The organism is Falsibacillus albus (assembly GCF_003668575.1).
In the GTDB taxonomy this organism is placed as follows: Bacteria; Bacillota; Bacilli; order Bacillales; family DSM-25281; genus Falsibacillus; species Falsibacillus albus.
This window is the reverse complement of record NZ_RCVZ01000007.1, coordinates 1-115,343: the sequence shown is the minus strand read 5'-3', so window position 1 is coordinate 115,343 and position 115,343 is coordinate 1. Positions and strand designations below refer to the sequence as shown.

Here is a 115,343-nt window from a genome sequence, read left to right as displayed (position 1 = left end):
TTTGAACAAGCATTCTGTCCTCGGTTTGTCGCTTGACTCTGCAATCTTTTGAACAAGCGGCACAATTTCACTTCGCAGCTGGGCAAAAACTTCATCAAGGATCTCGACTGTTACGCCTGGTTCATATATATCGAGCAGTGTATTGTATTTATTCTCCTTGTAGCCCCAATAGCCAATTAATTTCTTATTGAATTGTACGATCTTTTCCAAATATGGACGGAACAGTTCGAAATTTGATTCAGTTTTAGCCTGTTCCCATACACTTTCCGCCTTCGAGCATAGCACGATGTATTCCTTATATTCGTCTGAAGGAATTTTCTTATTTCGGTCATAATTCTCTTTGCACTCGTTCAATGTTTTTTGTGTCACTTCATTTAAAGCTTCCTTTTTGCCGGAGAGCTTTGCTATGTATGCCGCCATTTCTTCCGAAACAGACATATTGAACGCATCAGATGATAACATCCCGATTACTTCGGAACGCTGCTCGATTCCATTCTTGGGTGCGCCTGTTCGCATGTCCCAATACATTAAGCCAATCGCTTCATTATATGCAGACATTTTTTTCACATATTCCAAAAAATCTTTTTCTAAATCTGTCATGACTGCGGTCATTCATAGTCCCCCTTTTTATGATTTCTCCCATCCATTTTATCATATTTTTCAGAAAAGAAAGAAAAAGTTCCCAAAAAATAACGTTGGGTGTAAATAATCGCTCTTTTCGTAAAGTTTGCTGCTATTCATTAAAGGTTGGCTGCAGGATGCCCGCTTTCCGAGTGGCCTTACACGAAGTGAGGTGTTCGATGTTGGCACACAACGTGCAGAACTTAATTGAACATCCGCCCTATATCGCCTCGCTCCGCTGCGGGGTCTCACCTGACCCGCTAATCCCTCCGGAGTCTCGCACCTTCCGCTCCAATCAACTTCATATGATGAGTTATTTGAAAGAAAAATTGTTAAAACAACAATCTATTAGAAAACAGCAAAAAAATAAACATCACCTACGCTGCGCAAAGGTGATGTTCAATATGCAAAATTTAATTGATGGCTGCCGTATTGTGTAATGCCACTGGCAATAGTTTTTTCAAATGCCCGCCATATTTCTCCATTTCATTTTCATCCATGTAGACTGAAACAGTCCCAGCGTCTTCGGAGGTCCTAATCAGCCTTCCGAAGCCCTGTCTGAACCTTAACATCATATAAGGAAGGTCCACTTCCTTAAATGGGTCTTCAACGTGATTTCTTTTTGCCTCGAAAACTGGATCATTCGGTGGAAATGGCAGGGAAAAAATGATTACATTTGAAAGCGACTGGCCAGGTATGTCGAGCCCTTCCCATAAATGGTAGGAGCATAATACACTGCTTACATTCGTTTGAAACTCATATACTAATGTACTGATTTCTTGATCTCCTTCAAATAAAATCGCAAAAGGAAGTTCTTGATCATATTTTGCACAATAATTTTTAAAAGCTTTCAGATCACTTTCACTATTAAATAACACCAATGTTTGTCCATTGGATTTCATCAATGAATCAAGCGCCTCTTTACATTTCGACTCGATATTCATGGTCAATTTGAAATTGGCTTCCATCGCTTCATCATAATCAAATGGGGATTCTACGGAAAGTGATCCATAGGAATCAATGCCCAAAGAACTGCTGATATAAGTAAAATCCTGATCATTAGATAGTGTCGCAGATGAAAATACGAATGGAATGTTCTGTGAAAAAACTTCTTCCCTTAAAATATCTTCTACAAGCCTAGGCATGATTACCAGTGTACTTTCGCTGCGAGACTCTTCAAACCATGTTATCCCTTTATCATCCGTTGTAAAAAGCTTTAGAGAATAAGATATTTGTTCCAAATATTCTTCGACCACTTTCAGATCATACTCGTTGATGATATACATCTCTGAGTCAAGCACAAGCTCTTCCAACAGTTTTTCAATCATTCCTTGAAGACGTTCCGCTGATCGGATGATTTCTTCTGTCTTTGAAATGCGGTGCCGGTCTGAACCATCAGTGTATACCACACCGCTTTTTAACATGTCGAACCATTCATCATTCAAAGAGAGGACATCCTCAATCACATACAATGTTTTTTCTCTTACATCATTAGACAGGAGTTTCGTAAGCAGATCATTTAAGGTTTGCCATGTAATACGATATGTCAATGCCTTTTGGCTTGCAAATTCGAGTAAATGTCCTTCATCGAAAATGACCGAGCTTGCTTCAGGAAGCAATGGGAGCTGCCCTTCACGCTTTCTTGAATCCTTCGTCCAAACGTGCTCCATATAAAAATCATGTGAGCAAATAAGTAAATCTGCTGATTTCCGATAGTGCTCCCGATGCAAAGTTTGCCCGCATCGATGCCTTAGTTCACATGAGAGGCAATCCTGAAGTGGGTCCCAGCCGATTTGCTTCCACTCTTCATCGCTTAACGTCGAATATTCTTTGCGATCTCCGTATACATCGAATTTCTTCATCGAGCCGGGGGAATGTACAAAGTTGGGAAGGCTCTCAAAGACATCATCGAAGCTTTCATTATCCGAAGTTTCCATTACATGATTCAATTTTTGCAGGCACAAGTATTGATCACGTGATTTGGCAAGGCGGACATCAACCTTCAAATCAAGGGCTTTTTCCAGCTTTTTGATATCACCATCTTCCTTGACGAGCTGTTCAATAAGGGTTTCATCTGCACAAGCGATGATCGCAGGTTTGCCGGTATATCTGGCGTAGCATAATGCATAAAGCAGATAGACAAAAGTTTTACCTGTGCCGACTCCCGCCTCGGCAAAAATTACTTGTTTTTCTTTATATGCCTTCAATAATTGAAAGGCCATATAAATTTGTTCGTCACGAATTTCATATCCTTTTTCTGGTAAAATATCATAAAAAACATCTCCGATCCAATCATTGAGCAATTCATAGAAGGAGTCTGTCTTTGAAATTGCAAATGGTAGAGGATGATTCATAATGTACCTCCATTCTGTTTTAAAAAGCAATAAATTCTACTTTATCTCACTTTGCTTAATATGTATAGACTACTTTTTTTCTTTATTTTTTGTTATAATGTCAAAGAGAAACGCATGTGCAGAGCACATGCGTTCTTTTAATATCGACGTTCTTTTTTTAGAGTATAGCTGTAAGCATTCATCAAATTAGTCTGTGCCTCAGCCAATAAATCGATATCTCCATCAGATTCCGCCCGCAAAATGACATTGGCCTGCTCCAGAGCTTTCGTTATAAGCGCAAGTTCATGCAAAGAAGAGTGAACCATATTATCACTCCTTGACATAGTAATATATGGTTTATTCTACGCCAATTTTCAAGAAAATATTCTCCTAAAGGAATAACAAGGTTGATTTCCGCGGAAGGATGCTCGCTTTCCGCGTGGCCTCACCAAGCCCGATGACCCTCCGGAGTCTTGCACCTTCCGCTCCTTAACACCCGGGAGTGAAAAATTAAGGGAAACGTTCAAAACAACTGCATATGAGAAATAAGCCATTAATTTGTGATGCGCGTCATATTTTTCTCCTCTTCTTAATCGGGTTTAACAGATTAAAAATGATGAAAGATTGTATCAGGCGGGGTAAGGCTTTTAATTAATTCTATTTCCTCTTCCAAGACATTAGGTACAAAAAATTCTGATCCCCAATGTCCTGAATGAATCACTGAATCTTCATCTTGATTTACATTTATTGTGAACCACTTTATCTTTTCATTTTTATCCGTGTAATTATTCAACAAGTAATCTGTAAGTCCCCTTGTTTTATTTCCCGTAAATATAGTTAAGTTGTCCTGTATTACAACTTGAAGGACCCCGTTGTGAAGAGCTGTCAATTCTTTAATAGTCTCCACTTCATCATTCCAGCAATGAATCTCTATTTTGTTTGCCTTTGCTAAAAAATATTCTAACAGGGGAACCCAGTATTTATATCCATCAGAATCTTTATAGGTCGGGATATTAAACGCAATGTTTTTCTCCAAGTCCATCCCCTCTGAGTTCCTTTCTTGAATATTTAATAAAAATTGTATTCTGTAACGCTCGGATAATCAACTAAAATTTCCTAAAAACCAAACTCTAACATACAAGGGTTCGGAGAAAACCATACTCTCTCCTTGGGAATCGATTCTGTATTATTAGGGGTTCCTGTATAATAAACCTTATATGGAAACTTTAAACAAAGAAGACCAAACCTCTCCCTGTTTGATGAGAAAGTAATTTGGTCTTTAAATTCATGCTTATATAATTAGCTATTACAAATGAAAAATCAGGATTTCCTCTGAGGACGCTTGCCCCAATATTGATAGTAGTCGGTTTTGATGAAGCCATTGAATAGTTTTCTTTTCTTTGTTGCCTGTTTCCCGTAGCAGGCTTCGAAATTCTCATTCGATGTCAGCATATAGACAGACCATGTATCTAAATCTTGAAAAGCTTGTCCCATCAGACGATACATGTTTTCTACTTCCTGTTTCTCCCCCAAACGTTCTCCATAAGGAGGATTTCCCACGATGACACCATTCTCTTTTTCGGTCGTAAAATCACGTACTTGCATCTGCTTGAATTGAATGATTTCTCCCAGTCCTGCTTCAAAGGCATTCTCCTTGGAAATGGCTACCATCCGATGATCGATGTCACAACCCGTAATATCCAATTCACGATCGTACTGTGCGACATCTTCTATTTCATTTCTTGCCTCATCCCACACTTTACCCGGAATCCATGACCATGTTTCAGAAAGAAAGTCCCTGTTGAATCCAGGAGCTATGTTCTGACCGATCAAAGCTGCTTCGATTGGGATCGTACCCGATCCGCAGAATGGATCGACAAACGGACGGTCCGGTGTCCAATTTGTCAATTGTACCAGTGCTGCCGCAAGCGTTTCTTTGATTGGGGCCTCACCTTGATCTGTACGATAGCCGCGTCTATGGAGGCCGGCACCGCTCGTGTCGATCGTGATGGTGGCAACATCCTTATGCAAGGCGACTTCTATTTTGAATAGAGAACCATTCTCTTCCAGCCAGGAACTAATGCGGTAGTGCTTTTTCAAGCGTTCGACGATTGCTTTCTTTACAATCGCCTGACAGTCAGAGACACTGAAAAGCTTTGATTTCACAGATTTCCCTTGAACAGGGAATTCTGCATCTACCGGTAAAAATTTTTCCCATTCAAGCGCTTTTGTTTTTTCGAAAAGCTCATCGAACGTAAACGCTTTGAACTCCCCGACTTTTATTTTCACACGATCAGCCGTGCGCAGCCAAAGGTTGGCACGGGCAATTGCTGTTTCGTCCCCTTCGAAAATCACTTTCCCATTTTCGACTTCACATTCGTATCCTAATTCTCTAACCTCTCTCGCGACCAAGGATTCCAGACCCATTGCCGCAGTGGCTATCAACGTATATTGTGCCATGCTTTCACCCTTACGAATAATATTTATTATGTATTTTGATTTTATATAGTAATAATAATAAAAGCTCTCCTTGGAAACAAGGAGAGCTTTTGATTTCAAGTTTCCCATTACTAACGTCCTGTAAGCCATGTTCTGTTCCTTCGTACTGCAAGCGATCGAAATCTCGTACTCCGGTGGTAATCATCTATCTACAGAGAACTTCTCTGTCCTTCTCTTCGTTGAATTCCTCCAAGAAGGTGCCCCTACCATAATTTGGGTTTCTCACTCGTGGGGTTTACCTCGTTCCACTCTTATGATTTCTCATAAGACTTCGTCACTGTGGCACTTTCAAAGTATTCACGCCATATCCGAAAGGACTTAGGCGTTTTCCCTGCCGTCAACCCAGTCTATACCAGGCTGCCCTAGCTTATGAATTTGCTAGGCACGAACACTACAGGCATCTCAGCACTGTGCGAGCATGGACTTTCCTCTACAACTTAAGTTGCAGCGATTACCTGAACGTCAATAACGTCTCATACAATTTATGATTATATGGGAAAAATCCTAATTAATCAACTAAAAAAATAAGGAAATTCTGCCATCAATCATAAAGTTTGCTGCCGAACACATGCTTTTCAAGGTTGGACAACCTCTTCAATATATCAAAGTTTGTCGTGCCGGCTGGCTGTTGAGCAGGCTGTCTGCGGGAAGAATCGTCGACTTGTTTTTTCAGGCGCATATTTTCCTGCTGCAGCTCTTCAATGGCTTGATGAAATGTTTCATAATCCTTTATGATTAAATCCAAAAATTTGTCTACATCCTCAGGCTTATATCCACGCATTGCCTGCTTGAATTCTTTTTCCAAAATATCTTTTGCAGTTAATTTAATTTTATCAGATAACATGCAAGACACCACCCTATCATTTACCCATTATCGTTAATTTTTTCAAAAATAGCTTGATTTGTCAATTTTATCTTCCTAATTTTAATTCACAATTCTTGCTGCCATTGCTCTTCTTCTATTATGGTTTGCAATTCGTAAAAATCAATGGTTCGAATTGGAAATTCATTGTTTTTTTGATACAGCTTTGCGGATTCAAGGATATATTTCGGCGAACCTTCTTGTTCTGAATCATATAAAATCAGTAATTCATCGCTTTTATGTAAAAAAATTCGATCTTTATTCCTGAACTGTTGTGGATTCTGATAGGGCTGCTTGGAAATCGAGTCATAGAAATCAGCTTGAGAAATTACAAATTCATAATATTCCTTGTTTTGTTCGTTCCATTTTGATTCCTGATCCAAAAAGGGTGTTAAAACAGCCAATTTTAGCTGGGGGAATTCTTCTTGCAGCTCATAAACCACTTCCGCTGACCAAAGTTCTACCCCTAGTTGTCCTGATATAAGCACCCATTCCAGACCTTCATCCTCTTTCTGAAGAAGGGCTTTCTTCAATGCTTTTTTGATAATGCGTACAGAAGGATCATCGTTTTTGAATATGCCCATCTCAAATGGCTTATACCCTGTAACCATCAAAACCTTGACCATTTGAATATCTCCTTTTCATTACTATCCCCAAAATTCATTATATACAAACTATATCAAATGGTTAAGTGACATGATAGGAACTTTTCCATACTCGACAATTTCAATTCTGTGCGGCCATTTGGACAAGAAAAAACAAGGGCGTCATCGCTGCCCTTGTTATATGTGATTAGCGTCCGTAAGGTCCCATCTGTCCCATTGGTCCCATTGGTCCCATTTGAGGTCCCATCGGCCCCATTGGCTGTCCGCCGCCCATTTGAGGTCCCATAGGCCCCGTTGGAGCAGCTCCCGGACCACAGTTGAATTGTTGGTTGGAAACATCGCTGACTGCTGATTGTGTTTGCGGGAAGTAATGTTTATGCTGAAACATCGTATGATTTACTGTAGTAGTGTGAGTAGGATGAATATGAGGTACTTCTACAGTGGAATAGGTATGATTTACACAGCATTTAGTTGGATGAACAATCGCAGGAAGAACATGTGGTGGTCTGCAATACATGGTCATATCTCCTTCCTTTTTTTATTTCTTACACTAACAAAGTATGAAAGGAAAAGAGAACATGTACTAATGAAAATACCTATTTTTTATAAAAGTGTATAAAAACTATCCCTCATGTTGGTCAGGACAACAGCCATGATGCAAATGACAACAAAAAAAAGAAAAAATAAAGCTCGGTACATTTCATTCAATCCAATCGTAATAATATTCAATACATTTCAATATTTTACAACTTTCGACATATCTTCACAACATTTTTTGATGTTAATAAAACATTTTAATTATTAAATTTTAATAACAAAAAAGGGATTCACTCCCAAATTTTATATTTTTGTACCTTTTTGAAGCTTTTTTTTGATTCTTTTAAGCCTTTTATCCAATTCCAACAACTTCTTTTCGCTTCTTTGTGCTTCCTTCATTTCAAGCTCCAATGCTTGATTGGTATATTCGAATGCCTTCACAAAATCTTTGAATTGATGCTCATAAATCTTAGCAAGTTCAATTAAGGCCATTTGGACTTCCACAAGGGAACCTTTTATCACGACTTCTCCCCAAAGTTTACCAGCCTCATTGAATCTCTTCATTTTTTTGTAATGGAATGCCAGCTTGAACTTTGCTTCGACCGCTTCCGGTTCCTCACTTTCGTAGGAAACCTTTTCTAATAATTTTATTGCCGTTTCACCGTCGCCTAAATAGTCAAACCATTTGCCCACCAATAGACGCTCTTGATCCGATTGGTCTGAATCCACCCCAATGATCTGACAGGTTAAATGAATATAGAGCGAAATCAGTGATAAAATATCCAATTCATTGTGCTCCAGCACTTTAATGATGCCCTCGGGATTTTTCCTGTCCACAAAATCGAAATAAATCATCGGTGCCAAATAGCCGGGAACATCGTCTTTCCGATGAAAGTCCAGGATATCCGCTTCTACATTGATAAGCTTCACACGATCGAGCTTGTGCTTCCACATCCGCCGTGCGCCATGAAAAAGATCGAAGTGCCCAAAAGCCGGAAGGTTCGGAACATGATCTCGAATCAATGTATGACGTGTTTTCACTTGTGGCCAATCGAATGCTTTCCCGTTATACGTAACCAATGTCGTATAATCTACATTCTCCAAGAAGCTTTGATAGAAGGGGATTTCATTTCCTGGTTCCGGAAGGATGTGCTGCTTGAGGATAACTTCATCCTCTTTGACTTGAGCATATCCCAGCAGGAAAATTGTGTTACCTGCTCCCCCGCCGAGTCCGGTTGTTTCCGTATCAAAAAAGAACAGATCTGATGAATCCATTCCCTTTGAAGAAAGTGGATGATCGATCTCACTATTGTTCCACATCTGAACGGAAGTATGGAGGTCTCCCAGTTCGTATTTACCATGAAGGTGATTCAGTGGAAATTTGACTTCACGTATTAGACAAAATTCTCCATCAAAATAATACGGAGTTACACCCATTTTTTTCCATTCATCTAAATAAGGGATGTCCATAGGTTCCTCAAATTCCGGAGCCCTATGGACAATTTCCTGTACTCGGTCCTTTTCCTCTCGAACAATATGATTTTTCATCCTGTTCAGTTTATTTTTCAATGACATTCAAGACACTCCAGTCTCATTTTGCCTTGCCATCCATCGCATCCATCAATCGCAGTGTATCTTTCTTGGTGGATAAAGTTTCCGTCCCTATACAGGAAGGACAGCCTGTCTGACATCGGCAGCCTTCAATCAAGTTTCTGGCTTCCCGAATGATATTTTTCATATCTTCAAAGACTTTTTTGCTCAGGCCGATCCCACCTGGATAATGATCATAGATGAAAATGGTTGGCCGTTCATTATGGGCTGCTTTTACCTGTGGTATGACATGAAAGTCCTGGGGATCGCACATGACAAATAATGGGACGATTGATTTCAGGGCATGCGCTGCACCGATTAAACCTTGTTCGACTTCCTTTATGGAGAGTCCCACATCATCCTCCTTTAATGAAATCCAGGCAGAACTCGTATGAAGCTCTTCCTCAGGTAGATGAATGGGTCCTGATCCGATGTTTTCATGCGTATCAAATTTGATTTTCTTGAAGATCGTCGCCATTGCACGGACGGAAACATCCCCAAACCCCCTTGAGACCTGCGAACCTTCCCTAGAAAGATCCTCTTCAAGAACTGTAAGCTGAACGGCAAGATTGGCATCGGTGAAGTAATCGACGTCCACTTCCCGAACATATGCTTTTTTTTCTTCCCAATCCAATTCCTCCACTTGATATTGCAATCCTTGATGAAGATAGATCGCTTCATCATGAAGAAGGGTCATTGCACTGAACCGGTCCATCTCCCCAATGACTTTTGCTTGTGCGGGCACAGAAGTATCAATGATGATGACATTTTCCTGGGAAGCGGACCGAAGGCTGATATTGTGGGCAGGGAACGCATCATTCATCCAATAGTATCGATTCCCATTATGATGTAGGATTCTTTCGTCGACCAAGAATTCAAGAACATCCTCAATCTCTGTCTCGCCAAAATGGTCGCCTTGTTTAAAGGGCAATTCATACGCGGCACACTTAATATGGTCAATCAAAATGATTAAATTATCTGGATCGATTCTAGCCACTTCTGGTGATTGTGCAAAAAAATATTCGGGATGCTCAATGATATATTGATCCAATGGGCTTGAACTTGCGACCATGATGACCAATGATTCACCATGTCTCCTTCCAGCTCGTCCTGCCTGCTGCCATGCACTGGCAATGGTGCCGGGATAGCCGGTCATGATACAGACTTGGAGCTGCCCGATATCTACTCCAAGTTCCAATGCATTCGTACTGACAACACCATATATATCACCGGATCTCAATCCTTTTTCGATTTCCCTTCGCTGAGTAGGCAAGTAACCCCCCCGGTATCCCCGGATGGATTTTGGGCCAAGCTCACCAAGCACCAATTCTTTAAGGTAGGTAAGGATGATTTCCACCCTTACCCTGCTCCGGGCGAAAACAATTGTTTGTATTTTGTTTTTCAGCAGCTGTCCGGCCAAGTCACGCACTTCAAGTGTTGCGCTCCTACGAATGTTCAACGGCTTGTTGACGACGGGAGGATTATAAAACACAAAGTGTTTTCTTCCACTAGGGGCCCCATTATCATCTACAAGAGCCATCTCCTCCCCTGTCAACTGCTCTGCCAATTCTTTTGGATTGGCAATGGTTGCCGATGTACAAATGAACTGAGGGTCGCTCCCATAGTATTGGCAGATCCTTTTTAACCTCCTGATGACATTTGCGACATGACTTCCAAAGACTCCCCTATATATATGAAGTTCATCAATGACAATATATTTTAAGTTCTCGAACAAAGAAACCCATTTAGTATGATGCGGCAGGATAGCCGAATGGAGCATGTCAGGGTTTGTTATGACGATGTGGCCTGCTTTTCGCACTTTTTGCCGGATATTCGCTGGAGTATCGCCATCATATGTATAGCTGTTTATGTTCATATCTGATTCTTGGATTAACTCATTCAGCTCACTTTTTTGATCTTGTGCCAATGCTTTAGTGGGAAAGATATAGAGTGCCCGCGATTGTGGCGACTGAAGCACCTTTTGTAAAACCGGCAAATTATAGCAAAGTGTTTTCCCAGATGCCGTCGGGGTGATGGCGACAAAGCTTTTCCCATTTCCCGCCAGTTCATATGCGGTATGCTGATGGGTATAAAGCCGCTCAATCCCCCTTTTCTGTAAAGCAGATGCAAGCTCGGAATGGACACCTTTTGGAATGCTCTTTGTGATTGCTTCTTTTTCTTCAAGCGTTTGCCAATGGATGATCCGTTCTTTCAGCTCTGGATCTGATTGAAGCAAATCAATGACATCTTTTAGGTTTTGTTTACGAAACATTTCTTTCACCTCATACTCTCATTTTAGCGAATATCTGTTCGTTAATAAAGAAAAAAAACTCCTTGTCTGACAGGAGTCTTTTTCCAATATCTACATAAACCTAAACAGGCATCTAATTAGATTGCACATTGGAAATGAAATCATTTATGATCTCCGCCAGTTCATTTGGCTGCTCCATCATTCCCATATGCCCTGAATGATTCAACATTTTTTTTGAAATATGCGGTGCCTCTACATTAAAAGCCTTTTCTTCAGGGATGATCCTGTCTTCTTTTCCCGCTACAAGCAGTATGGGCATCTCTGCATTTTTCATGACATCCGTCCGGTCTGGACGATTCTTCATGGATTTCAAACATTGCTTTGCTGCAGCAGGGTTGGTCCCATAGCCAATTTGCAAGGCTTCCTCGATCAGCTCTTTATCAGAATCGGGGGCAAATAGCTTTGGGATCAATTCATCAACAAAATAATGCATCCCTTTTTCTTGTATGGAATCAATCCCTTTCAATCTATTTTCCTTTGCTTGAAAATCATCAGGCATTGAGGTCGAATGAATGAGACCGAATCCCTTTAACCTCTGCTTCATCTTATCGGCGAATGCCAGAGTGATGTAGCCTCCGAGAGAGTGTCCAAACAGAAAAAACTGGTCCAATTGTTTTTGGTCGCAAAAATACTCTATATCCTGGGCCAAATCTTCCACTGAGAATGCATCTTCCGTTACTGAAGAACCTCCGTGGCCCCTAATGTCAATGGCGATGACGCGATGATTGCTTAGCCGAGGAATGATCTTGCTCCAATAGTCGGAGGATCCACAAAATCCATGGATCAACAAAATCGTCTCCCCATTCATTTTGTTGTCTAGATAAGCCAATTCGTTTTTGCCTACAAGCTGCCTTTCCATCGTAACACCTCTTTTTTTTACAGATATTACTTACAATCCCCCAATTTGTTATAAGTAAAACAATAAATAGGCACTCTGCCCAGATGCCAGCATATACTGAAGTGAACATTGGAAAAGAGAGGGGAAGTTTGATGTCTGAACCTAAGAAACCATCCTCAAAAAGACCGGCACGCGACCAATTTGGGGATCTTGTGAATTCCATGAATGATTTTTTTCGTGAAAAACCGGTTAAGGGTATTTTGGAAAGCATTGATGAATTTTTTTCAGCTCCGTTCCCATCCAATCAACATAGCTTTTCAGCTGAGCTTCATGAAACTGAAAATGAAATCACCATTACCTCGAAGCTTCCAGGAATAAAAAAGGAACAAATCTTCATTGATATTTTTCCACATTATGTAACAATTTCTGTCCAAAACAACGAATTAATTACGCAAGAGGATCAAAATCATGATGCAATCTTCCGTAAACAAACTTTCCAGAGAAACACAAGAACCATTCAACTCCCGTCAATCGTCAATGATAAAAAGGCGAAGGCCTCTTATCAAGACGGGTTATTGGTCATTCAGATACCGAAAGAAAAAGGAAAGAGACTTCAGATTGAATCATAAAAAAGGGAGGATGACCTAATTGGCATCCTCCCTTTTTCATCCTATATTTTAAAGAATCCCCCTATCCCTTTCACCATCGATCCCACTTGATTGACTGCATTCATCATTTGTCCAGCCGTATTCATCATTTTATTAAAGTCTAATGATCCGTCTTGTCCTTTAAATGAGTTCATTAGTGAACTCACTCCCGAACCTTGAGGCTTCTGCATAAAGCTGGCTTTAGGATATGGATTGGCATAACCTTGCTGCTGAGCGGCCCCTTGGTTGGCTTCTTCCGCTGGCTGAAGTGGATTTTGGAATATCTGAGAAGGAATTTGCTGTTGATTTCCATAAAACTGGCCCGGATGTTGACCTGGATAATGGTTTAGCTGAAAATTTGGATTATTACTCGGATTTCCATTTTGGATATAACCCGGATTATTCATAGGTGGGAACTGTCCGTATGGGTAAGGCATTCCATATGGAGGCTGTGGATTATAGGGAACCACCCCTCCCGGATGCTGCTGCATATATGAAAATCTCCCCGCACTATCCTGCCATCCTGCAGCTTGAGGATCAAGAAAATACAGCTGTGTCTTGTGTCTTGTTCTCACAATTTTACCTCCCATTCAACCTTAATCATGATATTAGTCTATGAATGATTGTAATTTTTGGTGAAATGTCCTATTTTATAGAATTTTTGTCGAAATGAGCTCACTATTTGTCGGAAGTTAAATAATTCTTACAATAAAGAAAAAACCGTTTTCATGATAGGATGAAGGAAAGAACAAATGGGAGGAATCTGGAAATGAATGTGCAACAACTTAAAGAATTGTTCAAGCAAAAGAGATCATTTGACACTGAGGATGTAAATGAACTTTTAGACTTTGCAAAATATGCCTACATTCACAATGAACTCTCTGGAAAACAATACCGCCGGGTAGTCGGCGAGCTGGAATCCGAAGGGGCATCTCTGCCTCCTGAAGGCATCATAAGATAAATTAGAATTTATAAAGGTGCCGCAAAAGTATTGCTCTTGCGGCACCTTCTTTATTAAAGGCACTTTTCTCATGCTTTGTTGCTTAATATGATTGTTTAAACAAAGTTTCAACTTCAAAATTGTGTATATAGGGAGAAAAGAGCTGGAAAACTTTAATTCAACAAATAAAATAACGATTTTAACAAGAGTCTTTACGAATAGCTCTTTTCGTAAAGTTTGTTGCTATTCATTAAAGGTTGTGTAAGGTTGATTTCCGCTGCGGGGTCTCGCCTGTCTAACTCCAGGGCTTAGGGGCTCGAGGTCATAAGCCTATTCTGTCAAAAAGGCAAATAACGCATTTGTGTCAGAATCGCCTTATGCTTGTCGCCCCTGGGCAAAGCCCTGCAGCTTTTCCAACTGGCCCGCTGATCCCTCCGGAGTCTCGCACCTGCCGCTCCAATCAATAACATATGATAAGTTATTTTGAAGAAAAGCTGTTAAAAACAACAATCTTTGAGAAAAGAGCCTTACGAATACAGCATTACTGAACGGAATTATACACTTGTTTCAATACATATTCGATAGATTGAACATGACTCTTGAACCTTTTCAGGCTTGTTTCTGGGAAGAAGGCCTGGATGGATACCATTTGTATATTCTCATTCGTATTTTTAATCTGAATAGGATGCAAATTTTTTTGTTTTTGATTCGACAGCCATTTCAATGCCTCTGATTCCCACTCATCCCCTTTGGACTTTACGAGATCAGCAAAAGGCTTCACTTCGGTATAAAAATCACCTTTTTGATTTGTTTCTCGTGCATGCTTATAGATATTATGGGCTTCCTGATTCAATTGGATCAGCTCATTTGTCAATTTCTGCAGATTATCTTCCAACATTACAACCCCTCTAAATAAAAAAAGCAGCTTTTGATGGCTACTTTAATGGAATTTCATCTATTATATTTTATAGCAGCCAGCTAATTGAATTCAAGCTTTAATGGTCCCTCGGGCATTTTAGTGACAAGAGGCTTCCCAAAGCTGTACTCGGTCACCTTCTCCAAACGGTATTCTTGTGCATCGATTTTGTCATTCATGATTTGTCTTTCATTATTGACATCGGCTTCGACCTTAATTTGAATTTGCCTTTCCAACTCTTCCAATTGCTGTTCGATAGCTTTCAGTTTTTCCAAGACGACCTCATTGGCAACCATTTGCATTACCTCCTGTACTTTATTTCTCTAAGTAATTCTTCAATATTTTACATCTCCCTGCCCCACTGACAAAACTAGAAGCAATTCGCCAAAGAAAGTGGATTTCAAACAAGTTTTTATGCTGCTTTCGACAAGAGCATTCACATTTATTTGGAATGGTCTAATCATGATTGCGAACACTACCACCAAGGAGGTGTTTGAACATGGAGAAAAAAGGGAAAAAACAAACGAAGCACAACGAAAAGCGTGAGAATGCACAACCGGGCTGCGGCAATCCGAAGTTGAATGGACCAAACCGTCCTTCCACCTGATCATTCTTGAATTAATGAATCTTGGAAAGGTTGATTTCCGCTGAAGGATGCTCACTTTCCATGAGTGGGCAAAGCCTAAGGGAAAGACTGGAGGTATGTGATATCCATTGATAATAATGGTGATTTACATGTCAGTCTTTCCCATTATTTCGTTCAGCAAAGACTTCACTTTCAAAAGTCTGTCCTGTTTCAGTCTCTTCCCGTCAAACCACTCAGTAAGCATGATGCTTTCCTGAAAATCCACATCTGCAAACCACCTGCTGTGAATCTTCCCCAAGGCGGACCAATCCTGTTGTTCGGTAATATGGTGTTCCACAATCGGATAGGCAGCCCTTAACAGCGTCATCTCTCTTTCATGCCTAAAGGGGTTTAGTTTTTTATAATCATATCGTGATCCGGTGTGTGTCACATTTTTGGCGAATGTTAAAAAATAGGGGTATAAATCGGGGTGAAAGAGGATCTTTTGGAGCCTTTTTCCCAAGTCTATTCTCGCATTTAAGTCCGTAAACTTCGATACACTTGCCCCGAACAAGTTCCCCTGCAGTGTCGGAAAGATGACACAGCTAAAATGAAAAAAATCCTGAAGATGAAATAGAATAGTTTTAAATACCCTTTTCTTATAAAGAGGATGCATTATAATAGGCTCTTGGATAAGATTTTGCTCATTTATGATGAGTGAAATGGTCAAGCGGCTATGATCATTTTCTGCCCAAAATCTCTGCCATTCTCCATGCATGAACTCTGATACACAAAATCCTTTCAATAAATGAAACAAGGGCCTCTTTAAAATCGTCGAATAATGATAGAGAAGCAATTGAGGGAATGCATCATGAAAGATGAGCCAATTTGCTCGTTCATATGTAAGAAAAAGTCTTTCTCTAGTTCTTGGATCGACACTCGCTTGAAACAGCGGATGTACGAGGTCGCACATATTCCAGCCGGCATTCCGGGAAACCATCGATGCCAAAAATGCCCAACGTATTTCCGTATGTTTCATATAAAATCTTTGATAGGCATCTGTTCTGGAAATATTGTCTTTGTTAGATGTGAACGTAATTTGACGAATCAAGTCAATCAGCTCAGAATCGGATATATTTGTAGAGATTTTCGGAAAAAGACGATGAAAATAAAAGATTTTCTTCATAAATCGAGCTTCCTTTCCATTTCTATCAATATCTTGGGAGGATATGAAGATTTTTATTCACCCATCCCCGTTTTGTTTCTGGTATGATGGGTAATAGTTTGAGAGGTGTGTGTTCATGGACTTTCATTACCCAAATGGGAAAAAATTTGTTCCCAACAACCCAAGCGCAGCAAAGGCGAGAACAAATAGAACATCGACTTACAGCAATAGGGGCATGACGCTTGAAGAAGATCTAAATGAGACAAATGAATATTATCTTGCAAATAAGATTGCACTTATCCATAAAAAACCGACGCCAGTACAGATCGTGAAAGTTGACTACCCCAGAAGAAGTGCGGCGGTCATAAAGGAAGCATACTTCAAGCAGGCATCAACGACAGACTATAATGGTGTTTTCAAAGGGCGGTACATTGATTTTGAAGCAAAGGAAACGCAGAACCAGACTTCCTTCCCATTGAAAAACTTCCATGAGCATCAAATCAAGCATATGGAGCAGACACTATTACAACATGGCATTGCATTTGTCATCTTAAGATTTTCCAAAACGGAGGAAGTATTTCTACTGGAAGGAGAACATCTCATCCATTTTTGGGAAAGAATGATCAATGGTGGTAGAAAATCCATTTCAAAAATGGAGATTCAAGAAAATGGCCACCCCATACCACTTGGATTGCATCCACGCATTGATTACATTAAAGTTATAGAAAAGCTTTATTCATTATGATTTTCTAAGGGTATTCCCTTATAGATAGAAAGTGAGGAATGCTGAATATGGCAGGAAAAACGCAATCAAGAGAAGATCGCCGTAAACAACAGCAATCTGCAAAACGAAAAGGTAAGAAAAAGAAAAGTCTTTTTAAAAAGGTATTTTTAACAATATTTATTTTAGGAATTCTAGGGTTGGCTGCAGGAGCAGGTACATTTGCCTACTACGCAAGCACAGCTCCTCCCCTGAATGAGAAGCGTTTGAAAGACCCTGTAGCCTCAGAAATCTATGGCATGGATGGCAAGCTTGCAACCACCGTAGGTTCGGTCAACAGGGACTATGTGAATTTCAACGACATCCCGAAAGAGGTCGTCGATGCGGTACTGGCTACAGAAGATAATCGATTCTATCAACATCATGGGATTGACCCAATCCGTCTTGCAGGGGCAGTCCTAGCCAACTTCACCCATGGATTCGGCTCCCAGGGGGGAAGTACCATCACACAGCAAGTCATCAAAAACTATTATCTTTCCGACAACAAAACCTTGAAACGGAAAGCACAGGAAGCTTGGCTTGCCATAAAGCTGGAACAGAAATATACAAAAGATGAAATTTTTGAAATGTATGTCAACAAGGTTTACTACAGTGACGGAGTCCATGGAATCGAGACCGCATCGAAGCATTACTATGGAAAAGACCTCAAGAAATTGTCACTGCCGCAAATCGCTTTGCTTGCAGGCTTGCCGCAAAGCCCGAACAACTATAATCCATTCGAACATCCTGAAGCTGCAAAGAAACGCAGAGATGTAGTGTTGTCACTAATGTATCAACATCATAAAATTTCAAAGGATCAAATGGAAAAAGCGAAGCAAGTTCCGATCAAATCCATGCTTAAAAAGCAGGATGAACAGGATAAAATCGAGCAAAAATACGATTCTTACGTGGATCAAGTCATCAAGGAAGTTCAGAAGATGGGCGATTACAATCCTTACTCTGACGGCTTGAAGATCTATACAACATTGGATACAGATGCACAGCAGTACGTCGAAAAGCTGATGAACGGAAATGGGGAAATACAATATCCTGATGACAAGTTCCAAGCGGGGATCACCCTTCTGGATACGAAATCAGGCGCCATCAGGGCAATCGGCGGCGGCAGAAATCAGAAAGTGAAACGCGGATTGAATCGTGCTACTGAAATAAAAAGACAACCTGGTTCTACATTCAAGCCCATCATGGACTATGGTCCAGCAATCGAAAATTTAAAATGGTCTACGTATCATCAGCTGGATGATAAGCCATATAAATATTCAAATGGGACAGAAATTCATGATTGGGATGGTAAGTATTTAGGACAGATGTCTATGCGTAAAGCACTCTACATGTCAAGGAACATCCCAGCCCTACAGACAATGCAAGCTGTGGGAATTGATAAATCTAAAGCTTTCTCTGAGAAATTAGGATTCCATTTTGATTCAATCAATGAATCGGATGCCATAGGAGGAGGTAATGGCGTTTCCCCTGAACAAATGGCTGGGGCCTATGCCGCTTTCGGTAATAATGGAATTTATAACAAACCGCATACTGTCTTGAAAATTGTCCTTCCTGATGGAACGGTCATCAAGAATAAACAAGAACCGAAAGTAGCTATGAAAGATTATACGGCATATATGGTAACGGACATGCTGAAGGACGTATTGACTGCACCTCATGGTACAGGTCATGACGCTAATGTATCAGGTTTACCTTTAGCCGGGAAAACAGGTACCACAAACTATGGCTCTGGTAATTATGCTAATAGTGATGTACCAGATTCTTGGTTTACGGGGTATACGACAAACTATACGGCTTCCGTGTGGACTGGATATGATAACAGATCTACCCCAATAAAGCGCGCAAATCAACATATTTCGCAAATTTTATTCAGCAAATTGATGGCTCATGTATCCGAAGGCAAGGATACACCTGATTTCAAAAAGCCTGATTCCGTCGTCAGAACTGCCGTTGAGGAAGGCACCATGAAAAAACCAAGCAAATATACACCTGAAGACAAAATCGTCCATGAACTATTTGTTAGGGGACATGAACCATCCGAAACATCAACGGCTTTTGATAAACCTGATTCCCCTTCAGGATTGAAAGGCAAGTACAATCCTGATACGAACCAAATTGAATTATCTTGGGATTATGGCGATGAGAAAGATGTTCAATTCGAAATCACAGGTTCAATGGCAGGCGGCGCAACGCAGCCGATAACAACGACAAAAGATCATTCGATCAAAATAGACAATCCTCAGCCTGGAGGAGTGTATACATTCAACGTTACTGCTGTGACCAATAGTCAAAAAAGCGACCCAGCATCTGTAACCGTCGATGTCATGGGCGATCAAAATGGCAACGGTAATGGTAATGATCAGGGCAATGGTAACGGTAACGGTAATGGTAACGGTAATGGTAACGGTAATGGTAACGGCACTGGTTCTGGCGATGGCTCCGGTACTGGCTCTGGTTCTGGCGATGGCTCCGGTACCGGCTCTGGTTCTGGCGATGGCTCCGGTTCTGGCTCTGGTACCGGCTCTGGTTCTGGCTCTGGCACCGGTTCTGGCTCTGGTACCGGCTCTGGCACCGGCTCTGGCACCGGCTCTGGCTCTGGTACCGGCTCTGGCACCGGCTCTGGCACCGGCTCTGGCTCTGGTACCGGCTCTGGCTCTGGTACCGGCTCTGGCTCTGGTACCGGCTCTGGCTCTGGTACCGGCTCTGGCTCTGGCTCTGGTTCTGGCACTGGCACTGGCTCTGGTTCTGGCTCTGGCTCTGGTACTGGCTCTGGTACTGGCTCTGGTGGTTCGACACCGTAATGAAAATAATTACATTAAAACCCGCTTGGACAAATTCCAAGCGGGTTTTTTAGCAGCCATCTTTCGAGGTGCTTTGGTTTGAATTTTTCATTGCCGAGTATTTGGCAAACAACTTTGATTGTTCTTTTATTAATTCAGAAACTTGTTTATATGAATGATAAAGAAAAGGATTCGATTCTATGAATTGGAGCCGCTCCAATGTATTGACTGGTATGACCCTCAAGTTGGATAATTCTTGTTGCCAATTGCTTAATTGGACCGGTCGATTGTTTGTCCAATACAATATTTTTAAAAAAAAGGAAATGGACAGCTTCATGGGATCGACTATTTCTTTACTTCTTTCGGAAAAGAGACGATATAATATTGCATCCAGCCGTTTCCACTCGTCCATTAAAAGCGGCATGTTCAATTGAATTTCCATCCAAGGTTGATCTGCTGCTGCATTTCGATAATAATTCGCATCATCAGGAAAATATCGATCGATCGCAGACTGGAAAAGAGGATGAATTAATTCTGCAGGAACATTCATAGGCTCTTCTTTTTCATCCTCTTTTGTCCTTCCCTGCAAAGCGGAAGCAGAGGGCAAACAGGACATTGAGGATTTTGTGCTTTGCAATGATACCTGCCAAAGAAAATCAATCTGTGATGTGTGGCAGACCACTCTTCTTCCGGAATCTTTCTCATCAATGTTTTTTCCACTTCCAAAACACTGTCCTTCCAGCGGCAGATCCCCAATCTTTTGCTCACTCGCTCAACATGGGTATCAACAGCGATAGCAGGGATTCCATATGCTACTGACATGACCACATTCGCCGTCTTCCTGCCAACTCCCGGGAGTTTGACGAGTTCTTCCCGTTCCTTTGGCACTTGTCCGCCATACTCATCAAGCAGCATCTTGCATAATTTCTGGATATTTTTTGCTTTGTTCCGATAAAGGCCAATTGAACGGATATCATTTTGAAGCTCTTCAAGTTCCACATTCAAATAGTCTTCGGGCCGTTTGTATTTTTGAAACAGCTTCAACGTCACTTTATTTACCAGTACGTCCGTGCATTGTGCGGACAGCGCAACTGCAATCACCAATTCAAAAGGATTTTCATGAACGAGCTCACAGTGGGCGTCCGGATACATTTTTTCAATTTCACTTAAACAATATTGAATTTGTTGTTTATTTAACATTCCTTAACCACCTGTACACAAAATTAAATAGGTGCCTATTGTTCCAGCCAATTGTAGAACGGCACCGTGTTGGACTTTTGATATTCACTATTTGCCTTTTTTGGCTGGCGGAATTTTTCTCCGTGGCGCCTTGCCTGTTCAATCGTTTGAACGCCATTCTTTTTCCATTCGAATAAGATGCGATCAATGTACCTGAAGTTTAGCTTCCCAGAAATTACTGATTCCCTAAGAGCTGCCTTGATAATGACGGAATCGTGGTGGTCCTGGTCCATCCACATTGCAAGTGTCTCACATTCCAATGGGGATAGCGGCCGTCCAAATTCTTTTTCAAAAACTGTATACAGTTCTGACTCATCATGTAGATCCTTCTGCATGCGATCATTCTTCAAATCATTCGCAATCATATCTGCAAGCTTAAGCCACAATGGCTTCAAGGAATATTTCTCATAGCGTATGCTGTCTTCCGTATAGCCTTCCTCAATACAAAGAATATTTTGCTGGACCATCCTTCTTAAAATGGAAGAGCATTCCCCTCCTGATATATTCATGTCTCCCGAAAGCTCTTCAGGGGTTGGGAATTCATTGCCTCTTTGTATAAATGAATAAACGTGAAGTAAAAGGACCAAGTCCGTTTCATTCAGACCTAATTTCGTATAATTTTTTAATAAGATTTGGGGAATTTGCAGCGTCCCTTCGTCCATCCAAGCTAAAAAAATCTCTTTATCCATCTTGTAACACCTCACCCAATAGTATATCACGGAGAAGGAAAAAAAGGGATGGTAATATCCTTCCCTGGTTCCCTTTGCCCCTTTTAATATTGCTTAAGTTAAAAAAGGGAAAGTCCATTTTAGAACGCAAGTGTCCTTTCCTTTATCTGAACGATGATCATCTGTTCATGTTAGCAGCCATTGAAGGTGCTCCACAAAAACGTCTTTGTTCAGGCGGGAATTAATGCTGATAGTTGTGATGAGCCAATCGAAACGGGCGCTCATCCGGTTCTTTTGCTACCGTTTGTCCGCGGCTCCTCTGGAAACGGGAGCTGTTCCAGCTCTATCGCTACCGTTTGGCCTCCGCTCCCCTGAAAACGGGCGCTTATCCGATTCTTTCGCTACCATTTGCTCGCGGCTCCCCTGGAAACGGGCGCTTATCCGATCCTTTCGCTACCATTTGCCTAAATCCTCCATCACTACGGGAGCCATTCCGAGCCTCTCTGCCACCCATATTAATACAGTCTTCAGATTCTGGTTAAGCAGGATAGGATATAGCCCATGGCGAAACAAAGCGCCTCACCAGGGAATCTTCAGCGAAAAACAACCTCCAACTTGATCACAATCCCAAATAAAAAGAGCCCACAGCCGAAACTGTGGAGCTCTCTGTATATGATCTTATCTTATGGATACAAACGGTTCAACAGTCTTGGGAATGGGATCGTTTCACGTACGTGCTCTACTCCTGAGATCCATGCTACTGTCCTCTCAAGTCCCAGTCCGAATCCGGAATGCGGAACAGATCCGTATTGTCTAAGTTCCAGATACCATTTATATGCATCAGAGCCCAAATCGTGCTCTTCAAGCCTTTGCTTCAGCAATTCATGATCATGGATCCTCTCGGAACCGCCGATGATTTCCCCGTATCCTTCCGGCGCGATCAAATCTGCACAAAGGACCACATCATCGCGGTCTTCTGCAGGCTGCATATAGAAAGGCTTCAAAGAAGTCGGATAGTGAGTGATGAACACTGGTTTTTCATAACTTTCTGCAATGGCAGTTTCGTGTGGTGCACCGAAATCATCACCCCACTGAATATCATCAAATCCTTTTTCCTGAAGGAATTTCACAGCATCATCATAGCTGATTCTCGGGAAAGGTGCTTGAATTTTCTCGAGTTTGGTTGTATCGCGCCCCAAACGCTCTAATTCAAGCTTACAATTTTTCAATACAGATTGAACAATATAGGATACATATTGTTCCTGCACCTGGAGATTATCCTCGAATTGATAGAACGCCATTTCTGGTTCTATCATCCAGAATTCAATTAAATGGCGGCGGGTTTTGGATTTTTCCGCACGGAACGTAGGTCCGAAGGAGAATACTTTCCCTAACGCCATTGCTGCAGCTTCCATGTAGAGCTGACCGCTTTGAGAAAGATAGGCATCTTCTTCAAAATACTTTGTTGCAAAAAGTTCTGTCGTGCCTTCAGGTGCACTTCCGGTCAAAATTGGCGGATCAACTTTTACGAAACCATTCTCATTGAAAAATTCGTATGTCGCACGGATAATTTCGTTCCTGATTTTCATGACGGCATGCTGTCGTCTCGATCTTAACCATAGATGACGATGATCCATCAAGAATTCAGTGCCGTGTTCTTTAGGAGTAATCGGGAAATCGACAGATTCACTGATAACCTCAATATCTTTAATCAATAACTCATACCCGAACGGAGATCTGGAATCTTCTTGAACGATTCCAGTGATATACATGGAAGTTTCCTGTGTGATTGATTTTGCTTTTTGGAAAACCTCTTCTTCCACTTCTGCTTTTACGACTACACCTTGGATGAATCCGGAACCATCACGCAACTGCATGAATGCAATTTTCCCACTGGATCTCTTATTGGCAAGCCAAGCACCGATAACAACCTCTTGGCCTACATGTTTACTTACTTCACCAATCATTGTTTTCACTTTTTTATTCCCTCCAAAAACATTAAACGTCCTCTTTTATGTATCGTGTTTTATTATACATACCTTGCTGTTGACAAGCAATATTTGAAATTTGAAGGTTCGGCAAACCGCTGCCGAACCTTCGAAGAATCAATTAGTAACCAATTTTGATTGTACAAACTCATCAATGCGATTAACTGCGCTTTCCAATAAATCCAAAGATGTCGCATAAGATAAGCGGATATTATCAGGTGATCCGAAACCGGAGCCAGGGATCACAGCGACATTGGCTTCTTCCAGAAGAGCTTTGGCGAATTCATCCACATCAGAGAAGCCTGTCTTCATTGCGGCTTCCTTGACATTAGGGAACAAATAGAATGCACCTTGAGGCTTAAGGCAATTGAACCCAGGAATTTTCACCAATTGATCATAAATGATATTCAATCTTTCTTCAAATGCCGTCCTCATCTCTTCAACTGGATCCTGGGTCCCTTTATATGCAGCAATGGCTCCATACTGGGACACAGTCGTCGGATTGGAGGTGGAGTGGCTTGCAAGGTCTGTCATCGCTTTGATCACCGTTTGGCTTCCTGCGGCATATCCGATTCTCCAACCTGTCATCGAATGTGATTTTGAAACCCCGTTGATCACGATCGTCTGCTCTTTAATTTGTGGTGAAAGTTCAGCAATCGAGGTATGTTTGTGTTGACCATAAATAAGCTTCTCATATATCTCATCCGAAACAATCAGTATATTGTTTTCCAAGCAGACATTTGCGATTTCTTCAAGTTCTTGCTTTGAATAGAGCATGCCGGTAGGGTTGCTCGGCGAATTGATGATGACCGCTTTCGTTTTGGTTGTAACCGCACCACGAAGCTGTTCGGCTGTTATTTTATATTCATTCACTTCTTTTCCTTCGAGATAAATCGGTTCACCGCCTGCCAACTTCACCTGTTCAGGGTAGCTGACCCAGTAAGGGATAGGGATGATGACTTCATCTCCTTCATCCAGCAGAACTTGGAAAAGGGTGTACAGTGCATGCTTGGCACCCGTTGTCACAATGATTTCATTTCTCTTGTATTCCAGCCCTTGATCAGTCTTGAACTTATCGATGATTGCATCTTTTAATGCCGGAAGTCCCCCGGATGGCGTATATTTCGTGTGTCCTTGTTTCATGGCTTCAATTGCAGCTTCAATGATATGCTGCGGGGTGTTGAAGTCTGGTTCACCTGCTCCGAGACCTATAACGTCGATTCCAGCAGCCTTCATTTCTTTTGCTTTTGCGGTGATAGCCAGTGTTGAGGAAGGAGTTAATGCTTTTACTCTTTCTGCTAATCGGATATCCATCGTCATTCCTCCTTATATGTTTTCGACAGTTTTCCACCAATCTCCAGATTTAAATAATAGGTAATAATAATTAAGGTCGCCTTCATTATCTAAATAGGAAATTTCCCATATTGGACCGACTTTTTCAAGTCCGAGCCGGATCCCCAATATTTTTTTTGGATGTTTTTCTTGTGTTAGTTTATTGAGGGCATCTTCTTTTGAGATTCCTTTTGCCCATTTAATTTCTGTCAGGCCGCTTTTTTTGTTTTCAGGGATGAATGCCACCTTTTTTTCCCCGTTTTTTGTCTCCCCTACAACTGTGTAGATGGATTTGGAGCCATGATATAAGTAAAAATCCTTTACTTTCACAATATCAGTGGAATGCTTCACTTCTTGAACTGCCTCATCGCGTGCAGCTCTCAAAGGAGAATGTCCTTTAATAAATATATTAATCGTTATGGCTAATACAATAATTGTCAATCCTATAAAAAACAATATCCATTTTTTCAAAGTTCATCACTCTTATGTACGATATATTGTAAAGATGGCTGTATTTTGATCTTGGGAATCCAAAGCCAATCCAAACATTAGATCTTTTTCTTTTAAAGTCCGATTCAATGCGTCCACCACTTTATATAAATCAGGATTGTTTTGGATCCTGACCGTAGACAATACTTCAATTTTACTTTCCAAAGCAAATCCACCTCCATAAACAAATATTGTTACTAATAGTTGCCCGTCATGAGGCAACAATAACAGTAATGAAACCATCCACTTAAACATTATAACAGCATTTAAATGAATCCGATTATAATATTGGTGTTGTTTCAAAAAAATTTTCTAATCCACACATCGCTTGGCTGCTGAACAGCAGCTTTTTTTGATCAAGCTGGATGTAATCGTAAACTTTATACTTTTATTAACTCTCTTTTCGATGCTATTCATTAAAGGTTGTGTAAGGTTGATTCCGCTGCAGGATGCTTGCTTTACGAGGGGGCTCAGATGAAGTGAGGTCATTCGATGTTGACACACGACGTGCCGAACTTTATCGAACATCCGCCTTACCTCTCCTCGCTTCGCTGCGGGGTCTCACCCGGCCCGCTGTTCCCTCCGGAGCCTCCAGCCCGGTTCACTCAAACGTGATGACCTCATAAGTGGAATGCCCGAATTTTATCGTAATCAAACCATGCTGATCGGTTGAATATGTATCGATCCATGTTTCATAAAGCATCTCCATGATATCGGGATTCGGCATTAGTTTCTGCTTCTTAAAAATGATCGAGGTTTGAGGATCAATATGGGTAAGCAGGTCTTCAGTGATGGCTTTTTTTTGAGCGTAATTTGCAATCTTAACAATATTGATCTGATCCAAGGGCTGCTTCAATAAAGCTGATTGGCTCTCCTTGCTTGTAGAGCTCATCCATAAAAAATGGTACTTTGAATCATCAATGGAAAAATCAGCCCCTTCATTCAAGCTGTCTCCCACATAATGAACATGTACGTTTACTGATGGATAGATTGAAAAAGTATCATTATTTTTCCATGTGTTTATATCCATGGATGGAGAGCGTGCAAGAAGGTTGGAATAGTCTTTCTCTAAAACCATCGCATCTTTTAATTGAAAATTTTTCACCAAATGATCCAAAAGTGATAAATTAATCGTTCCCTCGTTCGTTAGCCACAATGAATCCAATGTTGTAATTTCGAATTTCTTTAAATAAGCAACGATTTCGTCCTTATCACTGCTGCCACCCAAGTTGATCAAAATGCCGTGATGATCGGCTAAATGGACAATTGCTGCCTCTCCATCAGAAAGCGGTAAAAAAGAAATGGCAAATTCGTCCTTCTGCAGGTTCAGGTCAATGGTTGAGCCATGTGCCTCCACTGGCCCGGCGAAAATGAGCAAAACAACTGCGAATAACACTTTCATGACAATTCCTCCAAATCATACTACGTTTAGAATGTGTCATTCGCAAAAAAATATGTTTACAACCAATCCTCAATCAACGTGACGATTTCATTAATATCGCCTTGGACCGTAGGAATCGGTGGAATAGAGGAAGTAAAGGCACGGCCATATGAAGTGGTCATGATCCTTCTATCAAATACGATAACTATTCCTCTGTCCGTGCTGCGGCGAATCAACCTCCCAAATCCTTGTTTAAAACGCAATACCGCCTCTGGCAAGGAATATTCGGAAAATGAATTATTCCCAGCCTTCTCCACTTGTCGGCATTTCGCTTTCGTAACCGGTTCATTTGGCGGTGCAAAGGGCAGACGGACGATTATCAGACATGATAAATCCTCTCCTGGAATATCCACACCCTCCCAGAAACTATTCGTGCCAAATAAAATCGCCTTATCGAAGCGCTGGAAGTTCTTCGTCAACCTGGTCCTGCTCCCGCCGGATATCCCTTGTGCCATTAATACATAATCGTCAAGAGTCCCACTATCTTTAATTAAATTATACGTTCGCTTCAACATATCGAAGGACGTAAACAAAATGAGCATCCTTCCTTTCGTTGCCTCCGCCAAAGCGATGATATGATTCGAAATGGCATCGATATACTGTGCCGATTGGACTTTTCTGATTTCAGGGATATCATTTGGGATAATTAGTTTGGCCATTTTTTGATACTCAAATGGAGAAGGGAGCTGCAGTTTCAATATTTCTCTTCCGGATAGTCCGACTTCTTGTAAAAAATAATCAAATGACGATTTTACGGTCAATGTGGCTGAGGTCATGACCACGCTTTTTTTCACAGAAAACAAAAAGTCCCGTAATTGTTTATCGAGTGAAACCGGCTGCCCAATAATGCTCAGACTATTGGGGATCCCATTTAAATCCGCTTCCACCCAGATAACATTTCTTTCATCAGGGCGTAGGATCAAATCCGATATAGTCCTCTCCATTTCTTCCCATTGGATCAATAATCCATGAAGCTCCTCTAAAAGAGCTTTATCCGCCGCACTTAAAGCCCTCTCTGCTTTTTTTACAGTCTCCAGTCCTGTTTCAACCTTTTGCCGAATGTCTTTTAAGCCGGATTTAACTCTTTCTGCACAAATATAAAATGATTTATAATCGCGCCCATCCTTGCCGATTTCATTCAAAAGATACTGGATCTTTTGAAATTGAGGCTGATGTTTCTTTTCGAATTGCCTGCTTATATGAGCTAAGATGCCGAATAAATCATCAAAATCCTGATCGAGATCCTGGAGCGACCGATCCATTTCAAAGGGGTGAAAACTAATTGTAATCCCATGCTCCTCAATCAAGGAATATAGCCTGTGGGCAAGCTGTCTTTTTTCATTGGTACCGAGCTGACCCAATAAAAACTTACTTGAAATGATATCCAGTGAAGCGCCGGCATGAGCCCTTGCAGCCTTTTCAATATGATGTGCTTCATCCAATACAAGCGTTTCATATGGCGGTAAGATGGACGTCTCATTCAGCAGGTCATTCATAAGCATCGCATGATTCGTGATGATAATATTTGCATTTTCAGCATTTTTCCTTGCTTTTAAATAGAAGTCCTTCGATACCCACGGATCTTTTTCTTTAGATAAATACCACCCATCATGTTTGATTCTGCTGCAATAGAGCCTTCCTCCACTGGACAAATTCAATTCACCAAGATCCCCTGTCATCGTAGAGGTCAGCCATACTAGAATCTGCATCTTGGTCAAAACTGAATCGTACTGAGCATCTTCTTCCTTTAAGGTTTGTTCGAATTTCAGTAAATGAAGATAATGGCTCCTGCCCTTCAACAGTGCAGTCTTGAACGAAAATGGCAGCATTTTCTGCAAAGCGGATATTTCCCTCGAAAGAAGCTGTTCCTGTAATTGATTGGTATATGTACTAATGATGACAGGTGCATTTTTTTCGACAGAATAATATATGCTCGGAATCAAATAGCCAAGTGACTTTCCGATGCCGGTCCCTGCTTCGATGACTGCATGCCCGGGTTTCCTGAAGGCCTTCATGACCATGTCCATCATTTGAAGCTGACCTTCCCTCGCCTCGAATCCATCTACCCCAAAGGATAATAATTGATTTTTTTCATCGTTGGATTCTGGAAAGCTTGGCGGCTTAAGCTCCACATGCTGAATTTCCTGATTTTTGGCCAAGACAATCCCCCTGTATACCTCCAAATGATCAGGGAGGTTCTCAATATGGGATAGCTTTATGTTATGTAAAGCCTGAAGTACCAAATGGACATCACTTTTCAAATGGAAGGAAAGGGTTAAGAGATTTTCAATCGTTACCATCGGCAGCACTTCTATTTTTTCCATGAATTCCAATAGCAATAGCGCAGTGGCATAAGCATCGCTATCTGCCTGATGCGGCCTTTCATGATTAAGTGAAAACCCACTTGACAGCTCAGTCAACTTATAACTGTCAGCAGTCGGAAGTAATATTTTAGCCATTTCAACTGTATCCACCGAAGGACCATTAAAACAAGGATAACCAGCCTCTTCTAATTCAGCCTGAAGAAAATTCAAGTCAAAATTCACATTATGTGCAGTGAATATCGAGCCATCCAAAATTCGGATAATGTCTGGCGCAATTTCATCAAAAGTGGGAGCATCCTTAACCATTTCATCGTCGATTCCCGTCAATTCAGTAATAAACGCAGGAATCATTTGTTCTGGGTTGACAAATGAGGTAAACTGCTCCTTGATTTTTCTATTCTCAACGACGACTGCAGAGATCTGGATGATGCGATCGCCTTTTTTGGGTGCATTACCTGTTGTTTCCAAATCAACAACAACATATTTTTGGGTCATACTTTTCACACCTTTAATTTCTCTCTAACTTCAATCTGACGGTAACAAGTTTATCATAAAATGAATTATACCAGCCACTGGCATGAAATAAAAACGAGGCTCTCCCTAAAATGGACAGCCTCATCGAATATTGTATATTCGTGTGGTTAAAATATTTCTAGTTTAGAGCTGGCTATAGCTTAAACCAGCACGGTAGCTTCTGGTTCGTGTGATATCATTTGGATGATTTCATTTTTTTCATTCATCACCGCAACCTTTGGCTTGTGTGACTTTATTTCATCCTTGTCTACGAGTGCATAGGAAATGATGATCACCGTATCCCCTACCTGTACCAGACGGGCTGCTGCCCCATTCAGACAAATGACGCCGCTGCCTCTTTCACCTGCAATGATATAGGTCTCAAACCTTGCACCGTTATTATTATTAACAATCTGCACCTTTTCATTTGCTGTCATGTCGACTGCATCCAGGATGTCTTCATCGATCGTGATGCTGCCTACGTAATTTAAATTTGCCTCCGTGACAGTGGCACGGTGGATCTTGCCGTTCATCATTGTTCTAAGCATGTGCTGTCCCCTTCCCTGACTCCTGTTGAAAATATAACGTTATCAATTAATCTGGCATTGGAATATTGCAGTGCTGCTGCGATAATGATTTTTTCAGATGATTGATCAGGGGCCTTCAGGAATGGATACTCATAAATTTCCACGTAATCCACAGTCCCTGACGTCCTCTCTCTCAGTCTCTCTGAAATCATCCTTTCCACATCTTCAGCTCCGATTCCGCTAAGGAACATATCCTTGCCATACTTAAGAGCAGCATAGATCTCCGGCGCTTCTCTTCTTTCTTCGCTTGTAAGCTTTACATTCCGTGAGCTTTTCGCCAATCCGTCCTCTTCCCTAACCGTTTCTACAGGGCTCAGTTGGATGGGGAAGTTAAAATCCTTTATTAGTCCATCCACGACAGCAACTTGCTGGGCGTCTTTTAGTCCGAAGTAGGCTCTATCTGGTTCGGCCAAATGAAATAATTTCGTCAATACTGCTGCGACTCCGTCAAAATGGCCTTCTCGCTTCCGCCCGCATAGTACATTCACACGCTCTGAGACTGTGAACTGTATGGAGGGAGTCCGGGGATACATCTCTTCCGGCTGCGGAGCAAAAATCAAGTCCACTCCTGCTTCCTCTGCCAATTCTTTATCCCTTCCAAAATCTCGCGGGTACGTTGAATAGTCTTCATTCGGTCCGAATTGAAGCGGGTTCACAAAAATGCTCATTATGACAATATCATTTTCATTTTTAGCAGCTTCCACTAAAGATAGATGCCCTTCATGCAAATATCCCATTGTCGGGACAAAACCTATCGATAAATTTGCCTGCTTGATTGATTTAATTTGATTTTTAAATTCTTGGATGTTTTCGTAAACCTGCATTTCACTTTCCTCCATACAACCCTGATAATTCTTCCGCTTTCATGATGAAAGAATGACGCTCCTCAGGAAACTCCAATTCTTTTACTTCTCGTACATATTGTTTAAGGCCTTCCCTGACGGCGTGATTGACATCCGTATATTGCTTCACGAATTTCGGTACTCTTTCTACTCCGTAAGTGACAACATCATGATAGACCAAAACCTGCCCGTCTGTCCCGGCACCTGCACCAATCCCGATGACAGGAATGGCGAGGGCATTCGTGATTTTTTCGGCAATCTGCTTCGGAACACACTCCAGTACCAGAGCGAAAGCTCCTGCACTTTCACACTTTACCGCTTCCTCCAATAATTGATTGGCAGCTTCCGCAGTTTTCCCTTGGACTTTGTAGCCCCCAAGCACACCAACCGATTGGGGGGTCAATCCCAAATGAGACATGACAGGGATGCCTGCAGATGTCAAGGAAGCGATCATCTCAACAACATGACCTCCGCCTTCCACTTTTACCGCATGTGCCCCTCCTTGCTGAATGACTGCAGCAGCTGATCTCAAGGTTTCTTCGCGATTTAAATGATAAGTCATGAACGGCAAGTCTGTAACGATGAAAGTATCTTTCGCTCCCCTTTTCACGGCTTTCGTATGGTGAATCATATCTTCAATCGTAACCGGTATGGTTGAGTCGTAGCCCAACACCACCATTCCAAGTGAATCACCTACTAACAAAATATCTGATCCTGATTCTTCCGCCAATTTAGCAGAAGGATAGTCATAAGCTGTAAGCATTGCAATCTTCTCGCCTGTTTTTTTCATTTTCACAAAATCCGTCGTCTGTTTCATTCCAGTTCCTCCTTTAATTAGAGGAGACGAAAACAAAATGATTGACGTACAAGCATGAAAAAAGGGCCCTTCAAATAGGCAGAAGGACCCGTATCATTCATCATCTGTTTCGACCCTCTGTCCCCGTCATATAGATCAAGGCAGAAAACGTATTCAATTTAATCGGTAAAACTTGCAGGTGCAGGTCATAATATGATACTGCCCAATTTATATTATACCAGAGGAGATTTTTATTGACTATCCTTAATTATTGTCAGGAAATTCTATGTCCGCAGAATAGACTTCATGGATTTTGTCATTCTCATCCTGAATCCTGAGTACGCCTTCATCCGTGATTCCCAAAGCTTTTCCCTCGATTGAACCTGTGATTGTTCTTGCAATAATGTTCTTGCCAATGCTTACAGCATAACCTTCCCAAAGCCACTTGATAGGCGAAAAACCTTTTTCTAAATAGATCTGATAGTAATTTTCAAGCTTTTCCAAGATTTTTTGTATAAGCCTGGCCCTGGATACACTTTGTCCCTTTTCAATGGCAATGGAAGTCGCAATTTTCTTCAGCTCTTCTGGGAAATCACTTTCCTCGGCATTAACGTTCATACCGATCCCGATTATGATGGAATTGATTTTATCTGACTCCGCTTGCAGCTCGGTCAATATCCCTGTTACTTTTCTTCCTTTGATAAGGATATCGTTCGGCCATTTTATTTCCGGATTCAATCCGCATACTTCTTCGATGGCCTGTACAACGGCCACCGCTGCAATCAGCGTAAATTGAGGTGCTTGTTGAGGGGGCAGTTTCGGCCTTAATACAATGCTCATCCAAATTCCAGTAAACTTTGGGGAGTGCCATGGTCTAGTCAATCTGCCCCTGCCGCTCGTCTGCTCCTCTGCGATGACGATCGTCCCTTCCGGACAGCCGTCATATGCAAGGTGATGGGCCTTTTTTTGAGTCGAGTCTATTGATTCCTGATAATAAATCGTATGGCCAAGGAACTTTGTGTTCAATCCATACCGTATTTCATTGTCCGTGACTTTATCCGGAGTTTTGATAATGCGATAGCCCCGTTTCCGCACGGCTTCAAGCTCGAAGCCTTCTTTTCTGAGCTCCTCAATATGCTTCCATACTGCTGTACGGGTACACCCTAAAATATCTGCCAAGGATTGCCCCGAGACAAATTCTCCTTTTGATTTTGAAAATGCTTCCAACATTTTTTTCCTTATCGGTGATTGCATGAGTATAGCCACCTCCTTATGGAATCCTTATCATTCACAATCTTTTCTTCTACCACTGCCCTTTCAACTCTTTCAAGCTTTTCCTTAATCCACGGTCCACCAGGCTTGTCCTCCCAATTCATGAAGTCGTCCCCTGTCACAGCGAGATCTTTCACACTTTGGATGGGAAGGCTGTTGAATGATGCTGATATTTGAGCTTCATACTGGTCCAATGCCAGACCGAGAATTATCCTAGCAACGGCTTCCACATCAGAGGCCATGGATTCCCCCGCATTATATACTTGAAATGGAGTCCAATCCTTCTTCAATCTGCATTCAAGAAACGGGAGCGCTTTTATTACATATTTTATTTTCTTATTTGGCTGCTTCCATTCTTGCATAAAGGCTCTTTTGTCACCTTCTACAAAGTGCAAGAGTAGGATCCACATCTGTCTTGCATTTAAAGGCGACAAGTCATAGACAAGCATGCTTTCGATAATATGTTTCCTGTTCTTTAACCCGGGCAAGTACTCATTAATTGTAGATTTTATGAGTAGGGAGAGAGAATCCTCTTTTCTTTGCCCGTTAAACAACTTTTCTATTTCAGATGAAATGCGTTCGATGGAGATATAACTCAAAAGTGGAGCGTGCTGTTTAAGCGCCGATTGGGTTTCCTCGGCCAGCACAAAGCCTAATTGGCTCACAAATCTAACCGCCCTGATCATCCTGAGAGCATCCTCCTGGAATCGTTCATGAGGACTGCCGACAGTTTTTATCACCCGCTGCTGCAAATCATGTTTACCATTGAAAGGGTCGATGATGCTGCCGGATATATCCATGGCCATGGCATTCATCGTAAAATCCCTGCGCTTCAAGTCTTCCAGCAGCGATCTAACAAACGTAACCTTTTCAGGCCGGCGATAGCCCTCGTATTCCGATTCTGTCCGAAAGGTGGTGATTTCATATGATATTCCCTTTTCGATGACCAGTACGGTCCCATGTTCTATGCCAACATCAACAGTATTGGGAAAAATCGACTTGATTTCATGAGGGAATGCCGAGGTAGCAATATCAATATCGTGTATTGGGCGTCTTAAAAGATAATCCCGAACGCTCCCGCCGACAATATAGGCTTCATATCCCGCTGCTTCTATTTTTTGTATGATAGGAACGACTTCTTTGAAAGGATTCATGTTCTAGTTGCACCTTTTTCCAGATTCAAGACTTCATAATAAATATTTTCATACTGTTGTACAATTTTATCGGAGCGAAAATCGTTCTCTACGCTTTTAATCGATGAAAGGCTGAATTTTTGATGAAGCTCCTTGTCAGCAAGCAATGAAATCGCTGCTCTTGAAATATTTTCAATATCCCCTACTTCACAGATGAACCCGTTCTCATTATTTGAAATCACTTCAGGTATACCTCCAATATTGGTCCCTACACAAGGTACACCACACGCCATCGCCTCCAATGCCACAAGCCCAAAGCTCTCTTTCTGTGACAAAAGCAGTTTGATGTCGCTGATGGAATAAAGTTCATCCAAATTATCCTGTTTGCCCAGAAACAACACTTTCTCTTCAAGTCCCAATTCCTTTACCAAGCTGCAGATAACGGTCATTTCGGGACCATCTCCGACAAGCAGGAGCTTGGAAGGCAGCGCACTTGCAATTTTTGCAAATACCTTCACTACATCCTGGACTCTTTTCACAGCCCTGAAATTCGACACATGGATGACCACCTTCTCGTCATCATCAATGCCGTATTCTGCCTTTAAATGTCCAGAATCCTTTCGATTGTATACACGTTCATCGATAAAGTTATATACGGTCTGAATATTTTTGTCCGCGCCAATCAAATCATTTGTCTGCTTGACTAAAGCATTTGAGACTGCAGTGACAGCATCCGATTTTTCGATGCCAAAACGGATGGCTTCCGTCAAGGAAGGATCATAGCCCAATACAGTGATATCCGTCCCATGAAGCGTGGTGACAATCTTTAATTCGGTGCCCGCCATTTGCTTTGCCAAAATCGCACAAACAGCATGAGGGATGGCATAATGGACATGGAGAATATCTAAATTTTCCCTTTTCGCCACCTCGGCCATTTTATTAGCCAAAGCTATATCATATGGAGGATACTGAAAGACCGAATATTGATTAACCTCAACTTGATGATAGTAAATATTATGATACATTTTATTAAGCCTGAAGGGCATGCTGGAGGTGATGAAATGTATTTCATGCCCCTTTTCTGCCAGCAGCTTCCCTAATTCTGTCGCTACAACTCCAGATCCCCCCACAGTAGGGTAGCAGGTAATTCCAATTTTCAATTTCATAATTTTTCTCCTAATAAATCGTGTTTAATCAACAGAGGTTTCTTAGACATGAACCCTTCTGCGTATTTAACGCCAACTTCTTTCCCGAATAACTTCTCCCGTGCTTCTACGCTTTCTATGTACCCTTCCGTCAATGGGGTCGCAACACTTCCCGGGGCAAGGTTGAATTGGCTGTTATATGCTTTTAATGATTCAATTTTGGCATCCATCTCGTTCGTCACATCGACCACGAAATCCGGCTGGTGAAATCCGTTAATCAAATAATAATATAATCCTTCCGTTTTATGGGCTTCAGTATGTTTTGTCGTTTGAAACCTACGGATCCCTGCAGAAAATGCCGCTTCCTCCACAAGTCTTGAACAGTGCCCATGGTCTGGGTGACGATCGACAGCGTATGGTGCAAACATTACTCGAGGGCGATACTTCCTGATAACATCAGCAATCCGTCTAATATTCTCCTCTGTTATAAATAATCCTCTATCTGGAAGCTTTACGTTCAGCCTCTCGCTAACACCTAAAATATCTGAAGCTGCTTTCGCCTCCATCCTCCGTGTTTGGACAGTGCCATTTGAAGATAGCTCTGCTTCTGTCAAGTCACATATGACAACTTTCTTTCCATTTTTGGTAAACTTTGAAATGGTTCCGGCCATGCCAATTTCAACATCATCTGCATGCGCTCCAAAAGCCAAAATATCAATAAGTTGATCGGTCATGATGGATGATCACTCCTCTTCTTTCTTTACAATCTTCCTCCAGTCCATGTCCCCGTTCATCAATCCACGTACGAGCACCTCAGCTGACCCCATATTGGTTGCCAATGGGACACTATACACATCACAAAGGCGGATCAATGCTGAGACATCCGGCTCATGAGGCTGGGCTGTTAATGGATCTCTGAAGAAAATGACGAGATCCATTTCATTGTTCGCGATCATCGCACCGATTTGCTGGTCACCGCCGAGCGGCCCGGATTGAAACCTGGTGATCGGGAGGCCTGTTTCATTCTGAATCCTCAAGCCTGTTGTACCTGTGGCAAATAATTGATGAAGCTTGAAAATATGCTGATAAGCGGTAACAAACCTTGCCATATCATCTTTTTTCTTATCATGGGCAATAATTGCAATTTTCATAAGAACCTCCCCTTCTACTCCAAAATGTTTTCAAGTCCGTACACAAGGGTATCGAGCTTAATGACAGTTTCTACACAGACCTTTACGCCCGACATAAACGATTGGCGATTATATGAGTCATGGCGGATCGTCAGTGTCTGCCCATCAGCTCCGAATAACACTTGTTGATGCGCAACCAATCCAGGAAGGCGAATACTGTGAATATGCATGCCATCCATTTCTGCCCCCCTTGCACCTTCGATCGTTTCTTTTTCTTTCGGATGACCTTGTTTTTTCGGTTCCCTTGATTTTGAAATCATTTCTGCTGTCTTTACAGCTGTTCCGGATGGTGCATCTAATTTTTGATCATGATGCATCTCCAAAATCTCTACATCTTGGAAATACTTTGCTGCCATTTGTGAAAATTTCATCATTAAAACGGCGCCGATGGCAAAATTCGGTGCAATGATACATCCTATGCCCTTTTCCTCAGCCAATTCCTTCAATTCATTTAATTGTTCCTTAGAGAATCCAGTCGTTCCAACCACCGGCCTTACACCGAATTCGAGTGCAGTCTTTGTATGGAAGTATCCCACATCAGGTGTCGTAAGATCGACCAGCACATCTGCTTGGGTTGTTCGGAAACATTCTTCAATATCTGTGAAAATAGGCACGTCAATGCCTTGAAAACCTTTGATTTCAGATAAACTTAGCCCCTCATGTTTCCGGTCCAATACCCCGGCAAGCTCAAAATGGTCTTCATTATGTACCAAGTGAACCGCTTCTGCCCCCATTCTTCCTCGCGGTCCTGCAACAATCACTTTTACTATGTCCATTGTCATTCTCCTCCCTTTTCCTCAACCCTTGTCCAGCGATTACGGTCCCTTGTATTGAATTTATGTAAAACCAGGTCATGTGCCTGCTCCAAGTCGATGTTCAAAGAGTTGGCAAAGCAGATTAAAACAAATAATAAGTCACCAAGCTCCTCTTCAACCGTGTTCTCTTTTTCAGATTTCTTCTTGGGCTTCTCACCATAAAAATGGTTGACTTCTCTAGAAAGCTCCCCCAACTCTTCGGTCATCCTGGCCAGCATGGCTAATGGACTGAAATAACCTTCTTTGAATTGGCTTATGTATTCATCCACTTCTATTTGCATCTGTTCGATCGTTTTGCTTTTATTTTCACTATACACTGGGAAAACTCCTCTCACTCATCTTCTTTCATGTTAGCTAAATCCATTTTTATTTACAAATAATTAATACTAAAGATTGTATTTAAACCAGCTTATTGCTTGTTCAAGTACTCTCTTATATAATAGAGAGCGCTGTGTGGCATATTAACACTAATGGGAGGGATGACCATGATATTTGGCCTCAGGTTAAAAAATATCGCATTCATATTACTAGGCTCTGCAATATTCGCCTTTGGACTAGTTCATTTTAACATGCAGAACAATCTTGCTGAAGGTGGTTTCACTGGAATAACGCTATTACTGTACTTCTTATTTAAAATCGATCCATCCATCTCCAATTTGGTCCTCAATATTCCCCTATTTCTGATCGGCTGGAAGCTGCTCGGGAGGAATGCTTTTTTATATACGATGATCGGGACGGTAGGCGTTTCAATTTTCTTATGGATTTTCCAAAGACACCAAATTCAGATACCCCTTAATGGGGATTTATTCTTGGCCGCCCTTTTTGCGGGTGTCTCCATCGGGGTCGGACTTGGAATCATTTTCAGATATGGCGGGACTACAGGTGGAGTAGACATCATAGCCAGGCTGGTACATAAATATAATGGCTGGAGCATGGGGAAGACGATGTTCATGTTTGATGCCATCGTCATTACTTTATCCCTTATCACTTATTTACATCTTCGCCAGGGTATGTATACGCTTGTAGCAGTCTTCGTAGGGGCCAGGGTGGTAGACTTCCTACAAGAAGGTTCTTATTCCGCTAGGGGAGCGATGATCATATCCGAAAAACACCAAGAAATAGCTAAAAAAATCATGAAGGAAATGGACCGCGGTGTTACAGTTCTGCGAGGGCACGGCTCATTCACGAAAGAAGAGCGAGAAGTTTTATATTGTGTAGTCGGTAAAAATGAAATTGTCCGATTAAAGAACATCATTGCCTTTATCGACCCACATGCATTCGTCTCTGTCACATTTGTTCATGACGTGCTAGGAGAAGGCTTTACATTGGATGAAAACAAAAATCCATTGGAAATTTAGAGCCGATCGGCACAGATTCCTCAAATTTTTTCCCGGACATTAAAACGGCGCAGCCACAATTGTGGCGCGCCGTTTGTGTTTCCTTTATATCGCGGTGCTTCAGTCCACGGAAAATTTAATCTCCAATTTTCCCTTCTCTTCGCTTCTGTTCCAGCCGGTTCCGCTTTTCTTTGTCCAGCTCCACCGGCTAGAGGCTGGTAGACTTCCCTCATTGTGTCTACGATAAGTCATCATCGAATCGCTAACGCTCTTCGTGATTCCTTTATCTCACACAATTCAGTCCAGTCTATACGCCTCTGTTCCAGCCGGTTCCGCTTTTCTTTGTCCAGCTCCACCGGCTAGAGGCTGGTAGACTTCCCTCATTGTGTCTACGATAAGTCATCATCGAATCGCTAACGCTCTTCGTGATTCCTTTATCTCACACAATTCAGTCCAGTCTATACGCCTCTGTTCCAGCCGGTTCCGCTTTTCTTTTAATCATTCCGCTGCATGCCGGTGAAGATGAGGATGAGTCTCAATAGTTCGATGACGGCGACTGCAGCCGCTGCTACATAAGTCAAGGCTGCGGCGTTCAGCACCTTTTTCGCTTCGCGTTCCTCATCATTCCTTATTATGCCGAGGGCGACTACTTGGTCCATCGCCCTTGATGATGCATTGAATTCCACCGGAAGCGTCACAAGCTGGAAAATGACCGTCAAGGACATTAAAATGATGCCCAGGAGAAACATTCCGGAAATTTGCGTAAAAAACCCGATCATGATGGCGATCCAAGCAAAATTGGATCCGATGTTGGCAGCAGGGACAATCGCATGCCGAAATCTTAAAAATGCATAGTTTTGGCCATCCTGGATGGCATGCCCTACTTCATGGGCGGCGACTGCCGTCCCGGCTATAGAGTGTCCGTGATAGTTATGTGAAGATAAGTTTACTGTTTTCGACTTTGGATTGTAATGGTCGCTCAAGACGCCTCTTGTTTCGACTACATCTACATGGTGGAGGCCATTGTCATCCAATATCCTCCTAGCGACCTGTGCACCGGTCAACCCTGTTGCTGATGCGACCTTTGAATACTTTGTGTACGTATTTTTGACCTTCATTTGTGCCCATAAAGGAATCATGGCGATCAGAATGAAATATAACAAAAATCCTGCCATAATCTTCCCTCCATTCTACGCTGTGATTACGACTATTTTAATTAGTTTGGGCAAGAAGGTCAATCGTTACGCTCTTTTTTTTGCTTTTCCATTCTTTGTCCTTTATATTTACGCCAGCCAACATAGGATAAGGTAAAAATAATGATTCCGCCTGTAGAAAATATTACCCACCAGATTGATGGATCAGCTTCATCCTGGTTCATTTGATCAAACAATTGCTGCAGATCATTATGAATGAGATTGAGTTCATTTATTTGATCTGTATTGTCGCTAACATTTCTGTATTGATCCAAGTAGGTGATCTTTGCATCAAGCTTCTGCAGCCTTTCAGGTGAGATATCCACCTTAAGGCTAGGTTCGATAATGGAATATTGAGATAAGAAGGAATTCAGTTTATAGTGGTAAGACTCTTGATCACCTGCTTCGGCTGCTTGTTGGACTTGATTGAATGCAGTCATGATCGAGCGCTCCATTTCTGTCCAAAGAGGTTGATACTTGGAATGAAGGGCATCCATTACCAGCCTGAAAGTCATTACATCATTTATTCTCTCTGAATCTGGCATACTGAGGTTTGTCACGGCTTCCAATGCTTTATTATGAGATACTGTCAGCACCCGCAAATCATCCATTGAGAGCATCTTATCCTGAAAGGATACTTTGGTGAATTGATCCGAGAAATACTCGAGCATTTGCTTGGCATCCTCATATTTCCCCGACTTAGTGAGCTGGAGTGCCTGATCGGCAATTTTATCTAGACTTGACAATGTGGCTGCTTCTTTTGCATTACAAGTGGATGTGAATAATGAAATGATTATGGCGAAGATGATCATATATTTTGCTTTCATAAACTTGTCCCCCCTCAAACTACTAATAATATGTATGAGAGGGGGGACAAGAGTAGACCATATGTTATGAATTATTTTGCGGGGAAAGAGCGTATATCCGCTTGGATTTGATTCCCCAAAAATATGCAATGGCAAGCGATGCGATGCTTAGCCAAAATGTAAAATATCCTATTTCTTTCACATACATGTAGAGTGCACCGTATTTAGGATATTGCATGAAGACATAGTCGATTACATCATTGTGCAAAGTCCATATGCCCGCAATGACGAGATGGCGAATTTTAAATCGATAAAACGGGGCGTATAACAGCCCTTGGATGGCCATGGCCGAATGGGATGCCATCAGCATGTATCCAGTCCAAGGCAGGTCCCCTGTTGCAGCTAATGTCCAAATATTCATGACCACTGCCCAAACACCATATTTGAATAGGGTCACGATAGCCAAGGCTTCCATCAATGAAAAATTGCGGTTGAACAAAAAAGCAATCAAAACAAATACAAAAAATAAAGTCGCTGTTGGGCTGTCAGGGACAAAAATCAAGAATATGTCAGGGGTCACTTTCAGTTGCCCCTCATACCAAATATATCCATAAATGGTGCCGAAAAGGTTGACAATGAATAATATCCATAAAAATCGTTTATCCGCTAATATTAAATAAATCCAATTCATTTCCACACCCCTAGATATTTCAAAATGTCGTCAAAGACAAAAAGCTGGCAAATTGCCAGCTTTAAACTCTCATTTATTTACTTTTCAAGTTTGCAATGAATTCGCTAAGTTTTTTCAGCTCTTCATCCGTTCCCTTGAATTGGCCAGGAGGCATTCCTGGAGGCTTACCATTCTTTGCGATCTTTGCAATTTCTTCAGGCTTTAAACCGGTGTCGACCAAGCTCGGTCCAACGGCTCCCTGAAGGTTTTCCCCATGGCAGTTGATGCAGCCATTTTGTTTGAATAGCTTATACCCATCTGAATTTTTATCCACATCGACTTCAGCTACAATCTTCCCTTGCTCTTCAGCCTTTTTCCAGTCATGGTGGGCTACCGCCTGCCAAGTCAGGAATACTGTAGCAGCAAGAGCTAAAAGCATGAATCCAGTCGCAAGCGGACGTTGTGTAGGACGGCGCTTTGTGCTGCGATCCAAAAATGGAGCAAGCATTAATCCGCCAAAGGCAAGTCCTGGAATGATAAAAGCACCAATCACATTATATGGACCTGATGCGTAAGAATATTTAAGCAATTGATATAAGAATAAGAAATACCAGTCAGGCAGTGGAATATAACCTGTATCTGTTGGATCGGCAATACGCTCAAGAGGTGATGGATGAGCGACAGTCAAACATAAATATCCGATCAAAAACACGGCACCTACCAGCCATTCCTTTAAAAGGAAGTTTGGCCAAAAGGCTTCCGTTTTCCCTGGGTATTCCGAATAGTCCTTCGGAATATTCGGTTTGCGCACTGCAGGGACACGCGAGTCACCTACAAACTTCATCCCTTTACCACGATGCATAATGTCCCCTCCTTCGAAAATAGTTAATTTCAAGTTTGACCGAAGCGTATATTCGGCTTACAATGGGCCGGAAATACCTTGCTTTCGGATCATCAGGAAGTGGGCACCCATCAAACCAAGAAGTGCTGCAGGCAAAAAGAACACGTGTATAGCAAAGAAACGTGTCAATGTCTGAGCTCCGACAATCTCTGAGTGTCCAGCAAGAAGTATCTTGACTGCTTTTCCGATTAAAGGAGTTGACTCCGCGATCTGCAGTCCGACTTTAGTCGCAAATAGCGCTTTCATATCCCACGGCAATAAATAGCCTGTAAAACCTAGGCCAAGCATGACGAAGAAAATCAAAACTCCCACGATCCAGTTCAATTCACGAGGTTTTTTGTATGCTCCTTGGAAAAATACGCGTAACGTATGTAGAAAGATCATAACAATTACCAGACTGGCACCCCAATGGTGCATACCACGAACAATTTGACCAAAGGCAACTTCATTTTGCAGATAATATACGGATTCCCAAGCGTTTTTAATATCCGGAACATAATACATGGTCAAGAACATTCCAGATAAGATCTGAATTACTGTGATGAAGAATGTCAATCCGCCAAAGCAATAAACGAACGCAGAAAAATGGTGCGCCGGGTTTACATGTTCTGGCACTTCATGGTCAGCAATGTCTCGCCATAAAGGCGTAATGTCCAAACGCTCGTCAACCCAATCATAAATTTTGTTCAGCACGGATTACGCCTCCTTTACTTAACGATATTGTTTGGCTTCGGTTTTCCAAAGTATAAGAAGCCATCTTTTACTTTGGTTGGATACACATCCAATGGTGCAGTAGGCGGTGTTCCCGGAATGTTTTTCCCATTCTTTTCATAGCGTCCACCATGGCATGGGCATGCAAATTGATTTGGATAATCCGGATTCCCCTTCCAACTGACCGTACAGCCTAAATGTTTACAAATCGGCGAAAGCGCTACCACTTTGCCTTCTTTGTCTTTGTAAACCCAAGCCATTTGAGTAACATCTGATTCATACCATGCATCCTTTTGTTTAAACTTGAAGTCTACACGCTTAGGTTCGTTCGTCAAATCCGATACCTTTTGTTTACTCGCATGGTATTCTCCTCCTGCTTCCGCTTCCAAAACAGGATCGATTGCAAAGCGAACCATCGGCATAAGCATTCCCGCAGCCATGAAACCGCCTACACCAGTAAGCGTGTAGTTAAGGAATTGACGTCTTGAAACACGATGCTTGCTCATCCTTTTCCCCCCTCTATCGTAAGGTAAGTCCATCGGACATATACTTCGCACAAATATAAAACTAGGACATAATTATGATATATCAATCTTCAAGGAAGGTCAATATACTAGTGTTTAGATAATGGCAATACTGTGACGATTTTCCGAATGAAAAAGTTATTTCCATTTTTGTACGATAATTTTTAATAGCTGATTTACTTGATCTTCCATGATGGAATGCTTATATGGCTCGTCCATATGCTCCAATGGTATTGAAGGGAGCCATATCACTGAACCGTCGAACTCGTCTTGATGACCGTTCCATAGACCATCGGATGTTAAATAGAAAACGTATGAAAATCCATTCTCCAGCAATTTTTTTTCAAGTGCCGATAAATTGACTTTTGTAATTTCGAAACCGACATCCTGCAAATATGAGAAAGCCGGCAGAAAAAGCATTCTGCCTTTGAATTGTCGCTCCAAATGAAGGGCAAGCAATTCGATGAACTCACCTTGATTGGCTGTGTGTTTCATTTCTTCTTCAAATGCGATTGGCAATAAAGGAACCACCACCGTATCCACATATTTTTTCTCTTTCAAGTAAATATCAATATCCTTTGCATTCCATTTCATGAAAAACACTCCTATTAATAATCTCTACAAGATAGAATACCATAATACATAAAAAGAACAATTAAATTGAAACTTTTAAAAAAGGCGCAGCCCCATTCCTGGAAAGAATGGGGCTGCGCCCTTTTAAGTATCTCTTAGCTCATAAGGCTCTTTAATTGATTGGTCAGTTTTTCAAAAGCCTTTTGGTCATGTTTATCCAATGCTTCATCGATTTTTTTCAATAGTTTCTCTTTATGGAAGCTTTGAAGGCTTTCTTTTAGAAACTCTTCAGCAATCTGCTTATCTTTATCACTGATGCGGACAGGGTTTGGAAGGAAGGGGTTTTCTTCCAATACAGCGACATATTGATGAGATGACTTTGCAGATCTGAAATTCAACTGGATGAAAATTTCTTCATCCCTGTTAAGCCTTATGTCATGAAACGACTTTTCCGCGTCAGTTGTCATGATGTTTTCTTTATAAAAACGAAATGGCACCTCTTCGACACAATGAGTGGACATGATCAATCCCCTAGGACAATATTGGGCATCTTGTACAAAATGGACCTTTTCCATCAGCTGATCGTGGCTCATCAAATAGTTTAAAATCCAAACACATTCTCTTCTTTTTAATTGATAATGATTTAAAAACCAACGAATAAAGTCTTTTTTCTCGTTGACAGATACAGGGGTTGCCATTTTATTCCCTCCTCTGCAAACTAACTAGGGATATTGGGTAGAAAACTCATTCCTCTAGCCGTTCTAATAATAAGATGTATTCTTCATTAGCCGGATCTTGCTGCATCAATTCTTTGAAGATAAAAATCGCTTCATCTCTGAGACCTTCCTCAATGAGGAAATAGCCAAACTCTTCAAGGAAATCGCTGTTCGTTTTAAAGTCATTATATGCAAGCCTATAGTAGTTTAATGCATCGGAATATTGTTCCAGATGAGCGTGTGCGGAGGCTGCATCCCAGTTAAATTGAGGGTCTGTTTCACCATCCTTGTCCATCATATCAATAATTTCAAGGACATCCTCGAACCTTTCCTGCTTCAATAATAATTTATTCAGGACAAGTGCAGCCTCAATGTAATCAGGGTCTAGCGCCAAGGATTGCCGAAGGTGATTTTCAGCCATCTTTTCATCATTGAGTTTTAATGCGATCTTGCCGCCAAATAAATACAATTCCTTATTATATTCATCGAGCCTGATCCCTTCCTGGACAGCCGCTAATGCTTCATCCAGCTGTTCCTCCTGCTCATAGCACCTGGCCAAGAATAAATACAATGAGTGGTACTCAGGATCCGTTTCTTTCAGCTCTGTAAACTTTTCGATTGCTTTCTTGTAAAATCCTGCTTGATATGCTGTAAAAGCGAAACCGAATAATGTATTCGGCTCGACTTGTTCCTCCATTGCTTTTTCATAATGGGTCAATGCGTCTTCAAACGCACCTCCTGCACTCAGGACTTCTGCCAACCGCTGGTGAATATTCACGCCTGCGATAACTTCTTCATTGGCGGCAATCAACTTTTCATAATAGCCGGCAGCATCAGAAAACTTGCCTTGCTCACTATATAATTCGCCGAGTGCGAACTGGATGATGACCTCCTCAGGCAAGAGGGCCTTGGCATTCCGAAGCTTTTGTTCACTGACTTCGTACAGCCCTTGCATCTGATACAGGTCGGCGGATAATAGGAGTGCCCTCGGGTAGGAGGGATCTGTGGCTGGGAGTCGATCCAACATGGCTAAAGCTTCTTCCTCCCGATCCATCTCGACTAAGCACTCAGCAATGAGAACGATAAGTTCACCCTCATCAGGGAACCTTTCAGCTAGATGCTCAAATATCCCTTTGGCTTCTTCAACAAAACCGAGCTGGTAAAGCTCTTCCCCCAAATAGAATTTCTCTTCATCTGTCCCTTCTTCCAAAGTCATTGCAAGCAGCTTTTTTGCTTCAGGCAAATTGCCTTTCTCAAGTTCCTGCAGCATTTCCTGTGCCAGTAGCATATTAAAAATCCTTTCTAATACTCCAAATTAAGTTGTATAGATATAAATATTATTGCGTTTGGGGTTGATTCCCGCGGAAGAATGCTCGCTTTCCGCTCCAATCAACACCCTATGATGATTTTTTTCATAAAGCCTATTAAAAACAACAATCTTTGAGAATACAGTCTTTTTTATTACTTAAAAACAAAAATATTTTAGAAGAACTGCCTCACTTTTGAAATAAGCGTTTTCAATTCAAACGGTCCTCAATTCACTTTTGATATTTGGCTATATAAAATAACCTGGCTTTGCGATGAATATTTCCCTTCCCATTCCTGAACAGAATATAGGCTGATCATTCACATATATTACTTCCCCATTATAGACTGTTACATAAGGTTTAAGAATATCATAAGAAATATGTTCCGGTCTATCAAATGATGTGATTTTTGGGAATAGGTTATAACTTACTTCTCCCCCTATGTTCAAAATTCCTCTTTTCGGATAGATACCAAATTTTTTCAAATTTTTCAATTGAACAGGGACTTTTTCTTTAATTTCTTCCGAAATATGCGTTATTTTCTCTTTTTCCATCGAATTTTGCCACAGTTTAAGAAGTTTTTTGCTTTTTTTAGGATCTTCGCTTGGACTAATTTTAGGCACTAAGACAGGGTTGTATGGAAACATGGCCGCCTTTATCCAGCCCCATGGCTTTTCCAATATGACCTCCTCTGTGTCCAACTCGACAAAAATGATAGGCAGCTTAAATCGTTCACATTGACGGATGACCTCAGGAGTTAGATTCCTTAAATTAATGGAAAGTCCAATAACATAATCAATCGGACTGCTCAAAAGGGAGGTTCTTTTTTTCTTAAGACTGGACGGAATATCTTCCTTATATTGGATGGAACAAGATGTAATGATGGTTGTACACCCGTTTGAGATGAAATGCTCACAGAAGTAGGATTTAAATGAAAGGAAATCGCTTCCGAATCCCTCAGAGTGATCAACCATGATATACGTGGGAGTTAGTGCGAAGTCATCCGCATTCATCCTCATGCAATGATATCGTTTGAAACTATCATTTATTGCTGAGATTCGGCGGTCCTTGACATAGATGGATTTTATTTTTATTTTATCACCATCGTATATATTTGCTTTATCAATAATATATGCCATGTTCTACACCTGCTTTCTCTTCTTAAGACAAGCTATGAAAGCAGGCAGAAAAACATGACATACATATTTAGGCTATAAATAAAACAGCCTGGCATACCGTACCGGCACGTTTAATTCGATAATTGTTCCAAGTGGTTGAAGAAATTTGGGTAAGACACATTAATCGCTTCTTTTCTTAAAATTTCGACATCCCCCTCAGATATGACTGAAGCAACCGCCAGCATCATTCCGATGCGATGGTCCCCATGACTGTCGACGGTTCCACCGGATAGCTTTGAATTCCCTTCAATGATCATGCCATCTTCAGTCGCGGTAATATTCGCCCCGAGCTTTTGGAGCTCATGGACAACGGTATCGATCCGATTCGTTTCCTTGACCTTCAATTCTTCTGCATTCCTTATCACTGTCCGACCGGATGCTTGGGTGGCCAACAATGCAATGATGGGAATTTCGTCTATTAATTTAGGGATAAGCTCCCCTCCGATTTCAATTCCTTGAAGTGTAGACGTTTCAACAATGATCGTGCCAGTAGGTTCAGCCTCACCTGTTTCATCTTTTTGAACGGTGATCGAAGCGCCCATTTTTTCAAACACCTCGATAATCCCGCTTCTTGTAGGGTTAAGGCCGACATTCGGCATTTCTACCCGGCTGTTTTTCGCAATCGCTGCCGCTACCATGAAGAAGGCTGCTGATGAAATATCACCAGGAACTTTAATTTCGCAGCCTGAAAGGGATTGTCCCCCCTTCACAATAATCTCATCTCCGACCTTTTCAATGGATCCCCCGAATTGCCTGATCATTCTCTCGGTGTGGTCACGCGTTATTTGGGGTTCTTTGACGATGGAAGTACCTTTAGCCTGTATCGCTGCCAGAAGGATTGCAGATTTAACTTGGGCACTGGCAACGGGCAAAGTATATTGGATTCCATTTAGATTTGTTCCTCTGATTGCTAATGGGGTGTATTGGCCGTTTTCCCGGCCATCGATTTGCGCTCCCATTGATTTTAATGGGATTGCTACCCTGCTCATCGGCCTCTTGGCAATGGAATCATCCCCGATCAATACAGAATGGATCGGCAGGCCTGCAAGTATTCCCATAATTAGGCGTGTTGTCGTGCCGGAGTTCCCGACGTTTAATATCTCTGCAGGTTCTTTTAATCCTTCAAACCCTTTTCCATCTATATTGATTTCAGCATCTGATACTTCGATATCGACTCCCAATTTTCGAAAGCATTCAACCGTACTTAGACAATCTTCTCCAAATAAAAAGTTCTTGATTTTCGTCTTCCCATTTGAGATCGCACCAAACATGACTGCACGATGGGAGATTGATTTATCTCCCGGTATTTGGATTTGTCCATTTAGGGACTTTTCGCTCGTTGTTTCTATTGCCATGTATTATTCACCTCTAATCAAGGAATGAACAGATCGTAGTCAGTATGGGATTGAAGACATGTTTGTGCCCTCTCCCTATCTTCCTCTGTTTGAAAACTTATCACTAAAACACCATATATATCTTCTCTTGTTTCCAGTATGCGGATATTGGTAATGCTGATTCTATCTTCAGCCAAGTATCCGGTGACCTCAGAAATCACACCTGGATAATCGGGCACATCAACATACAAGTCATGAAATGCCGGTATTGCACCTCTTGTCCTGACGGGAAGTTCATCCCGGAACTGTTTGGCAGATTGAAAAAATTCAAAGACTTCTTCTTCATTTTGTTTTCTTAACAAGTCAATGAGATGTTCCATCTCCAATTTCCAGCCTTCCAATAGATCAATCAGATTCCGATCATTATGTAATGTGATATCCCTCCACATTTCAGGGCTGGAAGAAGCAATCCTTGTAATGTCCCGGAATCCTCCTGCCGCCAGTCTTGAAAGCAATGGCAATTCACCTTGGAATTTCTCTGCCTCCCTGACCAATGAAGAGGCAATCAAATGGGGAAAGTGGCTGATGATCCCCGTCATTTTATCGTGCTCTGATGGAGTCGTTTCAACGAATTGAGCTTTTGTACCAATCAGCCAATCCTTCAATATTTCTGCTTTTTCTTTATTTCCACCGGGCGTCAATAAATAGAACGCATTTTCAAACAGAATATCCTTTGCGGCTGCAACACCGCTTTTATGGGAACCTGCCATCGGATGCCCGCCTACGAATGAGTTGATATTTAACTGCTCCGCCAAGATCATGATTTTTTCTTTCGTACTTCCGGTATCCGTAATAATGACATTTTCCTTCAGGGGAAGCCCGGTTAAGAGCCGCAATAATTTCTCTGTTTGTTGAACAGGCGTGGATAGGATAATTAAATCTGCATCAGAAGCCGATTCCGTCAGGTCATTTGCACTTTCATCTATTATCCCGAGGACTTTTGCCAATTGGATATGTTCAGGATTCGTATCAATCCCAACAATTTTCGCTTCTGGATGTGCCTTTTTTAAACAAATGCCCAGGGAGCCCCCGATCAAGCCCAGTCCGACAATGATGACATTACCTCTCAATTACTCCCCAACCTTTCATAGAAATGAATGAGCGTTTAAGCATTCCATAATTTTTTCATTGATTCAATCACACCATTATTTTGCTCTGCCGATCCTACCGTGACCCTCACACATGTCGGGTAACCAAGTGCTTGGCCTGAGCGGACGATATAGCCTTCTGAAAGAAGGAATTGAAATACCTCATCTCCGTCCCGGTTAAAATCGATTAAGATAAAATTCCCTTGGGATGGAAAATAAGTAAGATTGTGCTCCCTGCAGAATTGATAAAATTGCTCCAAGCCTTTTCTGTTTTCCTCTTTACATGCGTGGACAAAGTCTTGATCTTGAATGGCCGCTGCTGCTGCAGCCTGACCCAAAACGTTCGTATTAAACGGTTCCCTTACCGGTTCCAGCGTTTGAACTAAATTTTCCTGTCCAAAACCATATCCAACCCTGAAGCTTGCAAGGCCATATATTTTAGAGAATGTCCGAAGCACCAGTAAATTTTCATGTTTTTTCACCAGTTCAAGTGAATCATAATAATCATCTGCCACGACATACTCATAGTATGCTTCATCCAGTACAACCAAAATATCATCCGGCACTTTGTTCAAAAAACCTACTAATCCTTGTTCATTGATATACTTCCCAGATGGATTATTCGGGCTGCATAACCAAACCACCGCAGTTGCTTCATCAATTTGAGCGAGCATAGAAGATAAATCGTGCGCTCCGTCAACAAGCGGCACTTCCCTGATTTCTGCCCCTTCTATGATTGCATTATGGCGATATTGCGGAAAAGAAGGCGCGGGCATAATAGTATTTACGCCAGGCTTCAACAACGCCCTTGATATGATTTGGATAATCTCATCGGAACCATTCCCGAATATTAATTGACGTTCCGACACATTTAAAAACTCTGCTGTTGCTTCCCTTAATTTAGCGGCATAGCCATCAGGATAGAGCGACCTTAAAGGCTGATATGACTGCAGCATTTGATTAACAACCGGTGAACAGCCAAAAGGATTCTCATTGGAAGCAAGCTTCGTGATTTTCTCTAAATTGAACATCTTCTTCACTTCATCAATGGATTTCCCTGGCTGGTATGCTTTTAAATTTAATATCTGTTCTTTCCATTTCATATTATCCATCCCCACCATTTTCTTAATTTTTCTCTTTAAGTAAATCTGGGCGTAATGACATTGCTTTCCTTAAGTATACATGTTGTACTTCTTTTTGGCTGACATTTGTGTTTACGTGCATCATAATTCGAATGCACCTTTCCAGTCCACCCGCTACTTCCAGTTCTTGAACGCACATTACAGGGACATATTTCCACTCTTCTGAATCCCTTGCGGCTTTTGCAGGAAATGCGGTCGTTAAATCACGTGTCGCAGAAATAAAGATAGAGGCTACCTGATCTGCTTCCAATTTATTTGCTGAAATCATATGCTGAATCAATTCCTTGGCAGCTAGTAAAATCTCTTGTTCACTATCCTTCTCCACGGTAGTCGCTCCCCGGATCCCTCTTAACAAAGCAACCTCTCCTTTCTGTTATTGGACTTTTATCTAAAGCATTGCTGATGCTATGATGACATTTGTTGATTAATTGGAAAGAGAAAAAAGTTCATGATAAACCTTTTGCAAATACGTTTTATCCAACTTCACCAATTCAGGTTCACCGATTTCCTTCAATAAAACGAAGACAGGATTATTTTGTACAGCTTTCTTATCACGAACCATCCATTGCCATAACTGCTCAAATGAAACTTGGGTTGGTTCAATTTGATATCCCAGCACCCGTATCCAAGAGATGAAATCCACCAATGAAAATGGAATATCATATGTTTCTATGCTTATTTTTAATGCAAAAACCATCCCTATCATCACTGCTTCCCCATGAGTGATGGTTCCATATCCAGCTTCCGCTTCAATCGCGTGGCCCAATGTATGGCCGAAATTCAAAAACGCTCGGACACCGGCCTCTTTCTCATCTTTTTCAACTATGTCTGCTTTTACTTGAATTCCTTTTTTCAAGATATAAATAAGCACGTCTTGATTTCTTATTAGATCATTGATTTCAGTTATATTCTCTTTTAGATATTCATAAAAAGAAATATCCGATATAAGTGCATGTTTGATTGCTTCCGCAAACCCAGACCGCAGTTCCTTGGCAGGCAGCGTCTGAAGGAATTGGATATCGTATAATACAAATTCCGGCTGATGAAAGGCACCGACCATATTCTTCCCGAGCGGATGATTGATTGCGACCTTGCCGCCGACAGCACTATCATGTGCCAGGATCGTGGTTGGCACTTGAACAAATCTGATCCCCCTCATGAAAGAGGCCGCTACAAAACCTGCCAGATCGCCAACTGCACCACCGCCAAAAGCGATAATCACAGATTTTCGGTCAAGTCCTTCTTGGATTGCAAAAGACAGACAATCTTCATAAACCTTAAAAGTCTTACAGCTCTCACCTGCCGGTACAATGTGCACAGCTGCTTGACCATTTTCCTTCAAGTAAGATTGCAGGACTTCCAGGTGAAGGCTGGCTACCGTTTCATCGGTAATGATCAATAGTTTCGAATAAGCCCCGACATTGTCTTTCAACAATTCACTGATTGATTGAATACTATCTTCACCGATAAAAACTGGGTACTTCTTTGATTCTGTCAATATTTGCAGCTTTTCCATCCTAGTACTCCTCAGTGTATTGGCGATGCTCATCAATGGTTTTGACCAATGCATCAAATCGATCACTGTTGAATTGTTCGATAATTGCTGCTGCCAATTCCCATGCTACAACCGCTTCAGCAACTACTGCAGCAGCAGGTACTGCACAGCTGTCAGACCTTTCGATACTTGCAGAGAAAGGCTCTTTCGTTTCAATATCCACACTTTGAAGTGGTTTATACAGTGTAGGAATCGGCTTCATGACACCCTTTACGACGATTGGCATGCCGGTGGACATTCCGCCTTCAAAACCACCAAGGCGATTCGTTTTGCGATAATAGCCATCCTTTTCATTCCATGCAATCTCATCATGTACTTCGCTACCTGGCTTATGGGCCATTTCAAACCCAAGACCGAACTCGACTCCTTTAAAAGCATTGATGCTCATGACCGCCCTGGCAACCTTCGCATCCAGCTTTCGATCATAATGAACATAGCTTCCGACCCCAGCTGGCATACCTTCTACGATTACCTCAACGATGCCTCCGATTGAATCGCCATTTTTTTTCGCAGTATCAATCGCCTCCATCATTTTTTGTGCTGCACCGTCATCCAAGCATCTAACCGGGGATTCCTCAGTTCTCTCTTGAAGTTCCTGAATGGAGGTATAAGAACAATCCTCTGCTTTAACACCGCCAATTTCCCTAACATGTGAAGCAACCTCGATCCCCAACAGCTTCAAGAGCTTCTTCGCTACAGCACCAGCCGCCACCCTTACGGTCGTTTCTCGTGCAGAAGAACGTTCGAGCACATTCCTTAAATCGCGATGTCCATATTTCATGCCGCCTACCAGATCAGCATGACCAGGACGAGGCCGCTGTATTTTCCGCTTTACTTCTTCTGCTTCATCGTCACTCAATGGCTCGATGCCCATGATCTTCGTCCAATGTGTCCAATCTTTATTTTCAACCGTCAATGCAAGAGGTGAACCAAGCGTATGGCCATGCCTTACCCCTCCGACGATATTCGCACGATCCTTCTCAATTTGCATTCTTCTGCCTCTGCCATATCCTTTTTGCCTTCTTGCCAATTCTTGGTTGATATCTTCGGCTAGCAGCGGCATCCCTGCCGGCATCCCTTCAATAATTGTTGTCAATTGTGGTCCATGTGACTCACCTGCTGTTATATATCTCAAAACTCTTTCCCCCTTCAACTCGCTAAAGGATTATATTTTTCCACTATAACATAACTTTATTGTTTCTACATAGTATAGATTTAAAAAAATTTTTTCAAATAAAGGCTATTATCCAAAAGAAGTCCCCTGCAATCCCCGGAACAGACGCTTGTCCATTTTACATACGGGTATCGGGGGACTTTCATCATACTACAATGTTTTTTACTATCTTCCTTGAAATCAACAATTTGCTGCCATCCAAAACGAAGGTGGCTCACTGCCATCGATATCATTCATGGCAGCCGCTTATAAAAAAAGGTATCCTCAGTTTCGAAGTTGAATACAGCCGGATTAAAAATCTGCTCTGTACTGCCAACAAATAATGCTCCTCCGGATTTCAAGGATGCGCTGAATTTTTGGTAGATAGAATTTTTGGCTTCTTCAGTAAAATAAATCAAGACGTTACGGCAAACGATGATGTCAACATTTTGCTCGTATGGATCTGCTAGCAAATTATGTTTTTTAAAATTCACCGTTTTTTTTATTTCATCAGATACCCTAAACATATGCCCATCTTTCGTAAAATACTTTGCTTTCATCTCATTGGGCACTTCATTGAGGGACCTTTCGATATATAGCCCCGCCTTTGCTCTGTTAAGCGCATTTTCATCAATATCAGTTGCAATGATTTTAATTTTGGAGAGAGGCATGAATTTTGAAAGGATCATGGCAATTGTATAGGGCTCTTCCCCCGTCGAACATGCTGCACTCCAGATTTTCAGAGAGCTTTTTTCAGAAAGGAGCCGTGGCAATATTTTCGTTTCAAGAACATGCCACCTTGCTGCATTTCGATAAAATTCAGAAACGTTGATGGTCATTCGATCGAGGAACTCATGAAACAAATCAGCATTCGACTGCATTTCTTGATAAAAATGCTTGAATGACTCAAATCCTTTTTTCTCATATAAAGAAGTGAGTCTCCTCTTCATCTGACCTTCCTTATATAAGGCTAAATCGATTCCCGTTCTGCGTTTGATATTTTGTACAAAGTCTAGGTAATCCTCAGGCATTCCTTTTCCCCCAACGATATGTAATATGTATATTATTCTAATTATACCTAATTCAGGATTGATTGTGGGGGCAATTTTTTTAAAACAATTATAGTTGATCTGATTAAGGACGGATTCAAAAAATGGTCAAAAAACGCTATCTTTGTAAAGTTTGTTGCTATTCATCAAAGGTGGTGTAAGGTTGATTTCCGTTGCAGGATGCTCGCTTTCCGAGGGGCATCACACGAAGTCAGGTCGTTCGATGCTGGCACACGGCGTGCCGAACTTAATCTAACATCCGCCCTATATCACCTCGCTTCGCTGCGGGGTCTCACCGCGCCAGCTGTTCCCTCGGGGGTCTCGCACCTTCCGCTCATATGATGAGTTATTTTAAAGAAAAAACTGTTAAAAACAACAACCTTTGAGAAAAGACCAAAAAAAGAGAGGCCGACTCCAAAAGATCGGTCATTAACCATCTTTTAAATCAGCCTCTTTGATTATTAGTAAATCCACTCGTTGATCAATTTTTTGTATTCTACAAGTTCTTCATTCTTGAAGAAAAGTCCGATTTCTCTTTCGGCGCTTTCAGGAGAATCAGAACCGTGAATAATATTCTTACCTACTGTTAAAGCGAAGTCACCGCGGATTGTTCCAGGTGCAGCGTCTTTAGGATTTGTTGAACCCATCATTTGACGTGCAGTTGCAATTACATTTTCACCTTGCCATACCATTGCAAATACAGGGCCAGATGTAATAAAATCAACCAACTCCCCAAAGAATGGACGCTCTTTGTGTTCGCCATAATGCTGTTCAGCCAATTCCTTGGAAATGCTCATTAATTTTGCTCCTGCTAAATGAAACCCTTTTTTCTCGAAACGAGCGACGATATCACCGATCAGTGCTCGTTGAACGCCATCAGGCTTGACCATCAAAAATGTTTTTTCCATTTTCATTCCACTCCTAGTATGTATATGTGCTGGCTGTTTGGACAACCCACGAAAATCTTAACATTGATTGATGGTTTTGGCAACGTTTCCATTTTAAATTTTCTAATATTTCCGCTTGCCTATGTAGTTTGCAATATCCCTGAATGTTTTTTTTGTGCGTCCGTTCGGTAATCCTTCCAGAATGTGAAGTGCTTTGTCCAAATAGCGCTGACTTAGTGCGTGAGATTTCTCGATGGCATCCGTAGATTTAATAAATTCAATGATATGCAGCATCTCTTCTTTGGATGTCTCCTCATTGACCAGAGTGATACGGGTTCTCGCCTCTTCATTCTTCATGGCATATAATACAGGCAAAGTGACATTCCCTTGCAATAAATCACTGCCAGCAGGCTTTCCTAACTCTTTCTCCGTGGAAGTGAAATCCAGAATATCATCTGTTATTTGAAAGGACATTCCGACATAATATCCAAAAAGGAACAACTTTTTGTGGATCTGTTCATCAACACCGGAAGCAATCGCACCAAGCTGACAGCTTACTGCTATCAACAATGCGGTTTTCCGCTTGATTCTCCGGAGGTAATCTCTTAAATTTTGATCATATCTGTATTTGTCTTTGATTTGCTCAATTTCCCCAATGCAAACCTCAACAATTGTATTTGCCAGGATCTTGTGGGCTTCGACATGTTCAATCTTCGTCATATATTCCAATGATTTGGCGAATATATAATCACCCGTATACATGGCAATCCGATTATCCCATTTTGCTTTTATGGTAGGCTTTCCCCTTCTGAGTTCGGCATCGTCAATGACATCATCATGAACAAGGGAAGCCATATGGATCAACTCCAATGCGACAGCGACATTCTTGGTGATATGGATGTCGTATTCACCGAACTTCGCTGCAAGCAAAACAAAAACAGGGCGAATACGTTTTCCGCCCGCTTGAAGTAAATGCAGCGAAGCCTCACTCAACAGCGGGGAATGGGATTCGATGGCTGCTTCCAATTCTTTTTCGATTAAATCTATATCCGCTTTCAAAAACGAATACATCATGTTAAGTTTCATACCATTTCCACCTAGCTTATGAATTCGTGTCTTTTTGCCCCATATGCATAGCAGCTACGCCGCCGCTATATGGTTTGAAACGTACCTGTTTGAATCCCGCGTCCTCAAACATATCCGCTAATTCTTGCATGCCAGGAAAATCCCTTGCCGATTCCTGAAGCCAGGAATATTCGTTGTAGCTTTTGGCAAACAGCTTGCCAAAAACCGGCATGATATAACGAAAATACAAATAATATAATTGCTTGTAGCCAAACATGGTCGGCTGCGAGGTTTCCAGACAAACAGCAATACCGCCCGGCTTTAATACTCTGTTCATTTCCTTCAGCACCGTCAGGTAATCAGGGACGTTTCTCAACCCAAACCCGATGGTGACGTAGTCAAATGTATTGTCTTCAAACGGCAGTTCCATTGCATTGCCATGAACAAGTTCTATCTGCGGATAATCTTTCACTTTTTCCTTGCCGATTTTGAGCATATTTTCACTGAAATCCAGCCCGACCACTTTTCCGCTCTTACCGGCCTTATCAGCCAAAGCGATCGTCCAGTCGGCAGTTCCACAACAAACATCCAATGCACTGGCCCCTTGATTCACACCCATTTGCCTCATTGTATCTTTTCGCCATCGTTTATGCTGTTGAAAACTGATGACGGAATTCATTTTATCGTAATTATCGTAAATTTTTTCAAAAACATGGTGAACACGTTGCTCTTTGGATTGCATTGCTTAACCTTCCTCTGCAAATAAATTAGTGATCGCTGGCCGTCTTTTCGTTATTTGCTGTATTCGTTCAATGATATATTCATTTGGTGCGGGAATCGAAAGAAGCATTTGTTCAAGAATATCTTTCGTATGGTCGATATACTTTTCGCATATTCTCAAAAGCAGCCTCTGTTGTTCATCCGACAACCCATGCTTCATATCAAGCTTCGGAAAAGAAAACTTCTTTAATCCATCAAACAATATGGACGTACCCCATTTAAGAAAATGCTCCCTCTCTGCAAGCAGACGCTTTAAGAATAAGAATTGTTCACCAATTTTAAGTATGAGATTCTCTCTTTCGCTAAAGTATTCACAGAACTTTTCTAAAATAGCAGTTTCCACTTTTTTCAGACTGTTCATGAATGCTTCAATGGAGTGGCATTCTTTATCGTAGATTGCAATTTTATGTTCATTTACGAGTTTAATCCCTTGTGCCAATGTACGGACAAGAGTCACATTTTCTCCATCCGCCAAAAGCTTATAATATAGCCCGCTGAAATAATCTCCAGCAAGCACAGTCAGCTGCCGTTTCTTGAAGTGGGATTCCTTTTGGTTATTTATTCTTTCATGGGTATCCAGGGCTATTTGTATCAGCATCGCCGTAGTAACATATTTTTCTATTTCTGAAGCTTTTAATTCTAGATGCTGGATGCTCGAAAGAAAAAACAAAATACGGTCTTCATCAATCACAGGATTTTCAATGAATTGCTGAAGATATGTATGTGATAACCTATTTTGCAGATTTTCTTTCAAAATCGCTACTTGCTGCATGCTCTGTTGCAAATTCATAACCCTTTTTCCCCATTTCTGTACAGAAAAATATCCATTCATATGTATAAGCCATTGCTAATTATATCATAAATTCGATAAGGCTAGCGAATGGCATGAGAGAAATGCACATTCGCCATGGTGTATCAATCATTTATGCTCACTTTCGATTTCACCCATGCTCGTCATGATTTTCGCTTTCCCTCTTATTTTAATGGCGGAGGTGTGTTCTGTAAACTGAGCAATCATCACTTCCCCTTTATCGAGCTTTTCGGAGTGATGAAATCTTGTGTCTGTGCCCCTTGTCAATCCGATGACATTGACCCCGTCGTCCATTGCTTTTATGACGACATAATCGCTTTGATTGGATGTCGCTTTCAATTTACTCACCTCTATAAAAGAATAATAGCTGACTCTTGAACAACGGACTCTTTCTTCATCCTACAACATGCTGTTGAAAATAGGATCGCGGCCAGTCACTAGGAGTCAGCTTCCGTTACATTCAATTTTATTGCTTGATCAGCGAAAGGACTTCAGACCTTGCCTGTCGATCTTCAGCAAATGACCCTCGTACGGCTGTCGTAATGGTCTTTGAACCAGGTTTCTTGACGCCCCTCATGGTCATGCACATATGTTCTGCCTCGACAACCACCATGGCACCATGCGGCTCAAGCTTTTCCATAATCGCCTCGACTACAGTTGCTGTAATCCTTTCTTGAAGCTGTGGCCGTTTTGCCACTGCTTCCACTGCCCGTGCCAGCTTACTCAGCCCGGTAACCTTTCCGTTCTTCGGTATATATGCTACATGGGCTTTCCCATAAAACGGGACTAAATGATGCTCACACATGGAATAGAATGGAATGTCCTTGACTAAAACCAGTTCTTCATGATCTTCCCCAAAAATGGTATCAAAATATTCCTTCGGATCTTGGTTTAATCCGCTGAATACCTCTTCATACATTTTAGCCACTCTTTTAGGGGTATCTTCCAACCCTTCTCTTTGTGGATCCTCGCCAATAGCATCTAATATTAAACGCACAGCCTCTTCGATCTGCGCACGATTGACCTCTGCCATAACCTTTCCTCCTAAAGAATTCTGCTAATTCAATATGATAATAACATTGTTTATCTTAGCACAACCCATTATTCACGGCAAAGTCGAGTGTTCTGAAAAAAAGAATAAATTCTCCATACCTGGACATCATAACAAATGACTTTATGAAAAAGAGGGCCGCCTTTGCAGGCAGCCCTCTTTTCTACGCTTAAGAAATATGTAATTACTTAACAGCTTCTTTAAGCGCTTTACCTGGTTTGAATGCAGGTACTTTGCTTGCTGCGATTTCGATTTCTTCACCAGTTTGCGGGTTGCGTCCTTTACGTGCAGCGCGTTCGCGAACTTCGAAGTTACCGAATCCGATCAGTTGTACTTTATCACCTTTTGCTAAAGCATCTTGAATAGATTCGAAAACAGCATCAACTGCTTTAGTAGCATCTTTTTTAGATAATTCAGTTGCTTCTGCAACAGCATTGATCAATTCTGTCTTATTCATGCCTTTCACCTCCTCCCAAATGGTCTTTCATCAATTGTGTTTCCTTATTAATTACATTTGTAAACATTTTTGACGGATTCTATACATAAAAATGTTTAAAAACCGCATGAATCGTGGATGTATAAGGCATCAACAACAATTCTGTTAAAAGATTATCATAATAAATTTGGCTTAGCAAGAATAATTCCACAATTAATGGGAATCTTTTCTTATTTGAAACATAAATGTAATAAGTCAACCGAAAAAATGGATAAAAAATGACCGCGGCGACTGAAAAACCGCCTAAAGGATAGCTTTGAAAAATCGGCCGGTTGATTTCCACTCCAGGTTGCTTCGCTTTCCGCAGGGCTGCGGCGAGCCTCCTCGCGCTAAAGCGCCTGCAGGGACACACATGTCACGCTTATCCCGCAGGACATTGAATTCACTTCCCTGAAATAACACCGCACAAAAAAATACGCATGTGTTTTCGAGGAGTCTAGCACCTCCTGTTCCAATCAACCAACTAGGGCTTCAAACCTAACTTTTAAAATTATAAAACGTCCAAATCCACTAACTTTTCAAGGGATTTGGACGTTCTTTTTTATAATAGAGATATTCTATTCGAGATGTCTTGTTCCAATGATGCCCATACAACAATCGATCAAGTTAAGTCCTAATATATTGGTCTCTATGACCTTATCGTGCCAAAGGATAATTTATTACGCAAGGTGAATGATCTTGTCGAATTTACCTTTGTTATCGACAAGCTCAAGGATAAGTATTGTCTTGATAATGGCCGGAACGCAATTGACCCCATTCGCATGTTCAAATACTTAAAGAGACGTTCGCAGATGACCTGGAACAGCTCGTAAAACAACCTGAACAAAACCATGTGTAAAAAGTAGTTCGGGTCCCGCCCTCGGAGTAAATCATCCTTGCTACTTAGAGTAATAAAAAAAGACTGTATCAAGCCCGCTTCTACGAGATTGATACAGTCTTAGACCAAACGCCTTTTGGACGTTTGGTCTGTTTATTTTTACAATATGATAGCAATCAAACCACCTGAGCCTTCGTTGATGATTCGCTCCAGTGTCTCTTTTAGTTTGTAGCGCGCATTTTCAGGCATAAGTGACAGCTTAGCCTGAATCCCTTCCCTTACAAGAGAACTGAGGCTGCGCCCGAAAATATCCGAATTCCAAATGGAAAGTGGGTCATCTTCAAAATCCTGCATTAAGTAGCGAACAAGTTCCTCGCTTTGTTTTTCCGTCCCAATGATTGGGGCGAACTCTGATTCCACATCGACCTTAATCATATGAATCGAAGGAGCTACAGCCTTCAAGCGTACGCCAAATCTATGGCCTTGCCGAATGATTTCCGGTTCATCCAGGCTCATATCCGCCAAGGATGGTGCTGCAATGCCATATCCTGTTTGTTTCACCATTTTCAATGCATCAGACACCTGGTCATATTCTGCTTTTGCATGAGCGAAATCCTGCATCAGTTCCAATAAATGGTCTTTCCCCCGAATTTCAACTCCGACAATTTCCTTCAGCACTTCGTCATACAGCTCGTCAGGAGCATATAGGTCGATCTCTGCAACACCCTGGCCCATATCAATCCCTGCAAGCCCTGCTCTCTCAATGAACTCGAAATCACTGAAATATTGAACAACACGATCCACATCACGCAACCGCTTAATATCCTTGACTGTTTCCTTTACCGCTTCTTGGTAATTCTCCCTTAACCAATGATTTTCACGCAGCACCATAACCCAACTTGGCAGATTTACGTTTACTTCAAGAACCGGGAATTCAAAGAGTGCTTCACGTAGGACATTTATGACATCCCCCTCTCTCATGCTTTCGACCGACATGGCCACGACTGGGATATCATATTTTTCAGACAGTTTCACGCGCAAGGAATCTGTTTCGGGATGGTGCGGCCTCGCACTGTTGATGACCATGATAAAAGGTTTCCCAACCTCTTTTAGTTCTTCGATCACTCGTTCTTCCGCTTCCACATAATCATAGCGGGGAATTTCGCCGATTGTTCCATCTGTCGTAATGACTACACCAATCGTTGAATGTTCTTGAATCACTTTCCTTGTACCAATTTCAGCTGCCTCATGAAATGGAATCGGCTCTTCGTACCAAGGAGTGTGAATCATTCTCGGACCGTTTTCATCCTCATATCCTTTTGCACCAGGTACCGTATATCCCACACAATCCACCAGCCGGATATTCACTTCAAGCCCTTCATCGACATGAACTGATATGGCTTGATTTGGAACGAACTTTGGTTCTGTCGTCATGATGGTTTTGCCTGCCGCACTTTGTGGCAGCTCATCTTGAGCACGGGCACGCTCCCCTTCATTGGAGATGTTGGGCAAAACGACCAATTCCATGAATTTTTTGATGAATGTCGACTTTCCTGTTCTTACTGCACCTACTACACCTAAATAAATATCACCGCCTGTTCGTTCGGCAATATCTTTAAAAATATCTACCTTTTCCAAGAGATTCCCTCCCATTCAATGAGTTCCGGGATATTTCATCCGTAAAATATTTTTAGACAGTATATGTTTATGATGTTGTCCTATTGTGATATGACAAAAATAATAAATTTTTCCCCCTTATTCTATTAAAAATCAAAAAAGAAACCCTTCTCCAACAATATATTTTGCTGGAGAAGGGTTATGCCTATTTTGTCATAAAGATAGGTTCATTTTTTTCGTCTACCGTATAGGGCAATGAGTACGCCGGAACAAAGTCCGAGTTTTTCGTCAAAATGGACCTGATATCATCGCCGGATTTAAAGGAAAGATTCTTTTCTTTTTTCAGTGCGTCAAAAAGGTCGCTGCGATAATCGACAAATATGTCTCCGCTTCCATTTATGACAAATGGCAGATTATTTTGTGTGTACGGTGAAGTGACAAACTGTTCTTCTTTATAGCCGATTTGTTTGTAGTCAAGGGAATACACATTATTGGCAACCTCAGCTTTGAAGGGAGGATAATCCAAAGCATGGATTCTGATATTCAATTCCCTGATCTTATCTGCAATTCTTAAATCAAAGATTTTCACGGTCGGATCTTTTTCTACATTTATCAATACATATTGAAATATCCCGCCGCTTTCAAAGGAATTCCCAGGTGGTTCCGCCATATATGTTGGTGTTATACGATGGAAATCAATCGGATATTTTTGATAAATGGGGGTTGATGCGTCCCTGGTTTTAATTGGCAATATCCCTCCATTTGCTTCTCTGAATTGATTGACTGCTGTTTGGACAGATTGGATCTGTTCTTTATAAGGAACTTGATTTTTTGACAGATTTTCATCAGGATACATGCAGCCGCTCAATGTTAAAACCAGTGCAAATAGAAGGGAAAGTTTCAACCATGATTTCAACGCTAGCCTCACCCTTTCTTATGCTAAATTTATTCTTCGGACTGTCAGCCATTGGGATTTGAAAAAACAACATAGACCATGAATAGTCCGCCTACAATTAAACATATGTATGCAATGAATGCAGTAAGAAATTTCAACATCCTATTCTTGAATTTATATCTGCTGAAGTATATCGATAAGATCGATAGAGCCATCAGCCCCATCGCGGCGAATGATATCCACATCTTTAACATTCCTTCAGACATACGCACCCCTCCTTTTTCCGAAGCTATTATATCATACGGGGCCAAGCTAGAATATGACATTTCTAAAAACAACTTGAAACCATTCTATTTTTTGCAAATCCTGCACAACTTTGAATTGCATGACGTCCAAATCCCGGTTCACAGGCAGCGACTGTTACAAATAGAACAAAAAATGGGGCATGCTATTTTGCATGCCCCATCCTATTTGACAATTACCCATTCCCTGTTAGGAAGCAAATATTCTTCAAATACATCATATGCGAGTTTTTGAACTTCGCATCATCGAATGCCTATTCTTCGAATATACGTTCATCCAAAATATTTACCAAATCATCCATTTCATTTGTTTTTCCCCGTGCCATGAGTTGGTCAACTGCATCCTTTGGATTTTCTCCGTTGACGAGCACGTGGTATAAAGCCTCTGTGATGGGCATATTCACTTCAAATTTTTTGGCAAGCTGATATGCTGCCTTTGTCGTCCTAACGCCCTCTACAACCATTCCCATGCTTGAAAGGACATCATCCAACTTATATCCCTTGCCAAGCATGTTGCCTGCTCTCCAGTTTCGGGAGTGCACACTTGTACAAGTAACGATCAAATCCCCGATTCCGGTGAGTCCTGAGAATGTCAATGGATTGGCTCCCATCTTCGTTCCCAGTCTGGCAATCTCGGCAAGCCCTCTAGTGATCAGCGCAGCCTTGGCATTATCTCCATAACCCAAACCATCTGTAATTCCTGCTGCCAAGGCGATAATGTTCTTCAAGGCCCCGCCTATTTCCACTCCAATAATATCTGGATTGGTATATACCCGGAAATGATGATTCATGAAAAGATCTTGAATCTCTATGGCTGCGTCCATATTTTCAGAAGAAACGGTGACCGTGGTCGGGTGCCGCAAACTGACTTCTTCGGCATGGCTTGGCCCTGATAAGACGACAACGTCCTTTAGAAGGCTTTTAGGCATCTCATCTAAGATCATCTCTGAAATGCGGAGATGGGTGTCTGGTTCAATCCCTTTACTTACATGAACAATCGTGACCTCATCTGCAATTATGGCCTGTACCTTTTTCAACACTTCCCTGATAGCTTTAGTCGGCACAGCCAAAATGATGGTCGAAACATTTTCCATTGCTGCAATTAAATCAGAATACCCGACGATCCCCTTAGGGAGAGCAATATCAGGAAGATACTTTTGATTAATTCCCGTCTCGTTTATTTCTTTGATATGATTGGGATTATGCCCCCATAAACGAACTTCATGCCCATTGTCCGCCAAAACCATAGCCAATGCGGTCCCCCAGCTTCCAGCTCCTAATACCGCAATTTTTTTTGACTGCTTCATCCTTTTTCACCTGCTTCAAATATTATTTCCGATGTCTTGAAATAATACGAATCGGAGTTCCTTCAAAACCAAACGCTTCACGAATACGATTTTCTAAAAATCTTTCATAAGAGAAATGCATAAGTTCTGGTTCGTTGACGAAAATGACAAAAGTAGGCGGCTTCACGGCAACTTGAGTTGCATAAAACACCTTCAAACGTTTCCCTTTATCGGTTGGAGTCGGGTTCATTGCAATGGCATCCATAATGACTTCATTTAAGATACTTGATTGGACCCTTAATGAATGATTTTCACTTGCCATGTCGATGACAGGCATCAAGGTATGCAGACGCTTTTTCGTCTTGGCCGAAACAAATACAATCGGGGCATAACTCAAAAATTGGAAATGCTCGCGAATATTTTGTTCGAATAACTTCATGGTCTTCTCATCTTTCTCAACTGCGTCCCACTTGTTGACGACGATAACGACCGCCCGCCCCGCTTCATGGGCATATCCGGCAATACGTTTGTCCTGCTCCCTTATCCCTTCTTCGCCATTCAAGACCACAAGGACGACATCAGAGCGCTCTATGGCTCTTAATGCCCTTAGTACACTGTATTTCTCAGTACTTTCATAAACTTTACCTTTTTTCCTCATACCAGCAGTATCGATAATGACATATTCCTGTCCTTCGAAGGAATATGCGGAATCGACCGCATCCCTTGTGGTCCCCTCTATATCGCTGACAATTACACGGTCCTCACCTAGAAGCGCATTAAACAATGATGATTTCCCGACGTTTGGACGTCCAATCAAGCTGAACTTAATGACGTCTTCGCTATATTCATCTTCTTGTTGAGCAGGGAAAGCCCTTACCACTTCATCCAACAAGTCCCCAAGTCCTAATCCGTGGGAACCTGATATCGGATGGGGGTCCCCAAATCCCAAGGAATAAAAATCATATATTTGGTCCCGCATCTCAGGATTGTCAACTTTATTGACTGCTAAAACAACGGGTTTTTTTGATCTATAAAGAATTTTCGCTACCTCTTCATCTGCTGCTGTTGCTCCTTCACGGCCATTCACCAAGAAAATGATGACGTCAGCCTCATCAATGGCGATTTCTGCCTGTTGGCGGATTTGTTCAATAAATGGAGCATCCCCGATTTCAATCCCGCCTGTATCAATAATATTAAATTCATGAGTAAGCCATTCTGCATTACTATAGATGCGGTCCCTGGTAACTCCGGGAATATCCTCGACTATGGAGATGCGTTCTCCAACAATCCGATTAAAAATCGTCGACTTCCCTACATTTGGACGTCCTACAATTGCAACAACTGGTTTTGTCATGATCTTCACCCTTTCTGAATACGACATGTTTCATTAAAATTTTGTTGTATTTATCCTTCAAATGTGAATTTCGATAAATAAAACCCTTCTACTTAATTCAGAAGGGTCTAACCTTTATATACTATCAATAAAATGTAGGATAGGCAATAATCTCTACTGTCTTTTATTATACTATAATTTTCATATTTGTTTTTGTTTCTTTCCAAACTGCTGTTTCGACTCTAAATAATATGCCGCTGCAGCAAATCCTTTAACCATAAGGATGACCAAGCTTGAAAGCGCCAAGGTGTCAAGCGTATCAGGTGCACCGATCACGGTTGGAATCCCCAGTCTCTCCAACCCTACAGAATAGATGATATCCCCTTGAGTGACTGAAATGATTAAACAGACCATCATTTTTTTCAGATCCTTAAATCCGAGCAAATGAATGATTATCACCAAAAAAATTATTGTCATATATTTCTTCTCAACTATCAACCACACAGGATCATAAAGTGCCATGAATAAAAAACCTGAATAGCCAAAAGAAACGGTAATATATCGAATCAAAAGATGTATTTTTTCCAAAAAAGAATATTTTGAGATCTGAATAATACAAATAATGGCCAAGATAATTGCAGGAACTTGTATCTGATAATCCTTGAATTCCACTACATAAGGAAAAGTAATCAACAGGAGAAGCGAAATGAACGAAAGAAAAAAACGCTCCCGTTTATTTCTCTCCATAAAAAATGTTCCCAAAACCCAAACTCCCCACAACAACCACAAATAAAATATTCCCGGCATGACACACCTCCCAATATTCCAATCCAGCTCCGGCAGCTAGAGGCTGATTTTGCTTTTCATTTTCATTATGGAAAAAAAATTCAGAAGTTATGCCTGCATATTGTTATATTGTTGGGAAAACTTACAGATAGGAGGTGTCCCATGGGAAAAGACAGACAGGAAAAAAAGTTGAAGGCATCAAAAAGGGTAGAATCCGACCGAGATCAGGCACTTAATAAAAAAGGAGCAACTTCGTTGGAAGGGCCACAGGAAGCGAGAAATCGCCAGCGAGGGTGACGGATAAGACACAATTGGCGGTACTGAGACAATCAAAAAGGCTTGCCGGAAAGATTTTTAAGCATCTTTCCGGCAAGCCTTTATATTTGCCTTCGGCTATATTGTTCAGGATTGAATCCTCTTTGGCTCAGCCAATGGTAGGTGTTTCCGCTGATAATCATCGAGGCTTTCTGAAGAGAAGGGATATTAGCAGCTCCAAGGGAACACATGAGCATTTTCATATCTTCTTGGATGAAATTCAATTCTTTAATCAATCCTTCTTCGCCTTCATCCGTTAGTACCTTTAATATGAATCCAGCCATCCCAGCAGCATCAGCCCCCAGCGCCAAAGCCTTCACAATATCCCCGGCATGCTGAATGCCTCCAGATCCAAGGATGCTCAATTGTGAATTTGTCCGGGATGCTTCCACAATGGCAGCCGCAGTAGGAATTCCCCAATCATTAAAATAGTGGAGTTTCCGCTGCCGTCTTTCATTTTCTATTTCCGCAAAGTTCGTCCCGCCAAAGCCTCCGACATCAATCCCTGCTGCACCTGCAGAAGCAAGTTTAATGGCCGTTTCTTGGCTGATGCCAAACCCTGTTTCTTTCACAAAAACAGGAATTGGCAAAGCAGATGCGATATGCTGAATTCGGTCAAGGGCCCCTTTGAAATCTCGGTCTCCTTCAGGCATCGTCAACTCCTGGACAACATTTAAGTGAATTTGCAGAGCGTCTGCTTCAACCATCTCCACTGCCATTTCTGCCTGGGCAACAGTCGCTTCGCTTCCAAGGTTTGCGAAGATCACCCCGTTCGGATTTTCTTTTCGGACGATTTCATAAGTGGACCGTTCGGATTTATCTTTGATTGCTGCCATTTGGGAACCGACCGCGATGGCGACGTTTGCCTCACGAGCGGACACTGCTAATTTTTGATTGATCTCTTTTGTATTTTCGCCTCCGCCACCCGTCATCGCATTGATAAAAATAGGCGAACTTAAAGAAAGTTCGCCTATTGTCGTGTTTAGATGTATATCACTCATCGATAATTCAGGTAAGCTTTGGTGTACAAAAGCAATATCATCAAAGCCTGATCGGCGTTTCTGCCCTGTAGTCAATGCATATTGAATATGCTCTAATTTACGCTTTGCTCTTGTCAATTACAATCACCATTACTTTAAGTCTTTTAATTTGTCCCCAATCATTTCTCCTAATTGGAAACCTGTATTTTCTTCAGGCATTTCATATTTCAGGTCTTCTGTTGAAGCTTTTTCTTCAAGCTCTTTCATGCTGAGCGACAATCTTTGCTCTCCCTCATTGACATCAAGGACCTTAACTTCAACTTCTTGACCTTCTTTTAATACTTCATGCGGTGTTGCGATATGCTTATGGGAAATTTGAGAAATATGCACAAGGCCTTCAACTCCCGGGAAAACCTCAACAAAAGCGCCATAAGATACAATCCTTTTGACAACACCATTCAATACTTGGCCTTTTGGAGCTTTTTCGCTCAAGTTCGTCCATGGACCAGGTTGGGTTTCTTTAATGGATAATGAAATTCGTTCATTGTCGCGGTCCACCGACAAGATTTTGACCTTGACTGCATCACCTTCAGAAACGACATCAGAAGGTTTTTCAACGTGCTCATGCGATAATTGGGAAATATGGACAAGTCCATCTACTCCGCCAATATCTACAAACGCACCAAAGTCGGTAATTCTTTGAACTTTTCCTTCAAGCACTTGGCCGGCTTCCAATTTTTCTAGAAGATCTTTTTTCTTTTCTTCTTTTTCAACCTCAACAACTGCACGGTGTGAAAGGATCAAACGGTTTTTTTCCTGATCCAATTCTACGATTTTAAAAGATAAAGTTCTTCCTTTGTAATCGGAAAAGTCTTCAACATAGTAGTCTTCAACTAATGAAGCTGGAACAAATCCACGCACTCCCAAGTCTACGACCAAACCGCCTTTCACGACATCCTTTACCTCAGCATCGAATATCTTGCCTGATTCGAAAAGATTTTTCATTTCGTCCCAAGCTTTTTCAGCGTCCACTTTCCTCTTGGAAAGGACTAACAAGTCTTCCTCTATCTTCGTTACGATCAGGTCTAATTCATCGCCTTCATTCACTACATCAGAAGCTTTTTCCACATGAAGACTAGACAATTCACTAATTGGAACAATGCCGTCAAGCTTGCTGCCCTCGATATCCACAAGGACTTGTTTTTCCTCGACCTTTGTTACTGTTGCCTTTACTTTATCACCTTCTGCAAAGGATTTTACCTCAACTTGATTCATGTCATCTGCCATATGTACTCCTCCTTAGTCCAACTGCTGAAAATATGCAAATGTGAGTAGTAATCACATTATTCAAAAAAATACTCTTTCTATTAACTTCTAACAAATGGAGTCTTTTGTCAAGTAAAGATGCTTATCTCTGATGTTTTTCTATTAAGTCGCTGATATACGCCATGATGACTTCGGTTGCTTCTTCAGCTGATGCTTTTCCCTCTCTTAAAGGAAGCATATCAATGGGATCGCCAAAGACCACCTTTACTTTTTTCAGCGCTTTGTATTCTCCGATGACCGCACAAGGTACAACTGCAGCATTAGTCCTGAGTGCAAAGAAGCCTGCCCCGGCCAGACCTTTTCCAAGCTTGCCGGTCTTACTTCGTGTACCCTCAGGAAACAAACCTAAAACCTTTCCTTCTTTTAAAACTGCAAGCCCCCTTCTGAGAGCTTCCCTGTCGCTCATCCCCCGTTTCACAGGAAAAGCGTTAAGGTTGGCAACGATCTTTCCAAGGACAGGGACTTTAAACAGCTCTTCCTTTGCCATAAAACAAACTGGACGCTTTACTGAAGTCCCCACAGAAAGTGGATCGAAATTATTGATATGATTAGAACAAATCAGTACACCACCATCTACAGGAATCTTCTCAGCCCCAATCACTTCTATTCTATATAGAGGTTTTACTACAGCTGCAACGATGCCTCTCGCAATCGTGTAAAAAGTCATCCTCACCGAACCCTTTCTTGCGCCAAGTCAATGATTTTCGCTACCACTTCTTCGATCGACAAGGAAGTGGTGTCAATTTCTATTGCATCTTCAGCCTTTTTCAATGGTGCAACTTCTCTTTCTGAATCGAGTTGATCGCGCCGCTCAATCTCTTCCATCAATATTTCTAAATTGGATTCAAAACCTTTTGCCTGGTTTTCTTCATGTCTTCTTTTTGCCCGCTCTTCGACGGAGGCTAATAAAAACACTTTCAGTTCGGCGTTTGGAAGAACATGTGTACCGATATCACGTCCATCCATCACTACTCCTCCGCTTTGGGCGAATTTCTGCTGCCTTTTCACCATTTCTTCACGGACCATCCGATGTTTTGCAACAATGGAAACTTGATTCGTTACATTCGCATATCGGATTTCTGAAGTAACGTCTTGATCATTGATATATACTGATTGTCCATTTTCACCAGGACTTAAAATGATTTCGATTTCATGCAGACCATTGAGTAATTCCGCTTCATCCTTAAGGTTCAATTCTTTTTGAAGAGCATAATAGGTCAATGCCCGATACATAGCACCAGTATCGATATATACATAAGAGAAATTTTCAGCAACAATTTTTGCGACTGTGCTTTTTCCAGCTGCTGCCGGTCCATCTATTGCAATTTTAATTTTTTTTTCCATTTTGACCACCTATTCTTTTCCTTCTTGCTTATTCTATAATTGTCTCCATTATTCTACCATAGAATTATGGCATACGAACATCGCTTCAGATTGAAAAACAAAAAAGACAGGTTTCAACCTGTCAGACTGAAATGAACGATATTAACGTGTCATCCCTTCAATTGTTTCTTTGATTTCAGTATAGTTCAATTTTTGAACACCCTCATATAACATGATTTTATTCATTTGGGGGAACATGTGCAAGTCATGTAGAATGAATTGAGATATGATTAAAATAATGAATTGGATGATGGCTAATTTAATGATCCATCTTTCGATTGTCCTCATGACGTCACTCCCACTTTTTCTTTTTATCTAGTATGGGAGGGAAAAAATTATATTATACTATTTCCAGCTTTAATGACTCATTAAGCAGCAGAATATTATTTCAGCGGGATTTGGGTTAACTTAACACGCCTTTTCTTTTCATTGATAGTTGTCTATCGAAGCAGAATCGAAATAATATTTGCTGCTCATGGTTGGGGACATTTTCAAACTGGATGGATGCGATCTGTTTATGGTTTTCCTCGCCGATCCTTGCAACTTTGCATTGAAGGTGCAAGTAATGGATGTCACCTGACTGCATCGGCAGCACCAGCCAAATATTACCTTCCATCCCTTTCTTTACGCTGTGATTCCTCGGGAGGATCAATGCACACCCTCCTGCACTTACGTCATTCGTGATCGAAGTGAATTCAACGAATGCCCCATTGAAATTAAGCTTTACTGAAACATCGACGGACGTCTCAATCCTTACAAATTTTCTCCTTTGAATCTTGATCAATTTCTCATTGCCGGGAAAATGCAAGACAATAAGGGGGATGGTATTTTTTCTTCTGCCAAGCACTTCTGTCTCGAACATAAAAGCTGATCCGTCATCATTGACAAAGCTTGCTGTCAGCTGCATGCCGTCCAATAGAAAAATAGTACGGTCTGTTTCTAGATTTACTGGATAATCAATGAGGATTTTCGACTCCTGAATATCATGCACTTTGCATTTGAACTTTTCTTTTGGTGATGTTTTATTAGGCTCCAGATTCAATATCGACCCGATTTTCAACATGAAGATCTATTCCTTCCTATTTTATCAATATCATTTTTTTCCATTATGTCATTTATTTCGAAATCTTTCTACAACTTTCCGTTTTCAGTTGGTACAACAAAGGATCCCCCCCCCTTACCTCTCCGGAGTTTCGCACATCCCGAACTCATCCACAAACAGGTCCTGAAAAAAGGCTGTTTTTCTCGTACTTTGTTGCTTTACCTATTAAACGAGTTAAATAGCTATTTTCACGTCAGATTCGACGGTAGGATTTTAACAACAATCTTTAAGTAAACAGCATAAAGAAACGAGGCTGGGCCACAACTTATTCATTCCACTCTATAGACGAACAATATCTAAAACATGGTTTTAGTTTCTATTACACCGCTGTTGATTTCCGCGCAAGACTTCGCTTTCCGCGGGCGTATGGGGAGCCTCCTCGTCGCTGCGCTCCTGCGGGGTCTCCCCTTTACCGCTTTTCCCGCCGTAGTCTTCGTCTTGCACTCCAATCAACAGCTAGAATAAGCTAAAATCTACAAACATTCTTAAACATGAAAAGCCCGAACGAATCCGAAGTCTAAGGAAAGATTTCGGATTATAGTTCGGGTTTTTCTCTTATAAAAACTCTTTTGTCTCAGCCTCGTCTATGGGAAGGATTTCTCATATCACTTGAATCACTATGCTTTATTTTTGACTAGGTCTCGATATATCGGCTCAGCATTTTTCAGTTTTTCGACTTTTTCTTCAGTGCCGTCATTTGCATTGATAAAAATCCGATAGGTATCTTTGCCAAGCGTACCCATAAATTCGTAGCATAGCACTTCCTCGCCAAGCTCATTGATGATGATTGCCTGACGTTCTTCCATCACTTTCAATTTCGGATTTAAATATCCTTTTGCATCTTCTTTCGTTATTGTTGGCTTAGGAATGTTTCTAGTATGGTGGCTCATGAGGAAATCCTCTGCAGCGAAGCCCACAACCTGCCCATTATCCAAGGCGACCTTCATCTTTATTGCGTCTGGATATATTCGGACACCATTCACCGTCTGCACGAATGAAAAGACACCAATCGTATCATACTGGGAACTTTCAAACAGCTCAAGATCCTTATAATTATTCTTTTTCAAGAAATCAGCCGCTCTATTTGCTGCATCATTCAAACTGATCTTCTGTTTATTGATTTTTCTGCTTTGAATAAGATAGATAGGATATCCGCCTTTTTTGGTAATATCAAGACTGGCTTCCTGCCCTTTTGAATTTTTTAGAAGAACACTATAAAAGTCATAGGCTGAACCTTTTCCGTTGTCAGTAACTTTGACATTTTTCGTTTTGGGCATGCTTGCATATTTTCTAGCCACTTCAACGGCTTGTTGTTTGGAAATCGTCTTTCCATTCAAATATTTATAGTTTTTGTCCTTATTTTGATAATTCACAAATGAAGGTCCGCCGATATTCGTTTCTTCATAGCCTTCGACCTTCTTTTCCACCGTTTTGAATCCATCAATGATGGTATTATCTGCATTCTCGCGATTATTTGCCAGCGCCATTTCTACGTCCATCCATCGCAGTTTATTTTTAATGACCAAATGTTGGACGCGTCTAAGTTCGTTTTGAATGTCCTCACTTTGTTTATATAGATGATCCAATTGGGCATATTCTTTATCGGACAACGGTTTCTTGTCCAAATCCCTTACACTTGTACGATAACTGAAGTTTCCTATGTTCGAAAGAAACGCTTCAGTTTTATTGAATGGAAGCAATGTGAGCGGCAACTGCCCCACATCTCCATGAGCTTGGGATGTCAATCGCCACACATCCGTCAATGCTGGAGAAAGAGATTTGCGCGAATTCATTGCTAAGGTGGTCCCAATCTTATCATGGAGCAGATCCATTTGATAGGTTAAATCATGAAATGCCCGCTGATAATTGTTTTCCGCATTGATGAGGATGGCGTTTTTTTCTTGATGCTCTTGGTAACCCCAATACGCTGCTCCTGCAACTCCGATTACAAGTATAGCAATCAAAATTGATCTAATCATTTTATCACCTCGTTTATTTACAGAAAATGTGCTTTCCTATTTGTTTGATTTGTGGTCTTGACCAAATCCATCCGCTGGTGGCGGTGGCAGGATTGAAATAATACAGGGCACTTCCTGATGGATCCCAGCCATTGATAGCATCAATAACAGCTTTTTTGGCTGTTTCATTCGGAGTCAGCCAGATTTGCCCATCTGCTACAGCAGTAAAAGCTCCCGGCTCGAAAATCACTCCCGAAATTGTATTTGGAAACTCAGGACTATCAATTCGGTTCAGGATGACTGCAGCCACTGCAACTTGTCCTTCGTACGGCTCACCGCGTGACTCACCATACACTGCATTCGCCAATAATTGGATATCATTTTGGGAATATCCGTTAGGTGTATTGACTGCTGTAGATTTCGCGGCTGTTGATGGCTTTTTGGCGGCGCCCTTGTTTCCACCCGTTGCAGTACCTGCCCCTCCTCCCTGTTTGCCACGATCAACGCCACCATAGTAGGTAAATTTCTTCCCTGTGTTAATGTGATTTTTGACATATTGTTCATCATATTGTGAAGCTTTAACAAGTTTCTGTCTGGTCTTCAAACCGCCCAGCCCGTCAACGGGAAGTCCGAACTTCTGTTGGAAATTCCTTAAAGCCCAGTACGTCCCCCAGCCGAATACTCCATCGATCTGCCCTGTATAATACCCTATGTATTGCAGACGGGCCTGCAACTCGATCACATCATCACCAACCGCTCCTCTTTGGATCACTTGATTCGTAAATGCTTGTGCAGGTTGATTGATGGGTGAAAGGGATAACAACAAGACGCATATCAGGATGCTGCTTAGTGCTTTTCCATAAAGTGTGCCATTCTTCATTTTGCCTGAACCTCCAAATGATGTTTTAACATTAACAGTAGTTTCTGTTTTTGCAGTCATTTTATTCAAAAGAAGCTTTCTTTCTCCAAGAGGGAAGAAATGATTGCCCTCAGCAAAGCATGTAAACTAAAAAAATGTTGTTTTTAACAACTTTCCTGATAAAAATTAATCATAGGATGTTGATTGGAGCGGGTGAAGCGAGTCTCCGGAGGGATCAGCGGTCAGGTAAGCCCTTGCAATCGAAGCCGAGGAGAGGTAAGTTCGGCACGACGCAGTTTTCCTTGTCCTGTGCCAACATCAAACGACCTCACTTCGTATGAGGCCCTTCATAAAGAGAGCATCCTTCCTTCCATACTCATGATGCAAGGAACAAACTTGACGGAAATAATCTTCGCAAAAAAAAGCTCAACCCATTCTTTAGAGGGTTGAACCTTTATCTTTCCATATTAGTTTTTTATGATGTTCCTCTGATAATTCACGCGCTTGTTTGACTTTCCTTAAACCGAGCCACCAAAGAAACAGCATGAATGGCACCATGTAATATATCCAAGTATTGAATGTTAAAATCGTATAATCATAAAATCCATGCAGCATAAATGGAATGATAAAAGCAAAAAATATCCATCGCTTTTGATGGCCGCTTGAAGAGAATTTTGCTTTACCTAAATAAAAGCCCATGATCACTCCGAACAATGCATGGCTGGAAACTGGCAGAAGCGCTCGATAAAAAGCATGTTCCACACCATTGGCAATAAGATATAAAATATTTTCAACCGTTGCAAACCCAAGTGATACACTTGCTCCATAAACGATTCCATCATATGGCTCGTTGAAATCGGTATGCTGGTATACGGTAAATATCAAAATGAACCATTTAAAGAATTCCTCTAACAGCCCTGCCGAAAGAAATGCTTTGGACCAATTGAATGGAAAAATGTTTTCAACTGAACATACATACTGTATAAACATAATCGGAAAAGTAAGAATGGCTCCGTACATAAAAGCTTTAAAAACCATCGCTACCGGCTCTGCCTCATACTGATCTTTCAAATAAAAATAGCTTAGAAGGGCAAGACCTGGTGCAATTCCAGCTGATAATATCACCAGCATAAAAAAGTCCTCTTTTCTTTCTGTTTTCTTAATCGTATCATGTTATGGGAGGGATGGAAATATCCTTTTCTGTTTTCGGAAATATGTACACTGACGAACTGGAGGAAATGATATGAAGAAAAAAATACTGATTTTACATACCGGTGGCACAATTTCCATGATGGAGGATTCATCAGGTTCGGTGATTCCTGGAATAAATAACCCATTAACGACGCAAACCGAGAAATTAAATAATCTAGGTGACTTAATTGTAAAAGAACCCTTTCATTTACCGTCCCCACACGTAACACCGGTTGAAATGCTGGCTTTGAAAGGCATTATAGAAGAAGAGTATAATTTGAACAGCATTGATGGGGTAGTCATCACCCATGGTACGGATACACTAGAAGAAACTGCCTATTTTTTGGATCTTACCGTACAAGCTAATATTCCAATTGTTGTAACCGGTGCAATGAGGTCAAGCAATGAAATCGGCTCGGATGGGCTATACAACCTTATTTCTTCCCTTCGTGTAGCTGCGAGCGAGGAAGCAAAAAACAAAGGGGTCCTAGTCGTGTTGAATGATGAAATTCATACGGCCAAAAATGTCACAAAAACCCACACCAGCAACGTATCGACTTTTCAAAGCCCTCAGTATGGCCCAATTGGGATCGTGACCAAGCGAGGGGTTATGTTCCACCATTCCCCTACTTATAAAGAACGATATGATATTAAAGACGTTTCCAATCGGGTCGCCTTAATTAAAGCATATGCCGGCTTGGATTCTTCATTGCTTCTGGCGATTAACCAGCTCCAATACGATGGCGTCGTCATCGAGGCGCTTGGACAAGGGAACTTGCCTCCGGATGCAGTTGAAGGGATTCGAAAGCTTCATGAAAATGATATCCCGGTGGTCATTGTCTCGAGATGCTTCAATGGGATTGTCCAGGATGTATACGGTTATGATGGCGGAGGAAAACAATTGCGTGATATGGGCGTCATCTTTTCAAATGGATTGAATGGACAAAAAGCAAGGCTAAAACTTCTCATTTCTTTGTCTCATACAAAAGATACCAACGAAATTCGGGCCATTTTCAAACAATGACTTAAACAATTTCACTCTAAAATAAAGCCCCGCCTCCCAACATACAAGGAAGGCGGGGCTTTATTTCCTTACTTTTCCCGTTCTTGAATACTTTGAGCAATTAATTCACCATGGAACCTTCCATTTTCAATAAAGATTTCATTGGCATTGTTTCCGGCAGCCAGAACGCCGGCAATGAATATCCCTTGCTGATTCGTTTCCATTGTATCTGGGTCATATTCCGGCCTTCCGGATTCAGCGTTGATATTGACACCCATCTTTGAAATAAAACTGTGGTCTGGATGATAGCCAGTCATGGCAAAAACAAAGTCATTTTTTATTTCTTTTCTTTCTCCCCGGACAGAATATACAACGGAAGATGATGTTATTTCAAGAATATCCGCATTGAATTCCATGTCAACCTGTCCGTTTCGCACCAATGCATCAAATTCAGGCAGGATCCAAGGTTTAACACTCTTGGAATATTCACTTCCCCTGTATAATGAAGTAACTCTTGCACCAGCCTTGTTCAATTCCAATGCTGCATCTACAGCTGAGTTTTTTCCGCCGATGACGACTACATCGGTGTCAAAGAAGGGATGCGCCTCTTTAAAATAATGGTACACTTTATCCAGTTTTTCACCAGGAATATTCATATAATTGGGGTGATCATAATACCCTGTCGCAACGATAACGTACGGGGATGCATACGTTTGCTTTGAAGTCTCGACCACAAATGTCCCATCTGCCTGTTTGGATACTTGCTTCACTTCTTCAAATCGATTGATGCGAATATTTTTTCTTTTTACTACATCACGGTAATAAGTCAAGGCCTGGTTTCGTTTCGGCTTCCGTTCTTCAGTAATGAACGCGACGTCCCCTATTTCAAGTTTTTCACTTGAACTGAAAAATGTTTGATGGGTTGGGTAATGATAAATGGCGTTGACAATATTGCCCTTCTCAATCACCAATGGAGATTTCCCATGATTCTGGAGCGCAATGGCTGCAGACAATCCACACGGGCCACCACCAATGATGATACTATCTTCATATTTCATTTTTTCCACTCCTTGCACAACAACGAATCTTTATTGATTATCCTTTGTATAAAGGGAATTTTACTTTCATTAAAAAATCTCCCATCATCATATGATAGGAGATTTTGTTTAGTGTTGCAATTTAAATGGCTCACGCTTTCTCAAGTAAAGCTCCGTAATCGCAGGGCAATTGGCTCCGTTTTTCCGCAGGAGTCTAGCCGATTCCCCTGCCAAAAGACTGTAAAAATAAAATATATTCTTCATTACTCATAGTTGAATGTTAAGGTCAACTTTTTATTAGATCCAGCCTCTGAAGCGGCATGCTTCAGCCATTTTCCTCACACCGACCATGTAAGCGGCGAGGCGCATGTCTACACGGCGTGTTTGGGAAGTATTGTATATATTTTCAAATGATGCCACAAGGATTTTTTCGAGCTTTACCTCGACTTCTTCTTCTGTCCAATAATAGCCTTGATTGTTTTGAACCCACTCAAAATAGGAAACGGTAACACCGCCGGCTGATGCCAATACATCAGGGACGAGGAGAATTCCACGTTCAGTCAGGATCTTCGTCGCTTCCAAAGTAGTCGGACCATTTGCAGCCTCGACGACGATGCCTGCTTTGATGTTATGGGCATTTTCTTCAGTAATCTGATTCTCGATCGCAGCTGGAACAAGGATGTCACAATCCAATTCCAGAAGTTCTTTATTAGTAAGAGTATTTTTAAATAATTTTGTCACCGTCCCAAAACTGTCGCGGCGATCCAATAAATAATCTATATCCAAACCATTTTCATCATGGAGGGCTCCATATGCATCGGAAATCCCGACAACTTTTGCTCCCGCATCGTGCATGAATTTCGCTAAAAAGCTACCTGCATTCCCAAAACCTTGAATGACGACTCGAGCACCTTCAAGCTGAATACCTTTCTTTTTAGCAGCTTCTCTAATGCAGATCGTGACCCCTTTGGCTGTTGCTGATTCACGGCCATGTGATCCGCCAAGTACAAGCGGCTTTCCTGTAATGAAACCAGGTGAATTAAATTCATCGATTCGGCTATACTCATCCATCATCCAAGCCATGATTTGCGAATTCGTAAATACATCCGGAGCAGGGATATCTTTATTGGGACCTACAATTTGGCTGATTGCACGAACATATCCACGGCTTAATCTTTCCAGTTCTCTAAATGACATATCACGAGGGTCACAGATGATTCCACCTTTCCCTCCGCCATATGGCAAGTCAACAATACCGCATTTCAAACTCATCCAAATGGAAAGTGCTTTTACTTCTGTTTCTGAAACATTTGGATGGAAGCGAATACCACCTTTTGTGGGACCAACTGCATCATTGTGTTGGGCACGATAACCTGTGAAAACCTTCACAGTTCCATCATCCATGCGAACCGGAATTTTAACTGTCATCATCCGCATTGGTTCTTTCAGTAGTTCATATACTTCTTCCGTATAACCAAGCTTTTCTAAAGCATTGTGGATAACAGTTTGTGTTGACTTTAAAACATCGTGATTATCTTCGTTGTGTGTGTTTTCAGCACCCTTTTCGGCTACCATTCCTGTAAACCCTCCTAGTTCGATCAATCCAATTAAATGGACTACTGTCCGTCTTTCATGACATAGTATACACCTTTGACACATTTATGCAAAGTATAAAAATATTTTTTTCGCGAATATTTGAAAGCGCTGCCAAAAATGATTCATGACAAATAAAAAAGAGTCCAATCATGAACCCTTATATAAAGTTTCTATTCTCATGTAAAATGTGTATTAAGTATTTGAATTGCCTGATTTTGAATGAGCAGTTTCCCATATTCCATTACGTAATGCATCGTCCTATTCGCCAATGATCCATATTCTTCGCTCAATGCTTCAATTCGATCAAGGCTTGAATCGTTTATTTTTTCAAAGATTAAATAGTAGTCATTTTCCACGCAATAAAGCGAACTATTAAAGGCAGGTGAGGAGGAAAGCCGTTGTGCAAGCAGGACAACTGCGTCGATCGATTTAAAAATATATGTGACCGCTGAATCCTCGTCGATTTCTGCATCTTCTTCATCTTCATATTCATCATCTTCTTCGGACCATTCTTCATAATAATCTTCATCGAGTGCATCCAATGTAAGAATCAGCACGATTTCCTTTGAGGTAAGTGAATAAATCTCAACTGAAACCGCACCAGCCATTTCCAAATCGTAGACATTCTTCGCTTCTTCCAGCATTTCATCGAAGAGCTCATGCCAAATCAATGATTCCTTCCAAAGTTCATCTTGAAGAAATCCTTTATCTGAAAGCTCATCAAATGTTATCGAGAATTTTATTTTGTTCGTTGAGAGTCTTTCCAATTTCATAGTGCACCGCCCCCTGAATATGGCTCTTTCCACCATACTATGTCGAAGGCTTGATAAGGTTCTTTGTCTAATACTATGTTATGCCATCTTCGATTTCAGCCAATTGTCCCAATCCTTTTTGGATTGTCCAACAACATGCTCCACATAGTGTTCCTTTACACCGGAACTCATCGTATCGACAGCAAAACCACCTACACCTATCTCCACTTCAGGGAACGATTCTTTTAAATGATCGATGGTTTTCAAAGTCTTATCCAGGTTTCCACGCATTGTACATGAAAGAAAAAGAAATTTGGGATTCACGGTTTGAAGCACTATATCGAGATCTTCCTCTTTTATGCTCGTACCGAGGTAAATAACTTCAAAGCCTTTTCTCCTCACATATAAGGTAAATATCAAAAGACCAAGTTCATGCCATTCCCCTGGACCGCACACCGCCACAACCTTTGGAAGAATTCCATTGTGAGGAAATGAATGCATAATCATGCCGATTCTCGAGCGTAATATGGAGGTTGCAAAATGTTCATGTGCGGTTGTAATTTTCTCGTTTTCCCATAAATCACCAATCTTGACCAGCAAACCGGCTAATATATCGATAATGACTTTATCGATTGTAAACAGCGCAAAAGCAGTGTTGATCAATTCCTGGGCCTTCGCTTCCTCAAAGTTTAAAAGTGCTTGAAGAAGTTCATCTGCCACTCGATCAGTCTGCAAATATTCTTCTGAGCTTTCTTGGAATTCCTGCTTGTCCAATAATGAGACTGCCTGGCTTATAGTAAATCCTTGATTCACTTTTGAAACAAGCCACTTTAAAATCTTTACATGCCTATCTGTATATAGTCGATGTCCGGATTCATTGCGAACAGGTGCAATCATATTATATCTGCGCTCCCAAGCCCTGAGAGTCCCCGGCTGAATGCCAAGCATCTTGGAAACTGCTTTGATGTTATACTTTCCTTCTTCATGATTGCTCATTTTTCATCCCCCATATCATACGTCAAACCATTTTCTCTCATGATTATAATGGATGAAAAGGGTTGTGTAAAATTTGTATAGGTTATGAATAAAATCTGTAAAATAATCATCCATGCTGGATTGTAATGACATGAGTTTCCGGTTTGGCTCCCAGCCTTAGTGGGACCCCCGTCGTCCCGTATCCATTGCTTATGAGCAAACGGGCTTTGCCAAACTCATAAATTTTCCCTTTCTCATACGGACTGTAACCGAAAATATGTATTTGCCCTCCGTGTGTATGACCGCACAGGATTAAAGAAATATTTTCATCGCTTTTGACTCTTCTCATGATTTTCGGATCATGGCTGACAAGAATCTTAAAGCTTTCCTTGCTGCAGCCTTCCAATGCTTTATCCAACCTTGCGGTCTTTTGATTCAAGTCATCCACACCCAATAAATGAATGTGATTTCCTCCATCATTCAAAAGCTGGACTGAATCGTTTTTCAATATAATAATTTCAAGTTCATGAAATAGAGAAACAAGCTCTTCATGATTAACTTCATAGTCATTATTGCCCCATACAAAATAAACGGGGCCAATTTCTTTTAGCAAAGAAAGGTTTTCTTTCGCCTTTTGAATGGAAACCCCGCGTTCTAACAAGTCCCCGCCGATAATGACGATATCCGCCTTGCTTTTCACTTCATCGATGATTTTGTTATGGATAACTCGGCGATGAATGTCAGAAATAAAGAAAATCCTTAGAGGATCTGCTCCATCAGGATAATTTTCAAATAAGAAGGTCTGAAATAACACTCTATTTCGCTTTGCTTCCACGTACATGTATATAAGTAAAATGATTCCAATCAAGATTATTGACATAAAAAAATAAACCATGCAGTCCTCCTAAATCGTTTCCATAAAATCTATTGAAATCATACCATAAACAATGGAAAAGCTGAAAAAAATCATCCCTTCCCAGGCTCCATAATGAATGAAGAAAAAATATGTTCCGATATGTGCACAGAATAAAGCAATGCCAGCCAATTGCTGTTTTTTGGTTTTGGTGCCAAGCAGCATGAGAGCATTTTGTTGAAATAACTTTGCATTATTGATGAAACCGACAAAGAATGCAGTACTGGCCGCAAAAAACCTGATCGGATCCAACACAAGCTGGACAATGAATCCAGACAGGTTAAAGGGGTCTATAGGTGGAAGCCATGTAATGAATAAATACCCGCAAACTATCCCAATTAATAGCTTAAACAAATGAAAAAACAAACAAATCCCTCCCATATACATATATGAGAGGGATTTGTTTTACATACTACTTCTATTCTTCGTGTATATCCAACACTCTGAACCCGGACTTTTCCAGCTTTTTAATGAACTTTTCGATATTATTTTTCTTTTCGACCTTCAAGACGATCCTTCTTACTAATTTATCAGTCTCATCAAAGGTGATCAACGAGATCACCGACTCATGGAATTGCTGAATGATCTCAGCCAGTCTGGCAATCCGTCCTTCTGTCTCGACTGATGTGAAGGCTATCCTTACACCTGCTCGATTGACTCCGAAGGCGCTTTGGAATTGTTCCAATACGTCAAATCGAGTGACTATGCCCTGAAACATTCGATTGTCATCAATGACACCCATTAGTGGAAAATCTTTCAACTCCAATAATGTATCTTCAAAAATCTCGCTGCCATTCAAATATTTTTCTTGGTGGGTCGATACATCCTTCACCAAAGTTGTATTTAAAAATTCTTTTTTCTCTTTTGTCGATTGGAAGAAACTTTGGAAAATGCTGAACCGGGTAACAATTCCTTCAAATTTTCCTTCATTCAAAACAGGAAGCCCATCGATCTGCATTTCCTCCAAGACGGCTAATGCCTTTTCAACCGTGTCATCCCATTGAATCACATGGCACTGATGCTTTGGGATCATAATACTCTTTACAAACATACCATCACCTCATAATCATTAATATCCGACTTTGCATTTATATTTCAACAAAACTAGATAAATCCCTGCTTTTTCATTTAATTGTTTGGCTTTGTTTAAATACCGCTGTTAATTTCCGTGCAAGTCTTCGCTTTCCGCAGGCGGGTCGGGAGCCTCCGTGGCCTCTCGCCTGTCTAGCTCCTGGACACAGCCCCGCAGCTTTTCCAACTTGCCCGCTGTTCCTCCGAAGCCCGGCACCCTCCGCTCCAATCATCATCATCATATGATGAGTTATTTCATTGAAAACTTTTTAAAAGAAGCAATCTTTGAGAAAACAGCCTTTTCAAAAATACTGTAATGACATCAACATTTGAGATAACAGCCAAAGTAAATGACATAATTTCTGCTGCTGGCCATAAAATTAATTGATAAATGTTTAGGAGGGATATGATCTATGTCCTCATGGTATAAAAGTTATAACCCATATGTAAGCCCATTTGATCCTTGTCCTCCGATCAGAGTTAAAACCTATTCCACTCCTCCAAATTTGTATATGGGATTTCAACCTCCGAATCTCCCTCAGTTCACACCGAAGGAAGCAATTCGCACCGGTACACTTTGGAAGGCTTTCTATGATCCCTACTACAGTCCATATGAGAGAACAAAGGGGGATGTTCCAGAATGAAGCAGCTCCCGCAGGAATATTATGATTTATTGGAAGAATTGCAAACAGTGGATTTTGTCATCGTCGAGCTGACCTTGTACTTGGATACCCATCCCGATGACATGGAAGCAATCCAGCAGTTCAATACTTTTGTCAAAAACCGCAAACACATCAAAAAACAATTTGAAAAGCAATTCGGTGCATTGACCAATTATGGCTACAGTTATTCACAATATCCATGGGACTGGAAGGAAGCACCTTGGCCATGGCAGGTGTAATGATAGGAGGCAGGTTATTCAATGTGGGTATATGAGAAGAAACTTCAATATCCAGTAAGGGTATCAAACTGCAACCCAAAGCTGGCAAAATTCTTGATAGAACAATATGGCGGGGCCGACGGAGAGCTTGCAGCGGCACTCCGATACTTGAACCAACGCTATTCCATCCCGGACAAAGTCATTGGATTATTGACGGATATCGGGACAGAAGAATTTGCACATCTTGAAATGATAGCTACGATGGTTTATAAATTGACAAAAGATGCCACCCCGGACCAAATGAAAGAAGCTGGATTAGGGGCTCATTATGCAAACCACGACAATGCTTTATACTACGAAAGCGCAGGTGGCGTGCCTTGGACAGCTTCCTACATCGCTGCCAAGGGAGACCCGATTGCAGATCTATATGAAGATATTGCAGCAGAGGAAAAAGCTCGTGCAACTTACCAATGGATCATCAATATGAGTGATGATCCTGATTTGAACGATGGACTCCGTTTCTTAAGGGAAAGGGAAATCATCCATTCCCAGCGTTTCAGGGAGGCTGTGGAGATCCTCAAGGAAGAAAGAGATCGAAAGAAAATATTTTAAGAGAAGGATTTCCTCCTTCTCTTATTTTATTTGCTTTCATGATACAAATTGATATCATATTCTTTTTTCATCATTTCGAATACGTTGTGCCGGTTTTTCCACCGGTCATCCCGCCACAGATCCTTGCTTTTATCAATGATTTCACAGCGCAGTGCATGATATTCTTTTTCAGTTTTTTCCCTTTTATTGTAAAGGATTTTAGCATATCCAAAAAGCCCAGCAGCGGTCAATAAAAAAAACATATTCCTCTGGGCATTCACAAATACAGAAAAGACTTCTGCGAACGAATATGAGTATTTTATCAATATTGCTTTATAGATATAATAAAGAAAACCAAATGTAATAAAGACTGCCGCCCACAATACAATTAAATGCCTTTTCTTATACTTTTCATATTTTTTCTTTCTTTTCACTACATTTTCGAGCATTTGCTTTGTGGCTTGGTCCGTGTCCCCATCCAGCATGATTATTGATGATTCCATTTTCCACCTCCTATTACTAAAATTTATGTAGAATCAATAAGGGCTAGTACAAAAAAAAGACCTTGATTCAAGGTCTTTGAAAAAATTCATTTCGGCAATGGAATCTTTAATACTTGTCCTACTTCAATGTCGTTGCTTGGCAGGTGATTATATTCTTTTATCTTCTCAATCCCATCCTTGGAATGGAAATAATTCATCGCGATTCGATAAATGGTCTCATTTGATTGAACGGTATGCTCAACCACATTCAATTCATCTTCCTTTTTTTGGTTTTCATTCTTTTCATCAGCAATTGAATCTGGTTTATCCTTAACATCCACAGCAGATGAATCTTGTGGTTTGTCTTTTTGTTGGACGTTTTTATTTTCGCCATTGTTTTTGTTATCTTGTGCTTCATCAGGTGAGGCATCAATATCATTATTTTCTTTCGCAGACACATGTTCACTGGATGAATCTTCACTTGAACTTGAGAAAGAAACTTCTTCACCTACGCCGTTATTCAATACAGGGGTACTGATCGGATGTTTTTCAAAATAAGTATAGAGCCCAAAGATAGAAATGGGCAGTAAAATAAATGAAAGCATTAATAATTTGATTAATGGAAACTTTGGATTCCATTTAGTCTTTTTCTTTTTTTGCCTATGATGTTCGTTGCGAGGCGGCAACGTGCCCCTTGTTTTGTTTTCCGAGAGCTCCGATTGACTCGGTTCAATTTTGTCGATTCTTTTTCGCAGCCTTTCAGCTTGATCCCGATATTCGTCAGTTCTCATGGTTCATCCCTTCTTTTAAAGCTTTCTTTGCATTTTCCCGAACCACTATGCCCAGCAAAAAATCGATGATAAAATGCATGAACATAACGGCAAGCAGCGATTGATCCGTCCATTCATATAAACCGCTGATCAATAGGCTCAGCAGAAGAATATTAACGATTAAATACCAATGTCCCCAATAACGAATATGTATGAGGGCAAAAATAATGCTGCCAACAATCCAATTTGTATGTGTTTGTATGATTCCTCTGAAAAGGAGTTCTTCACATATGGCGATTGTGATGGCAAAGAAAAGAATTTCAAGAATGGTCCGGTTTTTGAAAATTTTTTCATTGATGCCTCCATCATCATAGTACTTTTCAGGAAGAAGTTTCATAAGGCCTATATCCAATAGAACAACAACAGAGCCCATGGTTATTCCTAACAATACAAAACGAGTATTCCACCTGAACAATTCAAAAACTTCCCTAACACTATCAAATAAAAATATACCTAAAAGAATGGAAATCGTTAATAGGACAAATTGAGTAGAATAAACATGAAACGCAAGTTCCTGGGCGGTCAGGCTTTTGATGATTTCTGATTGTTTTTTCATTTCTCGACCACATCACCCAATAAAATATTTCTCAAAATCAGATCCCACTCCATCTCGGAATCCTCTTCAATCCCGTTTTTTTCTGTATGGAAATAGGAACTAAGATCCAGGCCGCATCGATCGCAGCAAAGCAATGGCTTTTGTCCGAGCTCTTCGTTAAAGAAGTGAAGGATGCCCTCTCTTCTGCAATTTTTTGAACTGACCCAATTCTGTATGATTGAAAGCTGCTCATATTTATCGCGGCACCGTTCCGCACAGAAGCCCTTGGCCGCTTCAACTAGATCAATATCCTCATTTTGCCCGCTGTGACTTTTAAAAAAATGATTTAAAAATCTGGCTTGGGTTTCTGTTAAATCAAGGACCTGACGAATTTCATTCTCACTTTCAGCTTTATTCATCATCGAAGAGTACCCTTCAATCTGTGACTCAGATGGCATCTCATTATCGATTAGATGCATCGGGAGTTGCTCATCATGCGGTGCTGAAAGATAAATCGCAGCACTCGGATTGCCGTCTCTGCCGGCTCTTCCTATTTCCTGTATGTAGGATTCAAGTCTAGAGGGCATATGAAAATGGATGACGTATCGAATATTATCTTTATTGATTCCCATACCGAACGCACTTGTAGCACATATGATATTCAACTGTCCGTATAAGAACTGCTGCTGAATCAGTATCCTTTGTTCTTGATCCATTCCCCCATGATATGCTGCGACGTTTCTGATTCCGCAGCTTCCGAGCCAATCGCTTACTTCCTCAGCCATCTTTTTGCTTGAAAAGTAAATGATTCCGTCGCCTTGCAGATTCTTCACTAAATAAAGAAGTTCATCGAACTTTTCTTGATGGCTTTGAAGTTCTTTAACATAGATTCCGATGTTCTTTCGATCCACTGAGAAAATCCATTCCTCGGCATCCTTCAGCTTTAAACTGGAGGCTATATCTTTCCTGACACTCTCGGTGGCTGTCGCTGTCAAGGCCATTGTTGCGGGACATCCCAACTCCATTCGTACTTTTCCCAACCCGGAATAATCTGGTCTGAAATCATGTCCCCATTGTGAGATGCAATGGGCTTCATCGATGACAAATAATGAAATATCCATATTTTTTAATTTATTCATCAAAGCCGGATTCGCAAGCCTCTCCGGTGAAGCATATATAAATTTATATTTTTTTAAGGTTGATAAGACATGTTTCTTTTCATCAAATGTCAGGAATGAATTCAGTCCGACCACCCGTTTCTCCCCATTCGCTTTCAATTGCTCGACTTGATCCTGCATCAGAGATAACAGCGGTGAGATTATCAAAACTGACCCTTTCAATAAATAACCCGGCAGCTGATAGCATAGCGACTTTCCTGTTCCTGTGGGCAGCATCGCAATCGTATCTTTTCCGGCAAGGACTGTCTGGATGATTTCCTTTTGGCCGGTCCGAAAGGAAGAATAACCAAAATATTTATGCAAAACTTGTTCTAATATCATCGATTACCCCCACATTTCGCCAACACTAATCTAATTTGAAAATATGATGCATCCGGAACCGCTTCTTTTATGGGCTTTAATTTTAATCCTCCGTTCTGTTTTGCAGCCATTAATATATGATCGGATTCATCCCTGCTTACAAAAGGCTCGATAAGAAAGTTCGGATCATTTATGGCAATTTCGATAATATGGTCTTCTATGGTGCTCGGCTGTAATCTTCTCATAGCACTTATATCCATTATGGAATGATTCTGCTTCAATAAGTAATACGTTTCAATCGTTGAAGCTGTCATGGGCAGCGGCTGGATGCTATCTTCTATCAAGGACGCCAAAATTGGATATTCCTGAGGAGATGCCAGGATTTCCTTCATGAAATAATGCAGTACGTTCATGAACCGAAAATAGTATTCAGTTTCCTCCAGCTGTAACTGTGCTGCAGCCTGCTTCATTGTCAAGCCGATTCTGCCTTGACCCGTTAGACGCAGAATGAAAACCATCGGATTTTCGAAGGTCTGTTTGTTTAAGAGGTTCTTTAATTCCTCGTATGTATGATAAGCAATTTTTTCTCTTGAATTTCGATTCCTTTTCAGAAATAATTTTATCCATTGTAATAGTTCCCGTTCACGTTGAATAGGATAATAATGAGACTCCCTGCGAATTAAGTGGGACATGACTTGAATCAAGAGAGTGAGCCTTTTCCAAAAGACCAGCATACTATCCTGCAGGTTTCCGTCCACATGGGAATCTTCGGAAAGCAGATTGGAATACTGTTCGAGTGCTTCTATCCCGGAAGAGGTCGCTCTAAAATGAATTTCTGAAGTTTTTTCCACCAAAGCCAGATCATTCATTTCCTGCATGGTTTGATCAAATTCCTTCCTTTCGATCATTGGGAACAACTGGAAGTAGCTGCGCAGTCCATATAGGTGGGAATCTTGGATGGACTGGGAAGATTTTTTGCCTTTAAGGATATGGTAAATGGAATATACCGTCCGCTCTTCTTTGATAGCAATCAAACATTTTAATAGGATTGCTTGAAAAAAAGTCATGTTCAAACCCCTTAATTTGTAGAGTATCGATCCATTACATTTTAACATGAATCGACACAATCCGGTGGTTTTCTTTGATGGGGAGGAAACACTGCTATTGATGAAAGCCTTATCATACAAGGGTTTAAAACAGATTAACTATTGAAAAGTTTCCCATTCGCCTTTAGAATAAGGTGAAGGATATTATTTACCCTGAAACTATTGATTTCGATAGAGATTTTTAACAGGAGGTTGTTTTGATGGCAAAATATACAATTGTTGACAAAGATACTTGCATTGCTTGCGGGGCTTGTGGAGCAGCAGCACCAGATATTTACGATTATGATGACGAGGGCATCGCTTTCGTAACGTTAGACGATAATGAAGGTATCGTGGAAGTACCAGATATCCTTCTTGATGATATGATGGATGCATTCGAAGGATGTCCGACAGATTCCATTAAAGTAGCTGATGAGCCATTTGAAGGCGACGCCTTGAAATTTGAATAGAGATGCGCGATATAAAATGCCCGGTACTATGTACCGGGCATTTTTTCGTTAGCTCTTTTCGAAAATTTGTTGCCATTCATTAAAGGTTGTGTAAGGTTGATTTCCGCTGCAGGATGCTCGCTTTCAGAGGGGCCCCACACGAAGTGAGGTCGTTCGATGTTGGCACACGACTTGCCGGACTTAATCGAACATCCGCCTTACCTCTCCTCGCTCCGGGGTCTCACCTGTCTAGCTCCAGGGCTTTTCCAACTTGCCCGCTGATCCTTCGGAATCTCGAACCTTCCACTCCAATCAACTACATATGATGAGTTATTAGAAAGAAAAACTGTTAAAAACTACAGTGGTTGAGAAAAGAACCTTTTCGTTATTGATTGCAAAAGAAAAGACTGTAGACAAACTAATTGTCCACAGTCTTATCGATAATCCCAAAATGGCTTCTTATTTGTTAGGCGTTTTTATAGGCCTGCTTGTTCATCCAATTCTGCATTCTGCTGAATAAAAGCATGAACAGCAGCATTGTAATAAATCCTTTTACAAAATTAAACGGAAGGATAGCCGTAACGATCATCGCTCTTACTTCCGCACCGCTCATTGCCGGAGCATGCAAAAAATACGTATAGGCCGGCAGGATGACGAAGTAATTCAGGACACTCATCATAACTGCCATAGTCGCAGTACCTAATACCAATCCAAACGTCATGCTCTTCCTTGTTTTTAAACGGTTATATATATAATAAGTCGGTAAAATATATAAAATGCCTGCCATAAAATTGGCGAAGTCTCCTACAGGAACTCCGAATCCGTCACTTCCTGTCATGATGTAATGAAGCAGGTTTTTGATGAATTCCACTAAAATTCCAGCAGCCGGCCCCATAATGATGGCTGCAATCAACGCCGGAATATCACTGAAATCAATCTTTAGAAATGTTGGGAACGGTGGCAGCGGAAAATTCAACATCATTAAAATATAGGCAATGCTGCTCAACATCGCTACACCAACTAAATATAAAACTCCTCTTTTCTTCATTCTTTCCTCTCTCCTTTTGAGATTCACCCCATGTCAGAAGAAAGGCAGCCGGAACCATCAGTAATCGGCAAAACGAACAAACCCTCAAAGAAATATTCTTTGAGGGAGAAATCGGCATGCCAAATAAAGTGGTCAAAAGAATTCATTTGAACACTGGCTGACCTCCATCTTCTCCCATCCAGACTTTACTGTCGGCTTTGGATTCACACCAAATCCTGCCTTATAAAAAGGCTCGCGGGCTCAGAAAAAACTCTTCATTACCGCCGGTCGGGAATTTCACCCTGCCCCGAAGATGAATCAATATTTATTTACAATAGAAATTATACTTGAAAATCGAACATTTGTGAAGAATAATGTTTTGAAATCAAGACAATGATCTTGCCAAATAAAACAGAGTGACATTCATCCAGATTGAAAGCACGCCAAAAGGAAAGCTATGGTAATATTATTTTATTTGGTCCAAAAGGTGTTTCCACCGAACCTGAAAGATCGTACCCATTCCAATTTACCGGCTTCATGTTTTCAAACAGCACGGACTTATATCCGAATCCATTCGCTGTAAGGAGCATCCCTTCGATCATCCTTCCAAATGTTTGAGGGTCGCCTTGATTCAGGTTAAGGGGCTTATCAAATATTATTTTTAATGTATTGTTATTTTTAGGGACGGCTTTATAATTCACATTCTTTGGAATGACAGACTTCAATCTTCTTTCATTTGTCTTCTTCATCCCTTCTAAAGCATCGTCGATATTGCCATAATCCAATGAGGCAGGAACCAAAAATTCTTTGTTGCCAGAAGAGATATAATCAAAATACGCACTTTTTAAACTAGTCGGCTTTACGGGGGAAATTCCACTAAGCCTTGGATCTGAAAGTTTTTTCCCATCATTGCCAAGGACAATTACCCTGTTCACCTCTTGGTTTTGAAAGGAGATTCTTATCATACGCAATAAATTGTGCAGCGCCGCCATGCTGAATTGCTGTTTTTTTGAAAGCTTTAGGGTGATGGTTTTTGAACCTTTGTCATATTGGAGATCGCCGGAGAGCGAAGCTCCTTCTGGCAGTCCAATCTTCTTTTCAAAGGACTTCAACCTAATATTGTTGTATAAACTAAACCAATCTCCCTGTTTATCCGTGATGATGTTTAACGGGACAAGTATTTGTTCATCTGTGACCAACCCATAAGAAAGCACCAAATGCTTTTTCGCTTCCTCGGGATATAAAGCAGTCTTCATTAATTGATTGGACTCCCTGACCAAATACATCGTTTTCTTCTCGTCAGGGGATTTGGATTGTTCAGTAATACTCTTATTTGTTTGCGTCGCACTTTCTTTAATGGCTTCATTATGATGCGATTTCTTAATGAAGGAGGGCGATAGTAGGATAAATAACATGGATGCAGCAATGATTGCTGCTGAAATCGAAAGAAAATTAGGGTTAAACAGCTTTTTCTTTTTCTTTTTCTTCTTCGACTGAATGTTCCTGAATATGTCCTCCGGTTTTCGATGATCGGATACTTGAGGCATCTGCTGCAGCAGCTCTTCGATGTCCCAATCATCCCAATCGTGTTTTCCCATCTCCATCACCCTCCTTCCCGTAGCTATTCATCACCTTTTTTAATTTTTTTAGTGCACGATGCTGCGTCGTCTTCACTTTGCTTTCGGTCCACCCAAGAACTTCAGCTGTTTCATAGATTGTTAAATCATTCAAATATCGCATGATGATAACAGACTTTTGGTCTGTAGAACATTGATCCAATCCCGCATACAGCTGTCGTATAGTTTCATTTTGCATGGCAATTTCATCCGGGAGCTGGTGCTCACCTACTGCCTCCTTATTGGAGCTCCAATCAAACCTATGTATTAATTTCCCTCTCCACCCTTTTTGCTTGCGGAAGTAATCGATTGCAACATTACGTGCAATGGAAAACAGCCATGTTTTTTCCGAGCTTTTCCCTTCAAAATTTTGATAAGATTTCAAAACTCTTATATAAACTTCCTGCACCAAATCTTCTGCAAGCTCCCTGTTTTTCACCATGTAAATTAAAAATTGGAAGACATCCTGATGATATTTCGTATAAATCCTTTTAAAAACGGAGTCCATTCGGTTCCCTCCCCGTTTAACATATTAGTCGCCAATGCTGCCGATAATGTTACATACATTTATTACTATATATTGATAAGGATGGATTAGAAAGGGAATTCCCCCAATAAACCCAAAAAGAAAATGCCGAGGATACTCCATCCATGAAAAATGTATGGATTCTCGGCATTTTCACAATTTTATTCTTTGTTTCCCATGAAACAAGATTTGTCGTCAACTTTCTTCACTATTTTCATTTTAAATCAGGTAAGAAGAAAGAAAATGTCGTCCCTTGTCCCAATTTACTTTGCACCGTTATTTGACCACGATGTGCATCGACAATATTTTTTGCAATGGCCAGCCCCAGCCCTGTCCCAGAGCGCCCTCTCGTTCTAGCCTTGTCTGCCTTGTAAAACCGCTCGAATACAAAAGGCAAGTCTTCTTTAGGAATTCCCGATCCGGTATCTTGAACATCGATCGTGATGCCGTGATCGCTTGTCTTCTGGAACACATTCACCGATCCGCCTTCCGGTGTGTGGCGAATGGCATTATCGATCAAATTGGTCAGCACCTGCTCGATTCTGTCGGGATCAAAGTTGAACCATTTCTTCTGCGAGTCCATCTGTACAGAGAGATTTATCGCTTTATCCCTAGCAAGTCCTTGAAATTTATTCGTTACTCTTTCCAAGAACCCAGTAAGGTCGACATTCTCTTTATTCAATGTAATATGGCCAGCTTCCATCCTGGCAAGATCCAGCAATTCGTTGACGAGCCTTCCCATACGGAGCGACTCATCATAAATGATTTTGGCGATTTCTTTCTTTTCCTCTTCGGTACTCGCTATATCATCAATGATTGCTTCACTGTAGCCTTGAAGCATAGAAATCGGCGTCCTGAGCTCATGTGAAACATTGGCAATGAAATCTTTGCGAAGCTTGTCCAATTGTCTTTCCTCAGACATATCCCTTACAACTACAACAGCTCCCCGGACATTTTGCTGATTGTAAAGAGGGCTCACGATAACCACATACGAACGGCCCTGGAGGGAGAATTCTCCTGTTTGTTCCTTCTCCGTATCCACTACTTTTTTTAACAGCTCCAAGACCCTGATCGGAGCCACGTGAGATCCATTTACTCCTTGTTCATAGTACCACTGATGCAAGAACCGTTCAGCAGGAGGGTTGGTAATCAGGATGGTGCCATCCCTATCAAAAGTAATGACTCCGTCGGCCATGCTGCTTAGGATGCTTGATAATTGCTCCTTTTCCTGGTTCAATGCATTTAAATTGAACTTTAACTGCCTTCCCATTTGATTGAATGCAGTAGCAAGCTCCCCAATCTCATCATTCGTTAAGATCGGCACCTTTGAGTCAAATTTTCCTTTGGCCACTTCAGATACGGCTTCCTTCATTTTTCTTAGCGGGGCCGTGATTCTTGTGGAAAGGAAGAATGCAAAAATTGTGGTCAAAATGATTGCTATCCCCGCTGCCAAAAGGATTATTCTTGTCGTTTGTCGAGTGGTCTCTTTAATCACCCCAAGAGATTGATAAATATACACAGCACCATCATGCTTTAATGGGACCCCAATGATAATGACATTTTGATACCTATTTGGATTTGACTGAGATCCGGATAAACTCATTTCTTTCCTTACCGTTTTCTTGTCCTTGATCGGCTGAAGCAGCTCATGATCATGTAATATAGTCTGCATCGGTATTCTTTCATCCGCCTTTGTTCCAGGGGAATAGTGAACATGATCTTGATCAGTGACCACGATGACGTGTGCTGGTTTTTCGGCAATCTCCCATGCAATTTGGAGACCTAATGAACTATCTCCATGTTCTTCCATAATGTGAGCAATTTTGTTGACTGTATCTTTGAGACCATTCTCTACTTGATCAACGTGATAACTCTCAAAAAATTCCAAGAGAAGGATCGTTAATATGAATAAAACAAAGGAGACCAGCAGCAAAATGGTCATCCAGAGCTTCCCAACCACACTTCGCCAAAGTCTCATTCATTCACTACCTCAAACTTATAACCGACACCCCAAACAGTAACGATCATTTTTGCAGCTTGCTCGGACACTTTGTTCAGCTTTTCCCGCAGTCTCTTGACATGCGTATCCACTGTCCTTAAATCACCGAAAAACTCATAGTGCCAAACTTCCTTTAAGAGCTGTTCACGATCATACACTTTATCTGGGGACTTCGCTAAAAAGTACAACAACTCGTATTCTTTTGGCGTCAAATTGACTTCTATACCGTCCGCAGTCACTCGATGGGCATCATTATCGATCGTTAAATGCGGATAAACGATTACATCCTTCGCCTTTGTTTCAGTCTGCACAAACCCCGTATTTCCCGAACGCCTTAAAAGCGCCTTTACACGGAGAACAACTTCACGCGGACTGAATGGTTTTACGATATAATCGTCGGTTCCGACCTCGAAACCTTGTACCCGGTTTGTTTCCTCGCCTTTTGCTGTGAGCATGATTACAGGCGTCGATTTCTTTTCCCTGAGCGCACGGCACACTTCTATGCCGTCTTTACCAGGCAGCATAAGGTCCAACAGGATGCAGTCATACTCATTTTGCAATGCTTTTTCAAGGGCTTCATCACCATCTTCAGCTTCATCAATGATATATTTCTCTCTTTCTAAGTACATTCTGATTAATTTTCTGATTCGTTCTTCATCGTCCACTACTAATAATCGAATATCTTGGTCCAATTTCGTTCCTCCTATACAAGTTCGTTAATTAGTTCACATTTCCATCATAACCTTATTGTATTTGAAAAAAGCCCTCACATAAAGTGAAGGCTGATTATCATTCTTATCATGCATAGGAATGCAAGCCGGCAATGACAAGATTTACAGCAACTAAATTAAACATGATAATCGCAAACCCTATGACAGCAAGCCATGCTGATTTTTCCCCATGCCATCCTTTGGAAAGGCGAAGGTGAAGGAATGCTGCATAAAATAAGAATGTGATAAGCGCCCAAACCTCTTTTGGGTCCCAGCCCCAAAATCTCGTCCAAGCCATTTGTGCCCAAATCATCGCAAAGATCAATGCCCCTAGTGTGAAAACAGGAAACCCGATCAAGACTGATCGATAGCCGATTTCATCGAGCAAGTCCGATTTCACATTTTTAGCCAGCGGTTTTAAAACCGCCCCGATTCTTTTTCGGACAATTAAGCGGATAATGCCATAGATGATTAAACCAGCAGCCAGGGACCAGAGGACGGTATTGAATTTTTTCGCATTGAAAAATGCCGGCAATTCAATAAGCGGCTCCATTCTGTCATTCGTTTGCAGATCAGCTTTATGCGGACCCACCACAGGCGGCAAGGAATAATCCATCACTTCGATTTCGCCTTTTCGATTCTCCCAGTTAAAGGAAGCTTTATAGTCCATCAAAGAAAAGGTGGTTGTTGCCGCAACAAATCCTAAAACGGCAACAAGGCCGAATAAGACTAGCTCAAGCCAAAATGTTTTGGCACTTTTTTTTGTTTGATCGATGTTCTTCACTAAGTAAATCAAGCCGGCTGCAAAGCTTATGGACAGGATTGCCTCTCCTGTAGCAGCCGTTGTCACATGGATGTGAAGCCAGTAGCTTTGCAGAGCTGGTATCAGCGGACTGACTTCCCTTGGGAACATACTTGCATAGGCGATTACCAACAATGCAATAGGCAGTGCAAACAATCCCAAAACCGCCGTTCGATAAATGAAAAATATGATGATGAATGCCCCGACGAGCATCATGCCAAAAAATGTCGTAAATTCAAATAAATCACTTACAGGGGCATGGCCCGAGGCGATCCATCGTGTAATAAAGTACCCCACTTGTGATGCAAACCCTGCTAATGTTATGACAATGGCAATTTTCCCCCAATTGTTTAACTCATTCCCGCTCTTGTCCATTCCTTTTTTGGAACGGATGGAACCCCCGAAAAAAAGTGTGCCAATCAAATATAAAATAAAGGCAATGAAAAGCAGGTTGCTGCTTATATCCACTAAATTGTTCATTAAGGTCCCCTCCTTTACTCTTATTATTCCTTCTCTATTTCTTGAAGCTGGTCGACCGGCTCATGGATGGATGAATCTTTTATAACGTATGAAATATCTTTCTTCAGCCCATACCAATTCTTATTCGTATGGGCAGCCAGGATGACTTTCTGCCCTTTTCTTTGTAGCCAAATCCGACGATGGTTCCAATATGCTCCTTGAGCCACCCCGATCATGAAGATGATTCCGCCCAGTGCAATGACCCAAAGAGTCAAATCTTTTTTAACTGCCAAGGCTGAGACATTTCGTGTATCCAGTCCTGCAAAGGACATTTTGTATTCATTGTTCCCAAATGGTTCAACATTTTGCTTAATGGCCACAAAACTGACTTCACCCTTCGGATGTTCGGGCGTGATCATATTGAATAGAAATGCAGGGTTGTTTGGAACGGGTGATTTCGTTTTCGGTTCTCCACTCTTTGAAAAACCTGAAAAATCAGGATAGTAGCCCATTAATTCAATCTTGTGCCCTCCCCCAAGATCATACGAATCTTTTGGATTGAATAAATCCACTTTGATCTTACCGAACTTTTTACCGGTGTCTTTATTCATTAAATCAAAGGACATCGCTTGAAATTCATTCATTTTGAAGTCGACCTGATACACTGCATAATGGTCAAAGGTCAAAGGCTGATTGACTTTAATCTTCTTCGACTTGATCTTTTTCAGGTTTTCTTCACCGGGCAGTTCTCCCTTTTCACGCTTAAATAACTCAACATTCGACTGATAGTTTTTTGCAATCGTCCCGACACGGTCGATCGCTTCATTAAAAACAGCGGAATCTTTTTGCTTGTCATACGTTTGCAGGATGAATTTATCATTTTTTAAATAATATTGCTCATGCGTTCCAGGCAGGACTTTTCTTTCTCCTTCACGGATCCACAGAACCTTGTCGACATACATTCCAGGTATAAAACGCATCATTGCACCGATTAAAAAGATAATGAGACCAATATGATTAATGTACGGACCCCAACGTGAGAATCTTCCCTTCTCTGCCAGGATGTTACCGTTTTCTTCGCGGATCTGATAGCGCTTTTCTTTAAGTTTTTCCTTGACCCGGATAAACTCGTCATCCGACTTTTCAATTTGGCTGGTCCCAAATACACGCTGGCGCTTCAAAAAGCCCTCATGCCTTGTGACACGCTGCTTCTTTAATGCCTTATATAAAGGAATGACCCTGTCCAAACTGCAAATGACAAGAGATATGCCGATTGAAGCAATCAGGATCAAGTACCACCAGGAACCATACAAATTATTGAACCCAAGCGTATAATAAACTTTCCCGGCCCATCCGTATGTATCTGCATAATACGACGCCGGATCGACAGAAGGAGGTATGTACATCTGTTGGGGCAAAATGGTTCCGACAGCAGATGCTATCAGTGTAACCACGATCAGCCATATTCCAACTTTAACTGAAGAAAAAAAGTTCCATATTTTATCGATAATGGAAGTGGTATAAGTTTGGGAACGCCTGGCACTTCCCTCATAACGCATATCGTGGAGTTTTTCCTGTTTTGCCTCTTCTGTCAGTGCTCTGCCACATGCTTCACATAAAACTGTTCCATGCGGGTTCACATGCCCGCATTCACATTTTACTTCCTTCATACTATAACTCCCTTAATTTAAGGTTTGATTAGTTCCATATCATTCTTTATTTTCTTTTCTGTTAAAGTTCCTGTGATGATTTTGACGATCTTTCCTTCAGGATCGATCAGAAAGGATGTAGGCAAAGGATCGATTCCATAAGCGGTCTGAACGTCCCTGCTTTTATCTACCAGGACCGGGAATGTTAATTGATGTTTTTTCACGAAATTATTGATGAGGAAGTGTGATTCACCGACATTGACGGCCAACACCTCGACACCCTGGCCTGTAAACTTTTGATATTGATTATCAAGAAATGGCATTTCACGCTCACAAGGCTCACACCATGTTCCCCAGAAATTTAAGAACACACCTTTTCCACGATAATCGGAAAGTTTATGTTTATTCCCATCCATATCGACAAGAGCAAAATCTGGCGCTTTGTCACCAACATGAAGCTGGCCGCGGTCTTCCTTCGTGAAATTAGCATATAATGTATAAGCGACAGCAGCGACAAGCACAGCCAATATAGCTGTCCTTATCCATAATCTTCGCTGCTTACTTTGGACCATAAGGTTTCCTCCTCTTTGATGAAATCGGTCACATTTTACTCCTAATTATATCATTACTAGTACAAATTGGATTTGAAGGATATGTGACACTTTTATGAAGAATGCCCCTAGCGCAATGATCCTGTTTCGGAAAATGCCCGCAACTGCTTTACTTCATGCGGTGTCAGCTCACGAATCTCGCCGGCATTCAACCCATTCAGCGTCAAAAATGCAAATTGCTCCCTCTTTAATTTTGCAACTGGATGCCCGATTGCTTCGAACATTCGCCGCACCTGTCTGTTTCGCCCTTCATGGATGGTGATCTCGACAATCGATTTATCCTTCTTCTTATCGAATGACTTTACTTTTACTTTTGCAGGAGCTGTCTTTCCATCTTCAAGCATTACACCGCGCTCAAGTTGTTTAATTGCTTGCCGGCTCGGCAGGCCCTTCAGTCTGGCTACATACGTTTTAGGGATTTCAAATTTTGGGTGCATAAGTGCATTGGCGAAATCCCCATCATTGGTCAATAACAGCACCCCTGATGTATCATAGTCCAACCGGCCGACAGGATAGATGCGCTGTTCGATATGAGGGAAAAAGTCTGTGACCACTTTTCTGCCCTTATCATCCGCAACTGCCGATATGACTCCTCTTGGTTTATATAAGAGAAAATACACCTTTTCCTCTCTTTCAACCGGGATTCCCTCGACTTCGATTTGATCGTTTTCAGTCACTTTCGTTCCAAGTTCTTTCACGATTTTCCCATTGACTTTTACTTTGCCTTCCAAAATTAATTCTTCTGCTTTCCTTCTTGATGCGATCCCAGCATGTGCTATCACTTTCTGCAATCTTTCCATCTATATCACCTCATGTTTTTATTTCAACTATCTGTATTTACTTTTTTTCATTGGCACTTTAGAAACAGCCTATTCACTAAACACAGCAGCAAGTTATACCTTTATGAATTATTACATATGTGAAGGAAAAAGCAAAATAAAAAAAAGACGCTATATAGCGCCTTTTTAAAACATCCAGGCTACGATGACGATCGCAGCGATTATGCCTACCAGATCTGCAAGCAAGCCGACTTTTAGTGCATCCCCCATTTTTTTGATGCCCACAGCACCAAAATAGACTGTCAGCACATAAAATGTCGTATCTGTACTGCCTTGAAGTACGGAAGCAAGCCTCCCGATATAAGACTCAGGGCCATGGACGGATAAGATGTCGCTCATCATCCCCAAGGCAGCTGTTCCGGAAATCGGTCTAATCAGGGCAAGGGGAACAATTTCCGCTGGTACACCTATCTTCTCAAGAAGCGGCTTCATTAGATCGACCGTATAGTCAAGTGCCCCCGATGCACGGAATACTGTGATAGCAACAAGCATACCGACTAAAAAAGGGATGATGGAAAATGCAATTTTAATCCCTTCTTTTCCGCCATCAACAAAACTTTCGTATGCCGGAACCTTCTTCCATGTACTGTAGATGAGGATGAAACCTATGAGTGCGGGGATTATCCATAATGATATGAAAGAGATCAATTGCATATATCACTTCACTCCGTTGCGCGTTCTCCTATAATGAAAATAGCGGTCGATAAGGATTGCTCCAATGGTCGAGCACATTGTTGCAATTAAAGTCGGACCCACTATTTCGGTTGGAGAAGCAGAATGGTAATTCATCCGGATTGCAATGACTGTCGTTGGGATGATGGTTAAACTGGATGTATTTATGGCTAGGAAGGTGATCATCGACCTGCTTGCAGCCGTTTTTCCGCCATTTAGCTCTTTTAATTGTTCCATTGCTTTGATGCCCAGAGGAGTCGCTGCATTTCCAAGTCCAAACATATTTGCCATCATATTGGATAATATATATCCCATTGCCGGATGGCCAGCCGGCACCTCCGGAAAAAGCCTTGACACAATCGGCCGAAACAAATTGGACAACTTCTCAAGCAGTCCGGAATCCTGTGCAATCCTCATAATCCCCAGCCAAAACACCAATATACTGATTAAGCCGATACATAACGTTACAGCTTCATTGGCCGAGTTGAAAATCGCTTCGTTCACTTCCTTCATTCTGCCATTGATTGCCGCCACGACTAATCCAATAATCGTCATGAGCACCCATATATAATTAACCATTATCCATCACACCCAGCTCCGCCAAAAAGATTCCTTGAAATAGGTCCAGCCACGAAGATGCCTCATTGACATCACCTGGTTCGAAATAAATGGGAACTGTCCTTATATTCTTTTCATTGAAATAGATTTTCGCATTCCCGACGATTTCAGGAGCCGAGTGATTCTTTTTCCATTTTTCATCCGGCTTCAATAATTCAAATTTCACCCGCACTAAATCCGTTTCATTTTCTTTCAATGGAAATGTAACATCCTGTTTAATGAATACCTTATTCTGATAAAATTTATTTTTTACTGCGTCAATCTTCCCCTCGGGCAGGACGATTTTTTGGTCGTATTGATTAAAGCCAAAGTTATACATTTCAATATGATCATTCCAATCATCCGACGCATTGAGTGTGACAGCAATCAAGTTTTGTCCATCCTTCGAAGCCGTGGTCACCAAAGTTCGTTTTGCCCTCTTTGTATATCCCGTCTTACCTCCTGTGCAATATTCATACTTTTCAGTGAGCAAGCGGTTCTTGTTTCTCCAAGTGCGTTCCCATTGGCTGTCAGGATCTTCTGCATGATACACCTTAGTCCCTGATATTTTCTTGAATTCTTTATTATGCATGGCGTATTTCATTAATAAAGCCATATCGTAGGCAGTGGAAAAATGATTTTCATGATCATCGAGACCATGTGGATTAGCAAAATGAGTGTGCTTCATCCCAATTTCTTCTGCCTTTTTATTCATCAGATAAACAAATCCTTCTTCACTTCCCCCTACATATTCAGCAATGGCAACTGCTGCATCATTTCCAGAGCGAAGCATCAATCCATAAACAAGGTCCTCCAATTTTATTTTTTCCCCCTGCTTCAAATAAATCGATGAACCTTCCGTATAGACTGCTTTTTTGCTGACTTTTACTTTTTTATTCAACTTTCCTGATTCTATTGCAATGATGGCTGTCATTATTTTGGTTATGGAGGCAATTCTTAATTGTTGATGTGCGTCTTTTTCATAGAGGACTCTCCCGCTGTCCTGGTCCATCAAGATTGCACTTTGAGCGCTCAATGAAATTGTATCGGCTTTTGCCAAATTAGGAGTAATCGCTGATGCAGCCACCATAATCATGATATATATGTAAATATATTTTATTTTCATCACGACTCCTCTTCTCTTTTATCGTTTTGTACAAGTTTATGCAGGACAAGGGTCGATATGAATGAAATATCTCTTATGCTTAACAAAATGGTTGTTTCCGCTGCAGAATCTCACTTTACGCTTCACTCAACACCAAAGGAGCATAAATAAAAAGAGTCCCATGCCGGCATTTAGCCAGCATGAGAGCTGCTCTGTTCAATATGGCTGCCATTTAATTTTTTTCGCCTTGCCGAACCTTTTTTCGACATCCTTCCAATCAACGATATTCCACCATTGATCCACATAGTCCCTTCTTTTATTTTTATACTGCAAATAGTAGGCATGTTCCCATACATCCAGCACCAGTAAAGGTATCGTATCCCATTGCGTTAGATTCATATGTTTCTCCGATTGCAGAATTTCAAGCCTCCTTGTCCTTGGAGACCAAACTAAAATGGCCCATCCGCTCCCTTCCACTTGTTTGGCCGCTTCTGAAAATTGTCTTTTAAAGGAGTCGAAACTGCCAAAAGACCGGATCAATGCGTCCAACAATTCTTTGGGCGGCACCCCTCCGCCGTTTGGTTTCATATTTTCCCAGAATATAGTATGGAGATAATGCCCAGACCCATTGAATGCTAGTTCCCTTTCCCAATGCTTAATCAATCCAAAATCATTTTTCTCGCGGGCAGATTCAAGTGCCTTTTCGGCTTTATTTAATCCATCAACATAAGCTTGATGGTGTTTATCATGATGAAGCTTCATGATTTCTTCAGATATATATGGTTCAAGGCCATTATATGGGTATGGAAGTGGTGGAAGCTTATGCTGTCCAATCGGAACCTGGATTTCTTCCACCCAAATGTACCCCTCATCATTTTTGCTTCTCCCTTGCTTCCGGTCCAGAATGTCCTGGTAAAGCTGGAAAGCTTCATCGTAGAATCGTTCAGGTTTGTAGCCCACACCAGTCAGAATGGCCCTTTTTAATTCGGAAGACCTCCTAGAAAATTCATCATCCCCCTCCAATTGTTCCTTTGTCCATTTTTCCAGTCCTTCTATCCATAAGTATAGTCTATCACTGTATGAACTGCCTTTTTGCATAAAAAACGACCTCCTCATTCAATTAAGATATGAGCAGGTCGCAGATAATGAGCCAGTTCTGCTTGATTAAATCAATCAGTTGGCTTTTCTTCATGAGGATCCAATGTTTCTTGGAATTTTTCAAAAAACAAATCAGCATCTTCTTCCATCGCCTCATCGTCTATTTTTTCAGGAAGAGGGGGAAGTTCTTCGATATTTTTCAACCCAAAGTAATCAAGAAATTCCCTCGTCGTTCCATAAAGGATTGCTCTGCCGGTTCCTTCCGCCCTTCCCACTTCTTTGATCAATCCCTTTGATACTAAGGTCTGCAATGGTCTTTCTGTTTTCACTCCACGGACTTCCTCTACTTCCGCCCTTGTAATCGGCTGCCTATAAGCGACGATAGCCAATGTTTCCAAAGCTGCTTGTGAGAGGGTACTCATTCCAGGCGACTCCACAAGTTTCTTTAAATAAGGTGCATGCTCTTTTTTCGTGACAAGTTGAAAGGTACCCGCCATCTCTGTCAGGGAAATGCCGCGGCTTCCCTCGTCATAATCTTCTTTCAATGTTTGGATGACTTCCAATGCTTCGTGTTCTTCAATTTCCATGACTGCAGTAATTTGCTTTAAATTAAGGCCTTCATCCCCAGCAGCAAAAAGCAAGCTTTCTAAGATGCCCTTCCAATTAACGAGTTCCACTGCTTTCTACTCCTCCTTTGGCAGCTATGATAATATCTTCAAAGTTGTTTTCCTGGTCGACTTCGATTTCATTCCGTTTCATTAACTCCAAGATCGCGAGAAATGTAACGACGATATGTTCTTTTTCCGGATATGGGAATAACTCATAAAATCTCTTTTTTCCTTTAAAAGCCCTTAATTCCTGGAGAACCTCTTCCATTCTCTTTTCAATCGGAATCTCTTGCCTTGTGATCTTTGTGGACATAGGTTTTTGCAATTTTTTTCTGCGCAGCAGCTTATGAAACGCCCCAAGCATGTCATAAATGGAAACGTTGAGATCCATTTTTTCAGTCGGGATCGATTCAGTGATTTCCGTCAAGTCGCTTGGCGGCTTGGTGAAAACCTGTCCTCTTTCTTGCTCCCGTGCTTTTAATTCTTCTGCCGCGGACTTATATTTCCGATACTCTATCAGTCTTTCAACCAATTCATCCCTGGGATCTTCTTCACTATATTCCAATTCTTCTTCCAATAAGTCATCTTCGTGTTTTGGCAGGAGCATTTTACTTTTGATGGCAAGCAGCGTAGCAGCCATAACCAAGTATTCACTTGCTGTGTCCAATTGAAGCTCTTTCATGGCATGCACATAGTACAAATACTGTTCCGTGATTTGTGCCATCGGAATATCATATATATCAATCTCTAGCCGATTAATTAAATGTAGTAAAAGATCTAAAGGTCCTTCAAACGCATCAACTTTAACATTATATTCCAAAATCATCACCCATTCTCATTACCCTTTATTTTTGGGCTATCTATTAGTATAGAGGATTCAGCACTTTTCTCCAATAGAAAAATTGCTTACCCCACCCCGATGCATTCGGCATTAATAGGCTAAAGGTGTGCCTTTTATGATAAACTGTTTCTAAATGATTGTGTAAAAGGAGGGTATATATGAAATATCCAAAGGAATACATAGCCTATTTGGTGGAGTTTCATTGTTCCCGTGACTATTTTGAATGCCATGAAATTTTGGAGGATTATTGGAAGGAAAACAATGGTGGAAGGCTGGATTCCATATGGATTCCATTCATTCAAACAGCTGTGGCACTTTACCATCATAGAAGACAGAATTGGAGCGGTGCAGAAAGGATGCTGCAAAAAGCCATTAACAAATTCAAAACTCAAAAAATAGAAGTGCTGGCCCTTGGCCTGGACCATGAAAAATTGCTCGGATTACTTCAACAAACCGTTCATGACATTAGAAACAGGCGCCCATATCAGAGCATCAATCTTCCGATTACAGACTTAGACCTTTTAAAAACTTGCGAGCTATCCTGCATCAGCCTTGGCGGATTTTGGAAGAAAAGTGATTTGTCCGACAGAAATCTCATTCACAGGCACAAATTGCGGGATCGTTCGGATGTTATTGAAGCGCGGAAAAAGGCTATTTTGGAGAAAAAGAATCGAAAATAAAAAAAACAGCTGATCCCCAATAATTTAAAAGGGATCCAGCTGGCTCATAAATCATATGTCAGATTCATTTATTTCTTTATCCACAATTTCGTCCACTTCAAAATCGCATTTATCAAAAAAGGCAGATGTATTCTGGTTTGGTTTCAGCTCTTGGTTCGAATAGATTGATCTCAATTCTTTAATCATTTTTTTCCCAATGCCTTCCTGACGATGAGAAGGATTGACGGAAATGTGCTGGATCTCAACAACTTCATCCGAAGCCGCTACTCCGATCAGCCCGATGATATCTTCTTCTTTCCAAAGAAAAAGCTGCCAATCCGGGTTTTCTTCATATTCCTTCATTGTGTGTTGAAGCTTTTTAATATCCTTTTCATTCGGCATAAAAGACATTAAACCCATCGCAATTTTTTCAAACGTCTTTTTAAAGCGTATCAGCATCTCATAATCCCTCATTTGATTTTCCGCCAAAGTCTGTTATGTACATTATTCACAACGGAAATTAAATATAAACCCCTAATCAATCGTTATCTATCTTACTAGATATCTCGATAAGATTCAATTCTTGACTCCCCGGTTACTTAGATGCAATGAAAAACCAATAATAAATCCCCCATCCGATTGTGGCTAGCAATAGGATGATAAATAAGGCCGCATTGTTTTTTTTCATTCTCTCCACTCCTTTTTTAAGAAGGGGTCATTCTTTAGTTTAGGCTCTTTTTGTAAAGAACCTTTTATTTTGTTAGTGTAGGCACTTTCCGACTTTTTCGCAATCCCCTATTGCATGTCATCAGGTGATAGGTCCTTTTATTCATAACTGTTCTTTTCGTAAAGTTTGTTGCTAGTCATGAAAGGTTGATTTCCGCTGCAGGATGCTCGCTTTCCGAGGGGCCTCACACGAAGTGAGGTCGTTCAATGTTGGCACACGATGTGCTGAACTTAATCGAACATCCGACTTCCCTCTCCTCGCTTCGCTGCGGGGTCTCACCTGGCCGGCTGATCCCTCCGGAGTCTCGCAGCTTCCGCTCCAATCAACATCCTATGATGAGTTATTCTAAAGAAAGACTGTTAAAAACAACAATCTTTGAGAAAACAGCCTTTTCATTAAAAAATGCCTGCATATTCCCCCATTCTTACGCAAGGCATAATGCAGGCAGTCCAATTTCAGCTTTTTTTAAGGCTCGTGCCCAATGGAATATCCAAATGAATTAGATCCTCCAAGCTTTCACGCCTGATGACAAGTTGATCCTCTCCACCTTCAACAAAAACGACAGGCGGACGCGGAAGCCTATTATAATTATTTGCCATCGAATAGCCATAAGCTCCGGTACAGAATACAGCCAGCAGATCACCTTTGGCGGTAGCTGGAAGCTGGATGTCCCAAATCAGCATATCTCCCGACTCACAGCACTTTCCAGCTATCGACACAAGTTCCTCTACGGGTGCATCGGCACGATTGGCAACAATCGCTTCATATTTTGCATCATATAATGCAGGCCGAATATTATCGTTCATGCCCCCATCTATTGCAATATATTTTCTGATATCCGGTACGTCCTTATGTGAGCCGATTTCATATAAAGTGGTGCCTGCGTCCCCAACAAGTGACCTTCCAGGTTCAATCCAAATTTCCGGCATCGGCAGTCCGTAGTTTCTCGTTTCCTCTTTAACCTTCAATATGATTTCCTCTACATATTGCGATGGGGAAATCGGATCATCCTCTTCGGTGTAGCGGATTCCGAATCCTCCTCCGAGATTCAAGACACTCGGGGTGAACAGGTGCTTTTCATTCCACTCTTGCAGCTTTTCGATGATTTTTTGAGCTGCTAAAACAAAGCCAGTCGTCTCGAATATTTGCGAACCGATATGGCAATGGATTCCCAGTACATCGATCCAATTTGAATCCACCGCCTGAAGCAAAGCGGATTCCGCCTGTCCGTTTTGCAGATCGAAGCCAAATTTGGAATCCTCTTGTCCTGTGAGGATGTAGTCATGCGTATGTGCTTCGATTCCAGGGGTTACCCGGAGCAATACCTGCATCGGCATCTTCATTTCAGAACAGATTTCTTCCAATAATTCAAGCTCTACAAAGTTGTCGACAACAATGCATCCAATATCATGTTCCATCGCCATCCTAAGCTCTGCTTCACTCTTGTTATTGCCATGAAAATGGATCTTTTCCTTCGGGAAACCTGCAGCAAGCGCTGTGTATAATTCCCCAGCAGAAACTACATCCAATGATAAACCTTCTTCCGCTATGACCTGGATCATTGCAATGGAAGAAAAAGCCTTGCTTGCATAGGCGACTTGAGCCTTTACCCCCAATGATGCAAAGGTATTTTTGAAGCCCCTTGCCCTTTCACGGATCAATTCGACATCATATACATAGAGGGGTGTTCCGTATTTCTTTGACAGCTCTACCGTGTCGCAGCCCCCAATGACCAGATGACCTTTTTCATTAATTTTCGATGTACCATATAAATGCGTCATTTCCCCACACTCCATCTGCTATCATACACAAATAGACAGCAGTCAGATTTTCCGACTCACTGTCTATCATCAATCATCGTGTTATAAATTAAATAAACTTTATCACAGAAGCATGGAGTATGCAATAAATCGATCAACTATTTGACTGTTTATATTTGTTCCTTGGCTGGACAATGCTCGGCCTCATTTTAGAGCCTGGAACAGATCTTCTGATCAGGATTTGCATGAAGGCTGCAGGACTGAATGGAATCAGTGGCCATAGATAAGGCGTATTCAATGATCGGATTTGGACAAGGAATATGATGAATAAAGTCGAACCCACTACAAATCCTGGGACACCAAATATTGCGACAATGATTAATAGTGAGATCCTTACGAGTTTATTGGCTACACTCAGCTCATAGCTCGGTGTAGAGTAAGTACCTATTGCTGCAACAGAAATATATAGAATGACCTCAGGTACGAAGAGACCTACATCAATGGCGATTTGTCCGATCATAACGGCTGCGACCAAGCCCATTGCCGTCGATAGCGGGGTTGGTGTATGGATCGCGGCAATCCGTAGAAATTCCAACCCCAGATCGGCAATTATTATTTGTACCAGCATCGGGATGTGCGTCTGTTCATTCGGTCCGATAAAAGCAATCCGGTCCGGCAATAAAGACGGCTCCTGAACGAATAGATACCACAATGGAATCAGGAAGATCGATGCTAATATCCCCAAGAACCTTACCCACCGTACAAAGGTCCCCACCGCTGCTGATTGGCGGTATTCTTCCGCATGCTGGACGTGATGGAAATAAGTTGTCGGAGTGATGATCACGCTTGGTGACGTATCTACGAATAACAGCACATGCCCTTCCAGAAGATGTGTTGCACCAACATCCGCCCTCTCTGTATATCTGACCAGCGGAAATGGATTGTAGCCTTGTTTGACCAAAAATTCCTCAATTGACTTATCTGCCATGGCAAGCCCATCGATTTTAATGTTAGTCAATTCATTTTTAATAACATTGATAAGATCAGGGTTTGCTACGTCATCGATATAGGCGATAGATACATCCATCTTTGACCGCTCCCCGACCTTGAACATTTCAAAACGGAGCCGTTCATCTCTGATCCTTCTTCGGGTCAATGCTGTATTGACGATGATATTTTCTACATAACCATCACGCGATCCCCTTACGACCTTTTCTGTATCCGGTTCGGATGGCTGGCGCCCAGGATAGCTCCTTACATCTACAATTAAAGCTTTTTCTTCTCCTTCTACAAGGACTGCGATTAAACCGGATAATACTTGATCCACCGTTTCATCAATCGTCTTGACCGGCTGGACGGATTGGTGAATGAGACGATTTTCGACAATCTCATATAATTTGGAGGACATTCTTTCATTATCATTGATTTCGATTAATTCTTGAAAGAGCTTTATGATATATTGTGTATCACAGAGCCCATTTACATAATAAATATGGACGCTTTTCTTTAGGATGATTAATTTCCTTATCCCTAAATCAAAGCTGGTTCCCAGCCCGACTCTTTCCTTCATATATTTTTCCATCTTGTTCAAATCGCTCGGGATGGGCTTTTTCGTATTCAAATCACCTTTCGGCATTATATCCACTCCTTTCTAAGATGACTTCGACTGCCTTTTTAGTGATCGGTGCGCCTTTGTCGAAATGGTCTTTTTTAGACATCTTCCCGATATCACCGATGCCGACAATGAGGGGGACATCCAATTGATCTAAGCAGTAGACCGTATCCCCGTTTATTCTCCCCGTTTCCATTTCGGGAACTCCAAACTTATCCACGCCTTTAGAGGTCAGGTTGCCTTCATTGTCGATGCAGACATCCACTCTAGTCCACTCGGCATCCCTCGTTTTAGAGGCTACAGCAATGACACCGAGCACTTCGATTTCTTTATGATTCGCTACATATTTCATTGCCATTTCTCCGGCTCCTTCCCCTAGAAACCCACTATCATCAAACATGACAAAAACCGGATCATAAGGCGCCTTTTTAATGAGCTTAACAATTTCATATCCTTTTAAATGAGATGGATTTCCGCCTGACTGGGAAATACATCTCCCTCCATACTCCTTCGCTACAGACTGTACGGCTTTTTTAGCATAATCATCCCCATCGGTTATTAAAATGACCCGGCGCTTATTTGTCATGCCTCCATATCCTTTCACATCAACCTGTACTGGTTATTGATCTACAAAGTATATCCAATGAAACAATGACCCAAGGACTTTTCCAAAGACGATTGCCATCAATAAATAAATGATTCGATCGTCAATCCCGATCCGTTTGGCCAGAATCGGAAACACATTCAATACTTCTGTCAAAGCAGCTGCCAGCATCCCGGTGAAGATCCCACTTCCCAGCCCAATCGGAATCAAAATCAACGGTGATAAAGAAAAAGTTGTATCCCTCAAACTGAACCAACCGAAAATAAGAGCCCCGGCAACCACTGCCCCTTCAAAATAGTGAATCATCTTCATTGTTTTCGTTAGCTGGGTCAACCTAGGAATGATGCCAAGCACAGTCAGGAAAGCTACAAATCCAGAACCTACAGCGAGACCGCCTGCCAAGCCGACGAATGCCATAAAAACAATTTTAATCGTCATCTATGTGCTTCATACTTTCTTTGTTTTCGTTCATAATGACATATTGGTCCAGATCAAGCTGATAATTGAACATCTCTACTTCAAGCGGACTCGGCTCTTCATTGATTCTTTTTCTAAACACATGGTTAAAGAACAATATCATGCCAAGGCCAAGACCTATCGAATAAGGAACCTGAAAGATCAGTGGCTTGCTGTTGGCCTCTCCCGTAATGATTTCGTATAAATGCTGGTGTACGCTTCTCATGCTGACATCTTCATGAAAGTTCATAATGGCAAGACCTGCTCCGATGAACAACAAAAGCCAAACAAGGATAAACAAAGGAACAGACATCCTTTTTCTTTTAAACACTACTTCCACGATTGTTTGAGCGGGTCCTATCGTTTGAACGTCCATGCCCTGAAAGTGGTCCTGAATAAGGCCGATCACTTGCATAACATCGATGATGATAATGTTTTGATCACATTCTGATACTTGATAAATCTGCAAACTTTTTACTCTTTCTGCATATGCATCGGGTGCAATGATCTGCGCGATGCGGCCCAAGGATATTGAACTGTCTGGATGAACCTGAATGCGATGCCTTAACTTCAAGTAAATGGAGGATTCCATTTTCTTCACTTCCTGCACATGAATTTCCTTGTATATGTAGTATGAGTAAGTAAGAACAATTCATGAACACCAATAATTGCTAGTCAAAAAAGGAATCGGAACACTTTTTAAAAGGCTTTAAAAACTAAAACACAGGAAAATTGATTTATAAAGATAAGATTTTTACGTACAGTTTGTTGCAAAAGATTGAATACGGTTGATTTCCGTGGAAGGATGCCCGCTTTCCGAGGGGCCACACAAGATGTGAGGTCGTTCGGTGTTGGGACAGGACAAGGAACACTTCGGCAGCGACACATCGCAGAAGAAAAATGCCTTGCATTTTTTGAGGACGTGCCGAACTTAATCGAACATCCGCCTTACATTTCCTCGCTACATTTCCTCACTGCACTGCGGGGCCCTCACCTTGCTCGCTAATCCCTCCGGAGTCTCGCACCTTCCGCTCCAATCAACGAATGACTTACAAGACATCCTTCTAAAACAATAATCTTTGAGAAAAAGGCAAAAAAAAAAAGAATGCCTGCGCTTTGACAGGCATTCTTTTTAGCTATGTTTCCATTCGGTCTTTCATTTGCTGCAATATTTTCTTTTCCAGCCTGGAGACCTGTACTTGTGAGATTCCAAGCCGTTCTGCCACCTCTGATTGGGTCTGGTCCTTATAATAGCGCAAATACACAATCAGTCTCTCGCGGTCATCCAATTCCCTGATCGCTTCTTTTAAGGCGATTTTATCAAACCATTTATGCTCGTTTTGGTCTGCGATTTGATCAAGGAGTGTAATTGGATCCCCGTCATTCTCATAAACGGTTTCATGAATGGATGAGGGGGACCTGCTCGCCTCCTGAGCCATCACAATTTCCTCTGGAGTCAATTCGAGAAAATCAGCGATCTCATTCACGGTCGGAACCCTTCCAAGTTTCTTTGAAAGCTCGTCTTTTGCCTTCCTGATCCGATTTCCCATTTCTTTCAGCGAGCGGCTCACTTTAACAGTCCCATCATCCCGGATGAACCTTTGAATTTCACCAATAATCATAGGGACTGCATACGTTGAAAACTTCACATCATAGGAAAGATCAAACTTATCGACTGATTTCAGCAAACCGATGCTTCCAATTTGAAAAAGGTCATCGGGTTCATAGCCGCGGTTGAGGAAACGTTGGACAACGGACCAAACTAGCCGCATGTTTTTCTGGATAATCGTATCCCTTGCTTCTTGATTGCCCTCTTGACTAAGTTTTATTAATTCCTTGACCTCATGATCCTTTAGGAAACCTTTATCCGTTTCGTTTTTCAATTCGACATCCATAGGCACTACCCCTTAATTGCAAAGCGCTTTACTTTTAGTTAAATGCTTTATTAAACGAATTGAGGTGCCTGCTCCTGGTCGTGATTCTATGTCCACTTCGTCCATGAAATTTTCCATGATTGTAAAGCCCATTCCTGAGCGCTCAAGTTCTGGTTTAGTCGTATAAAGCGGTTGACGTGCTTCTTCAATGTCCTGTATCCCTGACCCATTGTCCCGAATGGTCAAATCGACAACTCCGTTTTCAATCGAAACATATATATAGACTTTTCCGGAAGGATCGTTGTCATAGCCATGGATGATGGCATTTGTAACGGCTTCCGATACCACTGTTTTCAACTCTGTCAATTCGTCCATTGTCGGATCCAATTGCGCCACGAATGCCGCCACCGTAACGCGGGCGAAAGATTCGTTCTGACTCAATGCACTGAATTCCAAGCTCATTTCATTTTTCATCCTACGCAACCCCCAATCTTTGTAATGCGAACTCTTCAGACGATTCTAACCGAATGATTTTAAATAAGCCCGACATCTCAAATAATCTTTTCACAGAAGGGGATATTGCGCAAACGACCATTTCACCATGTTTTTGCTTTATTTGCTTATATCTTCCCAAAATGACACCCAAACCAGAACTGTCCATGAAAGAAAGCTGTTCTAAATTCAAGATAATATGACGGATATCATGTTCTTCAATGGCTTTTGAAGCACTCTGCCGCAATGATTCTGCTGTATGGTGATCCAACTCACCTTGGAGACGAATGCATAAAACCTCGTTCTTTACTTCCAAATCAATCGCAAGACTCACTATTACATGCCTCCTTATATGTCGTATAGTGAGTCAATTCGCCTTTAAAGTTCATGATTCCTTCTCGTTGACAAAACTAGTAACGATTCGCCAGGATTAGTGGGCATTCAACAATCAGCTAATCAACTTTGGCGAACATGCCGAAAGCTTTTTTGTATAGCTGCCACCAGCTGGCCGCATCAATGTTCTTATTAGCCACCAGATTGGAGTGGATAACTTCCTTTCCATCCTTTTTCACAATGAGGACGCCGACCGTTTCCCCTTTTTTTACAGGAGCTTTTAAGTTTTCATTTAATTTAACAATCTTCTTGATATTCTTCGTGCTTTCCCCTTTTTTCGAGAGGACCGAAATCGGTTCATCCGTATAGGCTTGCACCTTTTTTTCACTGCCCTTGCTTACTTTGGCTTCTCCTAATTGCTGCCCTTTTTTATAAATTGGCTGGGTCATATATTGGGAGAATGCATAATCAAGCATTTGCGTAACTTGTGCATTCCTCTCCTTTGGCGTCGGCGCACCGAATACGACCGCAATCACACGCATATTATCTTTTTTCGCCGTTGCCGTTAAACAATATTTTGCCTCATTCGTAAATCCTGTTTTCAACCCGTCGACTCCCGGGTAAAAACGAACCAATTTATTCGTATTCACCAGCCAAAATTTATTATCTGTATTTTCCCTTAAATAGGATTCATACGTTCCGGTGAATTTAGTGATTTCTGTATGTTTTAATAATTCTTTTGCCATCATCGCCATATCATAGGCGGAGCTGTAATGATCCTTGGCAGGCAAGCCGGTTGCATTTTGAAATTTCGTATCTTTCAGACCTAATTCTTTTGCTTTTTTATTCATCATCTCGACGAATGCTTCCTCGCTGCCGGCTATCTTTTCTGCCATGGCCACGGATGCATCATTGGCAGAACCGATGGAAATGCCTTGGAGCATTTGCTTGACCGTCATTTCTTCGCCTGGTTCCAAGAAAATTTGCGATCCACCCATTGAAGCTGCATATTCGCTGGTACGAACTTTTTCATCCCACTTCAATCGGCCTTGATCGATCGCATCCATGATTAGCAGCATCGTCATGATTTTCGTCATGGAAGCAGGAGGTAATTTTTCATGGCTGTTCTTATCATAAAGCACACTTCCCGTGTCCCGTTCAATCAAAATTGCAGATTTTGTTTTTGGTGCCAATGTTACTCCTTGTTCTTTCGCAAACAATGTAGAAGCATTCATGAGTGAAAAAAGAATTGCCGCTACACACATCAGAGTTATTCGTTTCATGTGGACCCCTCCATCTAATTTGAACAGACTATTAGGTATTTTTCCTTCATAACCCCATTTTTTCCAATCGAATCATTTTTATACAAGTTTTTCCGTGAGTATCAGTCGATTTTTAATGGGCTAACAAACACCGCTGTTGGTTTCTGTGAAAGGCTTCCGCTTCCTGTGGGCAGATGGGGAGCCTCCCCAGCGATCACTCTCCGGGTCTCTTTGACGTCGCTTTTTCTAGCTTGCCTCTAAGATCTGAACTCCTCTAAACAATTTGAAGCAAGCTGAAATCAAGCATAAACACGGTCCTAAAAAAACTCCGTAGTTTTGATTTCTTTCTGGTTTCTATTGATTACATTTCTCCTCACGAGGGGCATCAGATTCTTGTTCTGATTCCCTTTATTTCCATTTCTCCTCA

123 protein-coding genes, 1 other RNA gene, 1 pseudogene and 1 riboswitch (1 of these 126 running past the window's edge) are annotated in these 115,343 nt (G+C 41.4%); of the genes and pseudogenes, 14 read left to right on the top strand and 111 right to left on the bottom strand.

The window, feature by feature from the left end; all coding sequences use genetic code 11:
• A protein-coding gene (locus D9X91_RS11675) for a carboxypeptidase M32 (protein WP_121680806.1) crosses the window boundary here: on the bottom strand, positions 1 to 612 show its 5' portion. 900 nt of this gene lie to the left of the window's left edge; the window shows 612 of its 1,512 coding nt (coding positions 1-612); its start codon is at positions 610 to 612; the stop codon falls past the left edge of the window.
• 188 nt (positions 613 to 800) lie between these two features.
• Between D9X91_RS11675 and D9X91_RS22360 the strand changes: the two genes are divergently transcribed.
• Positions 801 to 1,061, top strand: a complete 261-nt coding sequence (locus D9X91_RS22360) for a hypothetical protein (RefSeq protein ID WP_148709072.1) — start codon at positions 801 to 803, stop codon at positions 1,059 to 1,061.
• Here D9X91_RS22360 and D9X91_RS11670 read toward each other — a convergent pair.
• The 11 genes from D9X91_RS11670 to D9X91_RS11625 all read right to left on the bottom strand — a co-directional run bounded on the left by D9X91_RS11670 (position 1,035) and on the right by D9X91_RS11625 (position 12,217).
• Positions 1,035 to 2,975, bottom strand: coding sequence for an ATP-dependent DNA helicase (locus D9X91_RS11670; protein ID WP_121680805.1), 1,941 nt, complete (start codon positions 2,973 to 2,975; stop codon positions 1,035 to 1,037). The two genes, D9X91_RS22360 and D9X91_RS11670, sit on opposite strands and share 27 nt — an antisense overlap.
• A gap of 137 nt (positions 2,976 to 3,112) precedes the next feature.
• Complete coding sequence (locus tag D9X91_RS22500; RefSeq protein WP_158598298.1) at positions 3,113 to 3,280, bottom strand: hypothetical protein; 168 nt, start codon at positions 3,278 to 3,280, stop codon at positions 3,113 to 3,115.
• A gap of 281 nt (positions 3,281 to 3,561) precedes the next feature.
• A complete protein-coding gene (locus tag D9X91_RS11665) occupies positions 3,562 to 3,990 on the bottom strand; it encodes a hypothetical protein (RefSeq protein WP_121680804.1) in 429 nt (142 codons plus the stop codon).
• A gap of 284 nt (positions 3,991 to 4,274) precedes the next feature.
• Positions 4,275 to 5,414 carry a THUMP domain-containing class I SAM-dependent RNA methyltransferase gene (locus D9X91_RS11660; RefSeq protein WP_121680898.1) on the bottom strand — a complete coding sequence of 380 codons (1,140 nt, stop codon included), beginning with the start codon at positions 5,412 to 5,414 and terminating at the stop codon, positions 4,275 to 4,277.
• A 116-nt stretch (positions 5,415 to 5,530) separates the two neighbouring features.
• Positions 5,531 to 5,916, bottom strand: an RNA gene (rnpB, locus tag D9X91_RS11655) — RNase P RNA component class B.
• A gap of 78 nt (positions 5,917 to 5,994) precedes the next feature.
• Positions 5,995 to 6,297, bottom strand: a complete 303-nt coding sequence (gene gpsB, locus D9X91_RS11650) for a cell division regulator GpsB (protein WP_121680803.1) — start codon at positions 6,295 to 6,297, stop codon at positions 5,995 to 5,997.
• Positions 6,298 to 6,383: 86 nt separating this feature from the next.
• Complete coding sequence (locus tag D9X91_RS11645; protein ID WP_121680802.1) at positions 6,384 to 6,941, bottom strand: DUF1273 domain-containing protein; 558 nt, start codon at positions 6,939 to 6,941, stop codon at positions 6,384 to 6,386.
• Between the two features lie 166 nt (positions 6,942 to 7,107).
• Positions 7,108 to 7,437, bottom strand: coding sequence for a CotD family spore coat protein (locus D9X91_RS11640; protein WP_121680801.1), 330 nt, complete (start codon positions 7,435 to 7,437; stop codon positions 7,108 to 7,110).
• 323 nt (positions 7,438 to 7,760) lie between these two features.
• Positions 7,761 to 9,032, bottom strand: coding sequence for a ribonuclease H-like domain-containing protein (locus D9X91_RS11635; protein ID WP_121680800.1), 1,272 nt, complete (start codon positions 9,030 to 9,032; stop codon positions 7,761 to 7,763).
• Positions 9,033 to 9,048: 16 nt separating this feature from the next.
• Positions 9,049 to 11,319: a DEAD/DEAH box helicase gene (locus D9X91_RS11630; protein WP_121680799.1), complete on the bottom strand. Its 2,271-nt coding sequence runs from the start codon at positions 11,317 to 11,319 to the stop codon at positions 9,049 to 9,051.
• Between the two features lie 112 nt (positions 11,320 to 11,431).
• Positions 11,432 to 12,217, bottom strand: coding sequence for an alpha/beta fold hydrolase (locus D9X91_RS11625; RefSeq protein WP_121680798.1), 786 nt, complete (start codon positions 12,215 to 12,217; stop codon positions 11,432 to 11,434).
• A gap of 131 nt (positions 12,218 to 12,348) precedes the next feature.
• On the opposite strand from D9X91_RS11625, the gene D9X91_RS11620 reads away from it, so the two are divergent.
• Entirely contained in the window at positions 12,349 to 12,825 is a 477-nt protein-coding gene (locus D9X91_RS11620) for an Hsp20/alpha crystallin family protein (RefSeq protein ID WP_121680797.1), read from the top strand.
• A gap of 41 nt (positions 12,826 to 12,866) precedes the next feature.
• Here D9X91_RS11620 and D9X91_RS11615 read toward each other — a convergent pair whose 3' ends face one another.
• Positions 12,867 to 13,418 (bottom strand): YppG family protein, encoded by a 552-nt coding sequence (locus tag D9X91_RS11615; protein WP_233569774.1) that lies wholly within the window; start codon positions 13,416 to 13,418, stop codon positions 12,867 to 12,869.
• A 194-nt stretch (positions 13,419 to 13,612) separates the two neighbouring features.
• On the opposite strand from D9X91_RS11615, the gene yppF reads away from it, so the two are divergent.
• Positions 13,613 to 13,804, top strand: a complete 192-nt coding sequence (yppF, locus tag D9X91_RS11610; RefSeq protein WP_121680796.1) for a YppF family protein — start codon at positions 13,613 to 13,615, stop codon at positions 13,802 to 13,804.
• Positions 13,805 to 14,324: 520 nt separating this feature from the next.
• On the opposite strand, the gene D9X91_RS11605 is transcribed toward yppF, so the two are convergent.
• The 3 genes from D9X91_RS11605 to D9X91_RS11595 all read right to left on the bottom strand — a co-directional run bounded on the left by D9X91_RS11605 (position 14,325) and on the right by D9X91_RS11595 (position 16,450).
• The gene (locus tag D9X91_RS11605; protein WP_121680795.1) at positions 14,325 to 14,681 is read right to left on the bottom strand and encodes a YppE family protein; all 357 of its coding nucleotides are present in this window, start codon (positions 14,679 to 14,681) and stop codon (positions 14,325 to 14,327) included.
• Between the two features lie 80 nt (positions 14,682 to 14,761).
• Positions 14,762 to 14,995 (bottom strand): hypothetical protein, encoded by a 234-nt coding sequence (locus D9X91_RS11600; RefSeq protein WP_121680794.1) that lies wholly within the window; start codon positions 14,993 to 14,995, stop codon positions 14,762 to 14,764.
• 435 nt (positions 14,996 to 15,430) lie between these two features.
• Positions 15,431 to 16,450 (bottom strand): DUF2515 family protein, encoded by a 1,020-nt coding sequence (locus tag D9X91_RS11595; RefSeq protein ID WP_121680793.1) that lies wholly within the window; start codon positions 16,448 to 16,450, stop codon positions 15,431 to 15,433.
• A 115-nt stretch (positions 16,451 to 16,565) separates the two neighbouring features.
• Here D9X91_RS11595 and recU point away from each other — a divergent pair, with 115 nt between their 5' ends.
• Both recU and D9X91_RS11585 read left to right on the top strand, forming a co-directional pair.
• Positions 16,566 to 17,174, top strand: coding sequence for a Holliday junction resolvase RecU (gene recU / locus D9X91_RS11590; RefSeq protein ID WP_121680792.1), 609 nt, complete (start codon positions 16,566 to 16,568; stop codon positions 17,172 to 17,174).
• Positions 17,175 to 17,221: 47 nt separating this feature from the next.
• Positions 17,222 to 20,011 carry a PBP1A family penicillin-binding protein gene (locus tag D9X91_RS11585; protein ID WP_121680791.1) on the top strand — a complete coding sequence of 930 codons (2,790 nt, stop codon included), beginning with the start codon at positions 17,222 to 17,224 and terminating at the stop codon, positions 20,009 to 20,011.
• Between the two features lie 49 nt (positions 20,012 to 20,060).
• Here the strand turns inward: D9X91_RS11585 and D9X91_RS11580 are convergent, their stop codons facing one another.
• From D9X91_RS11580 to D9X91_RS11490, 19 genes are all read right to left on the bottom strand, one after another.
• Positions 20,061 to 20,540: a YpoC family protein gene (locus D9X91_RS11580; RefSeq protein WP_121680790.1), complete on the bottom strand. Its 480-nt coding sequence runs from the start codon at positions 20,538 to 20,540 to the stop codon at positions 20,061 to 20,063.
• The gene (gene nth, locus D9X91_RS11575; RefSeq protein ID WP_121680789.1) at positions 20,537 to 21,190 is read right to left on the bottom strand and encodes an endonuclease III; all 654 of its coding nucleotides are present in this window, start codon (positions 21,188 to 21,190) and stop codon (positions 20,537 to 20,539) included. The genes D9X91_RS11580 and nth overlap by 4 nt, the downstream gene beginning before the upstream one ends.
• 35 nt (positions 21,191 to 21,225) lie before the next feature.
• Positions 21,226 to 21,918: a DnaD domain-containing protein gene (locus D9X91_RS11570; RefSeq protein WP_121680788.1), complete on the bottom strand. Its 693-nt coding sequence runs from the start codon at positions 21,916 to 21,918 to the stop codon at positions 21,226 to 21,228.
• 662 nt (positions 21,919 to 22,580) lie between these two features.
• Entirely contained in the window at positions 22,581 to 23,873 is a 1,293-nt protein-coding gene (asnS, locus tag D9X91_RS11565; protein ID WP_121680787.1) for an asparagine--tRNA ligase, read from the bottom strand.
• Between the two features lie 129 nt (positions 23,874 to 24,002).
• A complete protein-coding gene (locus D9X91_RS11560) occupies positions 24,003 to 25,193 on the bottom strand; it encodes a pyridoxal phosphate-dependent aminotransferase (RefSeq protein WP_121680896.1) in 1,191 nt (396 codons plus the stop codon).
• Positions 25,194 to 25,211: 18 nt separating this feature from the next.
• Entirely contained in the window at positions 25,212 to 25,688 is a 477-nt protein-coding gene (locus D9X91_RS11555) for a cell wall elongation regulator TseB-like domain-containing protein (RefSeq protein ID WP_121680786.1), read from the bottom strand.
• Positions 25,689 to 25,700: 12 nt separating this feature from the next.
• A complete protein-coding gene (locus tag D9X91_RS11550; RefSeq protein WP_121680785.1) occupies positions 25,701 to 25,871 on the bottom strand; it encodes a YpmA family protein in 171 nt (56 codons plus the stop codon).
• Positions 25,872 to 26,307: 436 nt separating this feature from the next.
• Complete coding sequence (locus tag D9X91_RS11545; protein WP_121680784.1) at positions 26,308 to 27,108, bottom strand: ComEC/Rec2 family competence protein; 801 nt, start codon at positions 27,106 to 27,108, stop codon at positions 26,308 to 26,310.
• Between the two features lie 56 nt (positions 27,109 to 27,164).
• Positions 27,165 to 29,966, bottom strand: coding sequence for an ATP-dependent DNA helicase DinG (dinG, locus tag D9X91_RS11540; RefSeq protein WP_121680783.1), 2,802 nt, complete (start codon positions 29,964 to 29,966; stop codon positions 27,165 to 27,167).
• A gap of 179 nt (positions 29,967 to 30,145) precedes the next feature.
• The gene (panD, locus tag D9X91_RS11535; protein WP_121680782.1) at positions 30,146 to 30,532 is read right to left on the bottom strand and encodes an aspartate 1-decarboxylase; all 387 of its coding nucleotides are present in this window, start codon (positions 30,530 to 30,532) and stop codon (positions 30,146 to 30,148) included.
• A complete protein-coding gene (gene panC / locus D9X91_RS11530; RefSeq protein ID WP_121680781.1) occupies positions 30,517 to 31,395 on the bottom strand; it encodes a pantoate--beta-alanine ligase in 879 nt (292 codons plus the stop codon). Before panC ends, panD begins: the two co-directional genes overlap by 16 nt.
• 1 nt (position 31,396) lies before the next feature.
• Positions 31,397 to 32,230 (bottom strand): 3-methyl-2-oxobutanoate hydroxymethyltransferase, encoded by an 834-nt coding sequence (gene panB, locus D9X91_RS11525; RefSeq protein ID WP_121680780.1) that lies wholly within the window; start codon positions 32,228 to 32,230, stop codon positions 31,397 to 31,399.
• A gap of 243 nt (positions 32,231 to 32,473) precedes the next feature.
• Complete coding sequence (locus tag D9X91_RS11520; RefSeq protein ID WP_121680779.1) at positions 32,474 to 33,463, bottom strand: biotin--[acetyl-CoA-carboxylase] ligase; 990 nt, start codon at positions 33,461 to 33,463, stop codon at positions 32,474 to 32,476.
• The gene (locus D9X91_RS11515) at positions 33,448 to 34,635 is read right to left on the bottom strand and encodes a CCA tRNA nucleotidyltransferase (RefSeq protein WP_121680778.1); all 1,188 of its coding nucleotides are present in this window, start codon (positions 34,633 to 34,635) and stop codon (positions 33,448 to 33,450) included. The genes D9X91_RS11520 and D9X91_RS11515 overlap by 16 nt, the downstream gene beginning before the upstream one ends.
• A complete protein-coding gene (bshA, locus tag D9X91_RS11510; RefSeq protein ID WP_121680777.1) occupies positions 34,632 to 35,780 on the bottom strand; it encodes an N-acetyl-alpha-D-glucosaminyl L-malate synthase BshA in 1,149 nt (382 codons plus the stop codon). The genes D9X91_RS11515 and bshA overlap by 4 nt, the downstream gene beginning before the upstream one ends.
• Complete coding sequence (bshB1, locus tag D9X91_RS11505) at positions 35,777 to 36,493, bottom strand: bacillithiol biosynthesis deacetylase BshB1 (RefSeq protein WP_121680776.1); 717 nt, start codon at positions 36,491 to 36,493, stop codon at positions 35,777 to 35,779. The genes bshA and bshB1 overlap by 4 nt, the downstream gene beginning before the upstream one ends.
• A gap of 9 nt (positions 36,494 to 36,502) precedes the next feature.
• Positions 36,503 to 36,910 (bottom strand): methylglyoxal synthase, encoded by a 408-nt coding sequence (mgsA, locus tag D9X91_RS11500; protein ID WP_121680775.1) that lies wholly within the window; start codon positions 36,908 to 36,910, stop codon positions 36,503 to 36,505.
• 14 nt (positions 36,911 to 36,924) lie between these two features.
• Positions 36,925 to 37,725: a 4-hydroxy-tetrahydrodipicolinate reductase gene (gene dapB, locus D9X91_RS11495; RefSeq protein ID WP_121680774.1), complete on the bottom strand. Its 801-nt coding sequence runs from the start codon at positions 37,723 to 37,725 to the stop codon at positions 36,925 to 36,927.
• Positions 37,726 to 37,727: 2 nt separating this feature from the next.
• Positions 37,728 to 38,045, bottom strand: coding sequence for a nucleotide pyrophosphohydrolase (locus D9X91_RS11490; RefSeq protein ID WP_121680895.1), 318 nt, complete (start codon positions 38,043 to 38,045; stop codon positions 37,728 to 37,730).
• A 204-nt stretch (positions 38,046 to 38,249) separates the two neighbouring features.
• On the opposite strand from D9X91_RS11490, the gene D9X91_RS11485 reads away from it, so the two are divergent.
• Positions 38,250 to 39,122, top strand: a complete 873-nt coding sequence (locus D9X91_RS11485; RefSeq protein ID WP_121680773.1) for a YitT family protein — start codon at positions 38,250 to 38,252, stop codon at positions 39,120 to 39,122.
• Positions 39,123 to 39,595: 473 nt separating this feature from the next.
• Here D9X91_RS11485 and D9X91_RS11475 read toward each other — a convergent pair whose 3' ends face one another.
• The 24 genes from D9X91_RS11475 to D9X91_RS11360 form a co-directional block, all read right to left on the bottom strand.
• Entirely contained in the window at positions 39,596 to 40,276 is a 681-nt protein-coding gene (locus D9X91_RS11475) for a zinc metallopeptidase (RefSeq protein WP_121680771.1), read from the bottom strand.
• Positions 40,277 to 40,335: 59 nt separating this feature from the next.
• Positions 40,336 to 41,121, bottom strand: coding sequence for a sporulation protein YpjB (gene ypjB, locus D9X91_RS11470; protein WP_121680770.1), 786 nt, complete (start codon positions 41,119 to 41,121; stop codon positions 40,336 to 40,338).
• Positions 41,122 to 41,185: 64 nt separating this feature from the next.
• On the bottom strand, positions 41,186 to 41,791 hold the full coding sequence (gene lhaT, locus D9X91_RS11465) for a lipoprotein heptaprenylglyceryl N-acetyltransferase LhaT (protein ID WP_199738100.1): 606 nt from the start codon (positions 41,789 to 41,791) through the stop codon (positions 41,186 to 41,188).
• A 73-nt stretch (positions 41,792 to 41,864) separates the two neighbouring features.
• Positions 41,865 to 42,632: a menaquinol-cytochrome c reductase cytochrome b/c subunit gene (locus D9X91_RS11460; RefSeq protein WP_121680768.1), complete on the bottom strand. Its 768-nt coding sequence runs from the start codon at positions 42,630 to 42,632 to the stop codon at positions 41,865 to 41,867.
• A gap of 57 nt (positions 42,633 to 42,689) precedes the next feature.
• Positions 42,690 to 43,364, bottom strand: a complete 675-nt coding sequence (gene qcrB / locus D9X91_RS11455; RefSeq protein ID WP_121680767.1) for a menaquinol-cytochrome c reductase cytochrome b subunit — start codon at positions 43,362 to 43,364, stop codon at positions 42,690 to 42,692.
• A gap of 14 nt (positions 43,365 to 43,378) precedes the next feature.
• A complete protein-coding gene (locus D9X91_RS11450) occupies positions 43,379 to 43,888 on the bottom strand; it encodes a QcrA and Rieske domain-containing protein (RefSeq protein WP_121680766.1) in 510 nt (169 codons plus the stop codon).
• 156 nt (positions 43,889 to 44,044) lie between these two features.
• The gene (locus tag D9X91_RS11445; RefSeq protein ID WP_121680765.1) at positions 44,045 to 44,500 is read right to left on the bottom strand and encodes a YpiF family protein; all 456 of its coding nucleotides are present in this window, start codon (positions 44,498 to 44,500) and stop codon (positions 44,045 to 44,047) included.
• A gap of 134 nt (positions 44,501 to 44,634) precedes the next feature.
• Entirely contained in the window at positions 44,635 to 45,177 is a 543-nt protein-coding gene (locus D9X91_RS11440; protein ID WP_121680764.1) for a ReoY family proteolytic degradation factor, read from the bottom strand.
• Positions 45,178 to 45,223: 46 nt separating this feature from the next.
• Positions 45,224 to 46,483, bottom strand: a complete 1,260-nt coding sequence (locus tag D9X91_RS11435) for a tetratricopeptide repeat protein (protein WP_121680763.1) — start codon at positions 46,481 to 46,483, stop codon at positions 45,224 to 45,226.
• Positions 46,484 to 46,750: 267 nt separating this feature from the next.
• Entirely contained in the window at positions 46,751 to 47,182 is a 432-nt protein-coding gene (locus D9X91_RS22355; protein ID WP_148709071.1) for a hypothetical protein, read from the bottom strand.
• A 569-nt stretch (positions 47,183 to 47,751) separates the two neighbouring features.
• Positions 47,752 to 49,035 (bottom strand): 3-phosphoshikimate 1-carboxyvinyltransferase, encoded by a 1,284-nt coding sequence (gene aroA, locus D9X91_RS11425; protein WP_121680761.1) that lies wholly within the window; start codon positions 49,033 to 49,035, stop codon positions 47,752 to 47,754.
• A 17-nt stretch (positions 49,036 to 49,052) separates the two neighbouring features.
• On the bottom strand, positions 49,053 to 50,144 hold the full coding sequence (locus tag D9X91_RS11420; RefSeq protein WP_121680760.1) for a prephenate dehydrogenase: 1,092 nt from the start codon (positions 50,142 to 50,144) through the stop codon (positions 49,053 to 49,055).
• Positions 50,145 to 50,179: 35 nt separating this feature from the next.
• Complete coding sequence (hisC, locus tag D9X91_RS11415; protein WP_121680759.1) at positions 50,180 to 51,265, bottom strand: histidinol-phosphate transaminase; 1,086 nt, start codon at positions 51,263 to 51,265, stop codon at positions 50,180 to 50,182.
• 22 nt (positions 51,266 to 51,287) lie between these two features.
• On the bottom strand, positions 51,288 to 51,659 hold the full coding sequence (gene aroH / locus D9X91_RS11410) for a chorismate mutase (RefSeq protein ID WP_121680758.1): 372 nt from the start codon (positions 51,657 to 51,659) through the stop codon (positions 51,288 to 51,290).
• A gap of 69 nt (positions 51,660 to 51,728) precedes the next feature.
• On the bottom strand, positions 51,729 to 52,820 hold the full coding sequence (aroB, locus tag D9X91_RS11405; protein WP_121680757.1) for a 3-dehydroquinate synthase: 1,092 nt from the start codon (positions 52,818 to 52,820) through the stop codon (positions 51,729 to 51,731).
• Between the two features lies 1 nt (position 52,821).
• Positions 52,822 to 53,994, bottom strand: coding sequence for a chorismate synthase (gene aroC / locus D9X91_RS11400; RefSeq protein WP_121680756.1), 1,173 nt, complete (start codon positions 53,992 to 53,994; stop codon positions 52,822 to 52,824).
• A 272-nt stretch (positions 53,995 to 54,266) separates the two neighbouring features.
• Positions 54,267 to 55,043 (bottom strand): CheR family methyltransferase, encoded by a 777-nt coding sequence (locus tag D9X91_RS11395; RefSeq protein ID WP_121680755.1) that lies wholly within the window; start codon positions 55,041 to 55,043, stop codon positions 54,267 to 54,269.
• A 479-nt stretch (positions 55,044 to 55,522) separates the two neighbouring features.
• The gene (gene ndk, locus D9X91_RS11390) at positions 55,523 to 55,969 is read right to left on the bottom strand and encodes a nucleoside-diphosphate kinase (RefSeq protein ID WP_121680754.1); all 447 of its coding nucleotides are present in this window, start codon (positions 55,967 to 55,969) and stop codon (positions 55,523 to 55,525) included.
• Positions 55,970 to 56,071: 102 nt separating this feature from the next.
• On the bottom strand, positions 56,072 to 57,034 hold the full coding sequence (hepT, locus tag D9X91_RS11385; protein WP_121680753.1) for a heptaprenyl diphosphate synthase component II: 963 nt from the start codon (positions 57,032 to 57,034) through the stop codon (positions 56,072 to 56,074).
• Between the two features lie 16 nt (positions 57,035 to 57,050).
• Entirely contained in the window at positions 57,051 to 57,755 is a 705-nt protein-coding gene (locus tag D9X91_RS11380) for a demethylmenaquinone methyltransferase (RefSeq protein WP_121680752.1), read from the bottom strand.
• Between the two features lie 3 nt (positions 57,756 to 57,758).
• Positions 57,759 to 58,583, bottom strand: coding sequence for a heptaprenyl diphosphate synthase component 1 (locus D9X91_RS11375; RefSeq protein WP_158598297.1), 825 nt, complete (start codon positions 58,581 to 58,583; stop codon positions 57,759 to 57,761).
• A 129-nt stretch (positions 58,584 to 58,712) separates the two neighbouring features.
• Positions 58,713 to 58,943 carry a trp RNA-binding attenuation protein MtrB gene (mtrB, locus tag D9X91_RS11370; RefSeq protein WP_267900813.1) on the bottom strand — a complete coding sequence of 77 codons (231 nt, stop codon included), beginning with the start codon at positions 58,941 to 58,943 and terminating at the stop codon, positions 58,713 to 58,715.
• Between the two features lie 127 nt (positions 58,944 to 59,070).
• Positions 59,071 to 59,637 carry a GTP cyclohydrolase I FolE gene (folE, locus tag D9X91_RS11365; RefSeq protein WP_121680749.1) on the bottom strand — a complete coding sequence of 189 codons (567 nt, stop codon included), beginning with the start codon at positions 59,635 to 59,637 and terminating at the stop codon, positions 59,071 to 59,073.
• Positions 59,638 to 59,839: 202 nt separating this feature from the next.
• On the bottom strand, positions 59,840 to 60,112 hold the full coding sequence (locus D9X91_RS11360; protein WP_121680748.1) for an HU family DNA-binding protein: 273 nt from the start codon (positions 60,110 to 60,112) through the stop codon (positions 59,840 to 59,842).
• A 618-nt stretch (positions 60,113 to 60,730) separates the two neighbouring features.
• Between D9X91_RS11360 and D9X91_RS11350 the strand changes: the two are divergent.
• Positions 60,731 to 60,927: pseudogene (locus D9X91_RS11350) on the top strand (IS5/IS1182 family transposase); the annotation flags it as partial.
• Between the two features lie 200 nt (positions 60,928 to 61,127).
• Here the strand turns inward: D9X91_RS11350 and spoIVA are convergent.
• The 6 genes from spoIVA to D9X91_RS11320 form a co-directional block, all read right to left on the bottom strand.
• Entirely contained in the window at positions 61,128 to 62,606 is a 1,479-nt protein-coding gene (spoIVA, locus tag D9X91_RS11345) for a stage IV sporulation protein A (protein WP_121680746.1), read from the bottom strand.
• A gap of 184 nt (positions 62,607 to 62,790) precedes the next feature.
• Positions 62,791 to 63,441 carry a hypothetical protein gene (locus D9X91_RS11340; protein WP_121680894.1) on the bottom strand — a complete coding sequence of 217 codons (651 nt, stop codon included), beginning with the start codon at positions 63,439 to 63,441 and terminating at the stop codon, positions 62,791 to 62,793.
• A 104-nt stretch (positions 63,442 to 63,545) separates the two neighbouring features.
• Positions 63,546 to 63,746 (bottom strand): DUF2768 domain-containing protein, encoded by a 201-nt coding sequence (locus D9X91_RS11335; RefSeq protein WP_121680745.1) that lies wholly within the window; start codon positions 63,744 to 63,746, stop codon positions 63,546 to 63,548.
• Positions 63,747 to 64,036: 290 nt separating this feature from the next.
• Positions 64,037 to 65,089, bottom strand: coding sequence for an NAD(P)H-dependent glycerol-3-phosphate dehydrogenase (locus tag D9X91_RS11330; protein WP_121680744.1), 1,053 nt, complete (start codon positions 65,087 to 65,089; stop codon positions 64,037 to 64,039).
• A gap of 22 nt (positions 65,090 to 65,111) precedes the next feature.
• Positions 65,112 to 66,422, bottom strand: a complete 1,311-nt coding sequence (gene der / locus D9X91_RS11325) for a ribosome biogenesis GTPase Der (RefSeq protein WP_121680743.1) — start codon at positions 66,420 to 66,422, stop codon at positions 65,112 to 65,114.
• 180 nt (positions 66,423 to 66,602) lie between these two features.
• Positions 66,603 to 67,208, bottom strand: coding sequence for a YphA family membrane protein (locus D9X91_RS11320; RefSeq protein ID WP_121680742.1), 606 nt, complete (start codon positions 67,206 to 67,208; stop codon positions 66,603 to 66,605).
• A 141-nt stretch (positions 67,209 to 67,349) separates the two neighbouring features.
• On the opposite strand from D9X91_RS11320, the gene D9X91_RS11315 reads away from it, so the two are divergent.
• On the top strand, positions 67,350 to 67,484 hold the full coding sequence (locus D9X91_RS11315) for a YpzI family protein (RefSeq protein WP_121680741.1): 135 nt from the start codon (positions 67,350 to 67,352) through the stop codon (positions 67,482 to 67,484).
• Positions 67,485 to 67,564: 80 nt separating this feature from the next.
• Here the strand turns inward: D9X91_RS11315 and fni are convergent, their stop codons facing one another.
• The 9 genes from fni to prsW form a co-directional block, all read right to left on the bottom strand.
• Positions 67,565 to 68,620 (bottom strand): type 2 isopentenyl-diphosphate Delta-isomerase, encoded by a 1,056-nt coding sequence (gene fni, locus D9X91_RS11310; RefSeq protein WP_121680740.1) that lies wholly within the window; start codon positions 68,618 to 68,620, stop codon positions 67,565 to 67,567.
• Positions 68,621 to 68,632: 12 nt separating this feature from the next.
• A complete protein-coding gene (rpsA, locus tag D9X91_RS11305) occupies positions 68,633 to 69,769 on the bottom strand; it encodes a 30S ribosomal protein S1 (protein ID WP_121680739.1) in 1,137 nt (378 codons plus the stop codon).
• A 121-nt stretch (positions 69,770 to 69,890) separates the two neighbouring features.
• Entirely contained in the window at positions 69,891 to 70,475 is a 585-nt protein-coding gene (locus D9X91_RS11300) for a lysophospholipid acyltransferase family protein (protein WP_121680738.1), read from the bottom strand.
• A 2-nt stretch (positions 70,476 to 70,477) separates the two neighbouring features.
• A complete protein-coding gene (gene cmk, locus D9X91_RS11295; protein ID WP_121680737.1) occupies positions 70,478 to 71,152 on the bottom strand; it encodes a (d)CMP kinase in 675 nt (224 codons plus the stop codon).
• 141 nt (positions 71,153 to 71,293) lie between these two features.
• On the bottom strand, positions 71,294 to 71,479 hold the full coding sequence (locus tag D9X91_RS11290; protein ID WP_121680736.1) for a DUF5359 family protein: 186 nt from the start codon (positions 71,477 to 71,479) through the stop codon (positions 71,294 to 71,296).
• Between the two features lie 115 nt (positions 71,480 to 71,594).
• Positions 71,595 to 72,254, bottom strand: a complete 660-nt coding sequence (locus D9X91_RS11285; RefSeq protein WP_121680735.1) for a flagellar brake protein — start codon at positions 72,252 to 72,254, stop codon at positions 71,595 to 71,597.
• 656 nt (positions 72,255 to 72,910) lie between these two features.
• Positions 72,911 to 74,272, bottom strand: a complete 1,362-nt coding sequence (ypeB, locus tag D9X91_RS11280) for a germination protein YpeB (protein ID WP_121680734.1) — start codon at positions 74,270 to 74,272, stop codon at positions 72,911 to 72,913.
• Positions 74,273 to 74,285: 13 nt separating this feature from the next.
• On the bottom strand, positions 74,286 to 75,131 hold the full coding sequence (gene sleB, locus D9X91_RS11275) for a spore cortex-lytic enzyme (protein WP_121680733.1): 846 nt from the start codon (positions 75,129 to 75,131) through the stop codon (positions 74,286 to 74,288).
• A 417-nt stretch (positions 75,132 to 75,548) separates the two neighbouring features.
• Complete coding sequence (gene prsW, locus D9X91_RS11270; protein WP_121680732.1) at positions 75,549 to 76,241, bottom strand: glutamic-type intramembrane protease PrsW; 693 nt, start codon at positions 76,239 to 76,241, stop codon at positions 75,549 to 75,551.
• Between the two features lie 112 nt (positions 76,242 to 76,353).
• Between prsW and D9X91_RS11265 the strand changes: the two genes are divergently transcribed.
• A complete protein-coding gene (locus tag D9X91_RS11265; protein WP_121680731.1) occupies positions 76,354 to 77,325 on the top strand; it encodes an asparaginase in 972 nt (323 codons plus the stop codon).
• Between the two features lie 68 nt (positions 77,326 to 77,393).
• On the opposite strand, the gene D9X91_RS11260 is transcribed toward D9X91_RS11265, so the two are convergent.
• The 7 genes from D9X91_RS11260 to D9X91_RS11230 all read right to left on the bottom strand — a co-directional run bounded on the left by D9X91_RS11260 (position 77,394) and on the right by D9X91_RS11230 (position 83,628).
• Complete coding sequence (locus tag D9X91_RS11260) at positions 77,394 to 78,362, bottom strand: YpdA family putative bacillithiol disulfide reductase (RefSeq protein WP_121680730.1); 969 nt, start codon at positions 78,360 to 78,362, stop codon at positions 77,394 to 77,396.
• Positions 78,363 to 78,638: 276 nt separating this feature from the next.
• The gene (locus tag D9X91_RS11255) at positions 78,639 to 79,916 is read right to left on the bottom strand and encodes a Glu/Leu/Phe/Val family dehydrogenase (RefSeq protein WP_121680729.1); all 1,278 of its coding nucleotides are present in this window, start codon (positions 79,914 to 79,916) and stop codon (positions 78,639 to 78,641) included.
• 197 nt (positions 79,917 to 80,113) lie between these two features.
• Positions 80,114 to 80,710 carry an adaptor protein MecA gene (locus D9X91_RS11250; RefSeq protein WP_158598296.1) on the bottom strand — a complete coding sequence of 199 codons (597 nt, stop codon included), beginning with the start codon at positions 80,708 to 80,710 and terminating at the stop codon, positions 80,114 to 80,116.
• A gap of 78 nt (positions 80,711 to 80,788) precedes the next feature.
• Positions 80,789 to 81,685: a MerR family transcriptional regulator gene (locus D9X91_RS11245; RefSeq protein ID WP_121680727.1), complete on the bottom strand. Its 897-nt coding sequence runs from the start codon at positions 81,683 to 81,685 to the stop codon at positions 80,789 to 80,791.
• 106 nt (positions 81,686 to 81,791) lie between these two features.
• Positions 81,792 to 82,559 (bottom strand): metallophosphoesterase, encoded by a 768-nt coding sequence (locus tag D9X91_RS11240; protein WP_121680726.1) that lies wholly within the window; start codon positions 82,557 to 82,559, stop codon positions 81,792 to 81,794.
• A gap of 9 nt (positions 82,560 to 82,568) precedes the next feature.
• Positions 82,569 to 82,943: a hypothetical protein gene (locus D9X91_RS11235; RefSeq protein WP_121680725.1), complete on the bottom strand. Its 375-nt coding sequence runs from the start codon at positions 82,941 to 82,943 to the stop codon at positions 82,569 to 82,571.
• A 52-nt stretch (positions 82,944 to 82,995) separates the two neighbouring features.
• On the bottom strand, positions 82,996 to 83,628 hold the full coding sequence (locus tag D9X91_RS11230; protein ID WP_121680724.1) for a CBS domain-containing protein: 633 nt from the start codon (positions 83,626 to 83,628) through the stop codon (positions 82,996 to 82,998).
• Positions 83,629 to 84,061: 433 nt separating this feature from the next.
• Between D9X91_RS11230 and D9X91_RS11225 the strand changes: the two genes are divergently transcribed.
• Genes D9X91_RS11225 through D9X91_RS11215 form a run of 3 tightly spaced genes read left to right on the top strand, consistent with a single transcriptional unit; the run spans position 84,062 to position 85,140 of the window.
• Positions 84,062 to 84,292, top strand: coding sequence for a spore coat associated protein CotJA (locus D9X91_RS11225; protein ID WP_121680723.1), 231 nt, complete (start codon positions 84,062 to 84,064; stop codon positions 84,290 to 84,292).
• Positions 84,289 to 84,549 carry a spore coat protein CotJB gene (locus D9X91_RS11220; RefSeq protein WP_121680722.1) on the top strand — a complete coding sequence of 87 codons (261 nt, stop codon included), beginning with the start codon at positions 84,289 to 84,291 and terminating at the stop codon, positions 84,547 to 84,549. The genes D9X91_RS11225 and D9X91_RS11220 overlap by 4 nt, the downstream gene beginning before the upstream one ends.
• A 21-nt stretch (positions 84,550 to 84,570) precedes the next feature.
• Entirely contained in the window at positions 84,571 to 85,140 is a 570-nt protein-coding gene (locus D9X91_RS11215; RefSeq protein ID WP_121680721.1) for a manganese catalase family protein, read from the top strand.
• 26 nt (positions 85,141 to 85,166) lie between these two features.
• Here D9X91_RS11215 and D9X91_RS11210 read toward each other — a convergent pair whose 3' ends face one another.
• From D9X91_RS11210 to D9X91_RS11190, 5 genes are all read right to left on the bottom strand, one after another.
• On the bottom strand, positions 85,167 to 85,622 hold the full coding sequence (locus tag D9X91_RS11210; protein ID WP_121680720.1) for a DUF2663 family protein: 456 nt from the start codon (positions 85,620 to 85,622) through the stop codon (positions 85,167 to 85,169).
• 86 nt (positions 85,623 to 85,708) lie between these two features.
• Positions 85,709 to 86,392, bottom strand: a complete 684-nt coding sequence (locus D9X91_RS11205; RefSeq protein ID WP_121680719.1) for a LysM peptidoglycan-binding domain-containing protein — start codon at positions 86,390 to 86,392, stop codon at positions 85,709 to 85,711.
• Positions 86,382 to 86,987, bottom strand: a complete 606-nt coding sequence (locus tag D9X91_RS11200; RefSeq protein WP_121680718.1) for a CPBP family intramembrane glutamic endopeptidase — start codon at positions 86,985 to 86,987, stop codon at positions 86,382 to 86,384. Before D9X91_RS11200 ends, D9X91_RS11205 begins: the two co-directional genes overlap by 11 nt.
• Positions 86,984 to 88,465, bottom strand: coding sequence for a RecQ family ATP-dependent DNA helicase (locus D9X91_RS11195; RefSeq protein WP_121680717.1), 1,482 nt, complete (start codon positions 88,463 to 88,465; stop codon positions 86,984 to 86,986). The genes D9X91_RS11200 and D9X91_RS11195 overlap by 4 nt, the downstream gene beginning before the upstream one ends.
• Positions 88,462 to 89,511: a helix-turn-helix domain-containing protein gene (locus D9X91_RS11190; RefSeq protein ID WP_158598295.1), complete on the bottom strand. Its 1,050-nt coding sequence runs from the start codon at positions 89,509 to 89,511 to the stop codon at positions 88,462 to 88,464. The genes D9X91_RS11195 and D9X91_RS11190 overlap by 4 nt, the downstream gene beginning before the upstream one ends.
• A gap of 239 nt (positions 89,512 to 89,750) precedes the next feature.
• Between D9X91_RS11190 and D9X91_RS11185 the strand changes: the two genes are divergently transcribed.
• A complete protein-coding gene (locus tag D9X91_RS11185) occupies positions 89,751 to 89,999 on the top strand; it encodes a ferredoxin (protein ID WP_114745281.1) in 249 nt (82 codons plus the stop codon).
• 445 nt (positions 90,000 to 90,444) lie between these two features.
• Here D9X91_RS11185 and D9X91_RS11180 read toward each other — a convergent pair whose 3' ends face one another.
• From D9X91_RS11180 to D9X91_RS11110, 15 genes are all read right to left on the bottom strand, one after another.
• Positions 90,445 to 91,026 carry an ECF transporter S component gene (locus tag D9X91_RS11180; protein WP_121680715.1) on the bottom strand — a complete coding sequence of 194 codons (582 nt, stop codon included), beginning with the start codon at positions 91,024 to 91,026 and terminating at the stop codon, positions 90,445 to 90,447.
• Positions 91,027 to 91,188: 162 nt separating this feature from the next.
• Positions 91,189 to 91,324: riboswitch (FMN riboswitch) on the bottom strand.
• A gap of 136 nt (positions 91,325 to 91,460) precedes the next feature.
• Positions 91,461 to 92,603 carry a hypothetical protein gene (locus D9X91_RS11175; RefSeq protein ID WP_121680714.1) on the bottom strand — a complete coding sequence of 381 codons (1,143 nt, stop codon included), beginning with the start codon at positions 92,601 to 92,603 and terminating at the stop codon, positions 91,461 to 91,463.
• Positions 92,581 to 93,129, bottom strand: coding sequence for an RNA polymerase sigma factor SigX (gene sigX, locus D9X91_RS11170; protein ID WP_121680713.1), 549 nt, complete (start codon positions 93,127 to 93,129; stop codon positions 92,581 to 92,583). Before sigX ends, D9X91_RS11175 begins: the two co-directional genes overlap by 23 nt.
• A gap of 232 nt (positions 93,130 to 93,361) precedes the next feature.
• Complete coding sequence (locus D9X91_RS11165; RefSeq protein WP_121680712.1) at positions 93,362 to 95,125, bottom strand: ATP-binding protein; 1,764 nt, start codon at positions 95,123 to 95,125, stop codon at positions 93,362 to 93,364.
• Complete coding sequence (locus D9X91_RS11160) at positions 95,122 to 95,838, bottom strand: response regulator (RefSeq protein ID WP_121680711.1); 717 nt, start codon at positions 95,836 to 95,838, stop codon at positions 95,122 to 95,124. The genes D9X91_RS11165 and D9X91_RS11160 overlap by 4 nt, the downstream gene beginning before the upstream one ends.
• 106 nt (positions 95,839 to 95,944) lie before the next feature.
• The gene (gene ccsB, locus D9X91_RS11155) at positions 95,945 to 97,138 is read right to left on the bottom strand and encodes a c-type cytochrome biogenesis protein CcsB (protein WP_121680710.1); all 1,194 of its coding nucleotides are present in this window, start codon (positions 97,136 to 97,138) and stop codon (positions 95,945 to 95,947) included.
• Between the two features lie 23 nt (positions 97,139 to 97,161).
• Positions 97,162 to 98,787: a cytochrome c biogenesis protein ResB gene (gene resB / locus D9X91_RS11150; RefSeq protein ID WP_121680709.1), complete on the bottom strand. Its 1,626-nt coding sequence runs from the start codon at positions 98,785 to 98,787 to the stop codon at positions 97,162 to 97,164.
• Positions 98,788 to 98,804: 17 nt separating this feature from the next.
• Entirely contained in the window at positions 98,805 to 99,338 is a 534-nt protein-coding gene (gene resA, locus D9X91_RS11145) for a thiol-disulfide oxidoreductase ResA (protein ID WP_121680708.1), read from the bottom strand.
• A gap of 107 nt (positions 99,339 to 99,445) precedes the next feature.
• On the bottom strand, positions 99,446 to 100,177 hold the full coding sequence (gene rluB / locus D9X91_RS11140) for a 23S rRNA pseudouridine(2605) synthase RluB (protein WP_121680707.1): 732 nt from the start codon (positions 100,175 to 100,177) through the stop codon (positions 99,446 to 99,448).
• A gap of 165 nt (positions 100,178 to 100,342) precedes the next feature.
• Entirely contained in the window at positions 100,343 to 100,870 is a 528-nt protein-coding gene (locus tag D9X91_RS11135; RefSeq protein ID WP_121680706.1) for a spore maturation protein, read from the bottom strand.
• A gap of 3 nt (positions 100,871 to 100,873) precedes the next feature.
• Positions 100,874 to 101,467 (bottom strand): nucleoside recognition domain-containing protein, encoded by a 594-nt coding sequence (locus D9X91_RS11130; RefSeq protein ID WP_121680705.1) that lies wholly within the window; start codon positions 101,465 to 101,467, stop codon positions 100,874 to 100,876.
• The gene (locus tag D9X91_RS11125; protein WP_121680704.1) at positions 101,460 to 102,611 is read right to left on the bottom strand and encodes a D-alanyl-D-alanine carboxypeptidase family protein; all 1,152 of its coding nucleotides are present in this window, start codon (positions 102,609 to 102,611) and stop codon (positions 101,460 to 101,462) included. The genes D9X91_RS11130 and D9X91_RS11125 overlap by 8 nt, the downstream gene beginning before the upstream one ends.
• A 195-nt stretch (positions 102,612 to 102,806) precedes the next feature.
• The gene (locus D9X91_RS11120) at positions 102,807 to 103,688 is read right to left on the bottom strand and encodes a superoxide dismutase (RefSeq protein WP_121680703.1); all 882 of its coding nucleotides are present in this window, start codon (positions 103,686 to 103,688) and stop codon (positions 102,807 to 102,809) included.
• 71 nt (positions 103,689 to 103,759) lie between these two features.
• On the bottom strand, positions 103,760 to 104,365 hold the full coding sequence (gene scpB / locus D9X91_RS11115) for an SMC-Scp complex subunit ScpB (protein ID WP_121680702.1): 606 nt from the start codon (positions 104,363 to 104,365) through the stop codon (positions 103,760 to 103,762).
• The gene (locus D9X91_RS11110) at positions 104,352 to 105,116 is read right to left on the bottom strand and encodes a segregation/condensation protein A (RefSeq protein ID WP_325050519.1); all 765 of its coding nucleotides are present in this window, start codon (positions 105,114 to 105,116) and stop codon (positions 104,352 to 104,354) included. Before D9X91_RS11110 ends, scpB begins: the two co-directional genes overlap by 14 nt.
• Positions 105,117 to 105,295: 179 nt before the next feature.
• Here D9X91_RS11110 and D9X91_RS11105 point away from each other — a divergent pair, with 179 nt between their 5' ends.
• Positions 105,296 to 105,817, top strand: a complete 522-nt coding sequence (locus D9X91_RS11105; protein WP_121680700.1) for a DUF309 domain-containing protein — start codon at positions 105,296 to 105,298, stop codon at positions 105,815 to 105,817.
• 51 nt (positions 105,818 to 105,868) lie between these two features.
• Here the strand turns inward: D9X91_RS11105 and D9X91_RS11100 are convergent, their stop codons facing one another.
• The 10 genes from D9X91_RS11100 to D9X91_RS11055 all read right to left on the bottom strand — a co-directional run bounded on the left by D9X91_RS11100 (position 105,869) and on the right by D9X91_RS11055 (position 114,937).
• Positions 105,869 to 106,255, bottom strand: a complete 387-nt coding sequence (locus D9X91_RS11100; RefSeq protein ID WP_121680699.1) for a GNAT family N-acetyltransferase — start codon at positions 106,253 to 106,255, stop codon at positions 105,869 to 105,871.
• Positions 106,256 to 106,978: 723 nt separating this feature from the next.
• Positions 106,979 to 108,304: a diaminopimelate decarboxylase gene (lysA, locus tag D9X91_RS11095; protein ID WP_121680698.1), complete on the bottom strand. Its 1,326-nt coding sequence runs from the start codon at positions 108,302 to 108,304 to the stop codon at positions 106,979 to 106,981.
• 133 nt (positions 108,305 to 108,437) lie between these two features.
• Positions 108,438 to 109,919, bottom strand: a complete 1,482-nt coding sequence (locus D9X91_RS11090) for a spore germination protein (RefSeq protein ID WP_121680697.1) — start codon at positions 109,917 to 109,919, stop codon at positions 108,438 to 108,440.
• Positions 109,906 to 110,481: a stage V sporulation protein AE gene (locus D9X91_RS11085; protein WP_121680696.1), complete on the bottom strand. Its 576-nt coding sequence runs from the start codon at positions 110,479 to 110,481 to the stop codon at positions 109,906 to 109,908. Before D9X91_RS11085 ends, D9X91_RS11090 begins: the two co-directional genes overlap by 14 nt.
• Before the next feature lie 33 nt (positions 110,482 to 110,514).
• The gene (locus D9X91_RS11080; protein ID WP_121680695.1) at positions 110,515 to 110,937 is read right to left on the bottom strand and encodes a stage V sporulation protein AB; all 423 of its coding nucleotides are present in this window, start codon (positions 110,935 to 110,937) and stop codon (positions 110,515 to 110,517) included.
• Positions 110,927 to 111,547, bottom strand: coding sequence for a stage V sporulation protein AA (locus tag D9X91_RS11075; RefSeq protein ID WP_121680694.1), 621 nt, complete (start codon positions 111,545 to 111,547; stop codon positions 110,927 to 110,929). The genes D9X91_RS11080 and D9X91_RS11075 overlap by 11 nt, the downstream gene beginning before the upstream one ends.
• Before the next feature lie 544 nt (positions 111,548 to 112,091).
• A complete protein-coding gene (gene sigF / locus D9X91_RS11070; protein ID WP_121680693.1) occupies positions 112,092 to 112,850 on the bottom strand; it encodes an RNA polymerase sporulation sigma factor SigF in 759 nt (252 codons plus the stop codon).
• Between the two features lie 12 nt (positions 112,851 to 112,862).
• On the bottom strand, positions 112,863 to 113,303 hold the full coding sequence (spoIIAB, locus tag D9X91_RS11065; RefSeq protein ID WP_121680692.1) for an anti-sigma F factor: 441 nt from the start codon (positions 113,301 to 113,303) through the stop codon (positions 112,863 to 112,865).
• A 1-nt stretch (position 113,304) separates the two neighbouring features.
• On the bottom strand, positions 113,305 to 113,655 hold the full coding sequence (gene spoIIAA / locus D9X91_RS11060) for an anti-sigma F factor antagonist (RefSeq protein WP_121680691.1): 351 nt from the start codon (positions 113,653 to 113,655) through the stop codon (positions 113,305 to 113,307).
• Positions 113,656 to 113,773: 118 nt separating this feature from the next.
• On the bottom strand, positions 113,774 to 114,937 hold the full coding sequence (locus D9X91_RS11055; RefSeq protein ID WP_121680690.1) for a D-alanyl-D-alanine carboxypeptidase family protein: 1,164 nt from the start codon (positions 114,935 to 114,937) through the stop codon (positions 113,774 to 113,776).
• Positions 114,938 to 115,343: the final 406 nt, after the last annotated feature.

Coding starts and splice junctions, on each gene's coding strand:
- D9X91_RS22360 (WP_148709072.1), top strand. CDS start 801: ATGTTGGCACACAACGTGCAGAACTTAATTGAACATCCGCCCTATATC.
- D9X91_RS11670 (WP_121680805.1), bottom strand. CDS start 2,975: ATGAATCATCCTCTACCATTTGCAATTTCAAAGACAGACTCCTTCTAT.
- D9X91_RS22500 (WP_158598298.1), bottom strand. CDS start 3,280: ATGGTTCACTCTTCTTTGCATGAACTTGCGCTTATAACGAAAGCTCTG.
- D9X91_RS11660 (WP_121680898.1), bottom strand. CDS start 5,414: ATGGCACAATATACGTTGATAGCCACTGCGGCAATGGGTCTGGAATCC.
- gpsB (WP_121680803.1), bottom strand. CDS start 6,297: ATGTTATCTGATAAAATTAAATTAACTGCAAAAGATATTTTGGAAAAA.
- D9X91_RS11645 (WP_121680802.1), bottom strand. CDS start 6,941: ATGGTCAAGGTTTTGATGGTTACAGGGTATAAGCCATTTGAGATGGGC.
- D9X91_RS11640 (WP_121680801.1), bottom strand. CDS start 7,437: ATGTATTGCAGACCACCACATGTTCTTCCTGCGATTGTTCATCCAACT.
- D9X91_RS11635 (WP_121680800.1), bottom strand. CDS start 9,032: ATGTCATTGAAAAATAAACTGAACAGGATGAAAAATCATATTGTTCGA.
- D9X91_RS11630 (WP_121680799.1), bottom strand. CDS start 11,319: ATGTTTCGTAAACAAAACCTAAAAGATGTCATTGATTTGCTTCAATCA.
- D9X91_RS11625 (WP_121680798.1), bottom strand. CDS start 12,217: ATGGAAAGGCAGCTTGTAGGCAAAAACGAATTGGCTTATCTAGACAAC.
- D9X91_RS11620 (WP_121680797.1), top strand. CDS start 12,349: ATGTCTGAACCTAAGAAACCATCCTCAAAAAGACCGGCACGCGACCAA.
- yppF (WP_121680796.1), top strand. CDS start 13,613: ATGAATGTGCAACAACTTAAAGAATTGTTCAAGCAAAAGAGATCATTT.
- D9X91_RS11605 (WP_121680795.1), bottom strand. CDS start 14,681: ATGTTGGAAGATAATCTGCAGAAATTGACAAATGAGCTGATCCAATTG.
- D9X91_RS11600 (WP_121680794.1), bottom strand. CDS start 14,995: ATGGTTGCCAATGAGGTCGTCTTGGAAAAACTGAAAGCTATCGAACAG.
- D9X91_RS11595 (WP_121680793.1), bottom strand. CDS start 16,450: ATGAAGAAAATCTTTTATTTTCATCGTCTTTTTCCGAAAATCTCTACA.
- recU (WP_121680792.1), top strand. CDS start 16,566: ATGGACTTTCATTACCCAAATGGGAAAAAATTTGTTCCCAACAACCCA.
- D9X91_RS11585 (WP_121680791.1), top strand. CDS start 17,222: ATGGCAGGAAAAACGCAATCAAGAGAAGATCGCCGTAAACAACAGCAA.
- D9X91_RS11580 (WP_121680790.1), bottom strand. CDS start 20,540: ATGAATGTTCCTGCAGAATTAATTCATCCTCTTTTCCAGTCTGCGATC.
- nth (WP_121680789.1), bottom strand. CDS start 21,190: ATGTTAAATAAACAACAAATTCAATATTGTTTAAGTGAAATTGAAAAA.
- D9X91_RS11570 (WP_121680788.1), bottom strand. CDS start 21,918: ATGGATAAAGAGATTTTTTTAGCTTGGATGGACGAAGGGACGCTGCAA.
- D9X91_RS11545 (WP_121680784.1), bottom strand. CDS start 27,108: ATGAAAGTGTTATTCGCAGTTGTTTTGCTCATTTTCGCCGGGCCAGTG.
- dinG (WP_121680783.1), bottom strand. CDS start 29,966: ATGACCCAAAAATATGTTGTTGTTGATTTGGAAACAACAGGTAATGCA.
- panD (WP_121680782.1), bottom strand. CDS start 30,532: ATGCTTAGAACAATGATGAACGGCAAGATCCACCGTGCCACTGTCACG.
- panC (WP_121680781.1), bottom strand. CDS start 31,395: ATGCAGGTTTACGAAAACATCCAAGAATTTAAAAATCAAATTAAATCA.
- panB (WP_121680780.1), bottom strand. CDS start 32,230: ATGAAACAGACGACGGATTTTGTGAAAATGAAAAAAACAGGCGAGAAG.
- D9X91_RS11520 (WP_121680779.1), bottom strand. CDS start 33,463: ATGCAATCACCGATAAGGAAAAAAATGTTGGAAGCATTTTCAAAATCA.
- D9X91_RS11515 (WP_121680778.1), bottom strand. CDS start 34,635: ATGAATCCTTTCAAAGAAGTCGTTCCTATCATACAAAAAATAGAAGCA.
- bshA (WP_121680777.1), bottom strand. CDS start 35,780: ATGAAATTGAAAATTGGAATTACCTGCTACCCTACTGTGGGGGGATCT.
- bshB1 (WP_121680776.1), bottom strand. CDS start 36,493: ATGACCGATCAACTTATTGATATTTTGGCTTTTGGAGCGCATGCAGAT.
- mgsA (WP_121680775.1), bottom strand. CDS start 36,910: ATGAAAATTGCAATTATTGCCCATGATAAGAAAAAAGATGATATGGCA.
- dapB (WP_121680774.1), bottom strand. CDS start 37,725: ATGGACATAGTAAAAGTGATTGTTGCAGGACCGCGAGGAAGAATGGGG.
- D9X91_RS11490 (WP_121680895.1), bottom strand. CDS start 38,045: ATGCAAATAGAAGTGGATGAATACATAAGCCAATTCAAAGAAGGTTAT.
- D9X91_RS11485 (WP_121680773.1), top strand. CDS start 38,250: ATGATATTTGGCCTCAGGTTAAAAAATATCGCATTCATATTACTAGGC.
- D9X91_RS11475 (WP_121680771.1), bottom strand. CDS start 40,276: ATGGCAGGATTTTTGTTATATTTCATTCTGATCGCCATGATTCCTTTA.
- ypjB (WP_121680770.1), bottom strand. CDS start 41,121: ATGAAAGCAAAATATATGATCATCTTCGCCATAATCATTTCATTATTC.
- lhaT (WP_199738100.1), bottom strand. CDS start 41,791: ATGAATTGGATTTATTTAATATTAGCGGATAAACGATTTTTATGGATA.
- D9X91_RS11460 (WP_121680768.1), bottom strand. CDS start 42,632: ATGCATCGTGGTAAAGGGATGAAGTTTGTAGGTGACTCGCGTGTCCCT.
- D9X91_RS11450 (WP_121680766.1), bottom strand. CDS start 43,888: ATGAGCAAGCATCGTGTTTCAAGACGTCAATTCCTTAACTACACGCTT.
- D9X91_RS11445 (WP_121680765.1), bottom strand. CDS start 44,500: ATGAAATGGAATGCAAAGGATATTGATATTTACTTGAAAGAGAAAAAA.
- D9X91_RS11440 (WP_121680764.1), bottom strand. CDS start 45,177: ATGGCAACCCCTGTATCTGTCAACGAGAAAAAAGACTTTATTCGTTGG.
- D9X91_RS11435 (WP_121680763.1), bottom strand. CDS start 46,483: ATGCTACTGGCACAGGAAATGCTGCAGGAACTTGAGAAAGGCAATTTG.
- aroA (WP_121680761.1), bottom strand. CDS start 49,035: ATGGCAATAGAAACAACGAGCGAAAAGTCCCTAAATGGACAAATCCAA.
- hisC (WP_121680759.1), bottom strand. CDS start 51,265: ATGAAATGGAAAGAACAGATATTAAATTTAAAAGCATACCAGCCAGGG.
- aroB (WP_121680757.1), bottom strand. CDS start 52,820: ATGGAAAAGCTGCAAATATTGACAGAATCAAAGAAGTACCCAGTTTTT.
- D9X91_RS11395 (WP_121680755.1), bottom strand. CDS start 55,043: ATGCCTGAGGATTACCTAGACTTTGTACAAAATATCAAACGCAGAACG.
- ndk (WP_121680754.1), bottom strand. CDS start 55,969: ATGGAAAAAACATTTTTGATGGTCAAGCCTGATGGCGTTCAACGAGCA.
- hepT (WP_121680753.1), bottom strand. CDS start 57,034: ATGAAACTTAACATGATGTATTCGTTTTTGAAAGCGGATATAGATTTA.
- D9X91_RS11380 (WP_121680752.1), bottom strand. CDS start 57,755: ATGCAATCCAAAGAGCAACGTGTTCACCATGTTTTTGAAAAAATTTAC.
- D9X91_RS11375 (WP_158598297.1), bottom strand. CDS start 58,583: ATGAATTTGCAACAGAGCATGCAGCAAGTAGCGATTTTGAAAGAAAAT.
- folE (WP_121680749.1), bottom strand. CDS start 59,637: ATGGCAGAGGTCAATCGTGCGCAGATCGAAGAGGCTGTGCGTTTAATA.
- D9X91_RS11360 (WP_121680748.1), bottom strand. CDS start 60,112: ATGAATAAGACAGAATTGATCAATGCTGTTGCAGAAGCAACTGAATTA.
- D9X91_RS11340 (WP_121680894.1), bottom strand. CDS start 63,441: ATGTATCCTGATGAAAATCTGTCAAAAAATCAAGTTCCTTATAAAGAA.
- D9X91_RS11335 (WP_121680745.1), bottom strand. CDS start 63,746: ATGTCTGAAGGAATGTTAAAGATGTGGATATCATTCGCCGCGATGGGG.
- D9X91_RS11330 (WP_121680744.1), bottom strand. CDS start 65,089: ATGAAGCAGTCAAAAAAAATTGCGGTATTAGGAGCTGGAAGCTGGGGG.
- der (WP_121680743.1), bottom strand. CDS start 66,422: ATGACAAAACCAGTTGTTGCAATTGTAGGACGTCCAAATGTAGGGAAG.
- D9X91_RS11320 (WP_121680742.1), bottom strand. CDS start 67,208: ATGCCGGGAATATTTTATTTGTGGTTGTTGTGGGGAGTTTGGGTTTTG.
- D9X91_RS11315 (WP_121680741.1), top strand. CDS start 67,350: ATGGGAAAAGACAGACAGGAAAAAAAGTTGAAGGCATCAAAAAGGGTA.
- rpsA (WP_121680739.1), bottom strand. CDS start 69,769: ATGGCAGATGACATGAATCAAGTTGAGGTAAAATCCTTTGCAGAAGGT.
- D9X91_RS11300 (WP_121680738.1), bottom strand. CDS start 70,475: ATGACTTTTTACACGATTGCGAGAGGCATCGTTGCAGCTGTAGTAAAA.
- cmk (WP_121680737.1), bottom strand. CDS start 71,152: ATGGAAAAAAAAATTAAAATTGCAATAGATGGACCGGCAGCAGCTGGA.
- D9X91_RS11290 (WP_121680736.1), bottom strand. CDS start 71,479: ATGAGGACAATCGAAAGATGGATCATTAAATTAGCCATCATCCAATTC.
- D9X91_RS11285 (WP_121680735.1), bottom strand. CDS start 72,254: ATGTTGAAAATCGGGTCGATATTGAATCTGGAGCCTAATAAAACATCA.
- ypeB (WP_121680734.1), bottom strand. CDS start 74,272: ATGATTAGATCAATTTTGATTGCTATACTTGTAATCGGAGTTGCAGGA.
- sleB (WP_121680733.1), bottom strand. CDS start 75,131: ATGAAGAATGGCACACTTTATGGAAAAGCACTAAGCAGCATCCTGATA.
- prsW (WP_121680732.1), bottom strand. CDS start 76,241: ATGCTGGTGATATTATCAGCTGGAATTGCACCAGGTCTTGCCCTTCTA.
- D9X91_RS11265 (WP_121680731.1), top strand. CDS start 76,354: ATGAAGAAAAAAATACTGATTTTACATACCGGTGGCACAATTTCCATG.
- D9X91_RS11260 (WP_121680730.1), bottom strand. CDS start 78,362: ATGAAATATGAAGATAGTATCATCATTGGTGGTGGCCCGTGTGGATTG.
- D9X91_RS11255 (WP_121680729.1), bottom strand. CDS start 79,916: ATGGTAGCCGAAAAGGGTGCTGAAAACACACACAACGAAGATAATCAC.
- D9X91_RS11250 (WP_158598296.1), bottom strand. CDS start 80,710: ATGAAATTGGAAAGACTCTCAACGAACAAAATAAAATTCTCGATAACA.
- D9X91_RS11245 (WP_121680727.1), bottom strand. CDS start 81,685: ATGAGCAATCATGAAGAAGGAAAGTATAACATCAAAGCAGTTTCCAAG.
- D9X91_RS11240 (WP_121680726.1), bottom strand. CDS start 82,559: ATGGTTTATTTTTTTATGTCAATAATCTTGATTGGAATCATTTTACTT.
- D9X91_RS11230 (WP_121680724.1), bottom strand. CDS start 83,628: ATGTTTGTAAAGAGTATTATGATCCCAAAGCATCAGTGCCATGTGATT.
- D9X91_RS11225 (WP_121680723.1), top strand. CDS start 84,062: ATGTCCTCATGGTATAAAAGTTATAACCCATATGTAAGCCCATTTGAT.
- D9X91_RS11220 (WP_121680722.1), top strand. CDS start 84,289: ATGAAGCAGCTCCCGCAGGAATATTATGATTTATTGGAAGAATTGCAA.
- D9X91_RS11215 (WP_121680721.1), top strand. CDS start 84,571: ATGTGGGTATATGAGAAGAAACTTCAATATCCAGTAAGGGTATCAAAC.
- D9X91_RS11210 (WP_121680720.1), bottom strand. CDS start 85,622: ATGGAATCATCAATAATCATGCTGGATGGGGACACGGACCAAGCCACA.
- D9X91_RS11205 (WP_121680719.1), bottom strand. CDS start 86,392: ATGAGAACTGACGAATATCGGGATCAAGCTGAAAGGCTGCGAAAAAGA.
- D9X91_RS11200 (WP_121680718.1), bottom strand. CDS start 86,987: ATGAAAAAACAATCAGAAATCATCAAAAGCCTGACCGCCCAGGAACTT.
- D9X91_RS11195 (WP_121680717.1), bottom strand. CDS start 88,465: ATGATATTAGAACAAGTTTTGCATAAATATTTTGGTTATTCTTCCTTT.
- D9X91_RS11190 (WP_158598295.1), bottom strand. CDS start 89,511: ATGACTTTTTTTCAAGCAATCCTATTAAAATGTTTGATTGCTATCAAA.
- D9X91_RS11185 (WP_114745281.1), top strand. CDS start 89,751: ATGGCAAAATATACAATTGTTGACAAAGATACTTGCATTGCTTGCGGG.
- D9X91_RS11180 (WP_121680715.1), bottom strand. CDS start 91,026: ATGAAGAAAAGAGGAGTTTTATATTTAGTTGGTGTAGCGATGTTGAGC.
- D9X91_RS11175 (WP_121680714.1), bottom strand. CDS start 92,603: ATGGGAAAACACGATTGGGATGATTGGGACATCGAAGAGCTGCTGCAG.
- sigX (WP_121680713.1), bottom strand. CDS start 93,129: ATGGACTCCGTTTTTAAAAGGATTTATACGAAATATCATCAGGATGTC.
- D9X91_RS11165 (WP_121680712.1), bottom strand. CDS start 95,125: ATGAGACTTTGGCGAAGTGTGGTTGGGAAGCTCTGGATGACCATTTTG.
- ccsB (WP_121680710.1), bottom strand. CDS start 97,138: ATGAACAATTTAGTGGATATAAGCAGCAACCTGCTTTTCATTGCCTTT.
- resB (WP_121680709.1), bottom strand. CDS start 98,787: ATGAAGGAAGTAAAATGTGAATGCGGGCATGTGAACCCGCATGGAACA.
- resA (WP_121680708.1), bottom strand. CDS start 99,338: ATGGTCCAAAGTAAGCAGCGAAGATTATGGATAAGGACAGCTATATTG.
- rluB (WP_121680707.1), bottom strand. CDS start 100,177: ATGGAAAGATTGCAGAAAGTGATAGCACATGCTGGGATCGCATCAAGA.
- D9X91_RS11135 (WP_121680706.1), bottom strand. CDS start 100,870: ATGCAATTGATCTCTTTCATATCATTATGGATAATCCCCGCACTCATA.
- D9X91_RS11130 (WP_121680705.1), bottom strand. CDS start 101,467: ATGGTTAATTATATATGGGTGCTCATGACGATTATTGGATTAGTCGTG.
- D9X91_RS11125 (WP_121680704.1), bottom strand. CDS start 102,611: ATGAAAATAAAATATATTTACATATATATCATGATTATGGTGGCTGCA.
- D9X91_RS11120 (WP_121680703.1), bottom strand. CDS start 103,688: ATGCAAAAAGGCAGTTCATACAGTGATAGACTATACTTATGGATAGAA.
- D9X91_RS11105 (WP_121680700.1), top strand. CDS start 105,296: ATGAAATATCCAAAGGAATACATAGCCTATTTGGTGGAGTTTCATTGT.
- D9X91_RS11100 (WP_121680699.1), bottom strand. CDS start 106,255: ATGCTGATACGCTTTAAAAAGACGTTTGAAAAAATTGCGATGGGTTTA.
- lysA (WP_121680698.1), bottom strand. CDS start 108,304: ATGACGCATTTATATGGTACATCGAAAATTAATGAAAAAGGTCATCTG.
- D9X91_RS11090 (WP_121680697.1), bottom strand. CDS start 109,919: ATGCCGAAAGGTGATTTGAATACGAAAAAGCCCATCCCGAGCGATTTG.
- D9X91_RS11085 (WP_121680696.1), bottom strand. CDS start 110,481: ATGACAAATAAGCGCCGGGTCATTTTAATAACCGATGGGGATGATTAT.
- D9X91_RS11080 (WP_121680695.1), bottom strand. CDS start 110,937: ATGACGATTAAAATTGTTTTTATGGCATTCGTCGGCTTGGCAGGCGGT.
- D9X91_RS11075 (WP_121680694.1), bottom strand. CDS start 111,547: ATGGAATCCTCCATTTACTTGAAGTTAAGGCATCGCATTCAGGTTCAT.
- sigF (WP_121680693.1), bottom strand. CDS start 112,850: ATGGATGTCGAATTGAAAAACGAAACGGATAAAGGTTTCCTAAAGGAT.
- spoIIAB (WP_121680692.1), bottom strand. CDS start 113,303: ATGAAAAATGAAATGAGCTTGGAATTCAGTGCATTGAGTCAGAACGAA.
- D9X91_RS11055 (WP_121680690.1), bottom strand. CDS start 114,937: ATGAAACGAATAACTCTGATGTGTGTAGCGGCAATTCTTTTTTCACTC.